This is a genomic window from Agrobacterium sp. RAC06 (assembly GCF_001713475.1).
Taxonomy (GTDB): domain Bacteria; phylum Pseudomonadota; class Alphaproteobacteria; order Rhizobiales; family Rhizobiaceae; genus Allorhizobium.
Map to the genome: position 1 here is coordinate 798,428 of NZ_CP016499.1, position 110,298 is coordinate 908,725.

The window sequence follows — 110,298 nt, forward strand, 5'->3', positions numbered from 1 at the left end:
AAACACCGAGCATGCGCGGCTCCGGCACCGTCACGTTGGCGACCTGGTTCAGCGGCACGCGCGAACCATAGGCTTCGACTACGACCGGATCCAGTACGTTGGCGGAGGCCCGGCCGGTGCGCAGCGATGCGATATCGTTCTTGAACGCGTTGATCGCGCCGTCCATGCGGCGCTTGATGTCGTTGAGATCAACCCCTGCGGTCATCATGGTTCTCCCATTGCTCTGTCAGTCGGCGGCATCAGATCGCCGCCATTCATGTGAAATCAGTTGTCGGTAACGATCGTCATACGGCCAGCGCCGGACAGAATTTCGCCGAAACCACCCTTCTCGTGGATCGAGAAGACGATGATCGGAATATGGTTTTCGCGTGCGAGTGCAACGGCGGCGACGTCCATGACGGCAAGGCCCTTCTGCAGGACTTCATCATGGGTCAGGCTGTCGAAGCGGGTTGCGGCGGGGTCCTTCTTAGGGTCGGCCGAGTAGATGCCGTCGACCTGGGTGCCCTTGAATATGGCCTGTGCGCCAATTTCGGCTGCACGCAGGGCAGCGGCAGAATCGGTGGTGAAGAACGGGTTGCCGGTACCACCGGCGAAGATCACCACCCTGCCCTGAGCCAGATGATGCAGAGCTGCGCGCTGCGAGAAGCTTTCGCAGATCTCGGGCATGGCGATGGCCGAGAGAACCACGGTGTCGATGTCGAGCTTGCGAAGCGACGTGGCAAGCGCCAGCGCGTTGATGACGGTCGCCAGCATGCCCATGTGGTCACCGGTCACGCGGTCGCCACCCTTGGAGGCCACGGCCACGCCACGGAAGATGTTGCCACCACCGACAACGACGCCGACTTCCACGCCCATGCGGCGGGCTTCGGCGATGTCTCCGGCGATCCGGTCGGCCACTGCCACATCGATCCCGAATCCCTGGCTACCCATGAGGGCTTCGCCCGAAGCCTTGAGGAGGACGCGCTTGAACAATGGCTTGGCTGACATGAATGCTCCCGAGATCAATTCTGTGCCGGATACACGAAGGGCACCGCGTTGTCACGCGATGCCCGATGTTTTCCCTCGAAGAAGGGTAACTGAAATCAGCCCTTGGCGACGGCAGCGACTTCAGCGGCGAAGTCGCTCTCTTCCTTCTCGATGCCTTCACCGAGGAGAAGGCGGGCCATGCCGGTCACTTCGATCGGGGCGCCAGCATCCTTCTCGGCAGCCTTGATCGCGTCGCCGACGGTCACCTCAGGATTGATGACGAAGGCCTGCGAGAGAAGGGCGACTTCCTCGAAGAACTTGCGCATGCGGCCTTCAACCATCTTTTCGATGATGGCGTCCGGCTTGCCCGAAGCGCGGGACTGCTCGATGAAGACGTTGCGCTCGCGTTCGGCAACAGCGGCGTCGACTTCTTCCGAACGGATAGCGAGCGGGTTGGTCGCAGCGATGTGCATGGCGACCTGGCGGCCGATGGCAGCAAGCACGTCCTTGTTGCCGGTCGACTTGAGCGCGACGAGAACGCCGAGCTTGCCGAGGCCTTCAGAGGCGGCATTGTGGATATAGGTCGCGACAACACCGTCTTCGACCGAGAGCTTGACGGCGCGGCGCAGCGTCATGTTCTCGCCAATATGGGCGATTGCGTCCTTGATGGTGTCGGTGACGGTCTTGCCGCTGGCCGGATAGGTGGCAGCGCCGATCGCCTCGACGGAACCGTCGGTGCCGATGGCAACCGAAGCCACACCGCGGACGAGGTCCTGGAAGGCGTCGTTGCGGGCAACGAAGTCGGTTTCGGAGTTGACTTCAACAACGACGGCCGAGGTACCGGCGCCGTTGATGCCGATCAGGCCTTCAGCAGCCGTGCGGCCCGACTTTTTGTCGGCCTTGGCGATACCCTTGGCGCGCAGCCAGTCGATGGCGGCTTCGATGTCACCGTTGTTTTCGGTCAGAGCCTTCTTGCAATCCATCATGCCTGCGCCGGACTTTTCGCGCAGTTCTTTTACCAGTGCTGCAGTGATTTCAGCCATTGTGTGCCTCTTGTCTGTTCAGGCGGACGATCCGTGGCTTTGGGCGAACGGAGGACCGCTATGTTGGGGACGAAATGTACCCGGATGTATGACAACGTGATGAAGCAGGTCACCACGGAAACAATCGGCCGTCTTCGACGCCCTCTCGCCTATGGCAAGCGGCATCCGGAAGAACGGAGGCCGCCCGCTGCTCGAAGAGCGCACAGGCGGCCATTCCCTTGACGGGAAAAGCGGCGGGAGCCCGCCGCTATACGCGATTATGCGTCGGCTTCGGTTTCGAGAGCCGGCTCGATCGGAGCTTCGGCAGAGGCGCCGATGTCACGACCGGAAGCGCCCTGCTGGCGAGCAATGCCGTCGATGGCAGCGCGCGAGATCAGTTCGCAGTAGAGAGCGATGGCGCGCGAAGCGTCGTCATTGCCCGGGATCGGATAGTCGATCAGGTCCGGATCGCAGTTCGAGTCGATGACAGCAACAACCGGGATGCCGAGGCGCTTGGCTTCGTCGATCGCGATCTTTTCCTTGTTGGTATCGATGATGAACATCAGGTCCGGGGTGCCGCCCATGTCGCGGATACCGCCGAGAGCCTTTTCAAGCTTCTCGCGTTCGCGCTCAAGGTTCAGGCGCTCCTTCTTGGAGTAGCCAGAGGCTTCCGAGGCCAGGATCTCGTCGAGCTTGCGCAGACGGGCGATCGAGTTCGAAATGGTCTTCCAGTTGGTCATCATGCCGCCGAGCCAGCGGGAGTTGACGTAGTACTGGGCCGAACGCTTGGCGGAATCAGCGATGATTTCCGAAGCCTGACGCTTGGTGCCGACAAACAGAACGCGGCCGCCACGAGCGACGGTGTCGGACACGACCTGAAGGGCGCGCGACAGCATCGGAACGGTCTGAGCCAGGTCGATGATGTGGATGTTGTTACGATCGCCGAAGATGTACGGCTTCATCTTCGGGTTCCAGCGGTGCGTCTGGTGACCGAAGTGAATGCCAGCTTCCAGAAGCTGACGCATGCTAAAATCAGGCAATGCCATGCCTTTTTCTCCTTTTCCGGTTGAACCCCCGTGAAGCAAACAGCAGACCTTTCGGCCTGCCACCGGGCGGAAGCGGCAGGATTTCTCCCTGTCGATCCCAAGCCTCACGTGTGGAATAAGGCCGGCCATACAGGGGCGCCGGTCAAAAATCAAGGGTAAAACAAGCGATTTCCAGGCGTGCAGGCAGCTTTACGGGCAACCAACGTCCGGCTTGCCGAGAACTTCGAGCTTGGTCAGCTTGCCGGCCAGAACGAAATCGCCGTAGTCCAGCGTCAGGTCGCGTGTGACGCCGTTATCATACAGCTTGAAAGACTGACTGTAGATCGGCTCCTGATCGCCCCTGGTCTTCTCATCGAAATAGGCGATCGACACGGGCCAGTAGTCCTGGGCGCCGAGCGACTCCAGGGCTTTGGCTTCCGGATCTGTGTCGCTCGACTTCGTCGGGCCACCGACGATGGTCGTGGTCAGGTAGGTCTGGTCGCCATCCTCGGAGCCGTCGAAGATCCGCGATTCGAAGACCTGTTCACCCTTTCGCGCCCGGGCGATCACTTCGAGCATGTGCTCGGCCGGAAACCGGCTATCGGCAAGCTCGAGCGCCCGCTTGTCGGGGCCGGTCAGCTCGATCTTGACCTTGCCGCCGGCTTCGGCCGCGGCGCCGCTGACATCCTTGTCGAGCTGATCGTCGGTGAAGGACTTGTTCTCAAAGCGAAATGTGCCAGCCGCGACATCTTCGAAGGTGGAAGAACGCTGGTCGGTGACACGCACGCCCTCACCGACGTCGATGCGGGTGACGAAACGGAACTGGGTGTTGAAGCCCTTGCAGGCCGAGCCGCTGAATTCATAGACCATGCGGCCGCGTACCGATTCGATACCGGAGCGGTCGGACGCTTCCTTCAGCCCGATCTCGTAGACGGCGCGATGCGGCACGAGGCCGACGGTCGCCGCGGATGCAACCTGCCCGGTCGCACCAAAGGCAGCCAGGGAAAGCGTCGCACGGACCGCCATTCGCAAAGGAAACATCGACACCCTCCTGTTGAACTCGTCGTCGATGTTATAAGAACACATCCGGCAAAAGCGAGACATGCTTTTCGTCACCGCAACTTTCTCAACTTTTATCAACAGACCGGGAATCGACCATGTCCGACACAATCGACGGCCGCCTTGCAGCGCTGGGCATCAGCCTGCCGGAAGCCGCAGCCCCCGCCGCCAATTACGTGCCCTATGTGATCAGCGGAAACCTGCTATTCCTCTCGGGACAGTTGCCGATTGAAGGCGGAAAAGTGGCGGTGATCGGTCTCGTCGGTGGCGATGTCGCGCTTGCCGAGGCCCAGAGAGCGGCCGAACTCTGCGCCATCAACATCCTTGCCCAGGCGAAAGCGGCGCTGTCCGGCGACCTTTCGCGGATCAACCGTGTCGTGAAGCTGAATGGTTTTGTTGCATCCGCTCCGGGCTTCATCGAGCAGCACCTTGTCATCAACGGCGCCTCGAACTTGATTGCAAACGTGCTGGGTGACGCCGGCAAACATGCACGCGCGGCCGTGGGCGTTGCGCAGCTGCCGCTGAATGCCGCCGTCGAAATCGACGCCATCCTGGAGATTGCCCTGTGAGCCATATCGACTGGATCAAGGACGTCCCCGTCGCCCATCGCGGCTATCACGACATGAACAGAGAGATCTGGGAAAACACACTATCGGCCTTCAGCCGGGCGATCGAGGCAGGCTTTGCCATCGAATGCGACATCCAGCTTTCGTCCGACAGCGTGCCGATGGTCTTCCACGACCACGATCTGCAGCGGCTCTGCAACATGAATGGTGAAGTGCGCGAGCGCACAGCCGGCGAATTGCGGATGCTGTCGATCGGCGGCACGGCAGACAAGATCCCGACGCTTCGCCAGATGCTCGATCTCGTGAAGGGCCGGGTGCCGCTGGTGATCGAACTCAAGGGCCTCGATGCCGAGCAGGATGACGGTTTCGTCGAGGCCGTGCTTGAGGTGCTCGAGGGTTACGAAGGCAAGGTCGCGCTGATGAGCTTCGACTATCACCTGCTGCGGGCATTGAAGGTCGCGGAATGCCCCTGGCCCATCGGCCTGACTGCGGAAGGCGTGAAGCCGGAAAACTTTGCGGCGCATCGCGAAGCCATGGATCTCGGGCTTGATTTCACGTCGTATTGCGTCGCCCATCTGCCGAATGATTTTGTCGCAGACCTGCGTGAAAAGGGCGCGCCCGTGATTACCTGGACAGTCAGGGATGAAATCATGCGGGCACAGACCTATAAATATGCAGACCAGATGACATTCGAAGGCTTCGACCCGCGCCAGTCGCCGGCGATCGCCTGACGGGAGATCCATGGCAGACGAGGTGACAATCCGTGTAGTGCGCTCCTTCAAGGAGATCGCTTCCGCCGAATGGGGAGAGCTCACTGGAGCGTCCCGCTCCGCCCCAGGCTACAACCCCTTCACCTCGTTTGCCTTTCTCTCGTCCGTCGAGGAGTCGGGTTCCGCAACCGCCGAGACAGGCTGGATGGGCCACCATCTGCTGCTTGAACAGGAAGGGCGCCTCATCGGCGCCATTCCCTGTTATCTGAAGAGCCACAGTCAGGGCGAATATGTCTTCGACCATGGCTGGGCGGATGCCTTCCACAGGGCCGGCGGACGCTACTATCCCAAGCTCCAGGCTTCCATCCCTTTCACTCCCGCCACCGGGCCCCGGCTGCTCGTCCGACAGGGCGAGGACGTATCTCGCGTCCAGGCGCTACTCGCCCAAGGACTGCAGCAGGTCGCCCGCGAACTCGGGACATCCTCGGCGCATGTGACGTTCCTGCCGCAAGGGGAGCTTACTGCCCTCACGGAAGCCGGCTTTCTGCAGCGTACGGACCAACAGTTCCATTTCATCAATCGCGGCTATGTCGATCACGAGGCATTTCTCGCCGAACTCTCCTCGTCGAAACGCAAGAACCTGCGCAAGGAAAGGCGCAGCGCGCTCGAGAACGGCATCAGCATCGACTGGCTGACGGGCAGCGATTTGACCGAGGAGATCTGGGACCAGTTCTTCCGCTTCTACATCGACACCGGTAGCCGCAAATGGGGCCGGCCTTACCTGACACGCCAGTTCTACTCGCTGGTCGGCGAGCGCATGCCGGACGACGTCCTGCTCGTGATGGCAAAACGTGACGGTCGCTATGTGGCCGGCGCCATCAACTTCATCGGTTCGGACGCACTTTATGGTCGCCACTGGGGCTGCGCCGAGGACCACCCCTTTCTGCATTTCGAAGTCTGCTACCATCAGGCAATCGACTTCGCGCTTCACAAGGGCCTTGCCCGTGTCGAAGCCGGCGCCCAGGGCGAACACAAGCTCGCGCGCGGCTATGAACCCGTCACCACACATTCCGCCCACTTCATTGCCCACCCCGGGCTGCGCCGGGCCGTCGCCGACTATCTCGAACACGAACGGCGCGAAGTGGCCCAGGTCGGGGAGTATCTCGGGGAACATACACCTTTCCGCAAGGGCGAGCGCCAACCGCGCGAGGGCGAGGAATTCGACGGTTGAGAGCCGCAAGCTCAGGCTTGAAGCACAGCGTTCCTTGCCGTTAAGTGGCCGCAGAAATCGAGGAGACCACCATGACCGCCTATGATCCCAACAACATCTTCGCCAAGATCCTGGCCGGCGACATTCCGTCGGTGAAACTCTACGAGGATGAAAACACACTGGCGTTCATGGATGTCATGCCGCAGGCGCCGGGGCACTTGCTCGTCATTCCCAAAAAGGGGTCGCGCAACCTGCTCGACGCAGACCCGGCAGTGCTGTCGGCGCTGATGCCTGTCGTGCAAAAGCTTGCCAACGCCGCGAAGGACGCCTTTGACGCCGACGGCGTCTATATCGCGCAGTTCAACGAACCGGCAGCCGGGCAGACCGTCTTCCACCTGCACTTCCACGTCATCCCGCGCCATGAGGGCGTGCCGCTCAAGCCGCATGCGGGCGGCATGGCCGATGTCGACGTGTTGAAAGCTCAGGCCGAGAAGATCAAGGCGGCGCTCTGAAGCGAGCGCCAGCCCGATATCGCCGCGCCATCAGCCAATGAAGCCGCCGATCACCAACACGGCGGCAACACCGACGAGCGAGAGCACCATCAACGGAAAGGAGCCTGTCGCGCTCCAGCCGCCACTGCGGGCCGCCGTCTTGCGCAGGTCATCAGGCAAGACCTTGAAACGGGGTGGGTCCCCGTGCTTCAGCTTTCGGAAGCGTACTACCTTTGACATTTCGCTATCCTCTGGTTGATCGGATACCCGATCTGGGAAGCGAAATGTGGTAATTCCAGCGATCACACGCGTCTGTGAACGGAGATGATGTCAGAGCCAGAGCAGGCCCGCACCCAGGATCGCCAGGGGAACCACAACACCGACGATGACGCGCTGGCCGGCCAGCAGGAAAGCAGCAAAGCCGATACCGGCCGCCGCGAGCCTCAGCCAGAGCGGAGAGCTCTCGAGTGTACCCGTCGGGAAGACGACGAGTTTTGCCGTCACCGCCATCACCAGCGCCGTCGCGACCGCCCTCACCCAGTTTAGTGCTTCGGATCCCTCCTGCAGCCGGTTTCCGGCCAGCACGCCGAGCCAGCGCCACATGTCCGTAGCAAGCCAACCGGCGACGATGATGACGATGTAGGGCCAATAGTCCTGCATCAAACCACCTCGTCTGCATGGGTGGTAGGATCGATGCCAGCGGCGGTCGCCTGCTTCTGCCCTGCCCGGATCACATAGCGGTCGAATAGGTAGGCCAGCGTGCCGCCGCCAAGGCCGGCAATCAGAATGTCGAAACCGGGCACGACCAGCGCCAGGAGCGGGCCTGAGACGGCGCCGACGACGAAGCCCACCTTGACGACGGACTGCCGGCCCGTCGCCCAGATGGAGGCGATGAAGTAAACCGGGGTGAGGAAGAACAGAAGACCGGCAATCACGGGCGGGAACTTCGCCACCAGCCCATAACAGACACCGACGAGGATGGTGTTGATCGTCACCAGCGTGATGCCGAAGCCGGCGAAATAGGCGACCCGCCCTTCCCTCGGCACATTCTTGAAGCTGCCCATCGCAAAGACCCAGGCGGTTATCGCGATGAAATGCGACAGGAACAGCAAAAGCCAGGTCGGCGTGCGTTCGGTGCGCATTTCCGGCACGAGCGAGGCGACCATGGGCATCATGCGGATGGAAGAGAGCGAGACGGCCAGGAAGATCGCCAGCAGATTGGCGCCGCTGGTCATCGTGCCGATCAGAATCATCTTGGCCGGCAGCGCCCACACCGCCGCTGTCATGAACATCGCTTCCGCGCGGCTGACACCCGATTCAAGTGCGAAGGCAGAAAAGCCGACGAAGGAAATCATCAGGATGATCGCAGGCAGGCTGTAGAGCCCGCGCATGCCGGTGAAAAACCACCGTGTTTGGGAAATATCGGAAGAGGCCGAAGACATCTGAAAATCCGGATCGGCAAAAAGAAAGTGCCGGGCGGAACGCCCGGCACGGGTCTCTCAAGCTTGGGGTGCTTACTTCTTCTTCGGCACCTTCGGCACGGCGGAGCGTTTCGGCTGCTTCGGTGCCTCATCGATGAGGGCGACATCCCCCTCATCGACAATCGCCGTGGCCTTTGCCGCCGGCTTGCGCTTCGCCTTGGCAGGCTTAGCCGATGCCACTTCGGCTTCCGGCTTCGGCTTGACGGCTGGCACCTCTGCAATCGACTCCAGATCGAGCACTTCCGCGCCGGTGTCGTCGGTCTTGGTCCCGACCTTGACGACGCCACCCTTCTTCAGCTTGCCGAAGAGGATCTCGTTGGCAAGCGGCTTCTTGATGTGCTCCTGGATCACGCGACCCAGCGGACGGGCACCCATCTTCTCGTCGTAACCGCTCTTCGCCAGCCAGGCGATCGCGGATTCGGACAGATCGAAGGTCACGTTGCGCTCGGACAGCTGGGCTTCCAGCTGCATGACGAACTTCTGCACCACCTGATGGATGACTTCCGTCGGCAGCGGTGCGAACGGGATCGTCGCATCGAGGCGGTTGCGGAATTCCGGCGTGAACAGGCGGTTGAGCGCCTCTTCGTCTTCGCCGGTGCGCTTGGACGAACCGAAGCCGATGGCCGACTTCGCCATTTCTGACGCGCCCGCATTGGTCGTCATGATCAGGATGACGTTGCGGAAGTCGATCTTCTTGCCGTTGTGATCGGTCAGCTGGCCATGGTCCATGACCTGCAGCAGGATGTTGTAGATATCCGGATGCGCCTTCTCGATTTCATCGAGCAGCACGACCGAATGCGGGTGCTGGTCGACGCCATCGGTCAGAAGACCGCCCTGGTCGAAGCCAACATAGCCGGGAGGCGCACCGAGCAGACGCGATACCGTGTGCCGCTCCATGTATTCCGACATGTCGAAACGCAGGAGCTCGACACCGAGCGACGACGCCAGCTGCTTGGCTACTTCCGTCTTGCCGACGCCCGTCGGACCGGAGAAGACATAAGAGCCGATCGGCTTGTTCGGTTCACGCAGGCCGGCACGGGCAAGCTTGATCGAGGTTGAGAGGGCTTCGATTGCCTTGTCCTGACCGTAGACGACGGAACGCAGTTCCTTTTCGAGATTGGCGAGCACCATCTCGTCGTCCTTCGACACCGTCTTCGGGGGAATGCGTGCCATCGTCGCGATGGTAGCCTCAATCTCCCTCTCGGTGATCAGCTTGCGGCGACGCGAGGCCGGCAGCAGCATCTGGGCCGCACCCGTCTCGTCGATCACGTCGATCGCCTTGTCCGGCAGCTTGCGGTCGGAGATGTAGCGGGCCGAAAGCTCGACAGCCGACTTGATCGCTTCGTTGGTGTAACGGAGCTTGTGGTAGTCCTCGAAATAGGGCTTCAGGCCCTTCATGATCTCGATCGCATCATCGATCGAAGGCTCGTTGACGTCGATCTTCTGGAAGCGGCGGACGAGCGCCCGGTCCTTTTCGAAGAACTGGCGATATTCCTTGTACGTGGTCGAACCGATGCAACGGATCGCACCTGAAGAGAGCGCCGGCTTCAAGAGGTTCGACGCATCCATGGCGCCGCCAGAGGTAGCGCCCGCGCCGATCACCGTATGGATCTCGTCGATGAACAGCACGGCACCCGGATAGTCCTCGAGCTCCTTGACCACCTGCTTCAGGCGCTCCTCGAAGTCACCGCGATAGCGGGTGCCGGCGAGCAGCGTGCCCATGTCGAGCGAGAAGATCGTTGCATCAGCAAGCGCTTCCGGCACCTTGCCTTCAACGATGCGCTTGGCGAGACCTTCGGCGATCGCGGTCTTGCCGACGCCGGGATCACCCACGTAAAGCGGGTTATTTTTGGAGCGACGGCACAGAACCTGGATGGTGCGGTTCACTTCGTCGTGGCGACCGATCAGGGGATCGATACGGCCAGTCTTGGCCTTCTCATTGAGATTGACGCAATAGGCCTTCAGAGCCTCCTGCTTGCCCTTGGCGGAGGCTTCATCCGGCTCACGGCCCTGCTTGGCCTCGGGCTCGCCTTCATCCGAGCCGCGCGGGCTGCGAACCTGCGACGCACCCGGACGCTTGCCGATGCCATGGGAGATGTAGTTGACCGCATCGTAGCGGGTCATTTCCTGTTCCTGCAGGAAGTAGGCGGCATTGCTCTCGCGCTCGGCGAAGATCGCAACGAGCACATTGGCGCCGGTCACTTCCTCGCGACCCGAGGACTGGACATGGATCACGGCCCGCTGGATGACGCGCTGGAAGCTCGAAGTCGGCTTCGAATCCTCGTCATAGCCGGTAATGAGATTGGCGAGATCGTTATCGACGAAATCGGCGACAGTCTTTCGCAAGGCATCGAGGTTGACGTTGCAGGCCCCCATGACGGCGGCGGCATCAGCGTCGTCGATCAGAGCGAGCAGCAGGTGCTCCAGCGTCGCATATTCGTGATGACGCTCGTTGGCGTAGGTCAGGGCCTGATGCAGCGCTTTTTCGAGGCTGGGTGAAAATGTTGGCACGTCTGATCCTCACTTCTTTTCCATGACGCATTGAAGCGGATGTTCATGTTGCCTGGCGAAATCCATCACCTGTGAGACTTTGGTTTCGGCGACTTCGTAGGTGAAGACACCACACTCCCCGACACCATGATTGTGGACGTGCAGCATGATGCGGGTGGCGGCTTCCCTGTCCTTCTGGAAAAAGCGCTCCAAGATGTGGATCACGAATTCCATCGGGGTGTAGTCGTCGTTCAGAAGCAGGACGCGATACAGGTTCGGCTTCTTCGTCTTCGGCTTGGTGCGGGTGATCACCGAGGTGCCGCGATTGGCATTGTCCCCGTCACCCTGGCTCTGCATGAAGACCGGCTTGGCAGTCATTTCAGTTCATTCTCCGTTGTCCGGCCGGTTTGCCGTTACACATCGGTGCGGACGAACACTCAGCACAGTAAGGTAGTTCATTATGCGGTGATTTTAAGCCCCCCAGGCTGCCATGACGACAATTTGTCACGAAGCCCGGAAATGCGAGGAAATGGAAGAATTAGGTTATACCAGCAGCCACAAATGACAAGACCGGCCGTGCGGGGCACGGCCGGTCTCGAATGTTACGCGCAAGCTTCGATCAGGCAGCAGAAGACATTGGCGCCATGGCCTTGCCGACAACACCCTCGTAGGGCTTGTAAGCGATCTTGGCGAGATCAGCATACATTTCGCCCATCTTGGTCGCTTCGGCAACGAAACTCTCATAGGAGGACTTCATGAAGGTCGTCTGGAGCTCGAAAGCAGCTTCAACGCTCTTCACCGATGTCAGGGCTTCCATGTAGGACGCCATGTCCTGGAACGACTTCTTGGAGTAGTCGGTCGCTTCTGTGGCGATCGCCTGAAAACCCTTGGTGACTTCCGAATAGTTCTTCATCATGGCTTCCATGGCTTCCTTGCCCTTCTTGCTGGCGTCATCGATATTGATCATGCGGACACTCCTCCTTGTTGGGCATATCAGATAGCGCGAAGATAGCAGTCGCACAAAAAGGGTCAAGTGAATTTGTGCGGCGCACAACAATCGTCAATTGTAAGCCGGATAAGGAAATGGGGCCGCACCAACAGGCGCAGCCCCATCTTCATGACACTTCTTTTGGCGCGCTAGCGCTCTTCAGCGCCTTGCAGAGATCCCTGCGATCAAAGGTCGACGTCGAGGATCGCCATCGAGAAATTGTAGGAGAGATCGCCGTCTTCGTCGTCCTTGAAGACAACGCCGAGGAACTCGTCACCGACATACACTTCAGCGGAATCGTCCTTGCGCGGACGGGCCTTCACACTCATCGTCGGGTTGAAGGTGCGCTTGAAATAGGCGTCGAGCTTCTTCAGTTCTTCGGGCTTCACACTGCGTCTCCGTGGACTGTTTCTGGGGTGCGCGCTTGTCGCACGGGCATTCCGGACCTGTAAAGACGCGAAGTGAAGTTTGCCCCAGGGAACCCGGGCAAACCTTGCCGTTCACGTTCTCGTGCTGTCAGTCGTCCGAAGCGATCATCTGGTCCATTGAGCGCGCCGGCTCGGCACAACCCGCCTCCCCGACCACGCGTGCGGGAACGCCGGCGACTGTTGTGCATTTCGGCACGGGCTTTAGAACGACAGAACCTGCAGCGATGCGCGAGCAGCTGCCCACTTCAATGTTGCCGAGGACCTTGGCACCTGCTCCGATCATCACGCCATCACCGATCTTCGGATGTCGATCTGCACCTTCCTTGCCGGTACCACCCAGGGTAACACCATGAAGAATGGAAACATTGTCTCCGATGCGTGCGGTTTCGCCAACGACGAGACCGGTGGCGTGATCGAGGAAGATGCCCTTGCCGATCCGTGCGGCCGGGTTGATGTCGGTCTGGAACATGTTGGACGAGCGGCTTTGCAGGTAAAGCGCAAAGTCCTTGCGACCATTGTTCCACAGCCAATGGGCCAGACGGTGGGTCTGGATCGCATGGAATCCCTTGAAATAGAGCACCGGCTCGAGGAACCTCGTGCAGGCCGGATCGCGGTCGTAGACGGCCTGGATGTCGACGCGGAGAATACCGGTCCATTCCGGCCAGTCGGCCATCATCGCTTCGAAAGCCTGACGCAACACGATCGCGGGCACGTCGGAGTGATCGAGCCGTTCGCAGATCCGGTAGATAACACAATCCTCTAGCGAGCGGTGGCTGAGGACCGTCGAGTGGAAGAAGGCCGCCAGCATAGGATCGCGATCGGCGGCCACGCGGGCTTCATGCCGCAGGCTATCCCAGATCGGATCCATGGACTTGACAGTCTCGGTCTTGAGGACGTCGTTGTGTGCGACCATTGCCGGTCTCCTCATTCGTCGTAGAGACGCCTTATATAGTCCAAGACCTGATGAACTCAAATGGGGGCCGCATGAAACAGTCGATCAGCTTCGCCAATGGCTTTATCAAAGCTTTCGTTGAAGCCGGAACGGGGCTGTTGATCCTCGACAATCCGCAACGCAAGAATGCCGTTACGGCGGCCATGTGGCGGGCGATCCCCGAGGCCATTCATTGGCTGCATGTCGAGGCGGAGGCACGCGTGATCGTGATTTCCGGGGCCGGCACCGCAGACTTCAGCGCCGGAGCAGACATTTCGGAATTTACCGAATTACGCAAGGATACTCAGACCGCACGCGTCTATGAGGCCTCGAACAGCCGCGCGTTTGCAGCCATCCGGGAAGCGCCGGTTCCGATGATCGCGGCGATCAGGGGCGTCTGCTATGGCGGCGGCTTCGGCCTCGCGGCGGCGACCGACTTGAGGATTGCGGCATCCGATGCGGTGTTTGCGGTGCCCGCCGCCAGACTCGGCCTTGCCTATCCGGCCGATGCCGTCCAGGATTTTGTCCGTGGCCTTGGAAGCCAGATGGCACGGCGCGCGCTTTACACCGGCGCCGCGATGAAGGCCTCAGACCTGTTCGGCTGCGGCTTTCTGTCTGAAATCACCGAGCCCGACGAACTGGAGCAGCGCGTAAAAATGCTGGCCGACACCATTGCCGCGAATGCCCCCTTGTCGCTGCGCGCGTCGAAACTGGCCCTGCGCGCCGTCGAACAGGCCGATGATGACCTGCTGCGCGAAGCCGAGATTATTGGTGCAACGACCTTCGAAAGCGCTGACTATCGCGAGGGCCGCTCAGCCTTCGCCGAACGCCGACGGCCTGTTTTCACCGGCCGCTGAGTTTCAGTTTCCGGCTAGTTCCGAATAGAAGTCGAGGGCCGCCTTCTTGAACACCCGGTCGCCAACCGCCAGCATATGGTCGCGATTGGGGATATCGAGCGCCACGGCTCGCGGCATCAGTTCGGCCAGCGCATGCGGCGATCCGGCAATGTCATCCTTGGTCCCCACGCCGATCAAGGTCGGGATCTCGACCCTGGCTATATCCTCCCGACGCACCAGGTCCCGGGAGGTGCGAATGCAGGCGGCAAGTGCCAGACGGTCTGACTTCGTCTGGTCCGCAAAGGCGCGGAACATGCGGCCACGCTCGTGGGTCACGTCTTCGAGCGAGGGCGCAAGCAGTGCGTCGGCGATCGGATCCCAGTCGCCCACACCGTCGCACATGCCGATACCGAGGCCGCCGAAGATCAGCGAGCGAACGCGGTCGGGATGTTCGATCGCCAGGAAAGCGGAAATCCGGGCGCCCATGGAATAGCCCATGACATGGGCATCGGCGATCCCGAGATGGGTGAGCAATGCTGCGGCATCAGCGGCCATCGCCGTCGGATGGTAAGCTTCCGGATCATGCGGCTTGGCGCTTGCGCCATGGCCGCGATTGTCGATGGCGATCACCCGGTAGCCGGCATCGCCCAACGTGCGCAACCAGCCGGGATAGACCCAGTTGACGCTTGCCGAGGAAGCAAAGCCGTGAATCAGCAGCACCGGATCGCCGGCCGGATCTCCATCATCAAAATAGGCGAGGTCTAGCCCATCGTTGCGGAAGCTGGAAAACGGCGGCGCGTCGAGATTCATCGATCAGTCCTTGTGAGCATGGGCCGGCAACCATAGCCATGGTTACGGTGACATCAATTGCCGCAGGCAGATTTTCTGTGACTTTTGCGTCCGCCCGGCTCTACACATTTGGCGATGACGGCGCTAATGTCCGCGCAAATTCGCACAGCATTCGGAGCAAGTCATGGCCGGCCACACCATTCCCCATTTCCAGAACGACGGCGGTCACCGAGTGATCGAAGTCGGCGTGAAAGAATTCATGTGCACCGGCGCCTCTGTGCCCTACGACCATCCGCATATCTTCATCGACATGGGACATGACAACGAAAAGGTCTGCTCCTACTGCTCGACGCTCTTCCGCTACAATCCGAGCCTGAAGGCCGAACAGACCAACCCGCCGGGCTGCGTCTTCCACATCAAGGCGGCGTGACCGCGGCGTCACGATCGGCATAGATTTCATGTCCATCAAGCACGCCGCCATCGTCGGAGCCGGGGTGGCGGGGCTGACTGCTGCCCTGTCGCTGGCCGCCAAGGGCATTTCGTCCGATATCATCGAGCAGGCACCGCAACTCGGAGAAGTCGGCGCCGGCCTCCAGCTATCGCCGAATGCGACCCGCGTCCTCGACGCGCTTGGCGTGCTCGGCGAACTCGAACGTCACTGGCTGGAGCCGACGGCGATCAGCCTGGTTTCAGGCAAGGACCTTCGCCCCCTTGCATCGGTACCCGCCGGTCAATTCGCGAGGAAGCGCTGGGGTCATCCTTACGGCGTTCTCCACCGCTCGACACTCCAGCAAGGGCTTCTGCGGGCCGTGCTCAATCAACCGCTGTGCCGCATGCATCTCGGCCATCGGGTGCAGGGCGTAGGCATTGACGCTCTCGCCGCAATCACTCAGCGCAAACCCGATCTGGTCATTGGCGCCGATGGCGCCTGGTCGGTCGCCCGCGATGCGATCACCGGTGCGCCGAGCGTCAGCTTTTCCGGCAACATCGCCTGGCGCTTCACCATCAGCCGGGCTGCGGCGCCCGCCTTCCTGTCGCGGACGGGTGTGACTGCCTATCTCGGCGCCAAGGCGCATCTCGTCAGCTATCCACTGAACGAGATCGAGGGCTTCAATTTGGTTGCCATTGCAGCCGGCACGAGGAGCGACGAAAGCTGGGCCATCGATGCGGATGCGGCGCGACGCGCGATGCTGCTCGAACAGTTTTCAGGCTGGCATCGCGACATCAGAACAATTCTGGCCGGCGCGGAGCGCCCCACTTTCTGGCCGCTCTATCAGGCTTCAGAGGGCAACTGGCACAATGGGCGCGATACGGTCCTGATCGGGGATGCGGCGCATGCGATGATGCCCTTTTCCGCGCAGGGTGCGGCCATGGCGATCGAGGATGCCTTTGCTCTGGCGGCCCATGTCGCTCGGGCACCCCTGCCCTCGGCCCTTGCCGCCTTTACGAGCGAACGCAAGGCGCGCGCTGCCCGGGTCAAGGCACGCGGCGATTTCAACCGCTTCGCCTACCATGCGCGCGGCCCATTCCGCCTCGGACGAGACATCGTTTTGTCGCTGCGTTCACCCGAGACGCTCGCCGCCGACCTGGACTGGCTCTACGGCCACCGCATCGACGGCTGAGCGATTTTGGCGTCAGACAGACGCTGCCGCTGCAAATCCACGCTCGAGATCAGCGCAGATGTCCTCGACATTCTCGAGGCCGATCTGGAGCCTGATCACGGCGCCGTCGGTGGGACCCTTGCGGATCTTGCGGTCTTCGAGATTGACGAGAACCGCGAGGCTCTCGTAACCGCCCCAGGACCAGCCCAAGCCAAAAAGCTGCAGGGCATCGAGGAAAGCGTGCGCCTTCGGCTTGATCTTGTCCTTGGAGGCTGCCGGAAGGACGAAGGAGAAGACGCCGCTCGCGCCCTTGAAGTCGCGCTTCCAGATGGCATGACCGGGAAAGCTTTCAAGCGCCGGATGCAGGACCTGCCCAACGTCGTCTCGGCCTTCCAGCCAGCGCGCGACCGAAAGAGCACTCTTGCAATGGTGCTCTAGACGCAGGCCCATCGTGCGCAGGCCCCGCAGGATCTGATAGCTGTCATCGGGAGCGCCGCAGATGCCGAGCGTGATGTTCGCTTCCTTCAGCACCGGCCAGTGCTTGGCATTGGCAGAAACGGTCCCCATCAGGATGTCGGAATGGCCCGACGGATATTTCGTGGCGGCGTGGATGGAGATGTCGGCGCCAAAATCCAGGGCGCGGAAATAGAGCGGCGTCGCCCAGGTGTTGTCGATCGTGACCACGCAACCATGCTTGTGCGCCGCGTCGGAGATCGCTCTGATATCCTGCATTTCCATGGTGTTGGAGCCCGGCGCTTCGGTATGCACCAGTCTGGTGTTCGGGCGGATCAGACGCTCGATGTCGGATCCGATCTCGGGATCGTAATACTCCACCTCGACCCCGAGGCGGGTCAGCATCGTGTCGCAGAAGTGGCGGCAGGGCGAATAGACGGAATCGACGATGAGCGCATGGTCACCGGCCGACAGAAAGGCGAGAAAGGGAACCGTGATCGCAGCCAGGCCCGACGGCACCAGGATCGTTCCGGCCGATCCCTCCAGTTCATCAATCGCACGGCACAGAGCATCCGTCGTCGGCGTTCCGCGCGTGCCATAGGTGTAGGGCTGCGTACGCGTTTCCATGGCCCGCGCATTGGGAAACAGGACTGTGGAGGCATGCACGACCGGTGGATTGACGAAGCCGTGGTAGTCGGCCGGATCATAGCCGATATGGCACAGTCTCGTGTCGGTGCCGGCAGACGCCAGCCAGTCTTTGGATTTGCTCATGGATTGACGATTCCTCAGGCTCGGATGTCTTGGTTTTCGCGCCTCATTGAAGAGCGGTCAAGTTGCACAATTCCGTGATCCGCGGCGCAAGTCTTGCAGTTCGAGCACATCAGAACAGTCAAAAAGGCGCGAATTTCATCACTTCAGGCTAAAAACCACACATTTTTGCCTATTTGGAGGGCGAATTTGGTAAATTCGCGCTTTTGTGGCCGTTCTACGGCATAAAGACTTGACCCTGCATGAATTTACGAATGGAATATGAATGCTCGCACCGGGAGGCTGCGAGCCGACGCGCACCGCTGAATTCGGCTGGTGGCCGTCGCTGGCATACAACAAGAGAAAAAAGGTTGGGAAAAATGAACAACAAGTTCCTGTCAGCTGCCATCGGCGCTGCGGTCCTGGGTTTTGGCGCGTCCGCAGCTTCCGCCGCGACGCTTGATGACGTGAAGGCCAAGGGTTTCGTCCAGTGCGGCGTGAACACGGGTCTCGCCGGCTTCGCTTCGCCGGATGCTGCCGGTAACTGGACCGGTTTCGACGTCGATTACTGCAAGGCCGTTGCTGCCGCCGTCTTTGGTGACGCCACCAAGGTCAAGTACACGCCGACCACCGCCCAGAGCCGCTTCACGGCGCTGCAGTCTGGCGAAGTCGACATGCTCGCACGCAACACCACCTGGACCATCAGCCGCGACACCGCGCTCGGCTTCAACTTCCGTACCGTCAACTACTATGACGGTCAGGGCTTCATGGTCACCAAGGGCCTGAACGTCAAATCCGCTCTCGAGCTCTCGGGCGCCGCCGTCTGCGTTCAGTCCGGCACCACGACCGAACTCAACCTCGCCGACTACTTCAAGGCCAACAACCTCGAGTACAAGCCGGTCGTTTTCGAAAAGCTGGAAGAAGTCAACGCTGCCTATCAGGCTGGCCGTTGCGACGTTTACACGACCGACCAGTCGGGCCTGTATTCGCTGCGTCTGACGCTGACCAACCCGGACGATCACATGATCCTGCCGGAAATCATCTCGAAGGAGCCGCTTGGTCCGGCCGTTCGTCAGGGTGACGACCAGTGGTTCGACATCGTTTCGTGGACCCACTACGCCCTGGTACAGGCCGAAGAATTCGGCATCACCCAGGCCAATGTCGACGAAATCAAGTCGTCTTCGACCAACCCGGACATCAAGCGCTTCCTCGGCGCCGAAGCCGACACCAAGATCGGTACCGACCTCGGCCTCACCAATGACTGGGCCTACAACATCATCAAGGGCGTCGGTAACTACGGCGAAGTCTTCGAGCGCAACATCGGCGCCAACACCCCGCTCAAGATCGAGCGCGGCGTGAACGCCCTGTGGACCAACGGTGGCCTGCAGTACGCACCGCCGGTCCGCTAAGATCAGGCTGGACTTTGCGAGGCGGCGAAAGCCGCCTCGCGCTTATCCAGACTACGTGTTCAGACCGGCACACGCGCTGCGGTCAGCGGCGATATCAGAGAATGCCGGCTGTCTCGAAAAACAATAACATTTAGGGCTCACAGAAGCCTCGGGGATTTGGCACAGCATGACAGATCACGCCACCAGTTTGCCCGCCGAAGGGCGGAGCCTTGGCTCGCTGATCTACGATCCGAAAGTAAGATCGATCTTCTTTCAGATCGCTACGATCGCCGTCATGACGTTTATCGTCTGGACCATTGCAAACAACACCATCGCAAACCTCGCCCGCAGCAACACCGCCACGGGCTATGACTTTCTGAACGGCCGTGCCGGTTTCGACATCGGGCAGAGCCTGATCGCCTACACGTCGGATTCGACCTATGGCAGGGCAATTCTCGTCGGCCTGCTGAATACGCTGCTGGTCGCCGCAACCGGTATCGTGACAGCGACCGTGATCGGCTTTCTCATCGGTATCGGTCGTCTGTCGCGGAACTGGCTGATCGCCAAGCTCTGCACTGTCTATGTGGAAGCCTTCCGCAACCTGCCGCCGCTGCTCGTCATCTTCTTCTGGTATTCGGGCGTGCTTTCGACCCTGCCGCAGCCGCGCGATTCGCTGGAACTGCCGTTCTCGACCTTCCTCAACAATCGTGGTCTCGCCTTCCCGAAGCCGATCTGGGGTGATGGCGCGGGCATGATCCCGATAGCGATCGTCGTCGGCATCATCGCGGCCATCGTCGTTTCTCGCTGGGCGAAGGCGCGGCAGATGCGCACCGGCCAGATCTTCCCGACCGGTTGGGTCAGCCTCGGCCTGATCATCGGCCTGCCCGTTCTCGCCTTCCTGGCGGCCGGCTCGCCATTGACGTTCGACTACCCGGTCGCAAGCCGTTTCAACATGTCCGGCGGCGCTGTCATCGCACCGGAGTTCGTTGCGCTTTATCTCGCGCTGTCCTTCTACACCGCTGCCTTCATCGCGGAAATCATCCGTGCCGGCATCAAGGGTGTCTCGAAGGGACAGACCGAGGCTGCGTCCGCGCTCGGCCTGCAGCCGTCGACCACGACGCGTCTTGTGATCGTGCCGCAGGCGATGCGCATCATCATTCCGCCGCTCACCAGCCAGTATCTGAACCTGACGAAAAACTCGTCTCTCGGTGTCGCCGTAGGCTTCCCCGAACTGGTCTCTACCGGCGGGACCACTCTCAACCAGACCGGCCAGGCGATCGAGATCGTATCGATCTGGCTGGTGGTCTATCTCTCCATCAGCATTGTGACCTCGCTCTTCATGAACTGGTTCAATGCAAGAATGGCCCTGGTGGAGCGTTGATCATGGCGTCTGAAGTCACTTATATCCGCCAGGAAATGCTGGCTCCGCTGCCCCCACCGACCTCGGAAGCGAGCGTCGTGGGCTGGGTTCGAAAGAATCTTCTGGCAACCCCGAAGGATGTCGTCCTGACCATCATCGGGCTTGCCGTGCTGGCTCTGATCCTGCCCGGGGCCATCAACTTCCTGTTCCTCGACGCTGCGTGGTTCGGTGCCGATCGCTCTGTCTGCGCAACGATCGCGCAGGGCGGCACTCAGCCTGACGGTTGGAAAGGCGCCTGCTGGGCCTTCGTCGAGAGCCGGTTCTCGCAGTTCATCTTCGGGCGCTACCCGCTCGAGGAACGCTGGCGCGTTATCCTCGTCGGCGTGATGTTCGTCGCACTCCTGGTGCCGATGCTGATCCCCAAGGCGCCGCGCAAGGGCCTCAACGCCCTTCTGCTGTTCATCGTCTTCCCGGTCGTCGCCTTCTTCCTGCTGCATGGCGGGTTCGGCCTCACGGAAGTCGAAACACCGCTCTGGGGCGGCCTGATGGTGACGCTGATCCTGTCCTTCGTGGGCATCGCCGTCTCGCTGCCGCTCGGCATCCTGCTGGCACTCGGCCGCCGTTCGGACATGCCTATCATCAAGATGATCTGTGTCGTCTTCATTGAAGTCGTTCGCGGCGTGCCGCTGATCACAGTGCTCTTCATGGCCAATGTGATGCTGCCGCTGTTCATGCCAACGGGCTGGACCATCGACAACTTCCTGCGCGCGCTGGTCGGCGTGTCGCTGTTTGCCTCTGCCTATATGGCGGAAGTCGTGCGCGGCGGCCTGCAGGCGATCCCGAAGGGACAGTATGAGGGCGCAGACTCGCTCGGCCTCTCCTATTGGCAGAAGACCCGCCTGATCATCCTGCCGCAGGCGATCAAGCTGGTCATCCCGGGCATCGTCAACACCTTCATCGGTCTGTTCAAGGATACCTCGCTCGTGTCGATCATCGGCATGTTCGACCTCCTGGGCATCGTCCGTCTCAACTTCACCGATGCCACCTGGGCCACTCCTGTGACGCCGCTCACGGGTCTGATCTTCGCTGGCTTCGTATTCTGGATCTTCTGCTTCGGCATGTCGCGCTACTCCGCCTTCATGGAGCGGCACCTCGACACCGGCCACAAGCGATAAGGACAAGGGGAAAAACAATGGCTGAAGCCAACTCCGCTAAAAAGACCGTGTCGGGCACCGATGTGGCGGTCGAGCTGATCAACATGAACAAGTGGTACGGTGATTTCCACGTGCTGCGAGACATCAACCTCAAGGTGATGAAGGGCGAACGCATTGTCGTGGCCGGACCGTCCGGATCCGGAAAATCGACGATGATCCGCTGCATCAATCGGCTTGAGGAACACCAAACGGGCAATATCCTGGTCGACAATATCGAGCTGACGAACGACCTGAAGAAGATCGACGAAGTTCGGCGTGAAGTCGGCATGGTGTTCCAGCACTTCAACCTGTTCCCGCATCTGACCATCCTGGAAAACTGCACGCTGGCACCGATTTGGGTGCGCAAGATGCCGAAGAAGGATGCTGAGGAAGTCGCGATGCACTTCCTGAAGCGCGTCAAGATCCCGGAACAGGCCAACAAGTATCCGGGCCAGCTCTCCGGTGGTCAGCAGCAGCGTGTGGCAATCGCTCGTGCGCTCTGCATGAAGCCGAAGATCATGCTGTTCGACGAGCCGACCTCGGCGCTCGACCCTGAGATGGTCAAGGAAGTGCTCGACACCATGGTCGGCCTTGCCGAAGAAGGCATGACGATGATCTGCGTCACCCATGAAATGGGCTTCGCCCGCCAGGTTGCCGACCGCGTGATCTTCATGGACCAGGGTCAGATCGTCGAGCAGAACTCGCCGGCCGAGTTCTTCGACAATCCGCAGCACGAGCGTACCAAGCTCTTCCTCAGCCAGATCCTGCACTGATCTGCCTGTCAGGCACAAAACAAGAGAGCCCGCCGCGACACTGCGGCGGGCTCTTCTGCATTGAGGGCAAGACTCAGCTGCCGTCAGGGGCACCAGTTCTGCTGACGCGCCATGCGCGGCTTGGCCAGACCTTCCGAGACGAGAATGGAGCCCAGCGAGCGACCGTCGCGGGTCGCCACGCGCAATACCCCGGCTGCGGCACCTGTGGCTTGCACCTTGAGCGTCTCGAGATCGAATCGGCCAGAACTCAAGAGATCCTTGAGCCGCACCTTGGCGGCGAAGCCCCGGTCGCGTTCCTGCTGGCAGGCGGCGCCATCGGTGCGCGGGGCGGCAATATCCGCCAGCACGATCTTCGTCTTGCGGTACCAGAAGGTGTCCCCGCTCATGACGCAATTGTCGAGGCCGGACGTGCCGCAGAAATAGAACTTTCCGGAGAAATTCTCACCCGTCAGAGCAGCCGTCTCGGTCGAAGCAATGGCAGGCCGTGACGCAGGCACCGCTGCCTTTGCCACACCGACTGAAGCTGGTGGTACGGGCCCCTTCGCGGCAGTCGATTGCGTCTTGGGCTGTGGCTGCTTTTCCCGGCTCGTATCCGGTTTCGGCGTCGGGCTCGCCGCGACGGATCGCTCCTTCGACAGCAAAGGTGACAGTTCCTTGAGGACGGTGGCCCTGTTGTCATAGAGCGCAATTCCACCGGCCACCACCGCCAGGATGACGAGCCAGGATGTCATGCCCTGACCTGCGGAAGAACGGCTCGACTTGCGGCGCTTTGCGGGCGCGCGGCGGGATGAAGCGGTGCGACTGGACATGGTTAACCTCTGGTGAGCGCATCATGACGCCCAAGAGTTTCCGAAAGGTTGGCATGGGTGAGAAAACGTTTCGCTGTTTCGATTCTGCACAGGTCTTTTGGACGCCGGAATAACGAAGCTCAGCGGCCCGGCTAGTCGTCATGCATTGTGGCAGAGGATGGCGATCCCTGCAGGGCTCGAACCTGCGACCTAGTGCTTAGAAGGCACTTGCTCTATCCAGCTGAGCTAAGGGACCGTCTGAGGACTGCAGAAAGCGGTTGAAGCCGGTTCAGTGCGTCCAGGGCTGCAGACGATTGTAGCGGAAGTTGTCGGTGTAGGACACGACCTGGCGCTTGGCTTCCTTCGGCAGGAGCACGCGATAGTCGATGCCTTCGCGCGTGGCATAGGCTTCGGCCTGCTCCAGCGTTTCGAAGGTCAGCTTGACCTGCTGGCGGGTGTCTCCGGAGGTCGTGTAACCCATCATCGGATCGATCTTGCGCGGCGCGGACTGGTCGAATTCCAGAACCCAGAGATGGGTCTTCGCCTTGCCAGACTGCATGGCGGTTTTCGCGGGGCGGTAGATCTTTGCAGACATGGGTCTCATCCATCTCCAAGACTTCAACGGCAAGGCAGCCTGCCGAACACTTCCCGACCGCCTTAGCCGGCGGTCTTTGATTGCTGGTCGGAGTGGAGAGATTCGAACTCCCGACCCTCTGGTCCCAAACCAGATGCGCTACCAGGCTGCGCTACACTCCGTTCCAGCAATGTTGCCGGAATACACGGTTCACCCTGCCCCCGCAACAGTAAAAAAGCGGTTTTACCGGCACTGATTTTTCAGGCGGCAGAGAGCGGAGACTTCGTCATTTCGGCAGATCGAGCGGCAAGACCAGGCGCGCGGATGTATCGAGCCCGAGTTCGGCCGCATGGCCGCCGCGAATCTCCAGGGCGTAGCGGACCGGCTCGCCTGAGGACACGATCGATTCGGACAGGGGCGTGGTGCGCTCTGCGATGCGAACGATGCGGCCGGTTTCGTCGATGAAGATCATGTCCAGCGAGGATGGCGTGCTGGCCATCCACATGGTGACCATGCGGGTATCACCGAAATCGAACAACATGCCGGTTCGATCGGGAAGCGGCGGCCGTTCCATCAGTCCCCTCGCCCGCTGTTCGGCCGTCAGGGCCCATTCGACGTCGATCGTGATGGTCTCGCCGGCACTTGTCTCGAAGCCAAGTTGACCGCGCTCGAATATCACCTCGCTCCAGGCAGAAGCAACAGGACCGAAAAACACGAAAAGCGCCGCAAGAGCGCTTCTCAGGAGAATTGACATGCCGGCCATAGGCTCAATGCGCCCGTGCTGCGGGGCCGGGATTGTCCGGATGGATTTCGGCGGCCATCAGCCCCTTGTCCCCCGGTCCGAAGCGCACGAGCACCGTCTGACCCGGACGAAGTTCCGTCAGACCGAACCGGCGCAGGGTTTCCATGTGGACGAAGATGTCTTCCGTGCCCTCGCCGCGCGTCAGGAACCCGAAACCCTTGGTGCGGTTGAACCACTTGACCAAAGCGCGCTCAAGCCCGCTGGTCGGCGTAACCTGGACATGGGTGCGGACCGGCGGCATCTGCGATGGATGGATCGCGGTCGACTGGTCCATCGACAGTATCCGGAAGGCCTGATAACCGCGGTCGCGCTTCTGGATGAGCGCCACGATGCGCGTGCCTTCCAGAATGGTCTGGTAGCCGTCGCGACGCAGGCAGGTCACGTGCAGCAGGACATCCTGCATGCCGTTGTCGGGAACGATAAAGCCGAACCCCTTGGCGACATCGAACCATTTGATGACGCCGGTGATCTCGATCAGGTCTACGGCCTCTCCGGACAGCTCTTCGAACTCGCCGAGCCCCTTCGATGATATCCTGTCCGCCATTTTCCCAAGCCCCTCGAAAACGCGTCACATTGCTCAGTTAACTGATTCTTGAGATTCAGATTAACATTTGGTCAACGGATCTGCGCAAGCCCTAGTTTTACATTTCACCAATTGCTTTTGCACCGCAGCCTTGCTCGAAGCTGACGGCTGTTCCATATCGTCCGGGTCAAAGGAGAACACCCATGCGCTACCTACACACCATGGTCCGAGTGAAGGATCTCGAGGCTTCCCTGCACTTTTATTGTGAGCTGTTCGGCCTCACTGAAATCCGCAGGTATGAAAACGAGAAGGGACGCTTCACGCTGGTCTTCCTGACCGCCGAGAAGGATCTCGAAAAGGCTAAGGCCGACATGTCGCCCTGCCTCGAGCTCACCTATAATTGGGATACCGAAGACTATACAGGCGGCCGCAATTTCGGCCACCTCGCCTACGAGGTCGACGATATCTATGCGATCTGCCAGAAGCTGATGGACAATGGCGTCACCATCAACCGTCCGCCCCGCGATGGCCACATGGCCTTTGTCCGCTCGCCGGATGGCATCTCGATCGAGATCCTGCAGAAGGGCGAAAACCTGGCGCCCGCCGAGCCCTGGGCATCGATGCCGAACACCGGCGCCTGGTAAGTCCACCGCTTCGCGCAAGTTTGCGCGCCTAGTCTCCGCATCAGACGAGGGCCGCCCCGGCGGCCCTCCCTGCTTCCCCGATGGGAGCGATGACGGAGACCTGCCATGACCAGCAATTCCCATACTCGCAGACCGACCCTCGGCATTCTTGCCGTCGCCAGCGGCCTGATGCTCGCCTCTTGCCAGACGAGCGCGGACGAAGTGCTCTCGCTCGGAGAAGCCTCGGCTGCGGAAGAGGCGTCCGGCAATTCCGGAGCCAAAAAGGCGTTTCGCGATCCCTATGTGAGTGCCGTTTCGGGACAGGTTGCCGACGCATCGGCCTCAATGCCGTCCCAGAACGAGACGGACCCTGCGCGCCTGAAGCGCAAGCCGGTGCCGATGGCCGCCGCCTATAGCGACATTGCCGAACCGCCGCCGGAAGTTCTCGCCCTGCAGCAACAGGCGACGCAAGGCGATTCTTCTCAGGCCGCCTCCCATGCCTCCGCCGATCTCGGCGACATCACCATGCAGCCGACCAATGCCTCGCCCAGGAGCAACAGCCTGTTCTCTGCCGGTCAGAGGCAGCAGGCGGCAGTCGTGCAGGCCATGGAGCCAGCTACCGCCCAGACTGCGCCCGGCGAACCTGTGCCGAGCGGCAGCCTCGTGCCGAACGAAATGCCGACGCTCGGTGTCAATGCTGTCAGCAAGAGCCTGTTCAGTCCGTCTGCCGAACAGCAGATGCTGATGCAACAGCGGGCACTGGAGGAACAGGCGCGCGCGGAAGCCGCAGTGCAGGCTCCGCTCGCCGAGCCTGCCGCAGTCGGCGGCGACGAACCGGTCCTGAAGAAACTCTCGGATCCCCGTCCGAAGCGAAAGATCCTTGCGCTGCGCGAGCCTGCCGGATCGGTGCCGGATCGGGTTCAGCTGACGCCGGACCAGTTGCAGGCCATGGGTGCAATCGAGGAAGCCGATCCGGCCGAGCCGCTCTCTGCCGAGGAACTGGTGGCGGATGCCGAGGCTGCAAAGAAGAAGAAGGGATGGTTGCCATCCTTTGCGGATCTCTTGAAAGGCGGCAAGAAATCACAACCGACGACCGCAGAGCCTTGATTCCTTCGGCAAGCGGCCTGGGCGCCAAGTCCTTCCAAAGACAGGGATTATCCGAGTTTTCAGGGGCCTGCGCGGCCCCTGTCATATTTTTTGCATGAAAGGCGAAAATGCCGCTTGCGGTCTTCAAACAGCCTGACTATAAGGGCGCCACGAAGCAGACGCGCCCTTCGTCTATCGGTTAGGACACCAGATTTTCATTCTGGGAAGAGGGGTTCGACTCCCCTAGGGCGTGCCACTTCGTTTCTCTTTTCCAGACATTATGAACTTCTTGATTGGTGTATCGCCGGACGCGGTTACGCCGTCATTCTGCGGGTTCACCCGCTCGGAATTTTTCCACTTCGGATCGTCAAATTTCCGCTTGCGGTCGTCAAGAGGCCTGACTATAAGGGCGCCACCGAAGCGCACGCGCCCTTCGTCTATCGGTTAGGACACCAGATTTTCATTCTGGGAAGAGGGGTTCGACTCCCCTAGGGCGTGCCACTTCGATACCCCCCTGCCATTGCAGAACCTGTGCACAAGCTAGGCTCAAGTGCTTGTTTGTCCTTACGTTACCGCCCCCCGCCAAGCCTGTGGATAAAATCGTCATACGGGCCGAAAGAGCACTTGCGCTCGCGGCCAGTTCCAGCCATAAGGGCGCCACCGAAGCGCACGCGCCCTTCGTCTATCGGTTAGGACACCAGATTTTCATTCTGGGAAGAGGGGTTCGACTCCCCTAGGGCGTGCCACTTCGATCTCTCCTACATGACGAGCCTATCATCCGTTCAGGGCGCCTTGGCGGCATCGATGACGCGGAACTGCACCCGCCTGTTGCCTTGCCAATGGTCAGCACTCAACGTGCCTGCGACATGCACCTGACTGCCACGGTTGTTCATCAGGAAATGGCCGAGATCGGTTTCGGCTGCGCGGAATGCGATTCCCTCCAATCGACTGCCGTCCATGCCTTCGAGCGTGATCTTGATATGGGTGGTGCCGACGGGACGGGCGTCCCTCAGGCGGTGCAACGGTACGGCAAAGATCGGCTGCGGATGACCGGAGCCATAAGGACCGGCGGCCTCCAGCTGGTCGACCAGTGCAAGTGTGGCACCGGAGGCGCCAATTGCGCCATCAATCTTCAGGGTCTGGTTTGCCGCGAGCGCCAGGACCTGCGAAGATGCCTGCTCCTCGAAGAAGCTGCGCAGCCGGCCGAGATTGGCACGATCGACCGTCAGGCCCGCCGCCATGGCATGACCACCGCCCTTGACCAGAAGCCCCTCGTCCACGGCTGCACGCACCATACGACCCATGTCGAAGCCATTGATGGAGCGTCCCGAGCCGGTGCCCTTGCCGAGCGGATCGAAGGCGATCGCAAAGGCGGGGCGTTTGAACTTCTCCTTCAGGCGGGCTGCCAGTAGCCCGACAATCCCCGGATGCCACTGCTCCTTGGCGGTCACGATGACCGAGGCTTTTTCACCGGTCCCATATTCGGCCATGGCTTCGGCTTCGGCCTCGGCGAGCATCACCGCTTCCATCGCCTGGCGCTCGCGATTCAGCTCGTCAAGCTTGGCTGCGATCTGGTCTGCTTCACTCGCATCGTCCAGCGTCAGCAGTCGGCTGCCCAAGGCCGCGTCGCCGATTCGGCCGCCGGCATTGATTCGGGGGCCGAGAAGAAATCCGAAATGATAGGGCGTCACAGGACCACCGATGCCCGCCACCCGCAGGAGGGCCGCGAGCCCGGCATTGTTCTGGTGGCGAGCCGCGATCAGCCCCTTCGTCACATAGGCGCGATTGAGGCCCTTGAGCGGCACAACATCGCAGACGGTCGCCAGCGCCACAAGGTCGAGCCATGCGAGCAGATCGAGCGAGCGCGCATGCGGATGGCCTGCCTCGCGCAGGACGCGGAGGGTCGCGACCAGCACCATAAAGACGACGCCGGCAGCACAGAGATGGCCCTGCCCTGAAAGGTCGTCCTCGCGATTCGGATTGACCAGGGCATGGCAGACCGGCATCTCGTTGCCCATCTGATGGTGGTCGATGACGACGACGTCGACGCCGCGCCGCTCGGCAGCCCCCAGGGCTTCGATGCTGGTCGAACCGCAGTCGACGGTAATCAGGAGATTGGCGCCGCGCTCGATCAGCTGGTCGATGGCGGCGGCATTGGGGCCATAGCCTTCAAAAATGCGGTCCGGGATGTAGATCTCGGCCTCGACACCGAAATGGTGCAGGAACCGCGCCATGAGGGCCGAAGAAGCAGCCCCGTCGACGTCATAGTCGCCGAAAATGGCGACGCGTTCCTTTCGGTCGATCGCGCCGAAGATGCGTGCAGCCGCCGCATCGCAATCGGTCAGCTTTGAGGGATCCGGCATCAGACTGCGGATGGTTGGGTCAAGGAATGCCGGCGCCTCGTCCACGCCCACACCGCGGCCTGCCAGAACGCGCGCGACGAGTTCGGGGATACCGTGGAGCTGGCTGATGGCCAGCGCCTTATTCTGTCCTGCCTGGTCCGTGCGCGACATCCAGCGCTGGCCACTTGCTGACTGTTCAACGCCGAGAAAGGCTCGGATGACGGGATCTACCGGTTCGGTCGACATTCTTGCTCTTTACGGGGCGCGGCCGAGGTGTGGCTGCGCGACAGGGCCTTAGGCGGCGGAACCGCCCCTCCCCGTTCTATACCGATCGCAAAAAATCACCAGAGGCAGGAGGCCGCATTCAATCCGGTCGCAGCCGCATCACGCCATCAGCCAGGCGACCAGCGCGAAGGGCACGGCCATGACTGCAGCAAAGGCCAAGAGCGGCCCCCAGCCGGACTTCGTCTGCGCGGCCCGCAAACCTTCGTGCTCAACCTGGCCCTGATATATGGCAGACTCATCGCTGCGGCTCGGCGGCGGCGGGGCAGTGCCCGCGTCGTCCCAAAGCGCACTCCCCTCGCCCAGTGCCATCGACGAACTCCTCCCCAAGATCCCGACAGTGGGCGCAGATTACGCCCGCATTAGACTTTTGGCGAGAGTGTAAGTTTTGGCAGGGCCGAAATCATCAGATTGATGGCGTTTCAGACTATGCCAAGCCGTTCGGAGGCGGACTAGCCCTCGAACGGCATCTCTTGAACTCAGGTCTTGGGGCGCTCGATGCGAATCACCTGTGGCTCGCCGATCAGGTAGCCCTCGCCCTTGATTGCCCCCACGGCCTTGCGGACGGCGCTTTCCATCGTCGCGTGAGTGACGAGGATGATCGTCTGGGGACGGTCCGGCGTTACCGGTTGCTTCGAATGCTGGACGATCGATTCAAGCGAAATGGCGTTCTCCGCCATCTTCGTTGCAATGCTGGCGAAGACGCCAGTGCGGTCCTGCACGGTCAGGCGGATGAAGTATCCGCCTTCGTGGCTCTGCATCTCGGCCTGGCGATAGGGTTCCAGCAGATGGGCCGGGCGACCGAGAACGGGCACTTCCTGCGCACCCGGACGGCTCTTGGCGATGTCGGTGATGTCGCCGAGCACGGCGGATGCTGTCGCATGGCCACCGGCTCCGGGGCCGACCATCAGCAATTCGCCGAGAATGTCGGATTCGAGCGCTACTGCATTGGTGACGCCGTCGACCTGAGCAATGACCGAATCGAGCGGCACCATCGTCGGGTGGACGCGCTGCTCGATGCCGCTTTCGGTCTTCTGGGCAACACCGAGAAGCTTGATGCGATAGCCGAGATCGGCCGCCGCGTGGATATCCTCGATCGAGATATTGGTGATGCCTTCGAGGTAGATCTGGTCGGCCGAGATCTCGCAGCCGAAGGCAAGCGTCGTCAGGATCGACAGCTTGTGGGCCGTGTCGTTGCCCTCGATATCGAAACTCGGATCGGCTTCGGCATAACCGAGGCGCTGGGCTTCCTTCAAGCAGTCGGCAAAGGACAGGCCCTCGCGTTCCATCCGGGTCAGGATGTAATTGCAGGTGCCGTTCATGATCCCGTAGATGCGGGAGAAATTGTTGCCGGTCAGCGATTCGCGCAGCGTCTTGATGACGGGAATGCCACCGGCGACGGCTGCCTCGTAGTTCAGAAGGCGACCCTTTTCCTCGGCGAGTTTGGCAAGCTCCACACCGTGACGCGAAAGAAGCGCCTTGTTGGCCGTCACGACATGCAGACCGCGTCCAAGCGCTGCACGGACCGAGTCTTCGGCTGCCCCTTCGGAGCCACCAACGAGCTCGACGAAGACCTCGATGTCGGCTTCCTTCGCCATCTCAACCGGATCGGCATACCAGGCAATGCCGTCCATCTGGATGCCGCGATCCTTCGACGCGTCACGGGCAGAGACGGCCGTCACGGCAATCGGGCGCCCGCAGGCAACGGCAAGCGCATCGGCGCGGGTCTGGAGGATACGGACAAGCGAGGCACCGACGGTGCCGAGACCCGCCACGCCGATTTTAAGGGCATTCGCCATGAGGCATTCCTGACGTCATCGAAAAGGAAGTGAGGCGGTCCTGACGGGACCGCCTTTGGATCAACGCGGGGCTCAACGGTGGGCGTTGAGCGAAATCACGTTGTGCATCGTCTCGTCGGCCGTCGACAGGAACTTCTTGATGTTGCGGGCGGCCTGACGGATGCGGTGCTCGTTCTCGACGAGGGCGAGACGGACATATTCGTCGCCCATTTCACCGAAGCCGATGCCCGGGGCAACGGCCACATCGGCCTTCTCCACCAGCAGCTTGGAGAACTCCAGCGAACCGAGATGACGGAATTTTTCCGGGATCTTCGCCCAGGCGAACATGGTGGCGGCAGGTGGCGGCACTTCAAAGCCGGCCTTGCCGAAGCTTTCGACCATCACGTCGCGGCGGCGATGGTAGACGCTGCGGACTTCCGCGATGTCGGAGCCGTCGCCATTCAGGGCGTGGGTCGCGGCGACCTGGATCGGCGTAAACGCGCCGTAGTCGAGATAGGACTTGACCCGCGTAAGCGCCGAGATCAGACGTTCGTTGCCGACGGCAAAGCCCATGCGCCAGCCGGGCATGGAGAAGGTCTTCGACATCGAGGTGAATTCGACGGTGCAGTCCATGGCGCCGGGCACTTCAAGCACTGATGGAGGCGGATTGCCGTCGAAGTAGATTTCCGAGTAGGCGAGGTCAGAGAGCACGATGATGTCGTGCTTCTTCGCGAATGCGATGACGTCCTTGTAGAAGTCGAGGCTCGCGACGCGGGCCGTCGGGTTGGACGGATAGTTGATGATCAGCGCCAGCGGCTTCGGGATCGAGTGCTTCACCGCGCGCTCGAGCGGCGGGAAGAAGGTCTCGTCCGGCTCGATCGAGATCGAACGGATGACGCCGCCGGTCATGAGGAAGCCGAAGGCATGGATCGGATAGGTCGGGTTGGGGCAGAGGATGACATCACCCGGCGCGGTGATCGCCTGCGCCATGTTGGCGAAGCCTTCCTTGGAACCCAGCGTCGCCACGACCTGCGTATCGGGATTGAGCTTCACATTGAAGCGACGGGCATAATAAGCGGCTTGCGCGCGGCGCAGGCCCGGGATGCCTTTGGACGAGGAGTAACGATGGGTGCGCGGGTCCTGGACCACTTCGCAAAGCTTGTCGACGATCGCCTGCGGGGTCGGAAGATCGGGATTGCCCATGCCGAGGTCGATGATGTCGGCGCCACCGGCTCGCGCGCTCGCCTTCAAACGGTTGACCTGTTCGAAAACATAGGGCGGCAGGCGCCGGACTTTGTGAAACTCTTCCATCTTCAACCCCTGAAACCGCGCGGATCATAACCGCGGCAGGCGCGCTCGTTTTCCCAGTGACCACGCGCTCCGCAACGAACCGCAGAACCGAATGCACGTGATGATATCCCAATCAGAGCGCTCGCAGGAAATTTTGTCGCAAATCCGGCGTGAAGCCTGAATCGCCGACGAAATTTTATGTCAAAAACGCTTCGGTTGCTTTGCGAAAAAAACGCCGCCAGCGCAAGCCTTAATTGGCGATCTGAGCCTGCGTTTCGGGCCCGTGCTGGGCTGCGAGATTGCGCAGTTCAGCCAGTCTTGCCTGGTATGCCGCTTCGGTGATCGTGCCGGCCTGGCGGGCAGCGCCTAGCGAGCTCAGCTGGGCCTGCAGCGCGGTCGCCTCTTCATTGCTCAACTGGACATTCGCGGCATTGAGCGAACCGGCAAAATTCGGATAGCCGTCGGCATAGGTCGGACGGGCTTGTGGCGCGTCCGGATTGTCCGGATCCTCGACATTGACTTCGAGCGCTGTCGGCACCGCCGCGACTTGCGTCGTCGCTGGCGCAGAAGACTGGCAGCCCGTGCCCGCCATGAGCGCGACGAAGGCCAGGACCAGCGCCTGCAGAGAATGACCCGAGAGACTGAACTTCTTGTGCACCATGGCCCCGACCGCCCGCATCTGCGCGGAAAACTGACATTCCTCAAGGGCGCAACCGTCGATCCTCATCGAAAGACTATGCGCCAACAGCTGGAACTTGTAGTCGTTTTCATGCAGGATAGGCAAACACAAAAGACACCAGAACAATCCTGGGGAGGATGGCATGGACAGGACGCGGGAAGAAGCCGAAGCAAGTGCCGCGTTCGATCCGAAGCTGATCGAGCCCTATATCATCAAGGATCCGCAGGCATTCGCCGTGAATGCCGCCAAGGCGCTTGAGAACCTTGGCAGAGCCGCATCCGTTTGGCTCAAACCCCGTGAAACTGGCGAAATCGTCGATCCCGTTTCCGAGCCGATGGCCGAGCTTGTGAAGATCATGGGCAAGGTGGCGGAATACTGGATGTCCGACCCGAAACGGACGCTCGAAGCGCAGACCCACCTGCTCAATGCGGTCTTCGTCGTCTGGAGCCGCTCGCTGGCGCGGTTCGCCACACCGGAGCAGCCGCTCGCCGATCCGCTGCCCAAGGACAAGCGCTTCTCCGACGAGGATTGGGAGCGCAATCCGTTCTTCGATTTCCTCCGCCAGACCTATGTCGTCTTGACCCAGTGGGCCGAAAAGATGGTCAATGACGCCGGCGGGCTCGACGAGCATACGCGGCACAAGGCCAATTTCTACATGCGGCAGATCACGGCCGCACTCTCTCCCGCCAATTTCGTCGCGACCAATCCGCAACTCTACAAGGAGACGGTGCAGAGCAGCGGCGCAAATCTCGTCAAGGGCATGCAGATGCTCGCCGAGGACATAGCGGCCGGGGGTGGAGATCTCAGGATCCGGCAGACAGACACGAGCAAGTTTGCCGTCGGCGAGAACATGGCGATCACGCCGGGAAAGGTGATCGCGCAGAGCGACGTCTGCGAGGTCATCCAATATGACGCGACCACCGAGACGGTGCTGAAGCGCCCTCTCCTCATCTGCCCACCCTGGATCAACAAGTTCTACATTCTCGATCTCAACCCGCAGAAAAGCTTCATCAAGTGGTGCGTCGACCAGGGCCATACGGTCTTCGTGATCTCCTGGGTCAATCCGGACGAGCGCCATGCGACCAAGGACTGGGAAGCCTATATCCGCGAGGGCGTCGATTTTGCGCTCGACACGGTGGAGAAGGCGACAGGAGAAAAAGAAGTCAACGCTATCGGCTACTGCGTCGGTGGCACGCTGCTTGCGGCGGCTCTGGCTCTTCACGCCCAGGAGAAGAACAAGCGGATCGCCAGTGCCACGCTGTTCACCACCCAGGTCGATTTCACCTATGCCGGTGACCTCAAGGTCTTCGTCGACGAGGAGCAGCTGTCGGGCCTCGAAGAGAAAATGAAGTCCACGGGCTATCTCGACGGTTCGAAAATGGCAGCGGCCTTCAACATGCTGCGCTCCTCCGAGCTGATCTGGCCCTATTTCGTCAATAACTACCTGAAGGGCCAGGATCCGATGCCCTTCGATCTTCTCTACTGGAACTCCGATTCGACCCGAATGGCAGCGGCAAACCACTCCTTCTATTTGCGCAATTGCTACCTCAACAACACGCTGAGCCAGGGCAAGATGCAGCTCGCCGGCAAGACGCTGTCGCTGAAGGACGTGAAGATCCCGATCTACAATCTGGCCACCAAGGAAGACCATATCGCGCCTGCCAAGTCAGTCTTCGTGGGAAGCAGCCTTTTCGGTGGGCCGGTCGATTTCGTCGTATCAGGCTCGGGCCATATCGCCGGTGTCGTCAATCCGCCGGACAAGCAGAAGTACCAGTACTGGACCAATGGCAAGGTTGTGGGAACCTACGAAGACTGGATGGCGAATGCCAAGGAGACATCCGGTTCCTGGTGGCCTCACTGGCAGATCTGGATCGAAAAGCTTGCCGACGAACGCGTTCCGGCCCGCAAGCCGGGTGGCGATGCCTTGAATGCGATTGCGGACGCGCCCGGACGTTATGTGCTTGCCCGCGTCTGAGTGCAGCGCCATCACAGGATGATCTTCTCCCCGCCCCTCATCCCTGCGCGGCTGGTGCGCCGCTACAAGCGTTTCCTGTTCGATGCCATCCTCGAAGACGGCAGCGCGGTCACCGGCTTTTGCCCAAACACCGGCTCGATGAGGGGTTTGACCGAACCGGGATCGCGGATCTGGCTTTCGCAGCACGCAGCCGCGACGCGCAAATATGCTCACGCCCTCGAACTTGTCGAGGCAGACGGGACTGTGGTCGGGGTCAACACCGCCATGCCGAACCGGCTCGCGGAGGAAGCGATCCTGGCCGGGCTTGTGCCGGAACTTTCAGGCTTTTCCTCCCTGAAGCGCGAACAGCGCTACGGCCGCAATTCGCGGATCGACATCCTGCTGGAGGACACGACCAAGGGCAGCGTGCATGTCGAGGTGAAGAACGTGCATTTCATCCGAGAGGCAGGGCTCGCGGAGTTTCCCGACAGCGTGACGACCCGTGGCGCCAAGCACCTCGACGAAATGCGCGACCTTGTTCAGACTGGCCGGCGTGCGGCCATGCTTTTCATCATCCAGCGCGCCGATTGCGACCGCTTGAGAATCTGCTCGGATCTCGACCCTGGTTATGGCCGCGCCTTCGCCCGTGCGATCGCTCGCGGTGTGGAGGCCTATGCCGTGCGCTGCCACCTCGAACCGGGCAAAATCGTGCCTGACAGCCTCATCCGGATAGACGAAGACGGGTTTGGTCGTTTATGAACGGCCAAAGCTCCTAGATTAGAACTTGCGAAAGCCACCCCATGGTCACCTATATCGACGCGGCGACGGCACCGCTCAAGAACACCGGCGCGATCCGCCTCTACGGCGCAGACGACTTCGAAGGCATGCGCCGCGCCTGCCAGTTGACTGCACGCTGCCTCGACGCGCTCGTGCCGATGGTCAAGCCTGGCGTGACGACAGCCGCCATCGACAAGTTCGTCTTCGAGTTCGGCGCCGACCACGGCGCCCTGCCCGCGACGCTGAACTATCGTGGTTACAAGTATTCGGTCTGCACCTCGATCAACCACGTCGTCTGTCACGGCATGCCGGACGACAAGCCGCTGCGTGACGGCGATATCGTCAATATCGACGTGACTTACCTGCTCGATGGCTGGCACGGCGATTCGAGCCGCATGTATCCGGTCGGGCAGGTCAAGCGTGCCGCCGAGCGGTTGATGGAGGTCACCTATGAATGCCTGATGCGCGGCATCGCCGCCGTGCGCCCCGGTGCCCGTACCGGTGCCATCGGCGAGGCGATCCAGACTTATGCCGAGGCAGAACGCTGCTCGGTGGTGCGCGATTTCTGCGGCCATGGGGTCGGGCGTCTCTTCCACGACAGCCCGAACATCTTGCATTACGGCAAGGCGAACGAGGGCCCGGAACTGCGCGAGGGTATGATCTTCACCATCGAGCCGATGATCAATCTCGGCAAGCCGCATGTGAAGGTACTCTCGGACGGCTGGACCGCCGTCACCCGCGACCGGTCGCTGACGGCGCAATACGAGCATACGGTCGGCGTGACCGCCAATGGCTGCGAGATCTTCACCCTCTCGCCTGCCGGTCTCGACCGTCCGGGCCTCGGCTGACAGACGCGCGTCAATACGACCTGCCGCAACTTGAACTTGCGCACGGCGGCAGTCGTGTCACTATATCCTTGCGGCGGATCAGCCGCTCGACCATGAGGGTCAGGATTGGGTGGCATGACGAGCAAGTTTCCGTTCTCAGGTGAATCCCTGCGCCATGAAAGCGCAGCCGCACAACAGGTCAGCGACCTCTTCGGCTCCGGTCGACAGCTGCCCCATGATGAAGCCGACGAGCGCAGCTTCTTCGCAGAGCAGCCAGCAAGAGAAAACACCATTGCCAAGGCCGCATCGACACGCGCCGCAATGCCGCCAGAGGCCCATTATCTGGGGCACAGGGAAAGATTGCGCAGCCGCTTTCGCGAGGGAGGCGAGACGGCACTAGCAGATTACGAGATCCTCGAACTGCTGCTTTTCCGGCTGATCCCGCGCCGCGACACCAAGCCGATCGCGAAAGCACTGCTTGCCCGTTTCCAGACACTCGCCGGCGTGCTCGGTGCGCCTCCCGCGCTGCTGCAGGAGGTGAAGGGGGTTGGCGAGACAGTGGCGCTCGATCTGAAGCTGATCGCCAATGTTGCCCAGCGCATGCTGAAGAGCGAGCTTCGCGAAAAGCAGGTTCTGTCTTCCTGGTCGTCAGTCATCGACTATTGCCATGCCGCCATGGCCTATGAGACCACAGAGCAGTTCCGCATCCTTTTCCTCGACAAGCGCAACGTGTTGATTGCTGACGAGATCCAGGGCCGCGGAACGGTCGATCACACGCCGGTCTATCCGCGCGAGGTGGTCAAACGGGCGCTCGAACTGTCCGCGACTGCCATCATCCTGGTCCACAACCATCCGAGTGGCGACCCGACACCCTCGCGGGCGGATATCGACATGACCCGGACCATTGTCGAGACTGCCAAGCCATTGGGTATCACCGTGCATGACCACATCATCGTCGGCAAGGATGGCCATGCCAGCCTGAAGGGCCTGCGGCTGATCTGAACATGACGGTTCCCCACATCTTGGGTGACCGAAAGCCTCATCTGTGGGTCGGCGATAACGAAACGGTGACGTTGCCCTGTCATACTGCTTCTTGATAATGTGCACTGCAGCATGGCGGCAGGCGAATCAGAGGCATCTCATGAACCAGTATGACTTCGTCGTGATTGGCAGCGGACCAGCCGGACGCAGAGCGGCGATCCAGGCGGCCAAGCTGGAAAAGAAAGTTCTCGTCATCGAGAAGGGCACGCGCGTTGGTGGCGTGTCGGTCCATACCGGAACCATTCCCTCGAAGACACTGCGCGAAACTGCTCTCAACCTCACAGGCTGGCGCGAACGAGGCTTCTACGGCCGCAGCTACCGTGTGAAGCAGGAGATCAACGCCGACGACCTGCGTCGCCGTCTGCTCATCACGCTCGACCACGAGGTCGAGGTGCTCGAACACCAGTTTTCGCGTAACCGCGTGCAGCAGATGCGCGGCACGGCGCGATTCATCGACGCACATACGATCGAGGTGACCAAGGAAGATGGCGAAGTGCTGCAGGTGCAGGCCGCCTCGGTCCTGCTCGCCGTCGGCACGCGCCCCTTCAAGCCCTCGCATATCCCCTTCGACGGTGTCAGCATTATCGACAGCGACGAGATCCTCGAGATCAAGGAACTGCCACGCTCGATGATCGTCATCGGCGCAGGTGTCATCGGCATCGAATACGCGACGATCTTCTCGGCGCTCGATACGGTCGTGACCGTCGTCGAACCGCGCGACACCATGCTCGATTTCATCGACAAGGAGATCGTCGAGGACTTCACCTACCAACTGCGCGACCGGAACATGAAGCTGATCTTCGGCCAGACGGTCGAGGGTGTAGAGAAGGTCGACGGCAAGTGCCGCGTGACGCTGAAGAACGGGCGTGTTCTGACCGCCGAAATGGTCCTTTTCGCTGCCGGTCGCGTCGGCGCAGTCGATTCGCTGAACCTGGAAGCCGCAGGGCTGGAAGCCGACAATCGCGGTCGGCTAAAGGTCAACCCCGAGACATTCCAGACCGCCGTCCCCACTATCTATGCGGCCGGTGACGTGGTCGGCTTCCCGTCGCTCGCCTCGACATCGATGGAGCAGGGCCGGATCGCGGCTCGCCATGCCGTCGGCGCGCCGTCTCATGAACCGCCACAGTTCTTCCCCTATGGCATCTATGCCGTGCCTGAGATCTCGACCTGCGGTCTGACGGAGGAAGAGGTCATTCAGCGCAGCATTCCCTATGAAACCGGGATCGCGCATTTCCGCGAGACGTCGCGCGGCCATATCATGGGTCTCGACAGCGGCATGCTGAAGATGATCTTCTCGCTGAAGACCCGTCGTCTTCTCGGCGTGCACATTGTCGGCGAAGGAGCCACCGAACTTGTGCATATCGGCCAGGCGGTGCTCAATCTCAAAGGTACCGTCGAATATTTCGTCGAGAACACCTTCAACTATCCGACGCTGGCCGAAGCCTACAAGATCGCCGGCCTCGATGCCTGGAACCGGATGGGCGAGTTGAAGGTGGAGAAAATCGAACGACGCGCGGCGGAATGACTGCCGGACGGGGCAACGGGTCAGATCTGGCACGAGACGTAGCGCTGATCGGCTGCTAAGCAGGCGACCTCCTCATAGTTGCCCCCGAGTCGGCCATGTCCTCCTCCCTTCGCCAGATTGCTGACCGTCCGCAACTGGTCATTCTGTCCATCATGATCTTCGTGCAGGGCTGCGCTTATGGCTCGACCCTGCCCTATCTGGGTGTGACCGCCATCGGTGCGCTCGGCATGAGCGATCAGGCCTATTCCGCGCTGACGGTCGTCGCCTCGATCATGACCGTTGCGATCAGCGTTTCGCTCGGCATCCTTTCCGACGGCATGGGCGACAAGCGGAAAATGATCGCTCTTCTCGCGTTTGCGGGCACGATCGGCTACGGCGCCATCTTCCTGTTCCCGTCAGTTACCGTCTTCGTCGTTGCCACCGCGCTCGTCATTCCCTTTGCCCAGGCTGTGCACTCGTTGCTCTTCGCCTCGGCACGGATCGAGACCTCCGCGCTGTCTCAGCGTGATGCAGCCGCGGTCAACACGGTGGTGCGCTCCTTCATGTCTATGTCCTGGGTGGTGATGCCTGCAGTGCTTGGCCTGGCCTTGTCGCGATCGACCAACATGATCGGCGCCTGGGGTGCTGCCGCCGCCTGCACGCTTTTGATTGTGTTGGCATCACTTCTCGTTCTTTCGCCTCCGAAGGCCGCAACATCAGCCACCGGCACCAGCGGTGCCCAATTCTTCGAAGCCTTGCGCGAACTCGTGCGAGCCGAGATGCTGATCCGCATGATCGCAATGGCCGCAGTCACCGGAATCACGCGACTGGCGATGATGATCTGGCCCCTGATTCTCACGCTTGAACTCGGCGGCTCCACACGGGATGTCGGCTTTATCGCCGCCCTCGTCGCATTCATCGAGATCCCGTTCATGCTGGTCGCGGCCATGCTTCTCAAGCGCGTCAGCCTGCTCATGCTGATCATCGTGTCGGCGCTGCTCTACGGCTTGCATATGGTCGGTTTCGCCTTTGCGACGGCGCCCTGGCATTTCTATGCCCTCGCCGTGCCGGGCGCGGCTGCGGCTGCCGGGCTCCTCTCCCTGCCGATCACCTATTTCCAGGAGCTCTTTCCGACTCGCCCGGGTCTCGGTACCGCCTTCATGCCGATCAACTCCTTCCTCGGAAACGCGGTCGCCGCCAGCACCTTCGCGATCGGCGCACACTTCTTCGGCTACTCCGGAACCGCCTTGCTCGGGCTCGGGCTCGCCGTTGCCGGCGTCGCGGGGCTTCTTGCCATCGATAAGGATCGCATCAGGCTCACCTGAGGGTCCTGTCAAAGGTTCAGCGTTTCTCCGTCCTCGAGGATCCGGAGCCGTTCTGCGCCTTGTGTCTGACGATCCCTCATGGAACGGATATCGGCGCGCGAGACCGTCGCATGATCAACGGCGTACAGGTGGGTTACGAGGACGATTGCAGCACCGGCGAGACGCAGCGTCTCCCGCACCATGGCCGCGTCCATCACTATGGGCCCTTTGCCATGCCAGAGCGCTCCACAACCATGCACCACGACGACATCAGGCTTTTCATCGGCCAGTACGGCCGCCACCTCAGGGCACAGGATCGTGTCACCCGCCCAGTAGAGGATCGGCTCACCTCGCGCCTCGATCAGAAAACCCGAGACCTCCCCCATGTCGTTAAGAACCTCCGGCGGGCCGTGTTGGCCATCCGTCGTGCGGATCTGGACCGAACCAAGCGCGAGCTCCTGCCCGATCGAACGGACGTCCTTGAAACCCATCGCCATGATCGCCGCCTGATCGCGACTATGGCAGAGGATCGGCATCGACTTCGGCAGCGCCCGTTGTGCCGCTTCGTCAAAATGGTCGGAATGGAGATGCGAAATCAGGACCGCATCGATGTCATCCAGCAGTTCTTCGACCGCCAGAGGCAGGTCTACGAGCGGTGATGTGGCGCGGCCGGAATAGCTGCGCCCTTCGCCCCTGGCCGCAAGCCAGGGATCGATGAGCAGCCGGCTGCCAGCCACATCGACAGTGAGCGTCGCACTGCGGATTAGCCTGATCTGCATGCCCCGTCTCCATCGCTTAAAGACGAAAAAGCCGCCCAAAAGGACGGCTTTCTCTCAAGTTCAATAAGGCACGAAGATTACTCGGCGTCGCCTTCGGCGGCCTTCTTCTTCGGGGCTGCCTTCTTCTTCGGGGCAGCGTCGTCGCCTTCAGCAGCGTCTTCAGCCTTGGCAGCAGCCTTCTTCTTCGGAGCAGCCTTCTTGGCCGGCTTGTCGCCTTCTTCAGCGTCGTCAGCGAGGAGCTCGTCCTTGCTCACGGTCTTGTCGGCGACGGAGACTTCAGCCAGCAGCTTGTCGATGACCTTCTCTTCGAAGATCGGTGCGCGCAGGGAAGCGGCAGCACCCGGCGTGTTGCGGAAGAAGTCGAGGATCTGCTTTTCCTGGCCCGGGAACTGCTGCAGCTGAGCGAAGAGCGACCGCTGCATTTCTTCTTCGGTCACTTCGATGCCGGCCTTTTCGCCGATTTCGGAGAGAACGAGGCCGAGGCGAACGCGGCGCTCGGCAAGCGCGCGGTATTCTTCGCGGGCAGCTTCTTCCGTCGTGTCTTCATCAGCGAAGGTCTTGCCGGACTGGGCGAGATCGGTGTTGATCTGGCGCCAGATGTTCTCGAACTCGGCATCGACGAGCTTCGAGGGCGACTCGAACTTGTAGAGCTCGTCCAGCTGGTCGAGGATCTGACGCTTGACCTTCTGGCGGGTGACGTTGCCGTACTGGCTTTCGATCTGGCCGCGGACGATTTCCTTCAGCTTCTCGACCGATTCGACGCCGAGCTTGGTGGCCAGTTCGTCATTGATTTCGGTCTTGGCCGGGCTTGCGACTTCCTTGACGGTGATGTCGAAGGTAGCTTCCTTGCCAGCGAGGTTGGCTGCCGGGTATTCGGCCGGGAAGGTTACGGTGATGACCTTTTCGTCACCAGCCTTCAGGCCAACCAGCTGCTCTTCGAAGCCCGGGATGAAGCGGTTCGAGCCGATGACCAGCTCTGCGTCTTCGTCCTTGCCGCCGTCGAAGGCTTCGCCATCGACCTTGCCGAGGTAATCCATGGTGACGCGGTCGCCATCAGCGGCCTTGCCCTTCTTCGCTTCGAAGGTGCGGGCGCTCTCGGCGATCTTTTCGATCTGCTCGTTGATCTCGTCTTCAGAGACTTCAACGACTTCGCGGGTCACCTTGATGCCATCGACCGACTTCAGTTCGATCGCCGGGATGATTTCGTAAGACAGCGTGAACTCCAGGTCAGCCTGGGCCGACAGGATCTTTTCCGCTTCCTTCTCGTCCTCGGTCATGACGATTTCCGGCTGGGTCGCCGACTTTTCGCCGCGCTCCGACAGGATCGCCGACGGCTTGTCACGGATGATCTCGTTGACGAGCTCGGCCATGATCGACTTGCCGTACATCTTCTTGACATGGGAGGTCGGCACCTTGCCCGGACGGAAGCCGTTGATGCGGACCTTGTCCTTCACATCGGCCAGGCGCTCATTCATGCGCTGTTCCATGTCCTTGGCCGGAATGATGACCTTGATTTCGCGCTTCAGCCCTTCAGCGAGCGTTTCGATAACCTGCATGTTCTTACCTTCATGTCGTGGCGGCCGTGCTCGGACAGCCGGTGTTTTCCCTGAGCACGACGCCGGAATTGATTTTCCCGGACGTGGCTGCGTCGCAATTCGTCAACAATCTGCCAAGCAAAACGGCGCCGGACTGACAGGAGCCACACCTCGGTGTTCTCTCGTCGATCCCGCGCGGCTTAGCTGGTGCGGGTAGAGAGACTTGAACTCCCACGCCTTGCGGCACCAGAACCTAAATCTGGCGTGTCTACCAATTTCACCATACCCGCGTCCAAAAGCGCATGTCGCATTCGCGCATGGCCCCTCCGGAGCGCGCGTCTCTATAACACCCGTTTTCCCGCACGCAAAGGAAAAATGACAGGATTGCTGGGCGCTCGCGACCCGCTTCACAGGCATTGCAGCAGGCGAGTGGTCCCGTTCAGTAAAGCGGCTCTTCGTAGAGCGGTTCGCCATCGAGCATCAGAGCGCGAATCTGTGCCTGCCCCGTCTCCGAGATACGAACCGCGACCGAAACCCGGCCCTGGTTCCGACCATCTTCGATCGGCTTGCCCTCGCCTTCCGGCACGTAGTAGCGCTCGATCCCGTAGGAGACCGTCAGGTTGCCCGCGTTCTGCCACTCCCAGTCGTAGATCGTGACAGGCATCGAAAGCAGGATCACGCTGCCCTCTTCAGCCTGAAGCGGATCGAAGGATGCCTCCGAGACAATCCAGTATCCGTCCGTGCCCGGCTTCAGGCGGACATGCAACCGCTCAGCGTCGCCAGTTTCGGGTTTCTGACCCGTGACCGAGGTCGTTGAGATGGTCGAGATGTCATAGGTGAGGATGACATAGTCGCCGCGCAGCAGATCACGCGGGTCGACAGGCGCCGTCTTCAACAGCACTTCTGTTCCCGATCTCAGGATGCCCGCGCGTCCCTCTATCATATAGCCGAGGATCGCCGTCTGCAGGAGTGCGACGACGAGTGCAGCGGCCGCAAAGGGTTTGGCAGCGATCATGACTTCACCTCTGCGGCAGGACGGGAGAAGCGCTTCTCGAGGCGGATGACCACGAAGGCAAGTACCGCAACCACGAGACCGGAGAGGAGGAAGAAGGCGGACGTGCCGAGAATGCTGTCGATCGTCTCGTAGGAGAGGTAGAGAATTTCCGCTGCGAACGCCCCGTAGGCAAGCAAACGCACCGCGCCATTGTCACGACCATCCAGGGCGATGGCGGCAATCGAGAGCGCCAAAATGATGATGCCGAGCACGGCGATAGACACCGCATCCACGGCACTTCCCTGCGCATAGGCGAAGCCGCTCATCGCTATGATCAGGGTATAGAAGCTCGCAGACGCGCCGAGCCTGCGATGCAGGTCCACCAGAGGCGAACGCGGCAGCGTCAGTGACAGGAAGAGAAGCGTCGCGACGACGGCCACGACGAGGGCGTAGAGCTCGCCCCGCTCCAGTATGACCATCCACCAGATCCAGGCGAGGAGAAGCATGTAGCCGAAATGCTTGGCTCGGTTCGCGGCCGTCCAGCGCGACAGGCCAAAGATCAAGGCCGCCCCGAATGGCGGCCACCAGGCCCAAAGGCCATGGCTACCGACATCCCAACCGAAACTGTCGAAACCGCCGCCGAAAGTGACGAGTGCGAGCACACCGGTCACCACGGTCAGCGCGCCCGACCGGAAAAGGGCCGCCGAAACGGCGGTCACCGAAAACCACAGGAACATGGCTGAAAAGGTATCTCCCGAGAGGTGATACAGCTGGCCGATCAGCGCGATCGCCCCACCGAAGGCAGCAGACCCCAGAACAAGGGAGGCCGCCGCAATGCGGTCGGCGCCGCGGCTCCTGGCAAGCAGTGCCGCCAGATGAAAGATCCAGATCAGACCGATGATGCCGGCGACCTTGATCAGTCGGGGAATCAGTTCCCAGTTGGCCGCGATCAGCATCAACAGAGAGGCCGCGATCAGGACAGCTGCGAACATCGACAGGATCGACCCGATGCTGAAGCCCGAGCCGCGGCGATCCACGTCATCGAGCAGCCTTGCGGCCGTGCCGGCGTCGATAAGCCCCCGCTTGACCCAGTCGTCGAGGTCGCGTTTCAACCTGCCTCTGTACATCTGCCTGCCCCCTTGAATTCGAAGGCAATCTGAAACGCCACAGGCAGAAAAACAAGCCGCAAGACACAGGGAGCAACGAGGCCAGTCGCCCATGCAATAACCGCATGCCTTCCATGTTCTTTTTGCACTGCACAAAGCCGTACGTGTCGCCTATATTCATTCTCAACAGAGCGACGGAACTTCTGGCGCTTCTTCTTCGACCCGCTCACTCCTCCTCCCAGAGCGGGATCGATTGGCCAACGACACTCCTCCTCCCAGTCGTTGGTCTGCAAAAATGACGCTCACCGGACCTCCTCCCCCGGTGAGCGTTATTTTTTTGTCTTCTCCCCCCACTTTTGACTGCATTGCGTTGCGGGCTGCCGCGTGACCTGCACGAATGCAATGCACGATGGGATCTGAGGCAAACGCACAAAAAATCACCAGTTAACAATGGGTTAAATCGATCGATATGCACAGAACGCATGGGTGCTCTGCCGCATTATGTCTTCAATGATTTCGCATTGCAGCATATATTCAGATCAACAAATTCGAAGGGGCCCACAGACGGGTCCAAACCACCAAAGAGGTAGACCCCATGAACATCGCTCGCTCGCTCAACAACTGGCGCAAGTATCGTCAGACCATCACCGAACTCGGCCGCATGTCGGACCGCGAACTGCGTGACCTCGGCATCGGCCGCGAAGACATCCGTCGCGTTGCCCGTCACGCCGTCAACGGCTGATTGGTCCCGGCTTCGGTCGGATCCCAAATAGAAAAACCCCGGATCTCCTCCCAGATCCGGGGTTTTTCTTTGTCTGCTCGGCGCTGCTGCTCAGTCTTCGCGGACGGCCACGATCACATCGTGGATCAGCTTCAATACAGCCGGCGCATCGATCTCGGTGCAGATCTTCTGGCTCGGCAGGTCACCATCCCAGTCGGAGGGACCGAATCCGCGACCATCCGGCTTCTGGATCGTCTGGCCATCGGCAATGCCGCCGCAGACCACACGGATGACGCCGCTGCGGGTCTTGAAGAGTTCCGGTGCGACGACATAGACGCAGGCGCAGCTGTCATGCACGACCATGCCGTCATCGACCAGGCCCTCGTAGAAATCGATGTAGAACTGCGAGAGATCAAACAGCAGGCGCGCGCGGCTGGTGCCGGCGGCGTCCCTGATGTCGGCGAGCTGCGAACGCGTCATCACCGTCTGCATGGTGACATCCAGGCCGACGACCACCACAGGCCACCTTGCGGTCATCACCACGTCTGCCGCTTCCGGGTCACCGTGGATGTTGGCTTCGGCCGCCGGCGTCACGTTGCCGTTGACGTCGAAGGCGCCGCCCATGATGACGATCTCCTTCACCAGATTGACGATCTCGGGGTCTTCTTTCAGCGCATTGGCGAGATTGGTCATGCGGCCAACGGCAACGATCGTCACCTCGCCCGGATTGGCACGGACCGTTTCGACGATGAAGCGGTGGGCTGGACGCGGATCGGGATGGACGTCCGTCACCTCGGGCACGCCGATGTTGCCGAGCCCGTCATCGCCATGGATGAATTTCGGCGGCTCGTGGCTGACGCGATGCGGAATGAAGGTTTCGCCGGCGCCGCGTGAAACGGGGGCATCGATCTTCCATTCACGCTTCAGGTACAGCGCGTTGCGGGTCGTGATGTCGATCTCGGCATTTCCGAACACGGTGGTGATACCGAGGAGGTCGATCTCCGGATGATGGTGCAGGAAGAGGAGCGCCATGGCGTCGTCGACGCCGGGATCCGTATCGAAGATGACCTTGTGCATGGAAGAAATCCTTTTTTTGTTGTTGTTGTTCGGCGTCCGCCGAGCGCGTCGGACGATAGACCTGAAGCGTGACGGCGGGAAGACCGGGTATCAGCCGGCTGCCTTCTTCTTTTTGCCGACGTTTCTCAAGACATGGCTGAAATCCGAATTGTAGAGATCGCTGTCGCGGAATTCGACATGACCGAAGACCTTGCCGACCAGCACCAGTGCGGTCCGCGTGATCTTCGCCTTGCGTACCTCTTCCGCCATGTCCTTCAGGGTCGTGCGGATGAAGAGTTCGTCTGGCCAGGTGGAGCGATAGGCGATCACCACGGGGCAATCCTCGCCGTAATAGGGGGTCAGTGTGTCCCGGATATGCGCGAGATTGCGGATCGAAAGGTGGATCGCAAGCGTAGCCCGGGATTTGCCGAGGATCTCCAGCGTTTCGAATTCCGGCATGGACGATGCCTTCATCTCGGTGCGGGTGACGATGACCGTCTGGGCGATCTCCGGCAGGGTCAATTCGGTCTTCAACCGCGCTGCCGTCGCAGCAAAGGCCGGCACGCCGGGGACGACGTCATAGGGAATACCCAGCGCATCAAGACGGCGCATCTGTTCGGCGATCGCGCCATAGATCGAGGGATCGCCGGAATGCACACGGGCGACATCCTCGCCGCGCGCATGGGCGGACACCATATCCGCGACGATCTCGTCGAGATGCATGGGCGCCGTATCCTTGACGATCGCATCCTCGGGTGCCGCCGCGACGATCTCCTCCGGCACCAGCGAGCCGGCATAGAGGCAGACCGGGCAGCGCTCGATGAGCCGCAGGCCGCGCACAGTGATCAGATCGGGGGCTCCGGGGCCGGCGCCGATGAAATAGACGGTCATGCTTCAATTCCCTTCATGCCACTGTCTGCCTTGCCCGAATAACCACGCGGCGTGTAGACCCAGGTCTTGCCGTCGCCGGTCGTCACAGTCCGGCTCTCGGACGAGCCGACCACCACGACGGTCAGCATGTCGACATCGTCGACGTTCAATTCGCCAAGCGGCACGGTGCGCACGTTTTCGCCCTCACGGCCGAGATTGGTGGCGAGGATTACGGGGGTCGTGGCCGGGCGATATTTCAACAACTCGTCGCGGGCATAAGCGAGCTGCGTGCGGCGTTTCATCGATACGGGATTGTAGAAGGCGATGACGAAATCGCCCTCGCCCGCCGCCTTCACCCGGCGCTGGATATGTTCCCAGGGGGTCAGAAGGTCGGACAGCGAGATGGTGCAGAAGTCGTGGCCGAGCGGCGCGCCGATCCGGGCAGCAGCGGCCTGCAGCGCGGAAATACCGGGCGAGACCTGCACTTCGATGCGGCTCGCGCCATCGGTGATGCCGCCCTTGTCGAAGAGTTCGAAGACCAGCGTCGCCATGGCATAGATGCCCGCATCGCCGGAGCAGACCAGGGCCACCGTCTTTCCCTCACCGGCCAGCTCCATGGCATGCACGACGCGGGCTTCTTCCTTGCCGAGATCGAAATCGTGGCGGGTCTTGCCATCGGCGAGCGGACCGAGCAGGTCGAGATAGAGCGAATACCCTATGAGATCGGTGGAGGCCGCAACCATGCGCGACACCTCGGGCGACCGCCAGCCTTCCGAGCCCGGGCCGATACCGACGACGAAGAGCGTGCCGCGAGCACGGCCTGTTGTCTTCGGGTCAATGATATCAGCAGCCCTCGCAATCGCGGCTGTGGCCCCCTTGGATTTGATCTTCTCGACAACGAGTTCGCCAGACGCGCCGACGGCCGCAAGCGCTGCCCCTTCGGCCACACCGTGGCAGCCGACTTCGGCAAAGACGACCTCAGACGGGTTCTTCAGACGCGGTGCCTCGGCTTCGAGCGCGGCTGCGCTGAAGAAGCGGGCCGGCACGCCGAAATGGGCGGCCACCGCATGGATCGCCGTCTCATCCGCCTTCAGGTCGATCGAGCAGACGGCCGCCAGGCTTTCCCGCGCGAAACCACCCTTTGCGAGCGCTTCCTCGGCAAGCGCGATGGCCTCTTCCGGCTTTGCATGCCGCTCGCAGCCCATGCCGAGCACCAGCGTCTTGGGGTGATAGACGAGTTCGAGCTCGCCTGCGGTCTTCTGTTGGTCGGTCACGGAGAGCGTCACACGGGCCTCTTGCTGAAATGGAAGTCTTGATTGAGTGAGCCAGGCGGCGGTTTCACCCTCGAGCCGGGCGCTAGCGCCGGCCACGAGCTCGGCCATCACCAGCTTGGCGCTCTCGGGATTGACCAGCACATAACCTTCCGGTGGCTGGTCAAGCGCTAACCCGAACTTGAGATCGCCGGCTGTCGTGATGGCGGCATGGGCACCGATGGCGGTCGCAATCTGTCGAGCGAGGTCATTGGCGCCATGGTGGCCGCCGAGCAGCGGCACAACGGAGGAACCATCCTCGGCGACAACAATTACCGGAGGCTCCGCATGTTTGTCGGACAGGAGCGGCGCGAGGAGCCGGATCAGCGCGCCAGCGGCCATTACGGCAATAATCGGTCGACCGGCGGCAAACAGCGTCTGGACGTGATCTTTGGCAGATGCAAAGCGCAGATCTGCCTCCTCGACCCGGGCGGCAGCACCATGCAGTTCACCGCCGATGTCCGCTGCAATGCGGCGACCCAGCGAAGCGGCTGATGCACTTAGGATGACGACCACGGGCTTGGCCGGGGATGCGAGGACAGGCGTCATGCGGCTCCGCTTCCAAGCTTTTTAGCAAGTGCCGGATGCCAGCGCTCGTCACCCTTGTAGATCAGGATCATCGAGAAATAGGGGGCGGTGTCCTCTGCCACGTCGGCCAGAGGCGTGAGCTTCTGTTCGGCAAGGCTGACCCGCTCCGCATAGCCGGCCTGCGCCGTCAGTCCGAGGCTTTCGATCAGCGCACGGATACGGGCGAAATGCCGGCCGAGCTTGATGATCGCGACGGCGCCGGAGGTCTCGATGCGAGCTGCCAACTCTTGATCCGAGAGAGGTCCTGGCAGCACGGTGAGCACGTCGTTGCGGGCAGCAAGCGGCCGTCCGAGACCAGCGGCAGCCGCCATCATCGAGGAAACGCCCGGCACGACCTCTGTCGGATATCGATCGGCGAGCCGCTCGAATAGATACATGAAGGAGCCATAGAAAAAGGGATCGCCCTCGCAGAGGACTGCGACATCCGATCCGGCATCGAGATGATGCGACAGCGTCTCGGCAGCCTTCGTGTAGATGTCCTGGGCCGGAAAGCGTTCGACCCGCATCGGCACGATGATCGGTACTTCCAGCTGAGCGGCGGTCAGATACGGAACCGCGATCTGGCGGGCAAAGCTCGGGCCGGTATCGGGCGCGGGATAGGCGACGACAGGGCAGCTCGTCAGGATACGATGGGCCTTCAGCGTCAGCAGTTCCGGATCGCCGGGGCCGAGGCCGAGGCCATAGAGTTTACCGGTCATATAGCTGCTCCTGAATGCCTACGTGTTCCTCATCCCCCTGCCGGGACCTTCTCCCCGTCAACGGGGAGCAGGCGGCACGACGTCGGCCACGATGGCCTTCTCCCCGCCTGCGGGGAGAAGGTGCCCGAAGGGTGGATGAGGGGCCAAGGTTCAAACTCATGCGCCCTCTCCCTTCACGACCGTCCACATCGTCACCGGCATCAGCGACTTCCAGCCACAATAGCGACCAACCGGGGCCGCCCGCGCCACCTGAATCCGTGAGAGATCACCGCCATGGCGGCTGCGCAGATCTACGAGTTTAGCCTCGCCTTCGATCGTAACAGCATTGGCGACCAGCCGTCCGCCGGGAGGAAGCGCTGCCCAGCAGGCCTCGAAGAGCCCCTCGCCGCTGATGCCGCCGCCGATGAAGATCACGTCAGGTGTTTTCAGGCCCGACAGCACCGCCGGCGCGTCGCCTTCGACGATTTCGAGGTCGGGCACGCCGAGAATTTCGGCATTCTCGCGGATCATCGCCAGTCTCTCGGGTTTCGCCTCGATCGCGATTGCTCTGGCGCCCATGCCAGCACGCATCCATTCAATCGCAATCGAACCACAGCCGGCACCGACATCCCAGAGACGGGCATTCGGAAAAGGCGCAAGCTGGGCCAGTGTTGCCGCGCGGATCTCGCGTTTGGTGAGCTGCCCGTCGTGACGGAAGGCCTCGTCCGGCAGGCCGGGCACCGGTGCCAGCAGCGGTCCGTCCCAGGCGCAGTCGATGGCCAACGTGTTGAAATCCGAGATCACAGGGCATGTCTCGGCCATTTCCAGCGCCGTCATGCGCAGGATACGCTCTTGCGTGCCGCCCATATGTTCGAGCACCTGCAGCACGGAGGCCCCAAAGCCGCGTTCGGACAGTAGGACGGCGGCGGCCTGGACGGTCGAGGCGTCCGAGGTCAGCGCCAGGATGCGGGCGCGCGGCATGACATGCCGGTTGAGGAAAGCGAGCGGGCGGCCATGCAGCGAGATCTGCGTCACCGATTGCAGCGGCCAGCCAAGCCGGGCAGCGGCGAGCGAAAAGGCGGAGGGGCTCGGCAGCACGAACATTTCGTCGGCCGCCACATAGCGCCGAAGCGTCGCGCCGATGCCGAAATGCATGGGGTCGCCGGTGGCCAGTATCGTTACGGGCGTGCCACGCAGTTTCAGGATTTCGGTCAGCGTCTCGCGAAAACCGGCGCCCCAGGTGAGGATACGCTTCAGATCGGGCAGGTTCGATCCATCGATGACGGCATCCAGCCGCTCACCGATAACAAGCGTTTCCGCCTGCCAGACGACCGCCTGCGCCTCGGGGGTGAGGCTTTCCAGCCCGTTGTCGCCGATGCCGATGATGGTGAGCCAGGGGCCTTGCACGCGATCAGACATTGGTGCCGAGCCCTCCCGCCAATGCATTGATTGCAGCCGATGCCATGGCCGAGCCGCCCCGACGACCGCGCACGGCGATATAGGGAATGCCTCTGGAATGGGCGATCAGTTCGTCCTTGCTTTCAGCAGCCCCCACGAAGCCGACGGGAAAACCGAGGATGATGGCCGGCTTGGGCGCGCCGGCATCGATGCGTTCCAGCAGGCGGAAGAGCGCCGTCGGCGCATTGCCGATCGTGACCACTGCGCCGGCAAGATGTTCATCCCAGAGGTCGACCTGTGCGGCCGAGCGGGTATTGCCGATTTCCTCTGCCTTCGGGCGCACGCGCTCGTCGTTCAGAAGGCAGAGGATCTGGTTCTCGGCCGGCAGCAGGCGGCGGATCACGCCGTGGCGGACCATCTCCACATCGACAAGAACCGGGGCACCCTTTTCAAGCGCTGCAGCACCGGCCTCGAAAGCGCCTTCGGACCACCTGACATCATCGGCGAGATCGACCATGCCGCAGGCATGGATGAGGCGGATGACCAGCGGCTGCAGAACGGTCGGGAAGCGGTCGAGTGCTGCCTCCTCGCGGATGGTGGCGAAGGACTGGCGGTATATTTCATCGGGGTTGCGGATGTAGTCCAGAGAACCGGTCATGCGGCCAGCTCCGTCGCAAGTTCCCGATGCCCGATGCCGAGCACCCAGCCCTCCTCGGCGATCGATGTCGCGACCTCCTCGTCCGCTAGCATCGGCGGTCGACCCAGTAGGGTCGCAAGTCGGCCATCCGCATCGAACCGGGCGAAAGCCTCGGCGACGGTACGAACCTGCGCCTGGTCCTTCACCTCGTCCCGAGAGGCCAACGTGAAGAGCGAGGGATAGATCTCCGCGAAGACGACGGACTTTTTGAAAGCCGTGGCAAAACCGGTCTCGAAAGGCCAGACGGCGATGTGTTCACCGTAGCCGCTTTCGTCGAGGAAGCGCGACAGTCGGGCGATCCCGAGCAATGTCTGGCTACCGACGGAACCGTTGTAGCTCAGTTGCCAGACGGATTTTGCCCCCTTGGCAAACTGCTCCGATCGCCGGAAGACAAGCGGGGCCGCCAGTGGCGCGGGCGGCTTCTTGTCGGAGAGATCGGCATAGGCATGCTGATGCGGCCGCCCCCAGAAGCGTGGTTCGCCGGCAAAATGGGTCGCGTTCCAGCGCGAGGCGAGATCGAAGCGATTGTTTCGGTTATCAGGCGCGTCCTCGATTTCGTCAGCAATCTTGCGCCAGAGGGCCCGCCAGTTGGGCTCTCCCGTCAGCCGCTCGGCGGTGCCAGCAGGATAGCCGAAGGCGAAGTCGAAGCCGCAAAGCAGGCGTTTGCCCTCGGAGACCGCTGCGCCGACCACCGCGTCGAGGCGCTGCATGAAAGCATGACGGGTCGAGAAATTCTCGTTCCACTCGATCACATGACCATCGCCCTCGCGCCGGGCTAGGCACGCCCAGAGCGAGTTCTTGCCCGTGACCGGTTGCCCGGCACCGGACCAGTCGACGATCAGGATGCGATCGAAGAGCGGCATCACTTTTTCTTCTGCATCGACTTCGGCCCCAGCGGATGGTCGGCATGGGGATAAGGCGCATGGTGGTGATCGTGACCATGCGAATGGCCATGCTCATGCTCATGTGCATGCTCATGGCCATGAGCATGATTGTGATGGCCGTGATCATGGCCATCATGGTGATGGTCGTGCCCATGGTCATGGCTGTGATCGTGCCCATGATCATGCTCGTGGTGACCGCAGCCACAATTCGGTCCGTGCTCGTGATGCGCCGCCTTGCCCGAGGAAGGCGCGTCCATCACGGCCTGCAGTTCGGCATCCGGCGTCTTGTCTTTGAGGACTGCATATTTGCCGCCCAAAGTGAAGGACGGCGCGTAGTCGAAGGCCGGCTCCACGGCAACGGGCTTCAAAGGTGCCGGTTGCGCATGGCTGTGCACCGGCGTCCAGGGCAGACCATGCTCGCGACAGAAATCGGGATCGCGGCAGGAGGCATCGCAATCGCCCTTGCAGGGACAGTTTTCCAGGCCACCGCCGATACCCTCCACATGGTGGTGGTGGCTCTCCTGCGGCTGGCCGACATCGGCTTCGAATCCGAGTACCTGTTCGCGATACTTGCACATCTGGCAGTTCATCACAGCGGCACCCTCGAGGATCTCCCTGACGCGATCCTGGAAGGCATCGAGCACCAGCGGGTGGTCGTTCAGGTAGCTCGCCTTGACGAACTGGATCTCCGGATAGCGCGCTGCCACCTCGTCGGTATAGCTGTAGATGCGCTTCACCAGGACGCCGGTGAAGAGGAAATAGGGGAAGACGACGATGCGCTTGTAGCCCAGCTTTGCAGCATGGGTCAGACCCGGCTCGACCAGCGGGAAGGTCACGCCCGAATAGCAGGTCTCGCCCCAACCGAACCCCATGCCTTCCCAGAGCATGCGCATGACCTTGGTGGCGTTGGAGTTGGCGTCCGGATCGGACGAGCCGCGACCGACCACCATCAGCAGCGTCTCGTGTTTGTCGACGAAACCAAGGGTATCGTTCGCCTCGTCGACAGCCGTCTGGATGCGGTCACCGGCGGCGCGGATCATCTTCAGGTCGATGCCGAGCTCACGGCCGTAATTGATGACGAAATCCTTGTGCTGCGCCTGGTAGGTGTTGAGCACCGAAGGGATGTCGTTCTTGGCGTGGCCTGCGGCAAACAGCATGCCGGGGACCGCAAGCACGCGGGTCACGCCCTGTTCGCGCAGGCTGTCGAGACCGGCTGAAATCACCGGATTGCAGAATTCGAGATAGCCATATTCGACCGGCATGTGCGGATTGCGGGCGCGCAGCGCCTCTGCAATCACGGCGAATTCCTTCGCAGCGTTCTGATTGCGGCTGCCGTGGCCGCAGACCATGATTCCGAGTTTTTCCGCCATGATGATACAAGGCCTCCCTGCTTCGTTCTTTCTGCCTGTACGAAGCGCCGGACTTATCGCGCCTTTCGGCACGGTCCATGGCCTTTGGGACAGCTCCGGAATTGGCCCCCTGATTGGGTCAGCCGCACCGGACTATTTCCAGCCTGTCGAACAGGCGCCGTCGCACATTACCACGAGCTTTATCGAAGCCTTACCAAACGGTCAAACCGGATTGCGGCGCTTTATGTGACGGAAGCGGCAGTTCACAGAATGTCCCTTGTGCGACCTGCACGACACGCTCTCGCAAGGTTGCGCAGCCAAGGCGTTTGGTCCACAAGAGCGCCACCTTCCCTCACCCTTCACGAGTCTCCCCGTGGCCGATCTCGCTTTCCAAGCTTTGCTGCTGCTGTTCATTGCCGCCTTCATCGCCGGCTTCATCGATTCGATTGCGGGTGGCGGCGGGCTGATTACCATTCCCGCGATGCTGATTGCCGGCATTCCGCCGCTGGAAACGCTGGGCACCAACAAGCTGCAGTCGATGTTCGGCGCAGGGTCGGCAACGCTCGCCTATGCGCGCAAAGGTCACGTGGATCTGAGGAAGCAGCTGCCGATGGCTGTCATGGCGGTGATCGGTGGTGCCATCGGTGCCCTGATCGCAACTGTGGTGCCAGGCGACGTGCTGCGGGTGCTCATGCCCTTCCTGCTGGTCGCCATCGCGCTCTATTTTGCGCTGAAGCCGAACATTTCCGACGAAGACCGCCATCAGCGCATGACGCCCTTCGTCTTCGGCGTGACGCTTGTGCCGCTGATCGGCCTCTATGACGGCGTCTTCGGCCCCGGCACCGGCTCCTTCTTCATGCTCGCCTTCGTCTCGCTTGCCGGCTTCGGCATGCTCAAGGCGACGGCACATACGAAGCTTCTGAACCTCGGCTCGAATCTCGGCGCCTTCCTGATCTTCGTCGCCAGCGGCGTCGTGCTCTGGAAAGTCGGCCTCCTGATGGGCGTCGGCCAGTTCCTCGGCGCCCAGACCGGTTCGCGTTTCGCCATGAGCAAGGGGGCCAAGATCATCAAGCCGCTGCTGGTCGTCACCTGCGTGGCACTTGCCATCCGCCTGTTGGCGGACCCGACCAACCCGATCCGGGTTTGGATCGGGGTGTGAGGTTCAGTACTCCACTCCGATCTGAGCCTTGATGCCCGAGCGGAAGGGATGCTTCACCAGTTCCATCTCCGTCACGAGATCGGCAAGTTCAATCAGTTCGTCCTTGGCGTTGCGACCGGTCAAGACGACATGGGTCATCGGTGGTTTTTCGGTTGCCAGGAATTCCAGCACCTCCGCCAGATCGATGTAGTCGTAGCGGATGGCGATGTTCACCTCATCGAGCAGCACCATGGAATTGGCGGGATCGCGGATCAATTCCTTGGCCTTCTCCCAGGCGGCCTGCGCCATCGCAATGTCGCGCGCCTTGTCCTGGGTTTCCCAGGTGAAGCCTTCACCCATGGTGTGGAAGTCGCACAGCTCCGAGAAATGCTTGAGGATCATGTCCCGTTCGCCTGTTGACATGGCGCCCTTGATGAACTGGACCACGGCGCATTTCTTGCCGTGTGCGATGTGCCGGAAAATCATGCCGAAGGCAGCAGAGGACTTGCCCTTGCCCTTGCCGGTATGAACGATGATCAGGCCTTTTTCGCCCGTCTTGGTCGCCATGATCTTGTCGCGGGCAGCCTTCTTCTTGGCCATCTTTTCCGCATGGCGGGCGAGATCGGTCTCGCCAGTGGCAATCGTTTCCTCAGTCATGTCGTACTCCCGGAACTATTGAATTCTTTTGCGAACCAGATGGCTTGCGGTTTACTACAACGGTGACCGCGCCCCGTCTTCAAGAGACGCCACCTTGCCCCTTTGGCAAGTCGTCCACTATGTTGAGCCAGTCGACGCGCTCGTCCCAGTGCCAGTGCTCGCGGATCGCTACGGAAAGCCCATCATCAAGGCTCGCGACATAGAAATCGATATCATCAGGCCGTCGCTCAGTCTCGAACGACATGGGCGACCCGCAATTGCTGCAGAAGCCGCGCCGCACACCCGGGGATGAGGCGTAAAAGTGCAGACTGTCTCCTTCGAGGCGCGCGCTGTCGCGCGGAACGGTGAAGAAGGTCGTTACAGGCGAAGAGGCAACCCTGCGGCAGCTCTCGCAATGGCAATGACCAGAGCTGCGGACGGGCCCAGAGGTACGGAAGCGCACACCTCCACAAAGGCAATGCCCCCGCAAGGCCATCGGGTCACTCTGTTGAACGTCAGACATGCAACTCTCCCTCGGCAAGTTCGCTCAAGGTGAATTTGGCTGAGTTGCTCTTCGGCGTCCACAAGCCGCGCTCGATTGCCTCGATCAGGCGATCCGCCAGCTCTCTTTGTGCCGGAGCATTCTTGTCGGCCATGAAATCGCGCACCCGCTCATCGAGGATGAACGCTTGGTAGACGGCCTCGAAATGGTGGTCACGGACGGCGCCCGTCGTGGCCGCAAAGGCGAACATATAGTCGACGGTCGCGGTCATCTCGAAGGCGCCCTTGTAGCCGTGGCGCATGACGCCCTCGATCCATTTCGGGTTGACGACACGGGCACGCACGACACGGCCGATCTCTTCCTCGAGGCTGCGGATGACAGGCTTTTCCGGCCGCGAATGGTCATTGTGATAGACCTTGGGCCTCACACCCGCGACATGCTCGATCGCTGCCGTCATGCCGCCCTCGAACTGGTAGTAGTCGTCGCTATCGAGCAGGTCGTGCTCGCGGTTGTCCTGGTTCTGTACCACGGCCTGGACCGAGCGCAGGCGTTCCTCGAACAGACCGCGTTCCGCCTTGCCCTCCTCGCCCGCGCCATAGGCATAACCGCCCCAGACGAGATAACTCTCGGCGAGGTCGGCACGGTCATTCCAGCCCTTCTCGTCCATCAATGCCTGCAGGCCAGCCCCATAGGCGCCCGGTTTGGAACCGAAGACCCGATAGCCGGCACGGCGGGCGGCCTGCTTTTCGTCCAGCCCTTCGGCGATCAGTACCTCAGTTTCGGCCCTGACCCGTGCTGCAATCGGGTTGTCACCCTCGTCCTCGTCGAGGCTGGCCACCGCACGCACCGCCTTGTCGAAAAGCGCGATCTGCTCGGGGAAGGCATCGCGGAAGAAACCGGAGATGCGGAGCGTCACATCGACTCGCGGCCGTCCCAGCATCGCGATCGGGATCACCTCGAAGCCGGTAACGCGCCGCGAGGCCATGTCCCAGAGCGGCTTGACACCGATGAGCGCCAGGGCCTGCGCGATGTCATCGCCGCCGGTGCGCATGTTAGACGTGCCCCAGGCGGTTATGCCGAAGGAAACAGGCCATTCGCCGTGATCCTGCACGTAACGCTGGATCAGGAGCTCGGCGGATTTCTTGCCAAGTTCATAGGCCGCCGGCGTCGGCACGGCGCGGCTGTCGACAGAGTAGAAGTTGCGGCCCGTCGGCAGCACGTCCGGTCGACCGCGCGTTGGCGCGCCTGAGGGGCCAGGGGAAACGAATTGGCCGGCGAGGCCCTTGAGCAGGCCATTGATCTCGGCGGGGCCGGAGGAGACGACGGCGGGTTTCAGGCGGGTCTCGATCTCGGCGAGGACGGCGCGGGTGCACGGCCAGTCATCTGGGCAGGCGATCTCTCCGGCGACCAACTGCGCAGCTAGCAACTCGATCCGTTCCACGGTGTCGCCGTGGGTACGCCAGGGGGCTTCGGTGAGATCGGCGAGGATCGCGGGCGTGGGGCCTGCCCAAGGGGCGGACATGACGCAGTCGAGGGGATCGAAGCCTTCGGTCTTCAGCAGATCCCCTGCGATCGCCCGCTGCAGGCTGGCATCGCCGCCATTACCCTGCCCACGCGGCACCCGGGCCAGCGCGACGACAAGATCGGTCAACAGCCGCCCTTCGGGTGCGAGCCCGAAGATGTGCAGCCCGTCACGGATCTGCATTTCCTTGAGGTCACATAGATACGCGTCGAGCTTTTCCAGTGCCGTCTCGTCTGCCTCGCCCTTGGCGATGCCGGCGTCCTGGTCGAGGCCGATATCGGCGATCAACTCCAGGATCTGCTTCTTCAGCAGCACCAGACGGCGTGGATCGCCGCCCGAGGCTTCGTAGTATTCGTCGACCAGCGCCTCAAGATCCTTCAGCGGCCCATAACTCTCGGCACGCGTCAGCGGTGGCGTCAGGTGGTCGATAATGACGGCGGAGCTGCGGCGCTTGGCCTGCGTGCCCTCGCCGGGATCGTTGACGATGAAGGGATAGAGATGCGGCAATGGGCCGAAGACGGCTTCGGGGAAACAGGTTTCCGACAGCGCCAGGGCCTTGCCCGGCAGCCATTCGAGATTGCCGTGTTTTCCCATGTGGATGAGCGCCTGAGCGCCGAATTCCCGTCTCAGGAAGGCGTAGAAGGCGAGATAGCCATGCGGCGGCACGAGGTCGGGGGAATGGTAGGTTTCCTTGGGATCGATGTTGTAGCCACGCGCCGGCTGGATGCCGATCATGAGCTTGCCGAAGCGCATCAGCGGCAGCGCAAAGGCACCTTCCAGGTGAAAGGGATCGGCTTCCGGGGCACCCCAGCGCGCGGTTACGCGCTCCTGAACTTCTTTGGGAAGATCATCGAAGAACTTTATGTAATCGCTGATGGAAAGACGTTCGCGAATGACCCGTCCGTCGTTCGCAGCGTTCGTCGGGCCTGCCATCAGCGCCTGCATCAGCGCATCACCATCGGCGGGTAGATCGGCAATGTCATAACCCGCGTCGCGCATGGCGCGCATGACCTCGATCGTGCCGGCTGGCGTATCCAGTCCGACGCCATTGCCGAGACGTCCGTCGCGGTTCGGGTAATTGGCCATAACAAGCGCCACGTGGCGGTCGGCGGGATCAGTTGCCCGGAGCTTCGCCCAGTTCGCCGCCAGTTCGGCAACGAAACGCATGCGGCCGGCATCCGGCTCGTGGCTGACCAGATTTGCCTCGACCCGCTCGTCAAAGCGCGCCTTGGACTTGAAGGAGACGGCGCGGGTCAGCACCCGGCCATCGACTTCCGGCAAAGCGACGCTCATCGCCAGATCGCGGGCGCTCAAGCCCTGGCTCGAACTCTCCCAGGTGGCGCGCAGCGAGGACGAGAAAATCGCCTGCAGGACGACAGCATCGGTCTCGTCGAGCACCGTCGACGGCTTTTCCGCGCCAGGCGTCGAGACGGCGAAACCGGTGGTGTTGATGACAACAGATGGCGGGAATCGGTTGAAGATGGCGCGGAGCGTATCGACCGAGACCTGATCCTTGAGGCTCGAGACGAAGACCGGTAGCGGTATCAGTCCCTCAGCCTTCAAGGCTTCGACCATGGCTTCGACGGGTGCCGTTTCGCCGCTCTGTACGAGGGCGCGATAGAAGCAGAGGGGGGCGATATTCCCTCTCCCCGCAGCCAAGGAGAGGGTCAGGGTGAGGGGCTGATCGTGCTCGGCGGTCTGCCCCTCATCCCCGGCGCAACTTGTTGCGCCTGACCTCCGGGCACCTTCTCCCCGTGAACGGGGAGAAGGAGGCACGCCGCCAGCCACGAAGCCGCTCTCCCCCCTTGTGGGGGAGATGGCCGGCAGGCCAGAGGGGGGTGCCGCAAACGCCAGCCTCTCCCACTCCTCGACCCCGATCACACCCCTTCCCGGCCACCAGATGCCGGCCTTCAGCAGCGGGCGCGCCGGTTCCGGACGTTCGTCCCCACCCAGCATAGCCTCGGCATAGGAGACGAAGGCCGAGGCATTGCCCGCCCCGCCTTCGGTGAGATAGGTCCAGAGCGCTTGCCGGTCGTCATCAACGCAAGCCTGGAACGGTGCTAGCCCCTCGTCCGGCTTGTCATCGCCAGGCAACACAACGATTGCCGTACCGCTGCGGCGGGCTGAGGCATGTAGCGCTTCCAGCGCATAGTGGAAGTAGCTAGCCCCACCCAGAGCCCGCACCACGATCAGCCGCGCATGCCGCGCCGTGCGCTCGATATAGGTATCGACCGACATCGGATGCTTCAGCGTCATCAGGCTGGCAAGCCGCCAGCGAACCACCTGTTCGCCCCTCGCCTCGACAGCTGCGGCTATTGCCGCAAGCTCCGTGTCCGCCGCAGAGAGAAACAACACGTCCCCCGGCGTCTGGCCGAGATCGATCGCCTCGTCGCCGTCGCTGATCGATCCCTTCTGGGCAAGCAGGAGATGCATGGATCAGCCGGCCGCCGCCTGAACGTCCTCGACGACGGCGCCGAAATCCCATTCATGCAGGCCGATGACGACGATGCGCGTCTCGCGCTTTTCGGCGCTTGTCCAGGGACGGTCGAAATAAGTTTCGATGCGTGTGCCGACGGCCTGGATGACAAGGCGCATCGGCTTGCCGGGCACGTCGATGAAGCCCTTCAGGCGCAGGATGTCGTGCTTCTCGATAACCGGCTTCAGGCGGTCGATGAAATCGGAAGCGTCGTTGATGGCGCCGAGCTTCAGGACGAAGCTTTCGAACTCGTCATGGTCATGATGATGGTCGTGATCTTCGCCCGAGGCATGCAGCGCCTCGTGCTCCATCTCGTGATGCGACTTGCGGTTTTCGATGTCGTCTTCGGTGCTGGCGCCGATGCCGAGCAGGACCAGCGAGGGCACTTCGCCGTTCTTCGCCTCGATTATCGAGGGCTTGCGGCTGGTGCGGCCGGTCACCTCGGCGCGCACGGCGGCAATGCCGGCAGCGTCGAGCAGATCGGTCTTGTTGAGGACGATGAGATCGGCGCAGGTCAGCTGGTCCTCGAAGAGTTCCTCGATCGGGCTTTCGTGGTCGAGATTGTCGTCCTCGGCGCGCTGGGCGGCGACGGCGTCGTGGTCGTCGGCAAAACGACCGGCGGCGACGGCAGCGCTGTCGACGACGGTCACGACACCATCGACGGTGACGCGGGTGCGGATATCGGGCCAGTTGAATGCGGCGACCAGCGGCTGCGGCAGTGCGAGGCCAGAGGTTTCGATGACGATATGGTCGGGCTTCACGTCACGTTCGAGCAGCTTCAGCATGGTCGGAACGAAGTCGTCGGCGACCGTGCAGCAGATGCAGCCATTGGTGAGTTCAATGATGTCATCTTCGGTGCAGTTGTCGGCGCCGCAGCCCTTCAGCACGTCGCCATCGACGCCGAGATCGCCGAATTCATTGATGATCAGCGCGATCTTCTTGCCGCCAGCATTCATCAGCATGTTACGGATGATGGTGGTCTTGCCGGCCCCCAGAAAGCCGGTGATGACGGTGGCGGGGATCTTTTGCTGCAACATGGTTCAACCCTTCATTTTCAACGGCAAACCTGCCGCGATAAAATAGACTTCAGCCGCCTCGGCGGCGATGGCTTGGTGAAGACGGCCGGCATGGTCGCGGAAGGCGCGAGCCATTTTGTTTTCGGGCACGATGCCGAGGCCGACTTCATTGGAGACAAATATGACGGTGGCCTTGAGTTCCCCAAGACTTGCGGCGAGTGCCGCGCCGTCTGCGTCGACGTCACGGCCTTCTTCCATCATCAGATTGGTGACCCAGAGGGTCAGGCAGTCGACGAGGATCACCCGCCCAGGCTTGTCCAGCGCCTTCAGTGCCCCGACGAGATCGACGGGCTCCTCATGCGTCGTCCAACCGTCATTGGCTCGGTCGGCCTTGTGGCTCTCGATGCGGGTACGCATCTCGTCGTCCCAGGCGCGTCCCGTGGCTAGGTAGATCTTCTCAAGCGCCGAATTGCGCGCCAAACCCTCGGCAAAGCGCGACTTGCCCGAGCGGGCGCCACCGAGAACCAGGATGGATCGGGAATCGGATGGGGTCATGGTGCGCCATGACCTTCGACCGCGCGCAGACGGCCAGCGGTGCATGCCTTCAGCATGCACAAGAAAACGATCGATGCCAGGCCCGCAAATACGGACCGGCACCGGCGGGGCGCAAAGGACCCGCGGATGCAGAACGTCGCCACGACAACCTCCGTGCTGGCAACGGGGAGACCTCCCCAGTGTGGGCACCATGCCCGTGGATGGCAGGTCTCCTGGCTCGCAGGTCGTGATCCTCGAAAGGACCGTCGGGTTCTCCTCGCCTTCCCAGGGTTTGCGGCAACACGAAAGAGCGGACGATTCGTAGAAAAAGAGGCGTCCTGCCCCGGCTGATCGCGTTGCCACCCCAGTGGCTTTTCCGTCCTGCCGTTCTGGCGAGCCGGTCGCACCCTGCGACCCGTCACTCGTTCAACGACAAGGCGGATGGAGAACCCTCGCTGCAATACAGTCGCGGGGTCGGCTGCGTTCGGCGTGCCCGGTTGGGGTCCACGCCTTCGCATTCCCTTTTGCTCTCCGGACAACATCTCTGCCGTTCGGAAACCATCCATGACGAGAATTAGGCCGAGGTCGAAGCCGAGTCAATCACAGCTGCGGCGCAGAGCTGCGTCATTGCGCCCGCGTAACGCTCAAGGTCTCGTGGAGCAGTCCGGCGTGACGGCGGGGTCGCAATCCGGCCGCAGGCGAATGGCACCCACGGCTCCCTGTTCGACCGGCGTGCCCTGGCCGATGTCGGCAGCGCGACGCGCAGGCTGGGCCGGGGCTGCGGGCCGAGGTGTCTGCACGTCGGCGACCGGCGGCGCGGCCATTTCGCGCGGTGGCGGAGGAACAGCCGTCTCCGGCACCGCCATAACGGACGAGTTTTGCGGCGGCGCCTGCCGCACCACCGGGGCGGCGCGTGGCGATTCCGCCCGGGCATTCGGCACGATCACCGGCGGTGGCTCCGAAGCGAGCCGCGTTGATATGGTTCGCGGCTGCTGGGCCTTGCGGACACGCGGCGTGGTCAACGAGAAGGCAAAGCGGATACGGGCCGCGACCTCTTCGGCAAGCGCCTGACGTGCCCAGCGCGGGTCGTCCGTAGGGCTGTTCACCCTGAAGCTTCCCTTGGCTACCGGCTCGCCGGTTTCGACCGAAACAGCAGTCACGGTAAAGTCAGCCTGAGCGAGGCGGCGACGGGCACCTTCGCCGAAACCGAGGCGATCGATTTTGACCAGAAGCACGATACGCTCGGCACCCGCGGGCGGGCGCGTCGCCGCAATCGCGGCCGAGACGCGGCGATCGACGCTTTCAATGAGGTCGAGCGGGATGCGTGCATCGGCCATGACCGTCACGTTGCGGACGTAGTAAACCAACGGACGGTCAATGCTGCGCCCGAAAAAGACGGAGCAGGAAGCGAGCAGCAGGGCGAAGCCCATGGCGACGGCGATGCGAAGGCTGCGAGCGAACATAAGGACCCCGGACAGGTGATTCTGAACCTGCCCGAGAATTCGCCATTTATGGTTAGTGTAGAGTTAACTTGCTGCCTGAAGGACCGCGAAGAGTGACGCTGCCGATGCGAACTCGCCGTAACGGGCCTCACGACGCGCTTCGGCCTCAGCATCGGAACCCCAATGCTCGATCGTCCAGTCCTCGTCGAGATGGGCAAGCGACCAGATGTCATCCAGATCAAAGGCGCCCTCGGCAAATGCAAGGGTCAGCACAGCAGAACCCGTCAGCGTCGTCACCACGTTGAGGCAGGAGATCTGGAAGGGATCGCGGTAGCGCTCCAGCGCCCGAGCGTAGGCGCCGATTGCCTCCTGCGGCTGTTCCTGATGCATCACGCCTTCGACAAGGATGAAGCGGGCGCCGTGCGCAGTCGATACCCAGGCAAGCAAAGGGTCCCAGCGGGCCGACTGACGGTCGATCAGCTCCTTCGGGCCGTCCGCGCGGTAGCAGAGCAGATCGGTGCCCGCGAAACGGACGATCTCGTGGAACACGTCGTCCAGGCTGTTCGAAACGGCATCGATGGCGGTATTCGCGAGTTTGGTGATCGGCATGGTCGCCGGGTCGATGAATTCGCCCTGGCCGGCCCATTCGGCGACCACGAGTTCCGCAGCCTCACGATTCGGCAGCGTCAGCAGGTTCTTCGCTGGCGTCTTGACCGGCTTGCCGTCGAGTGTGATCGAGTAGCCATCATCGCGTGCCTCGGTGCCGACGGCCTCGTAGAAGCGCTTCGGCAGCGGCCGCTTCATCTGGATCTGCGCCCGGCGCACCGGATCCTCATGGCTCGGCTCCGGAATGAAGGTCCCGAAAATGTCCTGGCTGAGTTCGTCGCGCATCAAGAGCTCCTAGTGGATATAGGCCAGAAGGTCGACCGGACGCTCGACCACGGCATCGGCACCAGCCTTCCAGAGATCGTCGGCCTTGGCATAACCCCAGGCGACACCGATCGCGGTTGCCCCAGCGGCCTTCGCCATCTGCATGTCGTAGATCGCATCGCCAATGACGATGGTCTCGCGCGGCGCAATGCCCGCCTCGTCACAGCATTCGGTCACCATGGCCGGATGCGGCTTTGACGGGCAGTCGTCGGCTGTCCGGCAGAAGAGGAAATGGGGCTTCAGCCCATGACCTTCAAGAATGGTTTCCAGCCCGCGCCGCGACTTGCCGGTGACGGCGCCGAGCCAGACGTCCTCGCGGGCGATGAGCGCATCCAGGACTTCGCGGATGCCGTCGAACATGGTCTCGCCAAAACCAGAGTCTCGGCGGACATCAGCGAAAATCGCCTTGTAATGGGCAGCCATGGCGACCGCTTCGTCATCAGCATGCGGCTTGCCGTCCATACGGGCGATCGCGATGTCGAGCGTCAACCCGATGATCGACTTGGTCGTCTCGACGGCTGGCTCCGGCTTGCCGAAGGCGATGAAGGTGTGGCGCATGACTTCATGGATCAGGCCGGCGCTGTCGACCAGCGTGCCGTCGCAATCGAACAGAACAAGCTTCATTCGCCGTCCCTGTCACCGTCGCGCTGATCGAGGCCAAGCAGGTTCCAGGTCTGGACCATGTGCGGCGGCAGCGGCGCCGTCACCTTCAGGCGGCCACCGTTCGGGTGCGGCAGATCGATGAAGCGTGCATGCAGGTGCAACCGCTTCTGAACGCCGCCCGGGAAATCCCAGTTGTGATCCTCGTCGAAGTATTTCGGGTCACCAATGATCGGGTGGCCGATATGCAATGCGTGGACGCGCAATTGGTGGGTACGGCCGGTGTAGGGTTCCATCTCCAGCCAGGCGAGGTTCTGCGCTGCGGTGTCGATCACACGGTAATAGGTGATGGCGTGGTCTGCGCCGTCCTCGCCGTGCCTGCAGACCCGCATACGGTCACCTTCGTCGGTCTGGTCCTTGGTAAGCCAGGTCGAGATCTTGTCCTCGTGCTTGCGCGGGACGCCCTTCACCAGCGACCAGTAGATCTTTTTGGTGTCGCGCTCGCGAAACGCGGCCGTCAGCTTCTGGGCAGCGCCGCGGGTACGCGCCACGACAAGCACGCCGGAGGTGTCGCGATCGAGGCGGTGGACGAGGCGCGGCTTTTCGCCCTTCCGGCTCGTCCAGGCTTCAAGCATCTTGTCGATATGGCGATTGAGACCCGAGCCGCCCTGCACGGCAAGGCCGGCGGGCTTGTTGAGCACGAAGACCTTCTCGTCTTCATGTAGCAGCATGCGCGACAGGAGCTCGTGGTCATCACCATGCTTCAGGTCATGACTTGCGATCGGACCGGTCTTCTTGGCGTCGACATCCATCGGCGGCACACGGACCACCTGACCGGGCTGAACGCGTGCATCGGTCTTGACGCGACCGCCGTCGACACGGACCTGGCCGGAGCGCAGAAGCTTCTGCAGCGCGCCGAAGCCTAGACCCGGATAATGGATCTTGAACCAGCGGTCGAGCCGCATGCCAGCCTCGTCGGCTTCCACGGTGATATGTTCGATGCCTGCCATCAGGATACTTTCTCGCTCGGGTTCTCCACCCACTTATCCCGTGCCTTTAGTAGATTTCGGGCGGAAAGGGAAAGCGGAAATGCAGGCTCGGGCGTCAGAACAGACTGCGGCCGAGGGCGAGACCACCGAAAGCGGCCGAGAGGGACAGGACAAGGCTCGCTCCGACATAGGCCAGGGCCAGGTGACTTTCGCCACGTTCGAAGAGCGCTATCGTGTCGAGCGAAAAGGAGGAGAATGTGGTGAACCCTCCAAGGAAGCCGACCACGAGCAGCAGCTGCATTTCCATCGATGCGGAGAACTTCCGCGCCAGCAGTTCGGTCAACAGACCTATAATGAACGAGCCGACGATGTTGACGGTGATCGTGCCCCAGGGGAAGCCCATCCCCAGCCAGCGGGTCATGGCAATCCCGGCGAGATAGCGGGCTACCGATCCGGTCGCACCGCCGATCGCGACGAGCAGGATATTGAACATGGATGACTCCGGCTTGAACGGCTGTTGCGCGAGCCGTTCAAGCCGGTTCGGGCCGCCGCGTCAAGCCTTGGCCGATGCCAGAAATCCCGCCACGAACGCCGACAGCGCCTTCCAGTCGGTGAATTCGTGGTCCCGGCTCACATCCGTTGGAGCATTCTCGTGCTCTGCCATGCGCCGGATGATCCAGCGCTTGAAGAAGTCATATTCGGTATATCTGAGCGCGCCAGCCGCGTGATGGATCATGCCGGGCTTCCATCCGCTCTCCTCGAACAGGTGGTCGGGGAAATGCGTCGCTTCTTCCCGCTCCTCCTCGAATTCGGAACGGATCAGCAGGGATACGGACACGAAAGCCGAGGGCACAGCATTCAGCCAAGCGGCTTCCTGCCGAACGAACCGGGCGAAGGCAGCCGGATAGCGGGCCGCGTGAACCGGCGCACAAAGGATGGCTGCCTCGGGATGGGCAACCGCATATTCGCCACCCGAGGATATGTCGAACAGAAGTGCCCGGTCGCCGGCGGCCTCGACCGCCGACGCGACCGCTTCCGCGATCTTGCGTGTCTGCCCCTCAACCGTCGCGTAGCCGACAAGAATAATCATGGCTCTGGTCCTCTGCTGATGACGCACTCAGTGTGCGGCAAGGACATGGATGGCGCTTTGATCTGGCGCAAAGCGGCACATCCGAGGACGCCAACGCAACCAATACATTTTTATTCAAAACCGCTCATTCGACTTAAAGATGCATAGATAACCGTAGTTTATGCTAATGTCGTTATGTATTATCTGGGAAACGCCCATGACACAGGTTGTCACAGTCTCTGCGCATACCGCGGCCTACGCGATGGAACCGGTGAAGCCGCCACAACGCGTCTCCCGTGCGTCCTACGTGGAAGAGCATACGCGTGTGCTGGCACAGCAGGCAGCACAGAGCGAGGACCTGCGGCTCAGGGCGCTCGTCAACGTCGTGCAGCCTCCGGCGCTCGCCCTCTACTTCCTCACCTCTTCGCAGCAACAATTCGAGCAGGCGACGCTGAAAGAAACGATCGAGGCCTACAAGAGCTCGGTCGCCTGATCTCCCAAGACCCCATCCGGGCAAAGAAAAACCGCGACCGGTGACGGTCGCGGTTTCTTATTTCAGGGCATAGCGATCAGGGTCATTTGCCCCGGGCCGGACCGACCGGAAGCGCCACATCCACAGCACCGGCCTTCTCGAAGGTCAGCGTGACGTTGACGGTCGCGCCTTCCTGGAAGGGCTCTGTCACCTTGAAGAACATCAGGTGCAGGCCGCCAGGCTTCAGCTCAACCGTCTCACCGGCCGGGATGGCGATGCCGTCCGTCAGCTGACGCATCTTCATCACCTCGCCTTCCATCGCCATCTCGTGCAGCTGGACCTCGCCCGCCTGGGCTGAGGTTGCGGAAACGAGCTTGTCTTCTTCACCGCCATTGTTGACGATGGTGATGAAACCGCCGCCGACCGGCTGGCCTGGCAGCATCGCCCTGGTGAAACCGGCGGTCAGTTCGAGGTCACCGGCAGTCACGGCCTGAAAACCACCGGGATCGGTTGCCGCCATGTGATCGCCGTGACCGGAATGGTCACCATGGGCGCCATGGCCATCCGCTGCAGCCTGCTCGGCGGGAGCACCGTGACCGGCATGCGCGCCGTGTGCACCGTGTGCGCCATGACCATGTGCGTCGCCTTCAGCGGCCGCGAGCTTGAGAACTGGCGCCGGACCGTCGAGGTCGTGCGGATCCTGGCCGGGGGCCGCGATCTGATCCCAGGCGACCTTGGCGTCAGCGCCGCAAAGCTGAACCGTCGGGAAGGCAAGTCCCGTCGCCGGATCGCCGGCAGCGACCTTACCGTAGACGACAAAAGTGTCGTAGAAATTGTCCGGCAGGTCACCGTTCTTGAAGCGGATTTCGACCGGGCCTGATGTCACTGCCTTGCCGTGGTTGTCGTAGCTGTTCTGGTAGTCGCCGGTGATGACCTCAACGTCCCAGCCGGCCTTCGGCATCGGCTTGGCGGAGATAAAGCCTTCCGGCAGCTTGATCTGGACTTCGTTGGTCGCCTTGCCGTCGCAACCATGCGGCACCTGCAGCGCGGCGGCGACATAGGAGCCGACCTTGGCGGGCTGGTTGGCAAAGGTCGCATGGGCGAACACAGCCGTGGTCGATGCGAGTGTGGCAATCGCGGTTGCGAGAATGAGATTGGTCTTCATGGGTGTCTCTCCTTGCCGCGGTCCTTCTTGGCCGTCGGCAGTCGTCAGTCTTCGTCGATTGAGTGAGGGCGATCAGACGAAGAGCGGCGGCCCACGGAGGCGCGGACGATGGAGGAGATGGCTGGAGCGGACAGTTGTTTCAACAGGTGCAATCTGACCCAGACTTGTGAACCGGCTGAGCAGCCAGGATTGGTCCGAAGGCTCCGGCAGTAGAATCGCGCCAGCGAGACGGCAGGCCTCGCAATCCGCAGAAGGTCGCGCATGCTTCTGGCCACTATCGGCGATGCAGAGATCGGCAAACGAGCCGTCGGGAAGCATATAGGCGACCGACTGAACTTCGCTGGCAAGAGCGGCGGGTGCCCGGTGGCCAAAACCGACAGACAGGAAGACCATCGCGCAGAAGATGCGCAATAGGATCGTCGCTGACCTGACATTCGGTTTCATCGTTGCCCTCGTTTCGCCGAATCCTTTATCGCGATGCCGGGGACAAGCCAAGTGGCGAGATGCCGCGCCTGCGGAGCAAACGCCAAGGTGTCTGCGCGCGCGCCAATCACGAGGCCTCAGCGACAATTATTTGTTCGGGAGCGACGCAGCCTCTTGCCAAGCCGCCACACTGCCAGATAATGCCTTGAAGACCTTGTTGGGAGATACCGGTTTGATCCGGAGCCGAAGGAGCAACCGCCCCGGAAACTCTCAGGCAAAAGGACCACAAGGCGTCGACTGCACTCTGGAGAGAGGCCCGTTTCCAAAGCGGGCCGCGCCGAAGGGATAACAATCTCAGGCACAAGGACAGAGGGGGCTCATGAACCGGCACAACCGTGCCCTGATGTGAGCAAGCGCGCGAGCGCGAACCCCGGAGGCGACGTCTTGGACGATCAGACCCAACTGAAACGCACCCCCCTTTATGATTTCCATGTGTCGCTTGGCGCCAAGATGGTGCCCTTCGCCGGTTACGAAATGCCGGTGCAGTATCCGGCCGGCGTGCTGAAGGAACACCTGCATACGCGCGCTGCCGCTGGCCTCTTCGACGTTTCCCACATGGGCCAGGTCGAACTGGTTGCGGCCTCTGGCTCTTATGAGGACGCTGCCAAGGCGCTCGAAACCCTCGTTCCCGTCGACATCCTCGGATTGAAGGACGGGCGCCAGCGTTACGGCTTCTTCACGGACGAGAATGGCGGCATCCTCGATGACCTGATGATCAGCCGCCTCGGCCAGCGACTGCTGGTCGTGGTCAATGCCGGCTGCAAGGATGCCGACATCGCCCATCTCAGGGCGAAGCTGCCTGATGGCGTCGAAGTTCTCGTGCATGACGACCGGGCGCTTCTCGCCCTGCAGGGGCCGAAGGCGGAAGCAGTGCTCGCGGCGCTCAATTCCGATGTCGCAGCCATGAAGTTCATGGATGTGCGTGAACTGTCTCTGGGCGACATCCCTGCTCTCGTCTCTCGCACAGGCTATTCGGGCGAAGACGGCTTCGAGATCTCTGTGCCGGCTGATCGCGCCACCGATCTCGCCAAGGCTTTGCTCGACCAGCCGGACTGTCAGCCAATTGGCCTCGGCGCACGTGATTCCCTGCGCCTCGAAGCCGGCCTCTGCCTCTACGGCAACGACATCGACACGACGACGTCGCCTGTCGAAGCCTCGATCGAATGGGGCATCCAGAAGGTCCGCCGCTTGGGCGGCGCCCGCGAAGGCGGCTTTCCGGGTACTCATCGCATCCTTGGCGAACTGGAGAATGGCGTCTCTCGCCGCCGCGTCGGATTGAAGCCCGAGGGCAAGGCGCCGGTGCGTCAGCCGGCAAAGCTCTTTGCCGACGCCGAGGGCAAAACCGAGATCGGCCACGTTTCCTCCGGTGGATTCGGCCCGAGCGCCGAAGGCCCGATCGCCATGGGTTACGTACCGACCGAGATCGCAGTGCCCGGCACCCAGGTTTTCGCGGAGGTCCGTGGCAAGCTGTTGCCCCTTACCGTCACCGCTCTTCCTTTCGTCACACCCACCTACAAACGCTAAAAAAATCTCCGGAGAGAACCATGTTGAAATTCACCGCTGAACACGAATGGCTGAAGATCGAAGACGGTATTGCCACCGTCGGCATCACCACGCACGCCGCCGGCCAGCTCGGCGATCTCGTCTTCGTCGAACTGCCGGACGAAGGCTCGAGCTTCAAGAAAGACGGGACCGCCGCGACCGTCGAGAGCGTCAAGGCGGCGTCCGACGTCTACTGCCCGCTCGATGGCGAAGTGGTCGAAATCAACCAGGCGATCGTCGACGATCCGTCGCTGGTGAACTCCGATCCGGAAGGTGCCGCCTGGTTCTTCAAGCTGAAGCTCGCCAACCTATCTGACGCCGACGCCCTGCTCGACGAGGCTGCCTACAAGGAGTTGATCGCCTGATGACGACAGAATTCCAGTTCACGGATTACGATCCGTACGACTTCGCCAATCGGCGCCATATCGGCCCCTCGCCCTCCGAGATGACCGAGATGCTGAAGGTGATCGGCTATCACTCGCTCGACGAGATGATCGACGCGACCGTCCCCGGCTCGATCCGCCAGAAGGTGCCGCTCACCTGGGGTGCGGCGATGACCGAGCGCGAAGCGCTCGACAAGCTTCGCGAGACGGCGAACAAGAACAAGGTCCTGACCTCGCTTCTCGGCCAGGGCTATTATGGCACGATCACGCCGCCGGTCATCCAGCGCAACATTCTGGAAAACCCGGCCTGGTACACGGCCTATACGCCCTACCAGCCGGAAATCAGCCAGGGTCGCCTTGAGGCGCTCCTCAACTACCAGACCATGGTGACGGATCTCACCGGTCTCGACGTCGCCAATGCGTCGCTGCTGGACGAGGCCACCGCTGCCGCCGAAGCAATGGCGCTCTGCCAGCGCAGCGCCAAGACCAAGGCGACCGGCTTCTTCGTCGACAAGGACTGCCACCCGCAGACGATCGCCGTCATACAGACCCGCGCCGAGCCACTGGGCTGGACGGTCACTGTCGGCGATCCCTTCACCGATCTCGATCCAACGGAAGTCTTCGGCGCGATCTTCCAGTATCCCGGCACACATGGCGACGTGCGCGATTTCTCCGGCCTGATCGCCCGTCTGCACCAGACCGGCGCTCTGGCTGCCGTCGCGGCCGACATCCTCGCACTGCTTCTGTTGAAGTCTCCGGGCGAAATGGGGGCTGATATCGCCATCGGTTCGACCCAGCGCTTCGGCGTTCCCATGGGTTACGGCGGTCCGCATGCGGCCTATATGGCAGTGAAGGATGCGATCAAGCGCTCGATGCCTGGTCGTCTTGTCGGCGTTTCCGTCGATGCCCGCGGCAACCGCGCCTATCGCTTGTCGCTGCAGACCCGCGAACAGCATATCCGCCGCGAAAAGGCCACGTCGAACATCTGCACCGCGCAGGTCCTGCTCGCCGTCATGGCGTCGATGTATGCGGTCTTCCATGGTCCCCAAGGATTGAAGGCGATTGCCCAGCAGGTGCACCAGAAGACGGTCATCCTCGCCAAGGGTCTGGAAAAGCTCGGCTACACGATCGAGCCGGAGGCCTTCTTCGACACGATCACTGTCGAGGTTGGCCACATGCAGGGCCTCGTCATGCGGGCAGCCGTTGCCGAAGGTGTGAACCTGCGCAAGGTCGGTGAGACCAAGGTCGGCATCGCGCTCGACGAGCGCACGCGCCCAGCCGTGCTCGAAGCCGTCTGGCGCGCCTTTGGCGGCAATTTCAAGGTCGAGGATTTCTCGGCCGACTACCGTCTGCCGACGGATCTGCTGCGCACCAGCGAGTATCTGACGCATCCGATCTTCCACATGAACCGTGCGGAAAGCGAGATGACCCGCTACATCCGCAGGCTCTCAGACCGCGACCTCGCACTCGATCGCGCCATGATCCCGCTCGGCTCCTGCACGATGAAGCTGAATGCAACGGCGGAAATGCTGCCGATCACCTGGCCGGAATTCTCCGACATCCATCCCTTTGTGCCTGAGGATCAGGCGCTGGGTTACAAGGAGATGATCGACGATCTCTCGGAAAAGCTCTGCGCGGTCACCGGTTATGACGCGATCTCGATGCAGCCGAATTCGGGTGCTCAAGGGGAATATGCGGGTCTCTTGACGATCCGCGCCTATCACCTGTCGCGGGGCGATACGCATCGCACGGTTTGCCTCATCCCGACCTCGGCCCATGGCACCAACCCGGCTTCCGCCCAGATGGTCGGTATGACGGTCGTGCCGGTCAGGTCGAAGGAAAACGGCGACGTCGATCTCGATGACTTCCGCGCCAAGGCGGAACAGCATGCAGACAATCTCTCCTGCTGCATGATCACCTATCCTTCCACGCATGGCGTGTTCGAGGAGACGGTGCGCGAGATCTGCGAGGTTACCCATCAGTTCGGGGGGCAGGTCTACCTCGACGGGGCCAACATGAATGCCATGGTCGGCGTATCCCGTCCCGGCGACATCGGTTCTGACGTGTCCCACCTCAACCTGCACAAGACCTTCTGCATTCCGCATGGCGGCGGTGGTCCGGGCATGGGTCCGATCGGGGTCAAGGCGCATCTTGCGCCCTTCCTGCCCGGCCATGTCGTGACCGACGGTCGTCCGGGCGCGGTCTCGGCCGGTCCCTACGGTTCGCCGTCGATCCTGCCGATCAGCTGGTCCTACTGCCTGATGATGGGTGGCGAAGGTCTGACCCAGGCGACCAAGGTGGCGATCCTCAACGCCAACTACATCGCGGCAAGGCTCAAAGGTGCCTATGACGTGCTCTACACGTCCGCTTCGGGTCGCGTGGCGCATGAATGCATCATCGACACCCGTCCGCTGCAGGCGTCCGCCGGCGTCACCGTCGACGACGTCGCCAAGCGCCTGATCGACTGCGGCTTCCACGCGCCGACCATGAGCTGGCCGGTTGCGGGAACGCTGATGATCGAGCCGACTGAATCGGAGACCAAGGCCGAGATCGACCGTTTCTGCGAAGCCATGCTGGCAATCCGCGAGGAAGCCCGCGACATCGAGGAAGGCCGGATGGACAAGGCCAACAATCCGCTGAAGAACGCACCGCATACGGTGGAAGACCTCGTCGGCCAGTGGGATCGTCCCTATAGCCGCGAACAGGCCTGCTATCCGCCGGGTGCCTTCCGGGTGGACAAGTACTGGTCCTCGGTCAACCGCGTCGACAATGTCTATGGGGACCGTAACCTGGTGTGCACCTGCCCGCCGATGGAAGCCTACGCGGAAGCGGCAGAGTAACAGCCTGAAATTCGCCATGAGAACGCCGCCCTTGAGGCGGCGTTCTTCATTTGTGGTGACATGCCGAAACGCCCTGTGATGGAACGGATCTGGCCACTATCCGTTTCCCCCGCTATCCAACACAGGAGAACAGACATGCGCAACACTCCCATCCTCGCTGGTGCAGCGGCATTCATGCCGCTCTCGGCGTCGGCCCATGCGCAGGACACTGTCATCATCCAGCAGGCCCCGCCGGTCACCTCGCAGTCGACCATCATCGTGCCGGCTCCGGTCGAAACTTATGTCTTGCAGCGCGAAGTGCGCTCGGTGCCTTATGAAGGCGACGTCCTGATCGGTCGCGTGATCGAGGATCCGGTCGAGCTCTATCCCGTTGATGGCTATGAGGATTATTCCTATACGATCGTTAACGAGCGACGCGTGATCGTCGATCCCGAAACCCGTCAGATTATCCAGATCATCGAGTGACCCGATCGCTGGTCAAACCACCGGAACCTGGCTCAGGCCGGGTTCTTTTTGTGCAAGACGCTAATCAACTGTCCCTGTCCCGTTTTCACACAACTCTTCCCGGCGCAGTCATAAGCCGGAAACCCTGCCCGTTCGGAAAGTTCTAACACCTGCCGCTTATCCTGCGCTGAAGACCATCGAGACGGTTGGAAAGACGATGAGCATATCAGCGATCATGGGCATCTCGCTTTCGGGCATGCAGGCGCAGCAAACGCGCCTTGCTGCGACCGCCAACAACGTCGCGAATGCCATGACACCTGGTTACGATCGTCTCGAAACCAGCTTTACCAGTCGCGCCCAGGGCGGCGTGTCCGCCACGGTTGCCCCGTCCGATGGACCGGTCGCCGATGACACGTCCAATGTCGACCTTGCGTCGGAAATGCTCTCGCTCGTCGAAACCGAGATCGGCTTCAAGGCGAATGCCGCGGCCTGGGAGACGGGTGCTGACATCTGGGACGTCCTGCTCAGCATCAAGCGCGACTGATTCCCTGACATGTATGGCACGCGTTTCCACCGTCAAAAGACGGTGACGCGAACGCGCGTTCCGTCATACCCTGTCTCCGCAAAGCTCGGATAGCACTGACTTTTTTAGGCCAATGGCTGCTCCGCCAGGCAAAAGCAGCCGAGGGAGCGAATTCTCCGATTGCAAAGATCCGGACATCCAGACACAGTCGGGAGTTGCATAAGGTTGCATCGAGGATGGCATGTATAACGACTCACTCAACTACCTGAAGACACAGATCCTTTCCGCACAGGTCGGGGACGCCGCCGGCATCCGCGGCCTGATCAAACAGCGTCTCGACCAAGCGCTCACATCCGTCCATACGAATGATTATGTCGAGGACTGTCTGTTTCAAATCACCGAGGCGCTCGAACAGCTCGACACCGGGTCAACGGACCCGGCGAAGCTTCGCGACTACTTATTGGGCGCGATCGAGGCGTTGCGAGACGAACTCCATCTTTGCGACATCGAGCCGGATGTCCGCCAGTCCGCTGTCGGTTTCTGAGGCACTGCGCTTGCGGCCTCCACCGGCGCGGCGGCGATCGAGACCGTCGGCAGCAGCAAGCGACACCATCTCCAGAAGATGATCGAGGAAGAGCGCGTCATCGCTGAGCGGGGCTTTCTGCGAAACACCCTTGATGATCTCCCGAAGACTACGAACCTGCTCTTCCACGATCGAGCGAACGTAGATTTCAGAGGATGGAAGTTGGCCATCCGGCATGTCATTCTCCTGCAATTCTTGCATATTCTATATGTCCGTGAAGTTCTTCGGCGAAGGCCAGACGTTGAAGGGCCGCCGCGGCGAAGGGATTTCCCGGTGCGCGCTCGAGATCGAGGACGCTGCCGGTAATCCCGTAGAGTTCGTGATGCCGCAGCAGCCCTGCCATGGAGGGTTTGGCCGTGATCGGAACGATCAGCGATCCGTCGAGCATGCTTGGAGCCGCCAGCGGCATCACATCCCAACCGGTCGTCAGAAGCAGGTTGACGAGCTTGGGATGTGTCTCGACAACCAGCGTGCCGATGCCCGCAACGAGGCAATACTCCATGACCCCGGTCATCAGGATGTTGGAAATCGGGACGCCGGCGATCGACCTGTCGGACACTTCGGCAATGCACCGGGTCCATTCATAGACACGCGGCCCACGCGGCCAGTCGGCACCGTCCATCAGATGCGGATAGACATCCGACAGAAGATGCGGCTTCAGTGTCGGCAGGAGGCGGCTATATCCCACCACATTACCGCCGACGATGAGCGGCAGATGGATGGCCTCGTCACCGTCGAACTGGTCGATCTCCCGTTCGTCGCCACGACGGCAGGCTTCCCATCCCAATCGGTCTACGAACTGGCGATGGCGAAACGCCCAGACCTGCTCCATGACGTCGGCATGGTCACGCGTGTTCCTGCCCAGAATTGTCGCAAGCATGTAGATCCCCAGAAAATCCAGGGGCCAGATTGCGATAAGCGGACCGAATTCAATATAGGCCGTTCTGCCTATTTATCGGATTATTCCAAGCCGAATCGATTCGGCAATCAGTTGCGCACGGTTCACGGAATTCAACTTACGGCACGCCGCCGCGATTTCGTGCTGAACTGTTTTCTCCGATATTCCAAGAATTTGGCCAATCTCCCAATTGGTCTTGCCGGCCGAGCACCAGAGAATAACCTCGCGTTCGCGCGGCGTGACCTTGGCCGCAACTGCCGCGCTGCGCTCGCTGCTGTCGACGAGGAAGGCACGCAACCGGTTGTGCGCGTAGATTGAAACGATGTGCAGCGCACCGCGCTGCTCGCTGGACAGCTCGACCTTGCGCGCACCGAAGGTGACGATCGCCTGAAAGCCGCCGACAGAATGGAGCGGCACACTGTAACCATCCAGCATTCCGAACTCGGTGGCCTCGTTCATGACGCGCTTGGCGGAGCGACTGAGCGGCTTGTCGGCCAGCGCTTCCGACCAGACGAATGCCTCGTTCGACATCTTCGTCCGGTAGATCACCGGATCGACATGCACATAGTTTTCCTGGACATAGCGCTCGAACCAGCCCTCCGGCCAGGCATTCAGCATGAAATAGGGATCGATCCGCTCGCCGGGGAGCGGGATGCCGGACACCGCATAGCAGTCCATGCCGAAGGCACCCGCCACCTTGCCAAGGCAGGCTAGGACTTCCTCATTGTCGCGGGCTCGCGACGATTCGGTGATAAAATCGAACATCGCATTGGCTGTCGCCTGCCTGTCTGACATCCGCACCCTCAAGATAGCCAGTCATCACATTTGTGACTTCTAGCACAGCCGGCGACCAGTCGATCCGATAAACATTGGATTTCCAAGAGAATCGATGGAGCATCCCACAGTGCTCACCTGCAGGGTGACGGCATGTGCCGACACGCGTTGAAGGGGTTCAGATGGCGTTCAATGCGGCATGCAGCAGCGCGATGATACCGAAGGCGATCAGAATGAACGCAGAGACCCGGCTGACCAGGGTTGCAAATCCCTCGGGGAGCCGCGTGCGCACCACGGTCACGGCACCGCTCAGGAAGAACCACCAGGCAAGCGAGCCGAAGAAGACACCTGCCACCAGTAGCACGCCTTCCCAACCGCCCTCGCCCGCCGCGAGCCCCAGTCCGGCAAAAATCGCTGCGAAGGTAAGGATCGTCGCGGGATTGGCGATGGTGAGCAGGAAGGTCGCGGCAATTGTCGACAGCAGGCTGTGGGCCTGGACAGAAGCTGCGGAGACCTCTGGGCGCGGCTTGAGCGCCGCCACGCCAAGATAGAGCAGGAACAAGCCGCCTGCGACCTGCAAGGGAAACACGATCCAGTCGAGATAGGATCCGAGCGCGTTAAAGCCGGCTGCAGCCATGGCGGCATAGACGCCATCGGCAATCGCGGTGCCCAGCCCTCCGGCAACGCCGGCCCAGAAGCCACGCTCCAGCGTACGATTGATGCAGAGCGCCCCTATCGGTCCGAGTGGTGCCGCGATCGCGACGCCCAGCACGAGCCCTTTCCCGAAAAGGAGCGCGTCCATGTCACTCCGTGCCGATCACATAGCTGCGTTCACTCGCCGTCGACAGCGCGATCATCGTCTCGCTGCGCGCAATCAGGCGCTCGCCCTTCAAGTCGGCGAGGAATGTCTCGATGCCCGTGAGGTCGGCCGTCCGGATCTTCAGCATATAGGACCAGCTACCGGTCACATGATGACATTCGAGCACGGCCGGGTGGGATTCTGCATAATCGCGAAAGGCAGCCTGTTCGGTGTCCTGCGGCAGGGTCACCAGCATGAAGGCGGTGATCGGCAGGCCCAGCGCCGCAGGATCCACCTCCAGGGTGAAGCGTCTGATGGCTCCCGACGCGACCAAGCGACGGATGCGTTCATTGACGGCGGAGGGCGAAAGCCCTACCACATCCCCGATGCTGGCGAGCGAACGGCGGGCATCCTCGGCCAAGAGATCGATAATTTTACGGTCACTGATATCCATAACCGCAGTTTATTTGCCTACATCGATATATCGCAAGATATTTTTTCGAATCTTGGCGAAAAAGAGTATTTTTACCGAATGAGAGCCGCCGAACTCTCCCGATCGGCGCATCGCCGTTCAAATCAGGCAGGAGCTGCCTGTCGCTGTTTCGCGAGTTCCGATAGATCGGCAGCCTTCAACTCCACGGACTCGCCGCAACCACAGGCAGATGTCTGATTCGGGTTGTGGAAGGTGAAACCGGACCGCAGCGTTGTGGTCTCGAAGCCCATTTCCGTACCGAGCAGATAGAGAACTGCGGCCGGATCGATCCAGACCGACGCGCCATCTTTCTCGATGCGGTCATCCCTCGGATTTGGTTCAGTCACCATATCGATGGTGTATTCCATCCCGGCGCAGCCACCCTTCTTGATGCCCACGCGGATGCCCTTGGCATCGGGACCGGAATTCTCGACGATCGCCCTGACGCGTGCGGCAGCCGCATCGCTCATGGTCATTACCTGAAAGCCCATCGGCACAGTCTCCATCAACAACCGGGTTCAAGGTCCGGCGTTTCTTCTGGCAATGTAAGGGAGGCGCCTCGTCGGTTCAATAGCTTAGGCTGCCAAGTGTGCCGCAGGCAGCGCATTGCGAACATGCCCGTCGCCTGATGATGATCAATCCTTGAGCACGACTGGATCACCCGAAAAACTTGATCTTTATCAGAAGCTTGAAACGCGCTCTTGCATGACGCTCCCCTCGTCCGCGATCAAAAATATTGCAGTGCACAGCGGGAACGGATGCAAACTCGGGCAAAAGCTCCCGAAATCGATGGAAATTTTGACCATCCGGTAAAATATTTCTCCAGTCAGCACCTAAGAAACTGTTCTTATTGTTTTTTTCGGACTGGCATAGCGATTGCTTCGTTCTCTGCGAAACAAAAAAGGCGCCCGGCGCGCCTCCAGAAGCGGAGAACAGATATGGAAATCGGCGTCTTTATCCCGATCGGCAACAATGGCTGGCTATTGTCGGAGAATGCCCCCCAATACAAGCCAAGCTTCGAACTCAACAAGGCGATCACGCTCAAGGCCGAATCTTACGGCTTCGACTTTGCGCTTTCGATGATCAAGCTGCGTGGTTTCGGCGGCAAGACAGAATTCTGGGACTATAACCTGGAAAGCTTCACGCTGATGGCAGGCCTCGCCGCCGTCACCTCGAAGATCAAGCTTTTCGGGACGGCCGCGACCCTGATCATGCCGCCGGCGATCGTCGCACGCATGGCCACCACGATCGATTCGATTTCCAATGGCCGCTTCGGCGTCAACCTGGTCACCGGCTGGCAGCGTCCGGAATACAGCCAGATGGGATTGTGGCCAGGCGACGACTACTTCTCCGACCGCTACGAATATCTGACCGAATACACGACCGTGCTGAAAGACCTTCTGACCACCGGTCAGTCTGACCTCAAGGGCAAACACTTCCAGATGGATGATTGCCGCATGAAGCCGATTCCCGAAGGCGATGTGAAGCTGATCTGCGCCGGATCCTCCAACTCTGGCATGGCCTTCTCGGCTCAGTTCGCGGACTATTCGTTCTGCTTCGGCGTCGGCGTCAACACGCCCAAGGCTTTCGCGCCGACCAACGAACGGCTGCTGGCCGCCACCGAAAAGACCGGCCGTGACGTACGCTCCTTCGTGCTGACCATGGTTCTGGCCGAGGAAACCACCGAGGAAGCCTTTGCCAAGTGGGAACACTACAAGGCAGGCGCCGACGAGGAAGCGATCAAGTGGCTTGGCCTGCAAAGTGCCGTCGACACGAAATCCGGTTCCGACACCAATGTCCGCCACATGGCGAACCCGGTGTCTGCTGTTAACATCAACATGGGCACGCTGATCGGCTCCTATGCCGAAGTCGCCGCCATGCTCGACGAGATGAGCGAAGTGCCGGGCACCGGTGGCGTGATGTTGACCTTCGACGACTTCCTCGAAGGCATCGAAAAGTTTGGCAAGTTCGTCCAGCCGCTGATGAAGAGCCGCGCGCATGTCAACCAGATGTTGGAGGCCGCCGAATGAGCGAGGCCGTTGTTGCAGGCTATCAGCCACGCCCGGAACTGACCAAAAGCGTCACGCTTCCGGCCCGCCCCGAACCGATCACGCTGAAGCCGTCGGAAACGGCAGTCGTCGTGGTCGACATGCAGAATGCCTATTCGACCGAAGGCGGCTATGTCGATCTCGCCGGCTTCGACATTTCCGGCGCCAAGGGCACGATCTCCAACATCAAGAAAACGCTTGATGCAGCCCGCGAAGCCGGTGTGCTGGTCGTCTATTTCCAGAACGGCTGGGATCCTGATTATGTCGAGGCTGGCGGCCCCGGATCGCCCAACTGGCACAAGTCGAATGCGCTGAAAACCATGCGCAAGCGGCCCGAACTGCAGGGGCAACTGCTTGCCAAGGGCACCTGGGATTATGCGATCGTCGACGAATTGCAGCCTAAGCCGGGCGACATTCTGGTGCCGAAGAGCCGCTATTCCGGCTTCTTCAACACCAACATGGACTCGGTTCTGCGGGCCCGCGGTATCCGCAACCTGGTCTTTGTGGGCATTGCCACCAATGTCTGCGTCGAAAGCTCGCTTCGCGATGCCTTCCACCTCGAATATTTCGGCGTGATGCTCGAGGACGCGACCCATCACCTCGGCCCCGACTTCATCCAGCAGGCGACCGTCTACAATGTCGAAAAGTTCTTCGGCTGGGTCGCGACCGTCAACGACTTCTGCGGTGCGATCGGACAGGCAGCGCCTGCCGATGCAGCCGAGTGATCATCCCCATACGAACCAGGCCCCATCAAACCAGGAGAATGTGAGAATGCCCAAGACCATCGTCGTCCCGGAAGGCACCCAGAAGCCGATCGCCCCCTATTCGCCCGGCGCCCTTGCCGATGGCGTGCTCTATGTCTCGGGGACCCTTCCCTTCGACAAAAACAACGACGTCGTGCATGTCGGCGACGCGGCCGCCCAGACACGCCATGTGCTGGAAACCATCAAGTCCGTCATCGAGACCGCCGGCGGCACGATGGACGACGTGACCATGAACCACATCTTCGTCACCGACTGGGCCAACTACCAGGCCGTCAACAAGGTCTATGCCGAATATTTCCCGGGCGACAAGCCGGCGCGCTACTGCGTGCAATGCGGCCTGGTGAAACCCGACGCTCTGGTCGAAATCGCGACCGTCGCACACATCGGGAAGAAGTGAGGGGAAGCACAGCCCCTCATCCCCTGCCGGGACTTTCTCCCCGCAAGAGGGGAGAAGAGACCTTTACGCAATCGCCTGCACCTGGGCTTCCCCTGCACAAAGGGCGGCCATCCCCTCTCCCCGCCTGCGGGGAGAGGGTCAGAGTGAAGGGCTAAGCCAGAGCAAAGACGTATGCATTACAACATCCACGGCCTTACCTCCCCCGATGCGCCGACCATCCTGCTCTCGTCAGGCCTCGGCGGCTCGGGCGGCTACTGGGTACCGCAGATCCCTGTCCTGGCCGAGCGGTTCCGCGTCATCACCTATGACCATCGCGGCTGCGGCAAGACGGGTGGCTCAGTGCCCGAGGTTGGCGGCATCACGGCCATGGCCGACGACGTGCTCGAAATCGTCGATACGCTCAAGCTCGAAAAATTCCATTTCATGGGTCATGCGCTGGGTGGCCTGATCGGGCTGGATCTGGCACTGCGCAGGCCCGAGCTCATCGAGAGCCTGATTCTCATCAATGCCTGGAGCAAGGCCGATCCACATTCCGGGCGCTGCTTCGACGTACGCATCGCACTCTTGGAAAACGCCGGCGTGGAGGCCTTCGTCAAGGCGCAGCCGCTGTTTCTTTATCCGGCGATCTACATGGCCGAGAACCCCGAGAAGATGGCGGCTGAAGAGGCCCATGCGCTCGCCCATTTCCAGGGACACGACAACATTCTGCGCCGGATTGCAGCACTGCGCGCCTTTGATGTCGACGACCGCCTCGGCGAGATCCAGACGCCGACGCTTGTCGTTGCCACTCGGGACGACCTGCTCGTTCCCTATTCGCGGTCGCTGCGCCTCTCAGACGGCTTGGCGAACGCAAATCTCGTGCTCACCGTCGCCGGTGGACACGCCGTCAACGTCACCTATCCGCAAACATTCAACAGCGCGGTGATCGACTTCCTGTCGACCCTCGAACACGCTTGAAGGAACCATCCATGCTGGCCACCAAGACCATCGCCCCTGTCGCAGCCGAAGGCAGCTCGCCGGAAGTGAGTGCGGCCTATCGCAACGGCATGGCCCGCCTTGCCGCAGCCGTGACCATCGTCACCACCGATGGCCCTGCCGGACGCGCCGGCTTTGCGGCAACCGCCGTCACCAGCGTTTCGGACAATCCGCCGACGCTGCTCGTCTGCCTCAACAAGGGCAGTTCAGCCTATCCGGCCGTTACCGCCAACGGCCTCGTATCAGTCAACGTGCTCGCCGCCGAGCATGAACCCGTCAGCCGGCTCTTTGGCGGCAAGACGCCCGTCGATGAGCGCTTCGCCGCCGCCACCTGGGATACGACGGCATCAGGCACGCCGCGCCTCGCAGACGCCCTCGTCTCGTTCGAGTGCCGGATCTCCGAAGTGCATGACGGAAAGACCCATGACGTTCTGTTCTGCGAAGTCCTCGATGTCACCACCCGCGAGGAGGGCCAGGCGCTCGTCTATTTCGACCGCGCCTATCGTACTGTTTGAGTACCAATCGGCTGAATGCAAAACGGCCCGCGCGAGGCGGGCCGTTTCGACGATTGCCTAATTCTCTCAGTACCAGCCGACGGCGACCTGCGCCTCTTCGGACATGCGGTCCGGCGTCCACGGCGGATCGAAGCTCATTTCCACTTCGACACCCGACACGCCTTCGACCGAACCTACGGCATTTTCGACCCAGCCCGGCATTTCGCCGGCGACCGGGCAACCGGGGGCCGTCAGCGTCATGACGATCTTGACCGTGCGATCGTCTTCGATATCGATCTTGTAGATTAGGCCGAGTTCGAAGATGTCGGAGGGAATTTCCGGATCATAGACTGTCTTCAGCGCGGCGATGATATCGTCCGACAGGCGGGCAACTTCATCCGACGGGATCGCGGTGTGGATGATGCCGTCACGGACATCGGGCTTGGTTTCGGTATCACTCATGGTGTTCATTCCTCAGGCGAAGAAGCTGCGGGCGTAATCCAGCGCGTCCGCCAGCGCATCGACTTCTTCCCTTGTGTTATAGAGACCGAAGGACGCCCGGCAAGTGGAAGTCACGCCGAAACGGGCGAGCAGCGGCTGGGCGCAATGGGTTCCGGCGCGAACGGCAACGCCGCGACGGTCGATCATGGTGGAGACATCATGGGCATGAATGCCGGCGAGTTCAAAGGAGAAGATCGCCCCCTTGCCCGGTGCATTGCCGATGATCCTGAGCGAATTGATCGCCGAGAGACGCTCATGCGCATAGGCGCGCAAGCTTTCCTCATGGGCGGCAATTGCCGGACGCCCCAAGCTTTCCATATAGTCGAGCGCATAACCTAGGCCGATCGCCTGGACGATCGGCGGCGTGCCGGCCTCGAAACGATGCGGCGGCTCGTTATAGGTGACGCGGTCTTCCGCGACTTCGATGATCATCTCACCGCCGCCCATGAAGGGGTCCATGTCGCGCAGGCGATCCATCTTGCCCCAGAGCACGCCGATGCCTGAGGGGCCGTAGAGCTTGTGGCCGGTGACGGCATACCAGTCGCAGCCGAGATCCTGAACATCGACGGGCATGTGGACAGCCCCTTGAGAGCCATCGACCATGACGGCTATTCCGCGCTCATGGGCGATCCGGCAGACTTCCTTGATCGGCACGACCGTGCCAAGCGCGTTCGACATATGGGTTATGGCGATCAGCTTTGTGCGCTCGGTCAGGCAAGCCACGAATGCTTCCATGTCGAAGGCGCCGTCATCGGTAACAGGCGCCCAGACGAGCTTGGCACCCTTGCGCTCGCGCAGGAAATGCCAGGGCACAATGTTGGAGTGATGCTCCATGATCGAGAGCACGATCTCGTCGCCCTCGCCGATATGCTTCATGCCCCAGCCATAGGCGACCGTGTTGATCGCTTCGGTCGACGACTTGGTGAAGATCACCTCGTCAATCGAGGGGGCATTCAGAAAACGGCGCACCTTTTCGCGCGCCGCTTCATAGGCGTCCGTCGCGGCATTGGACAGGAAATGAAGGCCACGATGCACATTGGCATATTCGTTCGAATAGGCGTAGCTGATCGCGTCAATCACCTGGCGCGGCTTCTGGGAAGAAGCTGCATTGTCAAGATAAACCAGCTTCTTGCCATAGACCTCGCGCGACAGGATCGGGAAATCCCGCCTGACGGCTTCGACGTCATATCCTGTCTTTACCGCGATCGTGTCAGCCATGATGCTCCAGCCAGTCGGTGATGATCTCTTCCAGGGCCTCGACGAGCGGCTCGTTTTCGAGCTCCTCGACGATTTCGGCGACGAAGCCGTTGATCAGCAGCGCGCGCGCCTTCTTTTCCGGAATGCCACGCGACATCAGGTAGTAGAGATGGCTCTTGTGAATGTCGGCAACCGTTGCGCCATGGGCGCACTGCACGTCGTCGGCAAAGATTTCGAGCTCGGGCTTGACCGAGAATTCGCAATCGTCGGACATCAGCAGCGTGTTGCAAGCCATGCGGGCATCGGTCTTCTGGGCGTCCGGGGCGACCCGGATCATGCCCTGGAAGACACCCTTGGCGCGATCGAAGACGACGTTGCGGATCACTTCCGTCGAGGTGGTGTTCGGCACGTCGTGGCCGAGCGTCATGGTGACGTCGGTATGGGTGTCACCGCCAAGCAGGTTGACGGCGCGCAGCGTGAAGTCGGAGCCTTCGCCAGCCGTCTTCACATGAATTTCCTGGCGCACCAGCTTGCCGCCAGCGTTGACGATGAAGAGGCGGAACTTGGCATCGGTGCCGAGCTCTGCACGGATCTGGCCGAGATGGGTATCGGCATCGCCTTCACCCTGGAGGATGATCCAGGTGATCTCGGCACCCTCGCCGAGCTTCAGGTCAGCCACAACAGAGGCGAGTGCGGCGGAACCGCTCTGGCCGACATGGCGCTCGATGACGGTGGCCTTGGAACCCTTGCCGAAGGTGGCCGGGAACCGCAGATGAAGTTGGCCTGCAGCATGCACAGACTGCAGTTCGATCGGTGCTTCGATTTCGGCGTCCTCGGCCACGTCGAGCGTGAAGCCGTCCCGCACGAAGGCGCCGTTCAGGCGGCCGATCGTGTCGTCGGCGCTGAAGGCGTTCAGGCCTTCGGCTGCGTCACCGTTCGTCAGCGCATCGCGATAGAGCGACACAGCAAGGCCTTCCGGCAGCGAAGCCGGCACCTCAGACACGCCCTGGAGGACGTTGAGCACGGTTGCGCCCGAAACCAGCGAACTGATCGCCTTGGCCACCGCCTGCGGCTCTTCGGCCGGAAGCGCGCGCAGCAGCGCCTTGAGGTCCGTGTAGTGGAAGGTCTCGACGCGGCGCGTCGGCAGACCCTGGCGCTTCAGGGCGTCGAACAGGCCGTCGCGCTTCAGAAGCACGGCGCCATCGCCCGGAAGGCTGCCGATCTGGTTGGTATAGGCGTCGATGATCTGGGTCTCGGCTACGGTGAGCCGGTTCGCCGCTTGCAATGTCATCGTTGCAACTCCTTTAAACTTGAGAGCCCTTAGGCAGCCTGACCGGTGATGTCGGCATAGCCGTTGGCTTCGAGTTCCAGCGCCAGGCTCTTGTCACCCGACTTGATGATCTGGCCCTTGTAGAGGACGTGCACGCTATCCGGCACGATGTAGTCGAGCAGGCGCTGGTAGTGGGTGATCACGACGGTTGCGCGGTCCGGACGCTTCAGCGCGTTCACACCATCAGCGACGATCTTCAGCGCATCGATGTCGAGGCCGGAATCGGTTTCGTCGAGGATGCAGAGCTTCGGCTCGAGCAGCGCCATCTGCAGGATTTCGGCGCGCTTCTTCTCACCGCCGGAGAACCCGACATTGAGAGGACGCTTCAGCATGTCGGGGTTGATCTTCAATTCGCCGGCGGCTTCCTTCACGCGGCGGATGAATTCCGGCGTCGTCAGCTCGTCTTCGCCACGCGCCTTGCGCTGCGAATTCATCGCGACCTTGAGAAACTGCATGGTGGCAACACCCGGGATTTCGACCGGATACTGGAAGGCGAGGAAAATACCCTTGGCAGCGCGCTCGGCCGGGTCGAGTTCCAGAATGCTCTCGCCGTTATAGAGGATGTCGCCTTCGGTGACTTCATAGTCTTCGCGGCCTGACAGGATGTAGGACAGCGTCGACTTGCCGGAGCCGTTCGGGCCCATGATGGCAGCGACTTCGCCGGCCTTCACGGTCAGGTTCAGGCCCTTGATGATTTCGGTGCCGTCTTCGGCGATGCGGGCATGGAGATTGCGGATTTCAAGCATGTCTGTGTTCCTGTTTCAGGCAGCCGGATCACTTCGACCGCGTGTAAGAATGATGAGCAGCCCCCGCCAGATCATTTCCAACCAGTTGTTGGAATACAAGGCGACGAAGAGAACTAGGAAGACCCAAGAAATCAGGAAAACCTGCGAGGATCGCCTGCCAATGGCCTGCATCCTTTTCTTGAGATACTTATGCTCCTGCTTCTTCGTCTCGGGCGGCTCCGTTTCCATCAATGGCGTTTCAAGCTGACATCAGCCGACCGAACCCTCCAGCGAGATGTTGATCAGCTTCTGCGCTTCAACCGCAAATTCCATCGGCAGCTGCTGGATGACGTCGCGGACGAAGCCGTTGACGATCAAAGCGATTGCCTCTTCTTCCGGGATGCCGCGCTGCATGGCGTAGAACTTCTGGTCCTCGGAGATCTTCGAGGTGGTCGCCTCGTGTTCGACCTTCGCCGTCGAGTTCTTCACCTCGATGTAAGGCACGGTATGCGCGCCGCAGGTGTCGCCAATCAGCAACGAATCGCAATTGGTGAAGTTGCGGGCGTTTTCCGCCTTGCGATGCATCGAGACCTGGCCACGATAGGTGTTCTGCGACACGCCGGCGGAGATGCCCTTGGAGATGATCCGGCTCTTGGTGTTCTTGCCGAGATGGATCATCTTCGTGCCGCTGTCGACCTGCTGGTGACCGTTGGAAACGGCGATCGAGTAGAACTCGCCCTGGCTGTCGTCGCCGCGCAGAATGCAGGACGGGTATTTCCAGGTGATCGCCGAACCGGTTTCGACCTGGGTCCAGGAGATCTTCGAACGGTCGCCACGGCAATCGCCACGCTTGGTGACGAAGTTGTAGATGCCGCCCTTGCCGTCCTTGTCACCGGGATACCAGTTCTGGACGGTCGAATACTTGATCTCGGCATCATCCATGGCAACGAGTTCGACCACGGCTGCGTGCAGCTGGTTTTCGTCGCGCTGGGGTGCCGTGCAGCCTTCGAGATAGGAGACATAGGAGCCTTCCTCGGCGATGATCAGCGTGCGCTCGAACTGGCCGGTGTTCTTCTCGTTGATACGGAAGTATGTCGACAATTCCATCGGGCAGCGAACGCCCTTCGGAATGTAGACGAAGGAGCCGTCGGTGAAGACGGCGCAGTTCAGCGTCGCATAATAGTTGTCCGTGACCGGAACGACCGAGCCGAGATATTTCTTCACCAGATCCGGATATTCGCGGATGGCTTCCGAGATCGACATGAAGATCACGCCGGCCTTCATCAATTCGGCCTTGAAGGTCGTGACGACCGAGACCGAATCGAAAACGGCATCGACGGCGATCTTCGAGGTCTGGACGCCTGCCAGCATTTCCTGCTCGCGCAGGGGAATCCCGAGCTTCTCATAGACCTTCAGAAGCTCCGGATCGACGTCGTCGATCGTGGTCGGGCCGGCTGTGCTCTTCGGCGCGGCGTAGTAATAGATGTCGTTGAAGTCGATCTTCGGATAATCGACGCGGGCCCAGGTGGGCTCGACCATCGTCAGCCAGCGCCTGTAGGCGTCGAGGCGCCATTCAAGCATCCATTCCGGCTCGTTCTTCTTTGCCGAAATGAAGCGGACGATGTCTTCCGACAGGCCCTTCGGGGCCTTGTCGACTTCGATGGTGGTTTCAAAACCATACTTGTACTGATCCACATCGATCTGGCGGACCTGATCGATCGTTTCCTGCACAGCAGCCATGGTCGTTCTCCAATCTTGCCGGGCCAAATTCCGGCAGCTTGTTAACGTTGGGCGGTGACCCGCCATACTTAAGGTTCCCGAGCCACCATTTCACCCCTCTTGGCAAGGGAAAAACGACGTTTGGCCCGGTTTTTCGCCGCCTTAGGCGGCCTGCCCCGCCGGTTTGCGGCGGGCAGCAATCTTCACAAAGGCGCCCAGAAAGCGATCGATGTCGCTTTCCGTCGTATCAGCGCCGATCGACAGGCGCAGCGCCCCGGTCGAGGCATCCTTACCCATGGCGGTCAGCACATGGCTCGCGCCGACCTTGCCCGACGAGCAGGCGGCACCGGCCGATAGCGCAATACCTTCGAGATCGAAAGCGATCTGACCGGTTTCTGCCTTCAGCCCCGGCAGATGGAAGAAACTCGTATTGCCGACCCGCGCCTCGCCTCTCCCGTAGATGACCGTATCCGGTGCAGCAGCAAGCATACCGGCTTCGGCCTTGTCTCGCAGCGCTGCTATCGCGGCATTTCGCTCGACCAGATCCTTCGTCATCACGGAGGCCGACGCACCAAAGCCGGTCACAGCTGCCAGGTTCTCCGTGCCGGCGCGGTGGCCCTTTTCCTGGCCACCGCCGCGCACCAGAGGTTCCGGCATCAGCGTTTCGCCGCGCGACACAAGCGCGCCAACACCCTTCGGGCCGCCCAGCTTGTGGGCCGACAGGATCAGGAAGTCGGCGCCGAGATCTGCGATCGACAGCGGAATGCGGCCTGCCGCCTGCACGGCATCAACCACCAGCAATCCGCCAAACTTCTTTACGGTGGCGGAGATCTCCCGGATTGGCTGGATGATCCCGGTTTCGTTGTTTACGAGCATGACGGCGACCAATGGCAGACCGTCTGCCGGATCATGCGACGCGAGCTGAGCGGCCAGCGCATCGACATCCAGTATGCCCGAACGGGTCACCGGAACTTCCGTCACCTGATCTGCGGAAAACCGGCCGCCGGCCCTCACTGCCGGGTGCTCAATGGCGGAAACATAAAGACGCCCGAGCGCCACACTGGACTTACCCATGCGATAGATGGGCGACAACACCTGATTGGCGGCTTCGGTCGCACTCGCGGTGAAGGTCACATGCGCCGGCTCGGCACCGACGAGGTGCGCCACCTCGCGGCGTGCCTTCTCGATGACGGCCCGGGCTGCGCGCCCCTCGGCATGAACGGAAGACGGATTGCCGGGCATTGAAAGCGCATCGAGCATGGCCTCGCGCGCCGCGCCCATCAGGGGTGCGGTGGCGTTCCAGTCGAGATAGATGCGCGCAGCGGCCATCCTTGCTTCAGACTCCCATACTCATGTCGGCGCATTTTCCTTGAAATATCCGCCGGGCTTGCCTTATGACACCTTCACCCCGGATGCGACGCCATCCAGTTTCGAACGGTTCTAAACTTCGTTCTAGAAAAGCTGACTGACGCCGTCAAGTCAGCTTTCTAATTTGGTGTTGACGAACCGCAAAAATGTCAGGGACCGGAACCTAATGCCCGAAGTGATTTTCAACGGCCCCGCGGGTCGTCTCGAAGGCCGTTATCAACCCTCCAAGGAAAAGAGCGCACCGATCGCGATCATCCTTCATCCGCATCCGCAATTCGGCGGGACGATGAACAACCAGATCGTCTACCAGCTGTTCTACATGTTCCAGAAGCGCGGTTTCACCACGCTCCGCTTCAACTTCCGCGGCATCGGCCGCAGCCAGGGCGAGTTCGACCATGGTGCGGGCGAGCTTTCGGATGCCGCATCGGCCCTCGACTGGGTTCAGAGCCTGCATCCGGATTCGAAGAGCTGCTGGGTTGCCGGTTATTCCTTCGGGTCATGGATCGGCATGCAGCTCCTGATGCGTCGTCCCGAGATCGAAGGCTTCATGTCGATCGCGCCGCAGCCGAACATCTACGACTTCTCGTTCCTCGCCCCCTGCCCGTCATCAGGCCTGATCATCAACGGCGACAGCGACAAGGTGGCCCCTGAAAAGGATGTGCTTGGCCTCGTCGACAAGCTGAAGACCCAGAAGGGTATCCTGATCACCCACAAGACGGTGCCGGGCGCCAACCACTTCTTCAACGGCCAGGTGGAAACGCTGATGGGCGAATGCGAAGACTATCTCGACCGTCGCCTCGATGGCGAACTGGTCCCCGAACCGGCCGCCAAGCGGATCCGGTAAGATGATCCGGATCGTGGCCGATACAAACGTTCTCGTCAGCGCTTGTATCGGCCGCGGCCCAGCCTCGAAAGTGATCGAGGCGTGCCTGGACGGGCGTCTCGTCCCTTTTCTGTCCGGTCCACTTCTGCTCGAATACCGCGACGTACTCTCCAGAACAGAGCCTTTTGCGAACGGACGAATGTCCGCCAACGAACGGCTAGCGCTGATGGATATCTTTGTTTCTCGCTGCCAATGGCGGACCGCGCATTTCAAGTGGCGGCCCAATCTCGTCGATGAAGCCGACAATCACCTGCTCGAATTGGCAATCTCGGCCAACGCGCATATACTCGTGACGTCGAACGTCCGAGATTTTGAAAAGGCGGAACTCAGGTTCCCGCACATCAAGATCGAGACACCAGCGGCTACTGTCCGGAGGCTTGAAGATGAACGCTTTAACCGTTGAGCTGAGTTCAGAGGTTCACGAAAAGGTGGATCTGATTGCAGCTGAGAAGGGTGTCTCTCCTGAACGCCTGGTGTCAGAGATGGCCGCGGAAATGGTCAAGCAACATGAAGCCTACCGGCTGTTCGAGGAAATGGCGGCGCGCGGCAAGGGAAGAGAAGCGGAAGCTCTCGAACTTCTTCGGCGTGATTAAACACTCTTTCGATTTCAGACTGTGATTTTGAATGACCTCACCCCTCACCTTTGACGCCGTCGGCCTCGCAGGCGGCGGTAACCGCTGCTACTGGCAGAGCGGCTTCCTCAAGGCCTATAGCGAACATCATCCGCTCAAGCCGCGCTTCTATGTCGCCGTTTCGGCCAGCGCCTATCACGGCGCGATGCACCTTGCCGGCGTCGGCGACCGTGTCAGGGCTTCCGCCTTCGCCTTTGCCGAAAAGGGCCATCGCGGTGTTGACTGGCGGGCGCTCCGGCGGCGGGAATCGCCGCTCGTGGTCGGCGCGCTGTTCCGGCAACTGCTCGCAGACGCGTTTGGCGAACAAGAACTCGCCGCGCTAAAGGCGGCGCCGCCGATGCTGATCCAGCTCTCCGGCCTGCCGGACTGGATGCCCGGTGCGTTCGGTGCACTGGGCTCGATCGGCGCCTACCAGATCGAGAAGCTTCTGACCGACGGCACCCATTCCAAGGCTGGTCTGCGGATGAGATTGCGCCCCACCTGGATCTCGACGCACAATTGCGACTATCCCGGCGAACTGGTCGATGCGCTGATGGCAACCTCGTCCGTGCCGCCCTTCATGCCGGTCGGGCGCGTCAGGGGTCGCGCCTATCTCGACGGCGGCCTCGTCGACAATCCACCGCTGATGAAACTGAGCGAGGTCGAGACCAAGGGCTGGAAGACACTGCTTCTGACCACCCGATTTGGCCGACAGCCGCCTTCCGCCCCCAATCGCGTGGTGGTCGGCCCGAGCGAGGACATCCCGGTCAGCAAGTTCTCTGTCGGCGACGCGGCCGGGATCCGGCACGCCTATGAAGTGGGTTTGCGGGACGGGCTGGCGTTTGCGAGATCCGCATAAACGGCTCGGGTCATTTCAAAGAAGCGGCAGGGTTCCCCTCGCACGGTGCGCATGTCGATGTCCCGGAAGCCTGTCTTTTTGAGGATGTGTAAGGAGGCCGCGTTGTCGACATGCGCCATGGCCTCCAGCCGCTCCCCAACCTCAGCCTCGAAGAACCACCCAACCAGAGCGCTAGCGATCTCACTCGCGTAACCCCTACCCCATTCGGACTGGGCGATCGAATAGGCAAGTTGATGGACTTGGGCGTCTTCGTACCAGCTGATGCCGGCGCGCCCGACGAATTGCGAACCACTGGCCGTCATCAGCTTCAAGGTGGAGAAGCCATGGCGGTGAAAGCCTGTCCGCCACCCCGCCAGTCGCTCTCGTGCGTAGTCCCGATCCCAGGGCTTGCCGTTCCCGACATAGGCGCTGGTCTCCGGCGTGCCGTGCAATTCGACAAGACGCTCTTCGTCACCATCCAACCACCGTGTCAGGACAAGACGCGGCGTCCGCAGGATCACGGATGGCGCCAGCACACCACCAATGACCGGCGCTTTCACGCCGGTCGTTCCCGGAAAGGTCAGCGGCAGCCCCCGCGCCGAGCGCACCGCAAGATAGGCCCAGGCCTCCGCCTCCATGGCATCACCATCAAAGTCCGCCTCCTCGGCGGTTACCACCCTTGCTCCCTTTTCGCCGGCAAGTCGCACCAGATCCGCCATGATCGTTTGGTTCAGGCGTCCACCGCCGCAGATGACATAGGTCTTCGTCGGGGTTGGCAGATGGCCTGCCGATTTGAGGATCGCGGCTGCCGAGACGAAGGCAAGCGTACGGGCGCCGTCCGACAGTTCGGCCTCGTGGCCTTCAGGCGGACGAAAATCGTTGCGGTCCAGCGAGCGGCGCGTGCTTGCGGTGAAGAAGGAATTGTCCAGATAGCGCTCGGCGAGCGGCATGATGACCGAACCTTCAGAGGCGATGCGACCGCCGTCGTCGTAAGGTATGCCCGCATGGGCCTCGACCCATTGATCGATCAGCGTGTTGCCCGGTCCGCTGTCGAAGCCGATGATCGTGCCGTCGCGGTCGAGGAAGGTCAGGTTCGAGATGCCGCCGATATTGACGAAGCAGACCGGCCATTGATCCACCGGGATTTGATGCGCCAATGCCTGGTGATAGACCGGGACCAGCGGGGCGCCCTGCCCGCCATGGACCATGTCGTTGGCGCGCATGTCATAGACGACGTCGATGCCGGTTTCACCCGCCAGCAGCGGCCCGTCGCCGAGCTGTACGGTCAAGGCGTCATCCGGCCTGTGCAACACCGTCTGGCCGTGGAAGCCGATGAGGTCGATGTCCTCACGCTTGAGCTTCTCTTGCTGCAGGAAAAGCGCCACGGCCTGTGCATGACGTAGAGTCAGGTCCCTCTCCATACGGGAGAGTTCTCCCGGCCGTTCGTCGCGTTGCTTGATGGCTTTCGCGTCTTCCAATGCCTGCTTCAACCGGTCGCGGAAGGCGGGCTCGTAGGGCACGGAGAGGAAACCGCCGCGCTCGACGACCGCCTCGCCATCGGTACGGACCAGCGCCACATCGATGCCATCCATCGAGGTGCCGCTCATCAACCCGATTGCCGTCCTGATTTCCGCCATTTCACACCCGATTCGGTCCGTCAACTCGCCGGACATTCATGACCGAGACGGGTGCACAATTCAAAAAACAATGCTAAAGCCCGCGCGGATTTCCAAGATTGCCACCGAAAGACCAGAGAAACCGAAAGCAACAGCGTCATGACGAAGTTCAAGTCCGATTTCCTCCGCATCCTCTCCGAGCGCGGCTTCATTCATCAGATGTCCGATGAAACGGGGCTTGACGACCTGCTCGCCAAGGAGAGCGTGACGGCCTATATCGGCTATGACCCGACGGCATCCAGCTTGCATGTCGGCCACCTGATGCAGATCATGATGCTGCGCTGGTTCCAGCAGACCGGCCACCAGCCGATCTCGCTGATGGGCGGCGGTACCGGCATGGTCGGCGACCCCTCCTTCAAGGAGGAGGCGCGCAAGCTGATGACGATCGAGACGATTGAAGAAAATATCGCCTCGATCAAACGCTGCTTCTCGCATTACCTCGACTACAACCAGGGGCCGAAGGGCGGCGCCCTGATGATTAACAATGCCGAATGGCTGCGTCCGCTCAACTATCTCGAATTCCTGCGCGATGTCGGCCGGCATTTCTCGGTCAACCGCATGCTCTCCTTCGACAGCGTCAAGACGCGGCTTGACCGCGAGCAGTCGCTGTCCTTCCTGGAATTCAACTACATGATCCTCCAGGCTTACGACTTCGTCGAGCTGAACCAGCGCTACGGCTGCAGGCTGCAGATGGGCGGTTCCGACCAGTGGGGCAACATCATCAACGGCATCGACCTCGGCCACCGCATGGGCACGCCGCAGCTCTATGCGCTGACCGCACCGCTGCTCACCACCTCCTCCGGCGCCAAGATGGGCAAGTCGGCCTCGGGCGCTGTATGGCTCAATGCCGACCTCTTGCCGGTCTATGACTTCTGGCAGTACTGGCGCAACACCGAGGATGCCGACGTCGTGCGCTTCCTCAAGCTCTTCACCATCCTGCCGATGGACGAGATCGCACGTCTGGCAGCGCTTGGTGGCTCGGAGATCAACGAAGCCAAGAAGATCCTCGCCACGGAAGTGACGACGCTGCTGCATGGTCGCGACGCCGCTGAACAGGCTGCCGAAACGGCCCGCAAGACCTTCGAGGAAGGGGCGCTTGCCGACACGCTGCCGACCGTCGAAGTCGCGGCCAGCGAGCTGGAAGCGGGCATCGGCTTGCTCGGACTGATCGTCAAGGCGGGCCTTGCCGCCTCGAACGGCGAAGCCCGCCGTCACGTGCAGGGCGGTGCGGTCAAGATCAACGATGCAGGCGTCTCCGACGAGCGCATGTCTGTGGGCACTGCAGAGGTCACGGCGGATGGCGTCATCAAGCTTTCGCTCGGAAAGAAGAAGCACATTCTGATCAAGCCGGTCTGATCAACGACCAAGCCCCGGAACGCCTTTGAAAAGCCCGAAATCGCGGGCTTTTCTGCATCGGTAAACGGGCGTTAACGCATGGCGCATTTTTCGCCAGCCAACCCGGCCTGCCACATATCACGGCAACCTCATGCACAAATGCATAGCAGTCGCACATTATTTGCACTGCACAATCTTGTTTTACAGGCGTATAAGAAGGTCAATCGCCGATGCGGGAAAGACCGCAGGATCAGCGAACATTCGACGAGGAAACGACCATGAACCCGATCCGCATTGCAAAGAACTGGATCAGCTACCGCCGCACGATGAACGAACTGGGCAACCTGTCTTCGCAGACCCTGAACGACATCGGCATCACCCGCTACGAAATCCGCAACATCGCTTCGCGCTCCTTCCGTTAATCGGACCTGCGAGAAGCAGCCTGTCAAACGGCACCGCATGGTGCCGTTTTTGATTCCTGCGTCGCGAATGTGAACGCTCGGCGAGCTGCATGGCTTCAGACATGATGGACCTCGCGCCGCGAGCCGTGATATGGAGCCGCCCATGACAAACAGCTCCTTCTCCCCCATTCACATCATCGGCGGCGGTCTTGCAGGCTCGGAGGCCGCCTGGCAGGTGGCCCAGGCCGGCGTCCCGGTCATCCTGCACGAAATGCGCGGCGTGCGCGGCACCGATGCACACAAGACCGACGGCTTGGCCGAGCTGGTCTGCTCCAACTCCTTTCGCTCTGACGATGCGACATCGAATGCCGTCGGCGTCATCCATGCCGAGATGCGGCTCGCGGGCTCGTTGATCATGGCCTGCGCCGACAAACACCAGGTTCCGGCCGGTGGCGCGCTCGCGGTTGACCGCGACGGCTTCTCCGAGGCCGTCACGGCCGAGATCCAACGGCATCCGCTGATCGCAGTCGTACGTGAGGAAGTGACGGGCCTGCCGCCGGAGGACTGGGATCTCGCCATCATTGCGACAGGCCCCCTCACCTCGCCGGCGCTCGCCGAAGCCATCCGCGAGCGGACCGGCAAGGATGCGCTTGCCTTCTTCGATGCGATTGCACCGATCGTGCATACCGACAGCATCGACATGGACACCTGCTGGTTCCAGTCGCGCTACGACAAGGTAGGCCCCGGCGGCACGGGCAAGGATTATATCAACTGCCCCCTCGACGAGACACAGTACAATGCCTTCATCGACGCACTGATTGCCGGTGACGCCGTCGGCTTCAAGGAATGGGAAGGCACGCCCTATTTCGATGGCTGCCTGCCGATCGAAGTCATGGCGGAACGCGGCCGCGAAACGCTGCGCCACGGGCCGATGAAGCCGATGGGCCTCACCAATGCCCACAACCCGACAGTCAAGCCCTATGCCGTCGTGCAGCTGCGCCAGGATAATGCGCTGGGCACGCTCTACAACATGGTCGGTTTCCAGACGAAGCTGCGCTACGGCGCCCAGGCCGAGATCTTTCGGATGATCCCGGGCCTGGAAAATGCGGAATTTGCCCGGCTCGGCGGGTTACACCGCAATACCTATATCCACTCACCGACGCTTCTCGACCAGAGCCTGCAGCTGAAGGCCCGTCCGGGCCTGCGCTTCGCCGGCCAGATCACCGGTTGCGAAGGCTATGTAGAGAGCGCCTCGATCGGCCTGCTGGCCGGGCGCTTTGCAGCGGCCCAGCGCAAGGGCGAGACGATCAGCGTGCCACCGGCGACGACCGCGCTTGGCTCGCTGCTCAACCACATCACGGGCGGCCATATCGTTTCCGACGAGGAGCCTGGCAAGCGCTCGTTCCAGCCGATGAACATCAATTTCGGATTGTTCCCCGAGCTTGAGCCCGGATCGATCGTCAAGCCAGAGGGCGTCAAGCGCTTCCGCGGCAAGGACAAGACGATAATGAAGCGTCAACTGATCGCCGCGCGCGCCCTCGAACACTGCAAGACCTGGCTCGGCGCTGCCTGACGGCGGCGTCAGCCGGTCGTGCCTGAGGCGGGGTCCGGTTCTCGGTCGGCATGGCCGAGGTAGTTTCCGAGCAGCCAGAGGGAAACCTCTGCCGCGATTGCCGGGTTGGCAAAGGTGAACTCGCCGTTGTGGGAGGGGGCGTCGAGAAACTCGACGGCGATCCCCTTGCCGTTCGGCAAGGCGCGGACGCGTACAGTGCCGGGCTCGATCAGATGGCAGGCGAAATGGTTGCGCATGCTGCGCATGAAACCTGCCTTATTGTCATGCAGACGGACGAAGACGGCCTTGCCGTCGACTGTGGCGTGCAGGCTGCGGATTGCCTCCTGCGGAAAGGCACGGCCGAATTCGAGGATAGCGAGGCCAGCGTCCTGAAATCCCTCATCCTCCTGGCGCATACTACGCGTAGAGAAATAGGCCAGCCCCATGACGAGCGCAAAGACGATACCCCAGGTCACCATGATTTGATCTCGCCTCCTTCCGCGCACACACACTATCGCAATGGCTGCTAACAGGCGAGCCTTGCGTGAACGTGGTGTATCCGGGACGTGACCGCTGCGTCAGACCCGCCCCGTCAGCAGCAGACGCATCATCGCCATCTGCCGTCGCCATTGCGGCGGGCGAATATCGGTCGAGAGAGTAGCATGGCCGATCTTCATCGCTCGCTTGAGCACCGGTTCTGCCAGCGTCGCCGGCAGGAAGGCGGCAAGCAGGCTCTTCGGTATTGCCCCGGCCGCACGCGCCTTGCGCAGGTGATCGAGACCGAAACCGGCAAAGGCCTGGATGGCGGCAGTCACCCGCTCGTCGTTGCCCCCGGCCAGAAATGCGTCCCGGTCCAGTCCGACGGAGGCAAGGATCTGTGTCGGCAGGTAAACCTGCCCTCGGGCCCGATGGATCGGCATCAGCAGGATCGCGCCGGCAACGGCAAGCGCCACACCCGCATGCCCTGCGATCTCGGATACAGCTTCGGCAGCCTCTACATCAAGGACCAGAGATGAAAGCTGGATGAGCGCCGCTGCCGTCTCGCCGGCATAGCCTTCGAACATCGCGGTCGTTTCCATCGGATCGTCGTAAAGGTCGAAGATGCGCGCGTCGGCCATGGCGACGAGTGGCGCCACAGGCAGCCGCCAGGTCTGTACGGCGCGAAGAAGCTCGGCTGCAACGGGGTTTGCAGCGGTCTCGCCATGCGCCGAGCCCTCGTGCAGGTCGCGCCAGTATTGCAGTCGCACCTCGCCCGGCAAGGGTTCACGCACGACGTCACGCACGCGGGCAAGCTCGGCGTTGTAGGCATAGAGCGCGACGATGGCGTCACGCCGATCGGCCGGCGTCAGAAGGCTCGCGAGATAGCGGTCGCGATCCGACTCTTGCAAGGCCCGCAGGCAAAGAGCCTCATTGGCCGACGGGGTCTCGCTCACAATGCACCTTTCGAGGGACGGGTTCAGACTGCGATCAACGCGGCCGCGACCGGACGCTGCTCGGCCAGCATGATGTTATACGTGCGGATTGCAGCACCGGTTCCCATGGGATCGGTCGCAATGCCCCTCGCCTTCAATGCGACCCGCAAATCGGGGTCGACAAGGCGCAACTGCCGACCGGTGCCCAAGAGCAGGAATTCGATGCCGGTTTCGGCAAATACGCGCGCGAGTGAGGCTTGCGTGATCGGCTCCTCTTCGGTCTGCTCCCAGCCATAGACACCGGAGGGAAGCAGGAGAAGCGATCCACGATGCGACATGTCGGCAAAGCGGAAGCCACCATTGCCGTAACTGTCGATACCGGGCCGCCCGGGGAAATGGGCGTCACGGATGGTGACGCCCTTGTCTCCGAAGCCAAAAACCATCGGATCAGGCCCCGGCCTTGGCCGGAACCTGCTCGCCCTCGGTCTCGTCCCGCTGGAAGTTTTCCGGACGCAGCTTGAAGGCGATCAGAACCGGGCCAGCGATGTAGATCGACGAGAAGGTTCCGATCAGAACGCCTGCCAGCATGGCGAAGGTGAAGGAGGCAATGACTTCCCCGCCGAACAGATAGAGCGCCCCAAGAGCGAGGACCGTACTGCCGGCGGTCAGAACCGTACGCGAGAGCGTCTGGTTGATCGATTCGTCGATCAACACCTCAAGCGGCATCTTCTTGTATCGCCTGAGGTTTTCTCGCATGCGGTCATAAACGACGACCGTATCGTTCAGCGAGTAGCCGATGATCGTCAGGATCGCCGCGATACTCGTCAGGTTGAATTCAATGCCAGTCAGGACGAACAGGCCGAGCGTGAAGACAACGTCGTGCAGGGTGGCGATGATTGCGCCTAGCGCGAACTGCCACTCGAAACGGAACCAGATGTAGATCAGGATGCCGAAGAGAGCTGCCGCAACGCCGATCGTCGCCGAATAGGTCAGGTCGCTCGAGACCGATGGTCCGACCACCTCGACACGGCGAAAGTCGTATTCGGCCTCCAGTTCACCACGAACCTTGCTGAGAGCCGACTGTTCGGCGTTCTCGCCGCCATCCTGCGCCTGGAGACGGATAAGCGCGCTGGCATCGTCGCCGAAGCCCTGCGCCTGCACCTCGCCGAGGTTCAGCTGGCTCAGACGGTCGCGGATATCGGAGAGATCGGCGGTTCCGTCACGTGCCTGCACCTCGATGATGGAGCCACCCTTGAAGTCGATCCCGAGGTTCATGCCAACGGTCGCAAACCCGACCAGGGAGGCAACCGAGATGAGCATGGCCAGTCCGAAATTGAACTTGCGGGCCGCCATGAAGCGAATGTTGCGGTTGTCGAAGAAACCAGTGCGTACGCTTTTCGGAATGTGCTTCGGGCGCTTCCAGCGGTACCAGAAGGCCATCAACCAGAAGGTCAGGGTGAAGGCAGTAAAGACGGTCGTCACGATACCGATCGACAGGGTGACGGCGAAGCCACGCACTGGGCCGGACCCGAGGAAGAAGAGAACGACGGCCGCGATCAACGTCGTGAGGTTCGCGTCGATGATGGTCGCAAAGGCCTTCTTGAAACCGACCTCGATCGCCTGCACCAAGGGTCGGCCATTGCGGGCCTCCTCGCGAATGCGCTCATAGATCAGGACGTTCGAGTCGACGGCCATACCCATTGTCAGAACGATACCGGCGATACCCGGCAAGGTCAGCGTCGACCCGATCATCGACAGGGCCGCGAGGATCAGGGCAATATTGGCCGCGAGCGCGATGTTCGCCATCACGCCGAAGGTGCCATAGAAGGCGAGCATGAAGAGAACGACCGCGATGCCGCCAATGATGCTGGCGGTCACGCCGGCATTGATCGAATCCTGGCCGAGGCCGGGGCCTACGGTGCGTTCCTCGACGACCGTCAGCGTCGCCGGCAGAGCACCGGCACGCAGCAGAACCGCAAGATCGTTTGCGCCTTCGACCGAGAAATTGCCGGAGATCTGTCCGGAACCGCCGAGGATCGGCTCGCGGATGACGGGCGCGGAAATGACCTGCTGGTCGAGGACGATGGCGAAGGGATTGCCGACGTTTTCCTGCGTTGCCTGGGCAAAACGCTGGGCACCGCGGCTGTCGAAGCGGAAGCTGACGACCGGCTCATTGGTGCGCTGGTCAAAGGCTGCCTGGGCATCAACGAGGTTTTCACCCGAGATCAGCGCACGACGCTCGATGAGATAGGGAACGGCCGGGTCATCGGCCGAATAAAGGATCTCCGACTGTGCAGGCGGACGCGTGTTCATCGCTTCTGTGACCGGCATCGTCGTGTCGACCATGTGGAAGGACAGTTTGGCCGTCTGGTTCAGAAGCGCTTTCAGGCGCTGCGGATCAGTCAGGCCCGGGACCTGGACGATGATGCGGTCATCCCCCTGGCGCTGGATGAGCGGTTCGGTCGTCCCCAATTCGTCGACACGGCGGCGAACGACTTCCATCGACTGCGTCAGGGCAGAGGATACGCGGTAGTCGATGCCCGCGTCGGTCAGCGTCAGGCGCAGCACGCCGCCCTCGGCCTGCTCGAGAGCAACCTCCGTCACAGAACCGCCGGTCAGACCGCCGATGCTGACGGGATCGGTCAGCGAGCGCAGCGCTTCGATTGCTTCCGGCACCTTGTCCGCATCGGTAATGCGAACCTGGATCTGCTGGCCGACGCCGGAAAGGCCCGTATAGCGGATGCCGGCTTCGCGAAGCTGGGTCCGGACGTCGCCGACGATCGTCTCAAGGCGTTCCTTGACGATATCCTCGCGCTCGAGCCTCAGCATGATGTGCGAGCCGCCCTGCAGGTCGAGGCCGAGCGTCACCTTGCTCGTGGGGAACCAGGAGGGGAATGCTTCCAGTTCCTCGTCCGTGAAGGCATTGGGCAGGGCGACAAGGACGCCGAGCGCAACGGTCAACCAGATGAACAATGTCTTCCAGCGGGAAATGTAAAGCATGGAACTCTCGAATCAGGGCATCGGAAAATGGCAAAGGCCGGCGCAAGGCCGGCCCAGCGGGATCAGGCGGCGGTTTCGGTCTTGACCGGTTCGCCCTTGACGCGGACTTCCGCCACATACTGGCGCATTGCACGAACCTTCACGCCGTCGGCGATTTCGAGTTCGAGTTCCTTGTCGTCGATCACCTTGGTGACCTTGGCGACGATGCCGCCACCCATGATGACCTGATCGCCACGACGGATGGCAGACAGCGTCTCTTCACGCTTCTTCATCTGCTGGCGCTGCGGACGGATCAGGAAGAAATACCAGACCACCATCAGCGGTGCGAAGAGCAGCAGCATTTCCAGTCCGGATCCCATCGCGCTCGGGGCAGCAACTGCGTCCTGGGCAAAGGCCTCGGTGATAAACATGAAAGACTCCCTATTGAAGCGTATTGGGGAGCCGCCCGGCCCCCTCGTCAGGTCGCCGGAATATAGTGAGAGAGCCCATGAATGCAACAGAAACAGCGCCGGGGCGTACCATTTTCAGGCCCCTTACCCTTTATGCCCGCAATTCTGCGTGATACCGCCCAAGCTCAGGCTTGCACAGCCGGACCGGACGACGAGGAGCAGGACGATGGATGATCAGACCGTGAGCGCACTTTTGGCGGAAGTGAAGCGTCTCACCGAGGCCGTGGAACGGCTGGCAGGGCCGGCACCCGCCTTCAACGACTGGGAGGCCGCAGACTGTTTCGTCTGGTCTCCGGCACGGCTTCACCTGCAACCCGTCAAGCGACCGAACCGGGTGGAACTGGGCCTGATCCGCGGTGTCGACCATGTGCGCGACATCCTGCACGAAAATACATTGCGCTTCGCCGAAGGTTATCCTGCGAACAACGTGCTGCTCTGGGGTGCGCGCGGCATGGGCAAGTCGGCACTGGTCAAGGCCGTCCATGCCGACATCATCAAGACCAACGGCATCGCGCTGAAGCTCGTCGAAGTGCATCGGGAGGATATCTCGACGCTGCCGGGGCTGCTCGAGATTATCAAGGATGCGCCGCACCGGATCGTCGTCTTCTGCGACGACCTCTCCTTCGACCATGACGACACCGCCTACAAATCTCTGAAGGCAGCGCTGGACGGCGGCGTCGAGGGCCGGCCGGACAATGTGCTTTTCTACGCCACCTCTAACCGGCGCCATCTTTTGCCGCGCCACATGATGGAAAACGAGCAGTCGACGGCGATCAACCCGTCAGAAGCCGTAGAGGAGAAGGTCTCGCTCTCGGACCGGTTCGGCCTCTGGCTCGGCTTCCACAAATGCAGCCAGGACGACTATCTGACGATGATCGACGGCTATGCAGCGCATTTCGCGCTGCCGCTGCCCCGCGAGCAGTTGCATCATGAAGCGCTGGAATGGGCAACCACGCGCGGCGGCCGCTCAGGGCGCGTTGCCTGGCAATACATTCAGGATCTCGCCGGACGCCTCCGGATCTCCACCGAACGCCGCTGAATCTCTCCACCCGCAGAATCAGAAAGGCCCGGAGCGCGAGCTCCGGGCCTTTTCACTGACCTGTACGCAATACACTATTCCAGGTAAGTGATCGGGTTGACCGGTGCTGCATCCTTGCGGACTTCGAAGTGCAGCATCGGACGCTTGACGTTGCCGGTCATGCCGGATGTAGCGATGGTCTGGCCGCGCTGGACCTTCTGGCCACGCTGAACCGACAGGCTGTCGGCATGGCCGTAGACGGTGACCTTGCCATCGTCGTGACGGACGAGAACCGTGTTGCCGAGTTCCTTGAGGCCGTTGCCGGCATAGATGACCACGCCGTTCTCGGCGGCCTTGATCGGCGTGCCCTGCGGCACGGAGATCGCGATACCGTCGCTGCGCTTGCCATCGATATTGGCGCCAAAATTGGCGATCACGGCACCGCGGGCCGGCCAGCGATACTTGCCGATGCCGGTCAATTCGGGTGCGGCCGTTTCCGGCTTGGCAGCGGCGACTTCCGTCACCGACTTGTTAGCGGCCGGGGCTTGGTATTGAGCGGGCTGACCGGCAGCCGGCACGGAGGCCGTCTTGACCGGATCGGCGGCCGCTGCAGCCGGAGCCTGGGCAACTGCGGGTGCCACGGCCCTCTTTGCCGGGACGACGAGCGGCTGTCCGATGCGGATGTTCCCGGTCGTCAGACCGTTGGCGCTCTTAAGATCATCGACCGAAACGCCGTTGGCCTTGGCGATGCGCGCCAGGGAATCGCCAGGCTTCACGATGTAGGAGCCGGCACCAGCACCGGCGCCCGCATCCGACTTGCCGGTGGCGGCTGATGCCGAAACCTGCTGCTTTTCGCGGGAATTCGGGGCATTCGGCAGGACGGCCACGTTCTGCTGCTGGTCGCCCGGCAGCACAGGCTTGCGGCCATCGGTCGGCAGGCCGGACGCATCGGCCGCAGCGCGGGCCGCATTGGGACCGCCGAAGGTCGGGATGATCACGAGTTGGCCGGGGGCCGCATCGCTGAGATGGGTCAGACCATTGGCCTTGAGGAGTTCCTTCTGCGGAACGCCATAGCGATCAGCGAGCGTCGCGATGGTCTCGCCGGGCCGCAAGGTCACGCGGGCAGCACCGGCCGTCGACCAACCGCCCTGACGGGGCGTCGAACCGGTCGATGTCGGCTCGGCCAGAACCTGGCCTGGGTTGACCGCAGCCACCTGACCGGCTTGCGGCTGAGGTGCAGACGGGAAGGGCTGCGCAAGCGCTGCAGCACGCTCGGAATTGTTGCCAGATGCAGATGGCGCGGCGAGTTCGGCGCGCTGCACGGAGGCCGGCGTGCTTGCCGCCCGGGCAGATGCCGGCGCCTCGTAAGCCGGGCTTGCCGGCATCGGCTGCGCCATGGCCTGAGACTGACCGTACATGCCGCCGCCACCGATATTCTCGGCAGGGACCGGCGGCTGATTGCGCTGCTGACGAGGAATGGACGCCGTGGTCAGACTGTCGGTGGAGAAGACCGAGCTGAAGCGCGAGGCGTCTGAACTACACCCGGCTGCCGTACCGGCCAGGAGGAGCGCGCCGCACAAACGAGCGACAGACAATCCAGCTTTCGGCGATACACTTTTACGCATGACTCGACCCACATATGACACAACTTGATGTGGGTTCATTAAAGCGCGTTAGTATTACCGGGCAGTTAACCCCGTGGATTCGTTATGAACGAATTCGGCGAAGCGCATATAAATTATGCAGAGACGGGCGCTCTTGCGCCTGCGCTCAATGGGATCTGCAAAGTTCGAAAAATCTGAATTCAGAGGTGCTGGGCAATCTTCGGCTGCAGGGGCAGGAAGGGTACCTCGAACAGATCCTCCCGTTCGAAGCGGCTCCCGGTCTTGGTCAGACGGACCATGACGCAGCGCTCCTCGTCCAGCATGATCGGCGCAAGCAGCATGCCGCCGGACACGAGTTGTTCGGCAAAGAAACGGGGCATGACGGGATAGGCCGCCGTGGACACGATTCGGTCGAAGGTCCCCTCGCCCGGCAGCCCGTTCGAACCGTCGACCTGGCGCAGGATAACGTTACGAAGCGCAAGCCGCTCCAATCGACCCTGGGCGCTCGCAATCAGTGTCTTGTATCGTTCGATCGAGATCACCCGCTCGGCGAGCCGCCCGAGAACGGCGGTCGCAAAGCCACTGCCGGTGCCGATCTCAAGCACGCGATGTCCTGGCTTCACCTGCAGCATGGAAAGCAGTCGAACGGCGAGATCCGCGCCTTCCATGAACTGCCCGCATTCGATCGGGATGGAGCGGCTGGAATAGGCGCTCTGGGCATATTCGGGCGGAACGAAGCTCGAGCGATGCGTCTGCTCGACGGCCGTCAGCAGGTCGAGATCGGTGATGCCTTCAGCCCTGAGCCGCAGGACCAGAGCCGCAAAGCCCTCGCGCTCGACCAGGGCAGACCTCACACTGCATCCCCATTGGCGAGTGCTGCCGCAACCATGTCCTGCACTGCATAGTCGGTCATGTCGAGCTTCAGCGGCGTCACGGAAATCTTCTTCTCACGCAGCGCATGAATGTCGGTTCCGGCGCGGAAGTTGCCCTTGCGGTCGCCGAATCGCAGCCAGAAATAGGGAAGGCCGCGACCATCCTGACGCTCTTCCACCGAGAGGCCGAAGTCCAGCTTCCCCTGCGAGGTTACATCGATGCCCTGCACCTCTTCCGGTTCACAATTCGGGAAGTTGAGATTGAGAAATGTGCCGGGCGGCAAATCGATCGTCGAGAGCTTCTTCAGAAGGTCGGGCGCCAGCGCCTCAGCAACATGCCACGGGATCGGCGCACCCGCCTCGTAGCTATAGGCCTGACTCAGCGCAAAGGACCTGACACCGTGCACCGTCCCTTCGATCGCACCGGCAACCGTGCCCGAATAGGTGACGTCGTCGGCCATGTTGGCGCCGGCATTGACGCCGGACAGGACGAGATCAGGCTTGCGATCGAGTACCTTGCGGATCGCCATGATGACGCAATCGGTCGGCGTGCCACGCAGGGCAAACTTCTGATCTCCGAGCTCTCGCAGACGCAAGGGTTCGGACAGCGTCAGCGAATGGGCAAGCCCGCTCTGGTCGGTCTCTGGCGCGACGATCCAGACATCGTCGGACAGGCTGCGGGCGATGCGCTCCAAGGAGGCAAGGCCCGGAGCGTGGATACCGTCGTCATTCGTCAGCAGGATGCGCATGGCCACTCCGGTTGCGGCGTGATCAGGCCGCCTTCTCGATTTTCTTGATGCCGCCCATATAGGGCAGCAGAACGTCAGGCACGGTGATCGAACCGTCCTCGTTCAGGTAGTTTTCCATCACCGCGATGAGGCAGCGGCCGACAGCCGTGCCCGAACCGTTCAGCGTGTGCACGAAGGTCGTGCCCTTGCCGTCCTTGTTGCGGTAACGCGCATTCATGCGTCGCCCCTGGAAATCGCCACAGACAGAGCAGGAGGAGATTTCGCGATAGGTGTTCTGGCCCGGCAACCAGACCTCGAGGTCATAGGTCTTGCGGGCGCCGAAGCCCATGTCGCCAGTGCAGAGCGTCATGGTGCGGAAATGCAGACCGAGACGCTTCAGGACTTCTTCGGCGCAGGCCGTCATGCGCTCATGTTCGGCCATCGAGCTTTCGGCGTCGGTGATCGAAACGAGTTCGCATTTCCAGAACTGGTGCTGGCGCAGCATGCCGCGGGTGTCGCGACCGGCAGAGCCGGCTTCCGAGCGGAAGGACGGTGTAAGGGCCGTAAAGCGCAGCGGCAGCTTTTCCTGGTCGAGGATTTCGCCGGCAACGAGATTGGTCAGCGTCACCTCCGCCGTCGGGATCAGCCAGCGACCATCGGTCGTCTTGAACAGGTCTTCGGCGAACTTCGGCAGCTGGCCCGTTCCATACATGGCGTCGTCGCGCACCATCAGCGGCGACGAGACTTCGGTATAGCCGTGTTCGCTCGTGTGCAGATCGAGCATGAACTGGCCAAGGGCTCGCTCAAGCCTCGCGAGCTGACTCGTCAGGACCGTGAAGCGCGAGCCGGAGAGCTTGGCCGCGCGCTCGAAATCCATGTAGCCGAGGCTTTCACCGATTTCGAAGTGCTCGAAGGGCTTGTGATTCCAAGTCGGCTTTTCACCGACAACGCGGGCGACGACGTTGTCGTGCTCGTCCTTGCCGACGGGCACGTCATCATGGGGAATGTTCGGGATGCGCGACAGGGCGTCGTTGAGCTCAGCGGTAAGCTGGCGCTCTTCCTCCTCGGCTGCCGGCAGCGTGTCCTTGAGCGAAGCGACTTCCGCCTTCAGCTTCTCCGCGAGCTCCATGTCTTTCTGCGCCATGGCGGCGCCGATTTCCTTTGAGGCCGAGTTGCGGCGAGACTGCATGTCCTGCATCGCCTGGGCGACAGACCGGCGCTTCTGGTCGAGCGCGATCAGCGAGGCAGACAGAGGCTCGGCACCGCGCTTGGCGAGTGCGGCATCGAAGGCCTCGGGGTTTTCACGGATCCACTTGATATCGAGCATCGTCGTTCCAGGTCTTGGTTTTCGACCGGGATCGGAGCTGGCCGGCGGCCACGTCCGGCCCCATGTCGGCATGGGTTAAATGCGGCGGGACCGCCCGGTCTGCCTCAGGCCTGCTCTTTAGCGCCGGCCTCGGCGAGTTCCGTGGCAGCGCGCTTCTTTTCGATGAGTCGCGCCGCATAGATCGCAACCTCGTAGAGAAGGATCGTCGGCAGTGCAAGACCGATCTGGGACAGCGGATCCGGCGGCGTCACGATGGCTGCGATGACGAAGGCGACGACGATGAAATACTTGCGCTTGTCGGCCAGCCACTGGCTCTCGAGGATGCCGACCCGCACCAGAAGACTGGTCACGACCGGCAGCTGGAAGACGAGGCCGAAGGAGAAGATCAGGGTCATAATCAGACCCAGATATTCCGAGACGCGCGGCAACAGCGAGATCGCAACGCCGCCCTCTTCAGGCGCCTGCTGCATGGCAAGGAAGAACCACATGACCATAGGCGTAAAGACGAAATAGACGAGCGAGGCGCCGAGCAGGAAGAGGATCGGAGACGCCACCAGGAACGGCAGGAAGGCAGCGCGCTCGTTCTTGTAGAGGCCCGGTGCCACGAACTTGTAGACCTGCGAGGCGATGACCGGAAAGGCGATGACCATGGCGCAGAAGGCGGCAACCTTCACCTGGGTGAAGAAGAATTCCTGCGGCGCCGTATAGATGAGTTCGGTCTTCGTTACGTCGAGCCCGGCCCAGTCCACTGCCCATTTATAGGGGACGACCAGCAGGTTGAAGAGCTGCTTGGCGAAGTAGAAGCAGACGAGGAAAGCGACGAAGAAGGCGCCGAGCGCCCACATCAGGCGCGAACGCAATTCGATCAGATGCTCAATCAACGGCTGGGGCTTGTCGTCCATATCGCCGCTCATGCGCGGTCCTCACTCTTGCTCTTGCGTGCCTTGGGCGCCGGCTTGGCAGCAGGTTCGGAGCCTGCCGCAGCCTTTGCCTTGGCAGAAGCAGTCCCAACGGTCGCCGGCTTCGGCTTGGGCTTCGCGGATTTGGTGGCCGGCTGCGCTTCGACAGCGACCGGCACAGTCTTGGTCGACTTGGCAGGCGCTTTTACAGCGGCTGGCGCCTTGGCGGCCGGTTTGCGGGCTGCCGTCTTCTTTGCAATCACGGGCGTAGCTGCCGGTGCGGAGGTCGCCGGAGCCGTGGCAGCAACAACGGGCGCCGCTGCGGCTGCGGCCGGCGCAGGTGCTGCTGTTGCGGCGGGTGCTGGCGACGCGGGCTGGGCGACTGCCGCCGGCGTAACAGGCTGCTGGACCACGGGCTTCAGCTCCTCGGGCGGTTCGCCAAGGCCGAGCGGCACATCGGGCAGGATCGAGTTGTCCTCGTAACCGTCGTCCAAAGGCGCGGGTTTTGGATCAAGACGCGTGGAGCGCTCCAGGTCGGACTTGATCTCCTGCCCCATCTGGCGCAGCGGATTGAGCGTCTCGCGGATCGTGTTTGCCGGATTGAGCGAGCGGATGTCGTTGACCGAATTCTTCAGGTCATCGAGCTCCGCCTCGCGCAGGGCCTCGTCGAACTGTGCACGGAATTCGCCTGCAGTCTGACGCAGGCGCTTGGTCATCTTGCCAAAGGCCCGGATCATCGGCGGAAGGTCCTTCGGACCCACCACGACGATCAGGATGACCGCAATCACCAAAAGCTCGGTCCAGCCTATATCCAGCATGCAAACGGGCTCCTGATGCCACGCCATGGCGCCTCAAGACGGGCGCCGGTCTTCCAAGATTTCAACGAAGAACGGGCAGCTCAAGGAGCCGCCCGTCCGATCGGCTGAAGCCGATCACTTTACCTCGTCGGCCTTGTGGTCGACCGTCTTCGTCACGGTGGGCTGTGCGTTGGAGGCGGTCTGCTTCTCGCTCTCGTCCTCTTCGCTGATGCCCTTCTTGAAGCTCTTGATGCCCTTGGCAACGTCACCCATCAGTTCCGGGATCTTGCCGCGACCGAAGAGAAGCAGGACGATCGCCAGAACGATGATCCAGTGCCAAATGCTAAACGAACCCATGCCTGCCACTCCTTAGATTTTCGTTTCCCCGATGTAGGGGCTTTGCGGTGTCTTTTCAAACACCAAAATGTCCTTGGGCTCAACCGCAATCGTCACGTCGCGCACACCCGCTGACAACATGTCGGCCCGAATCCGCGCTCGAAC

114 protein-coding genes, 6 tRNA genes, 2 pseudogenes and 2 riboswitches (2 of these 124 only partly in view) are annotated in these 110,298 nt (G+C 61.6%); of the genes and pseudogenes, 43 read left to right on the forward strand and 79 right to left on the reverse strand.

All coding sequences use genetic code 11. The features are described 5' to 3' along the window. From frr to BSY240_RS03715, 5 genes are all read right to left on the reverse strand, one after another. Window positions 1-205: the beginning of a ribosome recycling factor gene (gene frr, locus BSY240_RS03695; protein ID WP_069043818.1), read on the reverse strand. 356 nt of this gene lie to the left of the window's left edge; only the first 205 of its 561 coding nucleotides appear in the window; the start codon lies at window positions 203-205; its stop codon lies off the left edge, out of view. A 59-nt stretch (window positions 206-264) separates the two neighbouring features. Further along, window positions 265-987 (reverse strand): UMP kinase, encoded by a 723-nt coding sequence (gene pyrH / locus BSY240_RS03700; protein WP_054148019.1) that lies wholly within the window; start codon window positions 985-987, stop codon window positions 265-267. Between the two features lie 95 nt (window positions 988-1,082). Further along, window positions 1,083-2,009, reverse strand: a complete 927-nt coding sequence (gene tsf, locus BSY240_RS03705; RefSeq protein WP_069041450.1) for a translation elongation factor Ts — start codon at window positions 2,007-2,009, stop codon at window positions 1,083-1,085. A 257-nt stretch (window positions 2,010-2,266) separates the two neighbouring features. Further along, window positions 2,267-3,034, reverse strand: coding sequence for a 30S ribosomal protein S2 (rpsB, locus tag BSY240_RS03710; protein ID WP_054151307.1), 768 nt, complete (start codon window positions 3,032-3,034; stop codon window positions 2,267-2,269). 189 nt (window positions 3,035-3,223) lie between these two features. Further along, complete coding sequence (locus tag BSY240_RS03715) at window positions 3,224-4,054, reverse strand: cell envelope integrity EipB family protein (protein WP_054151306.1); 831 nt, start codon at window positions 4,052-4,054, stop codon at window positions 3,224-3,226. A gap of 116 nt (window positions 4,055-4,170) precedes the next feature. On the opposite strand from BSY240_RS03715, the gene BSY240_RS03720 reads away from it, so the two are divergent. From BSY240_RS03720 to BSY240_RS03735, 4 genes are all read left to right on the forward strand, one after another. Next, entirely contained in the window at window positions 4,171-4,641 is a 471-nt protein-coding gene (locus tag BSY240_RS03720; protein WP_054151305.1) for a RidA family protein, read from the forward strand. Next, window positions 4,638-5,369, forward strand: a complete 732-nt coding sequence (locus BSY240_RS03725; RefSeq protein WP_069041451.1) for a glycerophosphodiester phosphodiesterase — start codon at window positions 4,638-4,640, stop codon at window positions 5,367-5,369. The genes BSY240_RS03720 and BSY240_RS03725 overlap by 4 nt, the downstream gene beginning before the upstream one ends. 10 nt (window positions 5,370-5,379) lie before the next feature. Next, complete coding sequence (locus tag BSY240_RS03730; RefSeq protein ID WP_069041452.1) at window positions 5,380-6,579, forward strand: GNAT family N-acetyltransferase; 1,200 nt, start codon at window positions 5,380-5,382, stop codon at window positions 6,577-6,579. 71 nt (window positions 6,580-6,650) lie between these two features. Then, the gene (locus BSY240_RS03735; RefSeq protein ID WP_069041453.1) at window positions 6,651-7,070 is read left to right on the forward strand and encodes an HIT family protein; all 420 of its coding nucleotides are present in this window, start codon (window positions 6,651-6,653) and stop codon (window positions 7,068-7,070) included. A gap of 30 nt (window positions 7,071-7,100) precedes the next feature. On the opposite strand, the gene BSY240_RS03740 is transcribed toward BSY240_RS03735, so the two are convergent. The 8 genes from BSY240_RS03740 to cysE all read right to left on the reverse strand — a co-directional run bounded on the left by BSY240_RS03740 (window position 7,101) and on the right by cysE (window position 13,349). Beyond that, window positions 7,101-7,289: a hypothetical protein gene (locus BSY240_RS03740; protein WP_069041454.1), complete on the reverse strand. Its 189-nt coding sequence runs from the start codon at window positions 7,287-7,289 to the stop codon at window positions 7,101-7,103. A 90-nt stretch (window positions 7,290-7,379) separates the two neighbouring features. Next, on the reverse strand, window positions 7,380-7,709 hold the full coding sequence (locus tag BSY240_RS03745; protein ID WP_150127395.1) for an AzlD domain-containing protein: 330 nt from the start codon (window positions 7,707-7,709) through the stop codon (window positions 7,380-7,382). After that, entirely contained in the window at window positions 7,709-8,491 is a 783-nt protein-coding gene (locus BSY240_RS03750) for an AzlC family ABC transporter permease (RefSeq protein ID WP_069041456.1), read from the reverse strand. Before BSY240_RS03750 ends, BSY240_RS03745 begins: the two co-directional genes overlap by 1 nt. A gap of 72 nt (window positions 8,492-8,563) precedes the next feature. After that, the gene (gene clpA / locus BSY240_RS03755; RefSeq protein WP_069041457.1) at window positions 8,564-11,041 is read right to left on the reverse strand and encodes an ATP-dependent Clp protease ATP-binding subunit ClpA; all 2,478 of its coding nucleotides are present in this window, start codon (window positions 11,039-11,041) and stop codon (window positions 8,564-8,566) included. Window positions 11,042-11,050: 9 nt separating this feature from the next. After that, a complete protein-coding gene (gene clpS, locus BSY240_RS03760; RefSeq protein ID WP_054151297.1) occupies window positions 11,051-11,398 on the reverse strand; it encodes an ATP-dependent Clp protease adapter ClpS in 348 nt (115 codons plus the stop codon). Between the two features lie 241 nt (window positions 11,399-11,639). Next, window positions 11,640-11,987 carry a phasin family protein gene (locus tag BSY240_RS03765; protein ID WP_069041458.1) on the reverse strand — a complete coding sequence of 116 codons (348 nt, stop codon included), beginning with the start codon at window positions 11,985-11,987 and terminating at the stop codon, window positions 11,640-11,642. A gap of 206 nt (window positions 11,988-12,193) precedes the next feature. Then, window positions 12,194-12,397: a DUF3126 family protein gene (locus BSY240_RS03770; protein ID WP_006728476.1), complete on the reverse strand. Its 204-nt coding sequence runs from the start codon at window positions 12,395-12,397 to the stop codon at window positions 12,194-12,196. 127 nt (window positions 12,398-12,524) lie between these two features. Then, the gene (gene cysE / locus BSY240_RS03775) at window positions 12,525-13,349 is read right to left on the reverse strand and encodes a serine O-acetyltransferase (protein ID WP_069041459.1); all 825 of its coding nucleotides are present in this window, start codon (window positions 13,347-13,349) and stop codon (window positions 12,525-12,527) included. 71 nt (window positions 13,350-13,420) lie between these two features. Between cysE and BSY240_RS03780 the strand changes: the two genes are divergently transcribed. Then, window positions 13,421-14,224: an enoyl-CoA hydratase-related protein gene (locus BSY240_RS03780; protein ID WP_069041460.1), complete on the forward strand. Its 804-nt coding sequence runs from the start codon at window positions 13,421-13,423 to the stop codon at window positions 14,222-14,224. A gap of 3 nt (window positions 14,225-14,227) precedes the next feature. Here the strand turns inward: BSY240_RS03780 and BSY240_RS03785 are convergent, their stop codons facing one another. Then, window positions 14,228-15,013 carry an alpha/beta fold hydrolase gene (locus BSY240_RS03785; protein WP_069041461.1) on the reverse strand — a complete coding sequence of 262 codons (786 nt, stop codon included), beginning with the start codon at window positions 15,011-15,013 and terminating at the stop codon, window positions 14,228-14,230. 163 nt (window positions 15,014-15,176) lie between these two features. Here BSY240_RS03785 and BSY240_RS03790 point away from each other — a divergent pair, with 163 nt between their 5' ends. Both BSY240_RS03790 and BSY240_RS03795 read left to right on the forward strand, forming a co-directional pair. Further along, window positions 15,177-15,422 carry a zinc-finger domain-containing protein gene (locus BSY240_RS03790; protein WP_054151292.1) on the forward strand — a complete coding sequence of 82 codons (246 nt, stop codon included), beginning with the start codon at window positions 15,177-15,179 and terminating at the stop codon, window positions 15,420-15,422. A gap of 28 nt (window positions 15,423-15,450) precedes the next feature. Beyond that, window positions 15,451-16,614 carry an FAD-dependent monooxygenase gene (locus tag BSY240_RS03795; RefSeq protein WP_069041462.1) on the forward strand — a complete coding sequence of 388 codons (1,164 nt, stop codon included), beginning with the start codon at window positions 15,451-15,453 and terminating at the stop codon, window positions 16,612-16,614. Between the two features lie 12 nt (window positions 16,615-16,626). Here the strand turns inward: BSY240_RS03795 and BSY240_RS03800 are convergent, their stop codons facing one another. Then, the gene (locus BSY240_RS03800; RefSeq protein ID WP_069041463.1) at window positions 16,627-17,817 is read right to left on the reverse strand and encodes a cystathionine beta-lyase; all 1,191 of its coding nucleotides are present in this window, start codon (window positions 17,815-17,817) and stop codon (window positions 16,627-16,629) included. A gap of 356 nt (window positions 17,818-18,173) precedes the next feature. Here BSY240_RS03800 and BSY240_RS03805 point away from each other — a divergent pair, with 356 nt between their 5' ends. The 4 genes from BSY240_RS03805 (at window position 18,174) to BSY240_RS03820 (ending at window position 22,507) form a co-directional block, all read left to right on the forward strand. Further along, on the forward strand, window positions 18,174-19,202 hold the full coding sequence (locus tag BSY240_RS03805) for an amino acid ABC transporter substrate-binding protein (RefSeq protein ID WP_054151289.1): 1,029 nt from the start codon (window positions 18,174-18,176) through the stop codon (window positions 19,200-19,202). A gap of 166 nt (window positions 19,203-19,368) precedes the next feature. After that, complete coding sequence (locus BSY240_RS03810; protein WP_054151288.1) at window positions 19,369-20,562, forward strand: amino acid ABC transporter permease; 1,194 nt, start codon at window positions 19,369-19,371, stop codon at window positions 20,560-20,562. Window positions 20,563-20,564: 2 nt separating this feature from the next. Beyond that, on the forward strand, window positions 20,565-21,716 hold the full coding sequence (locus BSY240_RS03815) for an amino acid ABC transporter permease (RefSeq protein ID WP_054151287.1): 1,152 nt from the start codon (window positions 20,565-20,567) through the stop codon (window positions 21,714-21,716). Between the two features lie 17 nt (window positions 21,717-21,733). Then, entirely contained in the window at window positions 21,734-22,507 is a 774-nt protein-coding gene (locus BSY240_RS03820) for an amino acid ABC transporter ATP-binding protein (RefSeq protein ID WP_054151286.1), read from the forward strand. Window positions 22,508-22,590: 83 nt separating this feature from the next. Here BSY240_RS03820 and BSY240_RS03825 read toward each other — a convergent pair whose 3' ends face one another. From BSY240_RS03825 to BSY240_RS03850, 6 genes are all read right to left on the reverse strand, one after another. Beyond that, entirely contained in the window at window positions 22,591-23,316 is a 726-nt protein-coding gene (locus BSY240_RS03825) for a nuclease (protein ID WP_069041464.1), read from the reverse strand. A gap of 158 nt (window positions 23,317-23,474) precedes the next feature. Continuing rightward, window positions 23,475-23,551 (reverse strand) — tRNA-Arg (locus BSY240_RS03830). Between the two features lie 33 nt (window positions 23,552-23,584). Continuing rightward, on the reverse strand, window positions 23,585-23,890 hold the full coding sequence (locus BSY240_RS03835; RefSeq protein ID WP_069041465.1) for an ETC complex I subunit: 306 nt from the start codon (window positions 23,888-23,890) through the stop codon (window positions 23,585-23,587). 84 nt (window positions 23,891-23,974) lie between these two features. Continuing rightward, window positions 23,975-24,051, reverse strand: a tRNA-Pro gene (locus tag BSY240_RS03840). Between the two features lie 104 nt (window positions 24,052-24,155). Next, window positions 24,156-24,632 carry a DUF192 domain-containing protein gene (locus BSY240_RS03845; protein WP_054151283.1) on the reverse strand — a complete coding sequence of 159 codons (477 nt, stop codon included), beginning with the start codon at window positions 24,630-24,632 and terminating at the stop codon, window positions 24,156-24,158. A gap of 4 nt (window positions 24,633-24,636) precedes the next feature. Further along, entirely contained in the window at window positions 24,637-25,215 is a 579-nt protein-coding gene (locus BSY240_RS03850; protein WP_054151282.1) for a cold-shock protein, read from the reverse strand. A 182-nt stretch (window positions 25,216-25,397) separates the two neighbouring features. Between BSY240_RS03850 and gloA the strand changes: the two genes are divergently transcribed. From gloA to BSY240_RS03880, 5 genes are all read left to right on the forward strand, one after another. Then, window positions 25,398-25,838 (forward strand): lactoylglutathione lyase, encoded by a 441-nt coding sequence (gene gloA / locus BSY240_RS03855; protein ID WP_069041466.1) that lies wholly within the window; start codon window positions 25,398-25,400, stop codon window positions 25,836-25,838. A 105-nt stretch (window positions 25,839-25,943) separates the two neighbouring features. After that, window positions 25,944-26,924, forward strand: coding sequence for a hypothetical protein (locus BSY240_RS03860; protein ID WP_069041467.1), 981 nt, complete (start codon window positions 25,944-25,946; stop codon window positions 26,922-26,924). Between the two features lie 160 nt (window positions 26,925-27,084). After that, window positions 27,085-27,159 (forward strand) — tRNA-Glu (locus BSY240_RS03865). A 170-nt stretch (window positions 27,160-27,329) separates the two neighbouring features. Beyond that, window positions 27,330-27,404: transfer RNA gene (locus tag BSY240_RS03875), tRNA-Glu, on the forward strand. 170 nt (window positions 27,405-27,574) lie between these two features. Next, window positions 27,575-27,649, forward strand: a tRNA-Glu gene (locus BSY240_RS03880). 36 nt (window positions 27,650-27,685) lie between these two features. Here BSY240_RS03880 and recJ read toward each other — a convergent pair. The 5 genes from recJ to BSY240_RS03905 all read right to left on the reverse strand — a co-directional run bounded on the left by recJ (window position 27,686) and on the right by BSY240_RS03905 (window position 33,256). After that, window positions 27,686-29,491, reverse strand: coding sequence for a single-stranded-DNA-specific exonuclease RecJ (recJ, locus tag BSY240_RS03885; protein WP_069041469.1), 1,806 nt, complete (start codon window positions 29,489-29,491; stop codon window positions 27,686-27,688). A 138-nt stretch (window positions 29,492-29,629) separates the two neighbouring features. Continuing rightward, window positions 29,630-29,839 carry a hypothetical protein gene (locus BSY240_RS03890; RefSeq protein WP_069041470.1) on the reverse strand — a complete coding sequence of 70 codons (210 nt, stop codon included), beginning with the start codon at window positions 29,837-29,839 and terminating at the stop codon, window positions 29,630-29,632. 167 nt (window positions 29,840-30,006) lie between these two features. Beyond that, window positions 30,007-31,326, reverse strand: coding sequence for a homoserine dehydrogenase (locus tag BSY240_RS03895; RefSeq protein WP_069041471.1), 1,320 nt, complete (start codon window positions 31,324-31,326; stop codon window positions 30,007-30,009). A 72-nt stretch (window positions 31,327-31,398) separates the two neighbouring features. Further along, window positions 31,399-32,616 (reverse strand): LL-diaminopimelate aminotransferase, encoded by a 1,218-nt coding sequence (locus tag BSY240_RS03900; protein WP_054150219.1) that lies wholly within the window; start codon window positions 32,614-32,616, stop codon window positions 31,399-31,401. A 229-nt stretch (window positions 32,617-32,845) separates the two neighbouring features. Beyond that, window positions 32,846-33,256 (reverse strand): SHOCT domain-containing protein, encoded by a 411-nt coding sequence (locus BSY240_RS03905; protein ID WP_236759309.1) that lies wholly within the window; start codon window positions 33,254-33,256, stop codon window positions 32,846-32,848. Window positions 33,257-33,416: 160 nt separating this feature from the next. On the opposite strand from BSY240_RS03905, the gene BSY240_RS03910 reads away from it, so the two are divergent. The 6 genes from BSY240_RS03910 (at window position 33,417) to BSY240_RS03935 (ending at window position 40,702) form a co-directional block, all read left to right on the forward strand. Further along, window positions 33,417-35,249, forward strand: coding sequence for a PHA/PHB synthase family protein (locus BSY240_RS03910; protein WP_069041472.1), 1,833 nt, complete (start codon window positions 33,417-33,419; stop codon window positions 35,247-35,249). Window positions 35,250-35,267: 18 nt separating this feature from the next. Beyond that, window positions 35,268-35,987, forward strand: coding sequence for a DNA/RNA nuclease SfsA (sfsA, locus tag BSY240_RS03915; RefSeq protein WP_054150217.1), 720 nt, complete (start codon window positions 35,268-35,270; stop codon window positions 35,985-35,987). 41 nt (window positions 35,988-36,028) lie between these two features. Further along, the gene (gene map, locus BSY240_RS03920) at window positions 36,029-36,853 is read left to right on the forward strand and encodes a type I methionyl aminopeptidase (RefSeq protein ID WP_054150216.1); all 825 of its coding nucleotides are present in this window, start codon (window positions 36,029-36,031) and stop codon (window positions 36,851-36,853) included. Between the two features lie 114 nt (window positions 36,854-36,967). Beyond that, window positions 36,968-37,834, forward strand: a complete 867-nt coding sequence (gene radC / locus BSY240_RS03925) for a RadC family protein (protein ID WP_082347694.1) — start codon at window positions 36,968-36,970, stop codon at window positions 37,832-37,834. 139 nt (window positions 37,835-37,973) lie between these two features. Then, window positions 37,974-39,398 carry a Si-specific NAD(P)(+) transhydrogenase gene (gene sthA / locus BSY240_RS03930; protein WP_054150215.1) on the forward strand — a complete coding sequence of 475 codons (1,425 nt, stop codon included), beginning with the start codon at window positions 37,974-37,976 and terminating at the stop codon, window positions 39,396-39,398. Window positions 39,399-39,493: 95 nt separating this feature from the next. Beyond that, the gene (locus BSY240_RS03935; RefSeq protein WP_069041473.1) at window positions 39,494-40,702 is read left to right on the forward strand and encodes an MFS transporter; all 1,209 of its coding nucleotides are present in this window, start codon (window positions 39,494-39,496) and stop codon (window positions 40,700-40,702) included. Between the two features lie 8 nt (window positions 40,703-40,710). Here the strand turns inward: BSY240_RS03935 and BSY240_RS03940 are convergent, their stop codons facing one another. From BSY240_RS03940 to BSY240_RS03960, 5 genes are all read right to left on the reverse strand, one after another. Beyond that, window positions 40,711-41,460, reverse strand: coding sequence for an MBL fold metallo-hydrolase (locus BSY240_RS03940; protein ID WP_069041474.1), 750 nt, complete (start codon window positions 41,458-41,460; stop codon window positions 40,711-40,713). 77 nt (window positions 41,461-41,537) lie between these two features. Further along, window positions 41,538-43,016, reverse strand: coding sequence for a trigger factor (gene tig / locus BSY240_RS03945; RefSeq protein ID WP_069041475.1), 1,479 nt, complete (start codon window positions 43,014-43,016; stop codon window positions 41,538-41,540). 184 nt (window positions 43,017-43,200) lie between these two features. Beyond that, window positions 43,201-43,285: transfer RNA gene (locus BSY240_RS03950), tRNA-Leu, on the reverse strand. Window positions 43,286-43,434: 149 nt separating this feature from the next. Further along, window positions 43,435-44,010, reverse strand: coding sequence for a GDYXXLXY domain-containing protein (locus BSY240_RS03955; RefSeq protein ID WP_069041476.1), 576 nt, complete (start codon window positions 44,008-44,010; stop codon window positions 43,435-43,437). After that, window positions 44,007-45,116: a DUF2157 domain-containing protein gene (locus BSY240_RS03960; RefSeq protein WP_069041477.1), complete on the reverse strand. Its 1,110-nt coding sequence runs from the start codon at window positions 45,114-45,116 to the stop codon at window positions 44,007-44,009. The genes BSY240_RS03955 and BSY240_RS03960 overlap by 4 nt, the downstream gene beginning before the upstream one ends. A 574-nt stretch (window positions 45,117-45,690) precedes the next feature. Between BSY240_RS03960 and BSY240_RS03965 the strand changes: the two genes are divergently transcribed. Beyond that, window positions 45,691-45,837 (forward strand): DUF1127 domain-containing protein, encoded by a 147-nt coding sequence (locus tag BSY240_RS03965; protein WP_006728511.1) that lies wholly within the window; start codon window positions 45,691-45,693, stop codon window positions 45,835-45,837. 90 nt (window positions 45,838-45,927) lie between these two features. Here BSY240_RS03965 and BSY240_RS03970 read toward each other — a convergent pair whose 3' ends face one another. From BSY240_RS03970 to BSY240_RS04005, 8 genes are all read right to left on the reverse strand, one after another. Further along, a complete protein-coding gene (locus tag BSY240_RS03970) occupies window positions 45,928-46,893 on the reverse strand; it encodes a nucleoside hydrolase (RefSeq protein ID WP_069041478.1) in 966 nt (321 codons plus the stop codon). Between the two features lie 90 nt (window positions 46,894-46,983). Next, window positions 46,984-47,763 (reverse strand): precorrin-4 C(11)-methyltransferase, encoded by a 780-nt coding sequence (gene cobM / locus BSY240_RS03975; RefSeq protein ID WP_069041479.1) that lies wholly within the window; start codon window positions 47,761-47,763, stop codon window positions 46,984-46,986. Next, window positions 47,760-49,601 carry a precorrin-3B C(17)-methyltransferase gene (gene cobJ / locus BSY240_RS03980; RefSeq protein WP_069041480.1) on the reverse strand — a complete coding sequence of 614 codons (1,842 nt, stop codon included), beginning with the start codon at window positions 49,599-49,601 and terminating at the stop codon, window positions 47,760-47,762. Before cobJ ends, cobM begins: the two co-directional genes overlap by 4 nt. Further along, entirely contained in the window at window positions 49,598-50,338 is a 741-nt protein-coding gene (cobI, locus tag BSY240_RS03985; protein WP_069041481.1) for a precorrin-2 C(20)-methyltransferase, read from the reverse strand. Before cobI ends, cobJ begins: the two co-directional genes overlap by 4 nt. A gap of 156 nt (window positions 50,339-50,494) precedes the next feature. Further along, window positions 50,495-51,736, reverse strand: coding sequence for a bifunctional cobalt-precorrin-7 (C(5))-methyltransferase/cobalt-precorrin-6B (C(15))-methyltransferase (locus BSY240_RS03990; RefSeq protein WP_069041482.1), 1,242 nt, complete (start codon window positions 51,734-51,736; stop codon window positions 50,495-50,497). Beyond that, window positions 51,729-52,373 carry a precorrin-8X methylmutase gene (locus BSY240_RS03995; protein WP_069041483.1) on the reverse strand — a complete coding sequence of 215 codons (645 nt, stop codon included), beginning with the start codon at window positions 52,371-52,373 and terminating at the stop codon, window positions 51,729-51,731. Before BSY240_RS03995 ends, BSY240_RS03990 begins: the two co-directional genes overlap by 8 nt. Beyond that, the gene (locus BSY240_RS04000; protein ID WP_069041484.1) at window positions 52,370-53,275 is read right to left on the reverse strand and encodes a hypothetical protein; all 906 of its coding nucleotides are present in this window, start codon (window positions 53,273-53,275) and stop codon (window positions 52,370-52,372) included. Before BSY240_RS04000 ends, BSY240_RS03995 begins: the two co-directional genes overlap by 4 nt. Next, on the reverse strand, window positions 53,275-54,666 hold the full coding sequence (locus BSY240_RS04005) for a sirohydrochlorin chelatase (protein WP_069041485.1): 1,392 nt from the start codon (window positions 54,664-54,666) through the stop codon (window positions 53,275-53,277). Before BSY240_RS04005 ends, BSY240_RS04000 begins: the two co-directional genes overlap by 1 nt. A 352-nt stretch (window positions 54,667-55,018) precedes the next feature. Here BSY240_RS04005 and BSY240_RS04010 point away from each other — a divergent pair, with 352 nt between their 5' ends. Next, entirely contained in the window at window positions 55,019-55,804 is a 786-nt protein-coding gene (locus tag BSY240_RS04010; protein WP_069041486.1) for a TSUP family transporter, read from the forward strand. Between the two features lie 3 nt (window positions 55,805-55,807). Here the strand turns inward: BSY240_RS04010 and cobO are convergent, their stop codons facing one another. The 11 genes from cobO to BSY240_RS04060 all read right to left on the reverse strand — a co-directional run bounded on the left by cobO (window position 55,808) and on the right by BSY240_RS04060 (window position 67,520). After that, window positions 55,808-56,440 (reverse strand): cob(I)yrinic acid a,c-diamide adenosyltransferase, encoded by a 633-nt coding sequence (gene cobO / locus BSY240_RS04015; protein WP_069041487.1) that lies wholly within the window; start codon window positions 56,438-56,440, stop codon window positions 55,808-55,810. Window positions 56,441-56,519: 79 nt separating this feature from the next. Further along, complete coding sequence (locus BSY240_RS23605; protein ID WP_083229550.1) at window positions 56,520-56,942, reverse strand: GFA family protein; 423 nt, start codon at window positions 56,940-56,942, stop codon at window positions 56,520-56,522. Beyond that, entirely contained in the window at window positions 56,935-60,876 is a 3,942-nt protein-coding gene (gene cobN, locus BSY240_RS04020; protein ID WP_069041488.1) for a cobaltochelatase subunit CobN, read from the reverse strand. The genes BSY240_RS23605 and cobN overlap by 8 nt, the downstream gene beginning before the upstream one ends. A 3-nt stretch (window positions 60,877-60,879) precedes the next feature. Then, the gene (gene cobW / locus BSY240_RS04025) at window positions 60,880-61,956 is read right to left on the reverse strand and encodes a cobalamin biosynthesis protein CobW (protein ID WP_069041489.1); all 1,077 of its coding nucleotides are present in this window, start codon (window positions 61,954-61,956) and stop codon (window positions 60,880-60,882) included. 3 nt (window positions 61,957-61,959) lie between these two features. Beyond that, on the reverse strand, window positions 61,960-62,490 hold the full coding sequence (cobU, locus tag BSY240_RS04030; protein ID WP_069041490.1) for a bifunctional adenosylcobinamide kinase/adenosylcobinamide-phosphate guanylyltransferase: 531 nt from the start codon (window positions 62,488-62,490) through the stop codon (window positions 61,960-61,962). Between the two features lie 185 nt (window positions 62,491-62,675). Continuing rightward, window positions 62,676-63,047: riboswitch (cobalamin riboswitch) on the reverse strand. Window positions 63,048-63,113: 66 nt separating this feature from the next. Then, complete coding sequence (locus BSY240_RS04035) at window positions 63,114-63,932, reverse strand: hypothetical protein (RefSeq protein ID WP_069041491.1); 819 nt, start codon at window positions 63,930-63,932, stop codon at window positions 63,114-63,116. Between the two features lie 63 nt (window positions 63,933-63,995). After that, the gene (locus tag BSY240_RS04040; protein ID WP_069041492.1) at window positions 63,996-64,802 is read right to left on the reverse strand and encodes an ATP12 family chaperone protein; all 807 of its coding nucleotides are present in this window, start codon (window positions 64,800-64,802) and stop codon (window positions 63,996-63,998) included. 9 nt (window positions 64,803-64,811) lie between these two features. Further along, complete coding sequence (locus BSY240_RS04045; protein WP_069041493.1) at window positions 64,812-65,465, reverse strand: HAD-IA family hydrolase; 654 nt, start codon at window positions 65,463-65,465, stop codon at window positions 64,812-64,814. Continuing rightward, the gene (locus BSY240_RS04050; RefSeq protein WP_054150192.1) at window positions 65,462-66,451 is read right to left on the reverse strand and encodes an RluA family pseudouridine synthase; all 990 of its coding nucleotides are present in this window, start codon (window positions 66,449-66,451) and stop codon (window positions 65,462-65,464) included. The genes BSY240_RS04045 and BSY240_RS04050 overlap by 4 nt, the downstream gene beginning before the upstream one ends. Before the next feature lie 94 nt (window positions 66,452-66,545). Next, window positions 66,546-66,923, reverse strand: coding sequence for a fluoride efflux transporter CrcB (gene crcB / locus BSY240_RS04055; protein ID WP_069041494.1), 378 nt, complete (start codon window positions 66,921-66,923; stop codon window positions 66,546-66,548). A gap of 60 nt (window positions 66,924-66,983) precedes the next feature. Then, window positions 66,984-67,520 carry a flavodoxin domain-containing protein gene (locus tag BSY240_RS04060; RefSeq protein WP_069041495.1) on the reverse strand — a complete coding sequence of 179 codons (537 nt, stop codon included), beginning with the start codon at window positions 67,518-67,520 and terminating at the stop codon, window positions 66,984-66,986. Window positions 67,521-67,716: 196 nt separating this feature from the next. Between BSY240_RS04060 and BSY240_RS04065 the strand changes: the two genes are divergently transcribed. Beyond that, window positions 67,717-67,992 carry a hypothetical protein gene (locus BSY240_RS04065; RefSeq protein ID WP_054150189.1) on the forward strand — a complete coding sequence of 92 codons (276 nt, stop codon included), beginning with the start codon at window positions 67,717-67,719 and terminating at the stop codon, window positions 67,990-67,992. A gap of 82 nt (window positions 67,993-68,074) precedes the next feature. Here the strand turns inward: BSY240_RS04065 and BSY240_RS04070 are convergent, their stop codons facing one another. After that, a complete protein-coding gene (locus BSY240_RS04070) occupies window positions 68,075-69,136 on the reverse strand; it encodes a DUF1775 domain-containing protein (protein WP_069041496.1) in 1,062 nt (353 codons plus the stop codon). Window positions 69,137-69,208: 72 nt separating this feature from the next. Continuing rightward, a complete protein-coding gene (locus BSY240_RS04075) occupies window positions 69,209-69,580 on the reverse strand; it encodes a DUF2946 family protein (protein WP_069041497.1) in 372 nt (123 codons plus the stop codon). A gap of 186 nt (window positions 69,581-69,766) precedes the next feature. Beyond that, window positions 69,767-69,855, forward strand: a riboswitch (glycine riboswitch). Between the two features lie 148 nt (window positions 69,856-70,003). Here BSY240_RS04075 and gcvT point away from each other — a divergent pair. The 5 genes from gcvT (at window position 70,004) to BSY240_RS04100 (ending at window position 75,372) form a co-directional block, all read left to right on the forward strand. Beyond that, entirely contained in the window at window positions 70,004-71,143 is a 1,140-nt protein-coding gene (gene gcvT, locus BSY240_RS04080) for a glycine cleavage system aminomethyltransferase GcvT (protein ID WP_069041498.1), read from the forward strand. 20 nt (window positions 71,144-71,163) lie between these two features. Continuing rightward, window positions 71,164-71,526 (forward strand): glycine cleavage system protein GcvH, encoded by a 363-nt coding sequence (gene gcvH / locus BSY240_RS04085; protein ID WP_069041499.1) that lies wholly within the window; start codon window positions 71,164-71,166, stop codon window positions 71,524-71,526. After that, on the forward strand, window positions 71,526-74,384 hold the full coding sequence (gene gcvP / locus BSY240_RS04090) for an aminomethyl-transferring glycine dehydrogenase (protein ID WP_069041500.1): 2,859 nt from the start codon (window positions 71,526-71,528) through the stop codon (window positions 74,382-74,384). Before gcvH ends, gcvP begins: the two co-directional genes overlap by 1 nt. 135 nt (window positions 74,385-74,519) lie before the next feature. Next, complete coding sequence (locus BSY240_RS04095; RefSeq protein WP_069041501.1) at window positions 74,520-74,849, forward strand: DUF1236 domain-containing protein; 330 nt, start codon at window positions 74,520-74,522, stop codon at window positions 74,847-74,849. 196 nt (window positions 74,850-75,045) lie between these two features. Continuing rightward, window positions 75,046-75,372: a flagellar basal body protein gene (locus BSY240_RS04100; protein ID WP_069041502.1), complete on the forward strand. Its 327-nt coding sequence runs from the start codon at window positions 75,046-75,048 to the stop codon at window positions 75,370-75,372. A 436-nt stretch (window positions 75,373-75,808) separates the two neighbouring features. On the opposite strand, the gene BSY240_RS04105 is transcribed toward BSY240_RS04100, so the two are convergent. From BSY240_RS04105 to sufA, 6 genes are all read right to left on the reverse strand, one after another. Further along, window positions 75,809-76,111: a hypothetical protein gene (locus BSY240_RS04105; RefSeq protein ID WP_054150181.1), complete on the reverse strand. Its 303-nt coding sequence runs from the start codon at window positions 76,109-76,111 to the stop codon at window positions 75,809-75,811. 1 nt (window position 76,112) lies between these two features. Further along, entirely contained in the window at window positions 76,113-76,814 is a 702-nt protein-coding gene (locus BSY240_RS04110) for an acyl-homoserine-lactone synthase (protein ID WP_069041503.1), read from the reverse strand. Between the two features lie 72 nt (window positions 76,815-76,886). Further along, entirely contained in the window at window positions 76,887-77,627 is a 741-nt protein-coding gene (locus tag BSY240_RS04115) for a helix-turn-helix transcriptional regulator (RefSeq protein WP_054150179.1), read from the reverse strand. A 157-nt stretch (window positions 77,628-77,784) separates the two neighbouring features. Further along, window positions 77,785-78,408, reverse strand: coding sequence for a LysE family translocator (locus tag BSY240_RS04120; protein WP_054150178.1), 624 nt, complete (start codon window positions 78,406-78,408; stop codon window positions 77,785-77,787). Between the two features lies 1 nt (window position 78,409). Continuing rightward, on the reverse strand, window positions 78,410-78,859 hold the full coding sequence (locus tag BSY240_RS04125) for an Lrp/AsnC family transcriptional regulator (protein WP_054150177.1): 450 nt from the start codon (window positions 78,857-78,859) through the stop codon (window positions 78,410-78,412). A gap of 122 nt (window positions 78,860-78,981) precedes the next feature. Next, entirely contained in the window at window positions 78,982-79,368 is a 387-nt protein-coding gene (gene sufA / locus BSY240_RS04130) for a Fe-S cluster assembly scaffold SufA (protein ID WP_069041504.1), read from the reverse strand. A 447-nt stretch (window positions 79,369-79,815) separates the two neighbouring features. Here sufA and rutA point away from each other — a divergent pair, with 447 nt between their 5' ends. From rutA to BSY240_RS04155, 5 genes are all read left to right on the forward strand, one after another. Next, a complete protein-coding gene (gene rutA / locus BSY240_RS04135; RefSeq protein ID WP_054150175.1) occupies window positions 79,816-80,907 on the forward strand; it encodes a pyrimidine utilization protein A in 1,092 nt (363 codons plus the stop codon). After that, window positions 80,904-81,650: a pyrimidine utilization protein B gene (gene rutB, locus BSY240_RS04140; protein WP_054150174.1), complete on the forward strand. Its 747-nt coding sequence runs from the start codon at window positions 80,904-80,906 to the stop codon at window positions 81,648-81,650. The genes rutA and rutB overlap by 4 nt, the downstream gene beginning before the upstream one ends. Before the next feature lie 46 nt (window positions 81,651-81,696). After that, a complete protein-coding gene (gene rutC, locus BSY240_RS04145; RefSeq protein ID WP_054150173.1) occupies window positions 81,697-82,086 on the forward strand; it encodes a pyrimidine utilization protein C in 390 nt (129 codons plus the stop codon). A 171-nt stretch (window positions 82,087-82,257) separates the two neighbouring features. Further along, entirely contained in the window at window positions 82,258-83,043 is a 786-nt protein-coding gene (gene rutD, locus BSY240_RS04150) for a pyrimidine utilization protein D (RefSeq protein WP_069041505.1), read from the forward strand. Between the two features lie 11 nt (window positions 83,044-83,054). Further along, a complete protein-coding gene (locus tag BSY240_RS04155) occupies window positions 83,055-83,576 on the forward strand; it encodes a flavin reductase (RefSeq protein WP_069041506.1) in 522 nt (173 codons plus the stop codon). A gap of 66 nt (window positions 83,577-83,642) precedes the next feature. Here BSY240_RS04155 and BSY240_RS04160 read toward each other — a convergent pair whose 3' ends face one another. The 6 genes from BSY240_RS04160 to BSY240_RS04190 form a co-directional block, all read right to left on the reverse strand. Then, window positions 83,643-84,017, reverse strand: a complete 375-nt coding sequence (locus BSY240_RS04160) for an SUF system Fe-S cluster assembly protein (RefSeq protein WP_082347690.1) — start codon at window positions 84,015-84,017, stop codon at window positions 83,643-83,645. A gap of 12 nt (window positions 84,018-84,029) precedes the next feature. Next, on the reverse strand, window positions 84,030-85,274 hold the full coding sequence (locus BSY240_RS04165) for a cysteine desulfurase (RefSeq protein WP_054150169.1): 1,245 nt from the start codon (window positions 85,272-85,274) through the stop codon (window positions 84,030-84,032). Next, entirely contained in the window at window positions 85,267-86,544 is a 1,278-nt protein-coding gene (sufD, locus tag BSY240_RS04170; RefSeq protein ID WP_069041507.1) for a Fe-S cluster assembly protein SufD, read from the reverse strand. The genes BSY240_RS04165 and sufD overlap by 8 nt, the downstream gene beginning before the upstream one ends. A 29-nt stretch (window positions 86,545-86,573) precedes the next feature. Further along, window positions 86,574-87,329, reverse strand: coding sequence for a Fe-S cluster assembly ATPase SufC (gene sufC / locus BSY240_RS04175; protein ID WP_054150226.1), 756 nt, complete (start codon window positions 87,327-87,329; stop codon window positions 86,574-86,576). A gap of 249 nt (window positions 87,330-87,578) precedes the next feature. Next, entirely contained in the window at window positions 87,579-89,048 is a 1,470-nt protein-coding gene (gene sufB / locus BSY240_RS04185) for a Fe-S cluster assembly protein SufB (protein WP_069041509.1), read from the reverse strand. Window positions 89,049-89,189: 141 nt separating this feature from the next. Then, complete coding sequence (locus BSY240_RS04190) at window positions 89,190-90,356, reverse strand: cysteine desulfurase family protein (protein ID WP_069041510.1); 1,167 nt, start codon at window positions 90,354-90,356, stop codon at window positions 89,190-89,192. A gap of 205 nt (window positions 90,357-90,561) precedes the next feature. On the opposite strand from BSY240_RS04190, the gene BSY240_RS04195 reads away from it, so the two are divergent. The 4 genes from BSY240_RS04195 to BSY240_RS04210 are packed head-to-tail and all read left to right on the forward strand — an operon-like array spanning window position 90,562 to window position 92,748. Next, complete coding sequence (locus BSY240_RS04195; protein ID WP_054150164.1) at window positions 90,562-91,239, forward strand: alpha/beta hydrolase; 678 nt, start codon at window positions 90,562-90,564, stop codon at window positions 91,237-91,239. Window position 91,240: 1 nt separating this feature from the next. Then, window positions 91,241-91,681 carry a putative toxin-antitoxin system toxin component, PIN family gene (locus BSY240_RS04200; protein ID WP_069041511.1) on the forward strand — a complete coding sequence of 147 codons (441 nt, stop codon included), beginning with the start codon at window positions 91,241-91,243 and terminating at the stop codon, window positions 91,679-91,681. Further along, window positions 91,662-91,871, forward strand: coding sequence for a hypothetical protein (locus BSY240_RS04205; RefSeq protein WP_054150162.1), 210 nt, complete (start codon window positions 91,662-91,664; stop codon window positions 91,869-91,871). Before BSY240_RS04200 ends, BSY240_RS04205 begins: the two co-directional genes overlap by 20 nt. Before the next feature lie 31 nt (window positions 91,872-91,902). Then, entirely contained in the window at window positions 91,903-92,748 is an 846-nt protein-coding gene (locus BSY240_RS04210) for a patatin-like phospholipase family protein (RefSeq protein ID WP_069041512.1), read from the forward strand. Here BSY240_RS04210 and BSY240_RS24305 read toward each other — a convergent pair. After that, complete coding sequence (locus BSY240_RS24305; RefSeq protein ID WP_236759353.1) at window positions 92,700-93,263, reverse strand: GNAT family N-acetyltransferase; 564 nt, start codon at window positions 93,261-93,263, stop codon at window positions 92,700-92,702. The two genes, BSY240_RS04210 and BSY240_RS24305, sit on opposite strands and share 49 nt — an antisense overlap. Then, a pseudogene (locus BSY240_RS04215) lies at window positions 93,255-94,364 on the reverse strand (anhydro-N-acetylmuramic acid kinase); the annotation flags it as partial. The gene BSY240_RS24305 and the pseudogene BSY240_RS04215, both read right to left, overlap by 9 nt. A 138-nt stretch (window positions 94,365-94,502) precedes the next feature. On the opposite strand from BSY240_RS04215, the gene tyrS reads away from it, so the two are divergent. The 3 genes from tyrS to trmFO all read left to right on the forward strand — a co-directional run bounded on the left by tyrS (window position 94,503) and on the right by trmFO (window position 97,712). After that, window positions 94,503-95,759 carry a tyrosine--tRNA ligase gene (gene tyrS / locus BSY240_RS04220; protein WP_069041513.1) on the forward strand — a complete coding sequence of 419 codons (1,257 nt, stop codon included), beginning with the start codon at window positions 94,503-94,505 and terminating at the stop codon, window positions 95,757-95,759. A gap of 257 nt (window positions 95,760-96,016) precedes the next feature. After that, on the forward strand, window positions 96,017-96,160 hold the full coding sequence (locus tag BSY240_RS04225; protein WP_006728564.1) for a DUF1127 domain-containing protein: 144 nt from the start codon (window positions 96,017-96,019) through the stop codon (window positions 96,158-96,160). Between the two features lie 142 nt (window positions 96,161-96,302). Beyond that, window positions 96,303-97,712: a methylenetetrahydrofolate--tRNA-(uracil(54)-C(5))-methyltransferase (FADH(2)-oxidizing) TrmFO gene (gene trmFO, locus BSY240_RS04230; protein ID WP_069041514.1), complete on the forward strand. Its 1,410-nt coding sequence runs from the start codon at window positions 96,303-96,305 to the stop codon at window positions 97,710-97,712. A gap of 8 nt (window positions 97,713-97,720) precedes the next feature. Here trmFO and BSY240_RS04235 read toward each other — a convergent pair whose 3' ends face one another. From BSY240_RS04235 to yajC, 5 genes are all read right to left on the reverse strand, one after another. Then, entirely contained in the window at window positions 97,721-98,170 is a 450-nt protein-coding gene (locus tag BSY240_RS04235; protein ID WP_069041515.1) for a hypothetical protein, read from the reverse strand. 99 nt (window positions 98,171-98,269) lie between these two features. Next, complete coding sequence (locus BSY240_RS04240; protein WP_171901546.1) at window positions 98,270-99,124, reverse strand: phytoene/squalene synthase family protein; 855 nt, start codon at window positions 99,122-99,124, stop codon at window positions 98,270-98,272. Between the two features lie 23 nt (window positions 99,125-99,147). After that, on the reverse strand, window positions 99,148-99,546 hold the full coding sequence (locus BSY240_RS04245) for an Mth938-like domain-containing protein (protein ID WP_054150156.1): 399 nt from the start codon (window positions 99,544-99,546) through the stop codon (window positions 99,148-99,150). A gap of 4 nt (window positions 99,547-99,550) precedes the next feature. Continuing rightward, on the reverse strand, window positions 99,551-102,103 hold the full coding sequence (secDF, locus tag BSY240_RS04250; protein WP_069041517.1) for a protein translocase subunit SecDF: 2,553 nt from the start codon (window positions 102,101-102,103) through the stop codon (window positions 99,551-99,553). A gap of 62 nt (window positions 102,104-102,165) precedes the next feature. Further along, complete coding sequence (gene yajC / locus BSY240_RS04255; protein ID WP_054150154.1) at window positions 102,166-102,513, reverse strand: preprotein translocase subunit YajC; 348 nt, start codon at window positions 102,511-102,513, stop codon at window positions 102,166-102,168. Window positions 102,514-102,718: 205 nt separating this feature from the next. On the opposite strand from yajC, the gene BSY240_RS04260 reads away from it, so the two are divergent. After that, on the forward strand, window positions 102,719-103,591 hold the full coding sequence (locus tag BSY240_RS04260) for an ATP-binding protein (protein ID WP_069041518.1): 873 nt from the start codon (window positions 102,719-102,721) through the stop codon (window positions 103,589-103,591). A 74-nt stretch (window positions 103,592-103,665) separates the two neighbouring features. Here BSY240_RS04260 and BSY240_RS04265 read toward each other — a convergent pair whose 3' ends face one another. From BSY240_RS04265 to BSY240_RS04300, 8 genes and pseudogenes are all read right to left on the reverse strand, one after another. Then, the gene (locus tag BSY240_RS04265) at window positions 103,666-105,195 is read right to left on the reverse strand and encodes a peptidoglycan DD-metalloendopeptidase family protein (RefSeq protein ID WP_069041519.1); all 1,530 of its coding nucleotides are present in this window, start codon (window positions 105,193-105,195) and stop codon (window positions 103,666-103,668) included. 179 nt (window positions 105,196-105,374) lie between these two features. After that, entirely contained in the window at window positions 105,375-106,028 is a 654-nt protein-coding gene (locus BSY240_RS04270; RefSeq protein ID WP_054150151.1) for a protein-L-isoaspartate(D-aspartate) O-methyltransferase, read from the reverse strand. Then, entirely contained in the window at window positions 106,025-106,795 is a 771-nt protein-coding gene (gene surE, locus BSY240_RS04275) for a 5'/3'-nucleotidase SurE (RefSeq protein ID WP_069041520.1), read from the reverse strand. The genes BSY240_RS04270 and surE overlap by 4 nt, the downstream gene beginning before the upstream one ends. 22 nt (window positions 106,796-106,817) lie before the next feature. Next, window positions 106,818-108,101 (reverse strand): serine--tRNA ligase, encoded by a 1,284-nt coding sequence (gene serS, locus BSY240_RS04280; protein WP_069041521.1) that lies wholly within the window; start codon window positions 108,099-108,101, stop codon window positions 106,818-106,820. 104 nt (window positions 108,102-108,205) lie between these two features. Further along, window positions 108,206-109,015, reverse strand: a complete 810-nt coding sequence (gene tatC / locus BSY240_RS04285; RefSeq protein ID WP_069041522.1) for a twin-arginine translocase subunit TatC — start codon at window positions 109,013-109,015, stop codon at window positions 108,206-108,208. A gap of 188 nt (window positions 109,016-109,203) precedes the next feature. Further along, a pseudogene (gene tatB, locus BSY240_RS04290) lies at window positions 109,204-109,818 on the reverse strand (Sec-independent protein translocase protein TatB); the annotation flags it as partial. Between the two features lie 114 nt (window positions 109,819-109,932). Continuing rightward, on the reverse strand, window positions 109,933-110,154 hold the full coding sequence (locus BSY240_RS04295) for a twin-arginine translocase TatA/TatE family subunit (RefSeq protein WP_054150147.1): 222 nt from the start codon (window positions 110,152-110,154) through the stop codon (window positions 109,933-109,935). 12 nt (window positions 110,155-110,166) lie between these two features. Then, window positions 110,167-110,298, reverse strand: the end of a protein-coding gene (locus BSY240_RS04300; RefSeq protein WP_069043820.1) for an ABC transporter ATP-binding protein. The gene runs 996 nt beyond the window's last position; 132 of the gene's 1,128 nt are visible here — the last part of the coding sequence; its start codon lies beyond the right edge, outside the window; its stop codon occupies window positions 110,167-110,169.

Excerpts from the sequence above, each read along its gene's own strand:
- pyrH (WP_054148019.1), bottom strand. The coding sequence starts at position 987 with ATGTCAGCCAAGCCATTGTTCAAGCGCGTCCTCCTCAAGGCTTCGGGC.
- tsf (WP_069041450.1), bottom strand. The coding sequence starts at position 2,009 with ATGGCTGAAATCACTGCAGCACTGGTAAAAGAACTGCGCGAAAAGTCC.
- rpsB (WP_054151307.1), bottom strand. The coding sequence starts at position 3,034 with ATGGCATTGCCTGATTTTAGCATGCGTCAGCTTCTGGAAGCTGGCATT.
- BSY240_RS03715 (WP_054151306.1), bottom strand. The coding sequence starts at position 4,054 with ATGTTTCCTTTGCGAATGGCGGTCCGTGCGACGCTTTCCCTGGCTGCC.
- BSY240_RS03720 (WP_054151305.1), top strand. The coding sequence starts at position 4,171 with ATGTCCGACACAATCGACGGCCGCCTTGCAGCGCTGGGCATCAGCCTG.
- BSY240_RS03730 (WP_069041452.1), top strand. The coding sequence starts at position 5,380 with ATGGCAGACGAGGTGACAATCCGTGTAGTGCGCTCCTTCAAGGAGATC.
- BSY240_RS03735 (WP_069041453.1), top strand. The coding sequence starts at position 6,651 with ATGACCGCCTATGATCCCAACAACATCTTCGCCAAGATCCTGGCCGGC.
- BSY240_RS03740 (WP_069041454.1), bottom strand. The coding sequence starts at position 7,289 with ATGTCAAAGGTAGTACGCTTCCGAAAGCTGAAGCACGGGGACCCACCC.
- BSY240_RS03745 (WP_150127395.1), bottom strand. The coding sequence starts at position 7,709 with ATGCAGGACTATTGGCCCTACATCGTCATCATCGTCGCCGGTTGGCTT.
- BSY240_RS03750 (WP_069041456.1), bottom strand. The coding sequence starts at position 8,491 with ATGTCTTCGGCCTCTTCCGATATTTCCCAAACACGGTGGTTTTTCACC.
- clpS (WP_054151297.1), bottom strand. The coding sequence starts at position 11,398 with ATGACTGCCAAGCCGGTCTTCATGCAGAGCCAGGGTGACGGGGACAAT.
- BSY240_RS03765 (WP_069041458.1), bottom strand. The coding sequence starts at position 11,987 with ATGATCAATATCGATGACGCCAGCAAGAAGGGCAAGGAAGCCATGGAA.
- cysE (WP_069041459.1), bottom strand. The coding sequence starts at position 13,349 with ATGGTCGCACACAACGACGTCCTCAAGACCGAGACTGTCAAGTCCATG.
- BSY240_RS03780 (WP_069041460.1), top strand. The coding sequence starts at position 13,421 with ATGAAACAGTCGATCAGCTTCGCCAATGGCTTTATCAAAGCTTTCGTT.
- BSY240_RS03785 (WP_069041461.1), bottom strand. The coding sequence starts at position 15,013 with ATGAATCTCGACGCGCCGCCGTTTTCCAGCTTCCGCAACGATGGGCTA.
- BSY240_RS03790 (WP_054151292.1), top strand. The coding sequence starts at position 15,177 with ATGGCCGGCCACACCATTCCCCATTTCCAGAACGACGGCGGTCACCGA.
- BSY240_RS03795 (WP_069041462.1), top strand. The coding sequence starts at position 15,451 with ATGTCCATCAAGCACGCCGCCATCGTCGGAGCCGGGGTGGCGGGGCTG.
- BSY240_RS03800 (WP_069041463.1), bottom strand. The coding sequence starts at position 17,817 with ATGAGCAAATCCAAAGACTGGCTGGCGTCTGCCGGCACCGACACGAGA.
- BSY240_RS03805 (WP_054151289.1), top strand. The coding sequence starts at position 18,174 with ATGAACAACAAGTTCCTGTCAGCTGCCATCGGCGCTGCGGTCCTGGGT.
- BSY240_RS03810 (WP_054151288.1), top strand. The coding sequence starts at position 19,369 with ATGACAGATCACGCCACCAGTTTGCCCGCCGAAGGGCGGAGCCTTGGC.
- BSY240_RS03815 (WP_054151287.1), top strand. The coding sequence starts at position 20,565 with ATGGCGTCTGAAGTCACTTATATCCGCCAGGAAATGCTGGCTCCGCTG.
- BSY240_RS03820 (WP_054151286.1), top strand. The coding sequence starts at position 21,734 with ATGGCTGAAGCCAACTCCGCTAAAAAGACCGTGTCGGGCACCGATGTG.
- BSY240_RS03825 (WP_069041464.1), bottom strand. The coding sequence starts at position 23,316 with ATGTCCAGTCGCACCGCTTCATCCCGCCGCGCGCCCGCAAAGCGCCGC.
- BSY240_RS03835 (WP_069041465.1), bottom strand. The coding sequence starts at position 23,890 with ATGTCTGCAAAGATCTACCGCCCCGCGAAAACCGCCATGCAGTCTGGC.
- BSY240_RS03845 (WP_054151283.1), bottom strand. The coding sequence starts at position 24,632 with ATGGCCGGCATGTCAATTCTCCTGAGAAGCGCTCTTGCGGCGCTTTTC.
- BSY240_RS03850 (WP_054151282.1), bottom strand. The coding sequence starts at position 25,215 with ATGGCGGACAGGATATCATCGAAGGGGCTCGGCGAGTTCGAAGAGCTG.
- gloA (WP_069041466.1), top strand. The coding sequence starts at position 25,398 with ATGCGCTACCTACACACCATGGTCCGAGTGAAGGATCTCGAGGCTTCC.
- BSY240_RS03860 (WP_069041467.1), top strand. The coding sequence starts at position 25,944 with ATGACCAGCAATTCCCATACTCGCAGACCGACCCTCGGCATTCTTGCC.
- recJ (WP_069041469.1), bottom strand. The coding sequence starts at position 29,491 with ATGTCGACCGAACCGGTAGATCCCGTCATCCGAGCCTTTCTCGGCGTT.
- BSY240_RS03890 (WP_069041470.1), bottom strand. The coding sequence starts at position 29,839 with ATGGCACTGGGCGAGGGGAGTGCGCTTTGGGACGACGCGGGCACTGCC.
- BSY240_RS03895 (WP_069041471.1), bottom strand. The coding sequence starts at position 31,326 with ATGGCGAATGCCCTTAAAATCGGCGTGGCGGGTCTCGGCACCGTCGGT.
- BSY240_RS03900 (WP_054150219.1), bottom strand. The coding sequence starts at position 32,616 with ATGGAAGAGTTTCACAAAGTCCGGCGCCTGCCGCCCTATGTTTTCGAA.
- BSY240_RS03905 (WP_236759309.1), bottom strand. The coding sequence starts at position 33,256 with ATGGTGCACAAGAAGTTCAGTCTCTCGGGTCATTCTCTGCAGGCGCTG.
- BSY240_RS03910 (WP_069041472.1), top strand. The coding sequence starts at position 33,417 with ATGGACAGGACGCGGGAAGAAGCCGAAGCAAGTGCCGCGTTCGATCCG.
- sfsA (WP_054150217.1), top strand. The coding sequence starts at position 35,268 with ATGATCTTCTCCCCGCCCCTCATCCCTGCGCGGCTGGTGCGCCGCTAC.
- map (WP_054150216.1), top strand. The coding sequence starts at position 36,029 with ATGGTCACCTATATCGACGCGGCGACGGCACCGCTCAAGAACACCGGC.
- radC (WP_082347694.1), top strand. The coding sequence starts at position 36,968 with ATGACGAGCAAGTTTCCGTTCTCAGGTGAATCCCTGCGCCATGAAAGC.
- sthA (WP_054150215.1), top strand. The coding sequence starts at position 37,974 with ATGAACCAGTATGACTTCGTCGTGATTGGCAGCGGACCAGCCGGACGC.
- BSY240_RS03935 (WP_069041473.1), top strand. The coding sequence starts at position 39,494 with ATGTCCTCCTCCCTTCGCCAGATTGCTGACCGTCCGCAACTGGTCATT.
- BSY240_RS03940 (WP_069041474.1), bottom strand. The coding sequence starts at position 41,460 with ATGCAGATCAGGCTAATCCGCAGTGCGACGCTCACTGTCGATGTGGCT.
- tig (WP_069041475.1), bottom strand. The coding sequence starts at position 43,016 with ATGCAGGTTATCGAAACGCTCGCTGAAGGGCTGAAGCGCGAAATCAAG.
- BSY240_RS03955 (WP_069041476.1), bottom strand. The coding sequence starts at position 44,010 with ATGATCGCTGCCAAACCCTTTGCGGCCGCTGCACTCGTCGTCGCACTC.
- BSY240_RS03960 (WP_069041477.1), bottom strand. The coding sequence starts at position 45,116 with ATGTACAGAGGCAGGTTGAAACGCGACCTCGACGACTGGGTCAAGCGG.
- BSY240_RS03965 (WP_006728511.1), top strand. The coding sequence starts at position 45,691 with ATGAACATCGCTCGCTCGCTCAACAACTGGCGCAAGTATCGTCAGACC.
- BSY240_RS03970 (WP_069041478.1), bottom strand. The coding sequence starts at position 46,893 with ATGCACAAGGTCATCTTCGATACGGATCCCGGCGTCGACGACGCCATG.
- cobM (WP_069041479.1), bottom strand. The coding sequence starts at position 47,763 with ATGACCGTCTATTTCATCGGCGCCGGCCCCGGAGCCCCCGATCTGATC.
- cobJ (WP_069041480.1), bottom strand. The coding sequence starts at position 49,601 with ATGACGCCTGTCCTCGCATCCCCGGCCAAGCCCGTGGTCGTCATCCTA.
- cobI (WP_069041481.1), bottom strand. The coding sequence starts at position 50,338 with ATGACCGGTAAACTCTATGGCCTCGGCCTCGGCCCCGGCGATCCGGAA.
- BSY240_RS03990 (WP_069041482.1), bottom strand. The coding sequence starts at position 51,736 with ATGTCTGATCGCGTGCAAGGCCCCTGGCTCACCATCATCGGCATCGGC.
- BSY240_RS03995 (WP_069041483.1), bottom strand. The coding sequence starts at position 52,373 with ATGACCGGTTCTCTGGACTACATCCGCAACCCCGATGAAATATACCGC.
- BSY240_RS04000 (WP_069041484.1), bottom strand. The coding sequence starts at position 53,275 with ATGCCGCTCTTCGATCGCATCCTGATCGTCGACTGGTCCGGTGCCGGG.
- BSY240_RS04005 (WP_069041485.1), bottom strand. The coding sequence starts at position 54,666 with ATGGCGGAAAAACTCGGAATCATGGTCTGCGGCCACGGCAGCCGCAAT.
- cobO (WP_069041487.1), bottom strand. The coding sequence starts at position 56,440 with ATGACTGAGGAAACGATTGCCACTGGCGAGACCGATCTCGCCCGCCAT.
- BSY240_RS23605 (WP_083229550.1), bottom strand. The coding sequence starts at position 56,942 with ATGTCTGACGTTCAACAGAGTGACCCGATGGCCTTGCGGGGGCATTGC.
- cobN (WP_069041488.1), bottom strand. The coding sequence starts at position 60,876 with ATGCATCTCCTGCTTGCCCAGAAGGGATCGATCAGCGACGGCGACGAG.
- cobW (WP_069041489.1), bottom strand. The coding sequence starts at position 61,956 with ATGTTGCAGCAAAAGATCCCCGCCACCGTCATCACCGGCTTTCTGGGG.
- cobU (WP_069041490.1), bottom strand. The coding sequence starts at position 62,490 with ATGACCCCATCCGATTCCCGATCCATCCTGGTTCTCGGTGGCGCCCGC.
- BSY240_RS04035 (WP_069041491.1), bottom strand. The coding sequence starts at position 63,932 with ATGTTCGCTCGCAGCCTTCGCATCGCCGTCGCCATGGGCTTCGCCCTG.
- BSY240_RS04040 (WP_069041492.1), bottom strand. The coding sequence starts at position 64,802 with ATGCGCGACGAACTCAGCCAGGACATTTTCGGGACCTTCATTCCGGAG.
- BSY240_RS04045 (WP_069041493.1), bottom strand. The coding sequence starts at position 65,465 with ATGAAGCTTGTTCTGTTCGATTGCGACGGCACGCTGGTCGACAGCGCC.
- BSY240_RS04050 (WP_054150192.1), bottom strand. The coding sequence starts at position 66,451 with ATGGCAGGCATCGAACATATCACCGTGGAAGCCGACGAGGCTGGCATG.
- crcB (WP_069041494.1), bottom strand. The coding sequence starts at position 66,923 with ATGTTCAATATCCTGCTCGTCGCGATCGGCGGTGCGACCGGATCGGTA.
- BSY240_RS04060 (WP_069041495.1), bottom strand. The coding sequence starts at position 67,520 with ATGATTATTCTTGTCGGCTACGCGACGGTTGAGGGGCAGACACGCAAG.
- BSY240_RS04065 (WP_054150189.1), top strand. The coding sequence starts at position 67,717 with ATGACACAGGTTGTCACAGTCTCTGCGCATACCGCGGCCTACGCGATG.
- BSY240_RS04070 (WP_069041496.1), bottom strand. The coding sequence starts at position 69,136 with ATGAAGACCAATCTCATTCTCGCAACCGCGATTGCCACACTCGCATCG.
- BSY240_RS04075 (WP_069041497.1), bottom strand. The coding sequence starts at position 69,580 with ATGAAACCGAATGTCAGGTCAGCGACGATCCTATTGCGCATCTTCTGC.
- gcvH (WP_069041499.1), top strand. The coding sequence starts at position 71,164 with ATGTTGAAATTCACCGCTGAACACGAATGGCTGAAGATCGAAGACGGT.
- gcvP (WP_069041500.1), top strand. The coding sequence starts at position 71,526 with ATGACGACAGAATTCCAGTTCACGGATTACGATCCGTACGACTTCGCC.
- BSY240_RS04095 (WP_069041501.1), top strand. The coding sequence starts at position 74,520 with ATGCGCAACACTCCCATCCTCGCTGGTGCAGCGGCATTCATGCCGCTC.
- BSY240_RS04100 (WP_069041502.1), top strand. The coding sequence starts at position 75,046 with ATGAGCATATCAGCGATCATGGGCATCTCGCTTTCGGGCATGCAGGCG.
- BSY240_RS04105 (WP_054150181.1), bottom strand. The coding sequence starts at position 76,111 with ATGCCGGATGGCCAACTTCCATCCTCTGAAATCTACGTTCGCTCGATC.
- BSY240_RS04110 (WP_069041503.1), bottom strand. The coding sequence starts at position 76,814 with ATGCTTGCGACAATTCTGGGCAGGAACACGCGTGACCATGCCGACGTC.
- BSY240_RS04115 (WP_054150179.1), bottom strand. The coding sequence starts at position 77,627 with ATGTCAGACAGGCAGGCGACAGCCAATGCGATGTTCGATTTTATCACC.
- BSY240_RS04120 (WP_054150178.1), bottom strand. The coding sequence starts at position 78,408 with ATGGACGCGCTCCTTTTCGGGAAAGGGCTCGTGCTGGGCGTCGCGATC.
- BSY240_RS04125 (WP_054150177.1), bottom strand. The coding sequence starts at position 78,859 with ATGGATATCAGTGACCGTAAAATTATCGATCTCTTGGCCGAGGATGCC.
- sufA (WP_069041504.1), bottom strand. The coding sequence starts at position 79,368 with ATGGGCTTTCAGGTAATGACCATGAGCGATGCGGCTGCCGCACGCGTC.
- rutA (WP_054150175.1), top strand. The coding sequence starts at position 79,816 with ATGGAAATCGGCGTCTTTATCCCGATCGGCAACAATGGCTGGCTATTG.
- rutB (WP_054150174.1), top strand. The coding sequence starts at position 80,904 with ATGAGCGAGGCCGTTGTTGCAGGCTATCAGCCACGCCCGGAACTGACC.
- rutC (WP_054150173.1), top strand. The coding sequence starts at position 81,697 with ATGCCCAAGACCATCGTCGTCCCGGAAGGCACCCAGAAGCCGATCGCC.
- rutD (WP_069041505.1), top strand. The coding sequence starts at position 82,258 with ATGCATTACAACATCCACGGCCTTACCTCCCCCGATGCGCCGACCATC.
- BSY240_RS04155 (WP_069041506.1), top strand. The coding sequence starts at position 83,055 with ATGCTGGCCACCAAGACCATCGCCCCTGTCGCAGCCGAAGGCAGCTCG.
- BSY240_RS04160 (WP_082347690.1), bottom strand. The coding sequence starts at position 84,017 with ATGAGTGATACCGAAACCAAGCCCGATGTCCGTGACGGCATCATCCAC.
- BSY240_RS04165 (WP_054150169.1), bottom strand. The coding sequence starts at position 85,274 with ATGGCTGACACGATCGCGGTAAAGACAGGATATGACGTCGAAGCCGTC.
- sufD (WP_069041507.1), bottom strand. The coding sequence starts at position 86,544 with ATGACATTGCAAGCGGCGAACCGGCTCACCGTAGCCGAGACCCAGATC.
- sufC (WP_054150226.1), bottom strand. The coding sequence starts at position 87,329 with ATGCTTGAAATCCGCAATCTCCATGCCCGCATCGCCGAAGACGGCACC.
- sufB (WP_069041509.1), bottom strand. The coding sequence starts at position 89,048 with ATGGCTGCTGTGCAGGAAACGATCGATCAGGTCCGCCAGATCGATGTG.
- BSY240_RS04190 (WP_069041510.1), bottom strand. The coding sequence starts at position 90,356 with ATGGCCGCTGCGCGCATCTATCTCGACTGGAACGCCACCGCACCCCTG.
- BSY240_RS04195 (WP_054150164.1), top strand. The coding sequence starts at position 90,562 with ATGCCCGAAGTGATTTTCAACGGCCCCGCGGGTCGTCTCGAAGGCCGT.
- BSY240_RS04200 (WP_069041511.1), top strand. The coding sequence starts at position 91,241 with ATGATCCGGATCGTGGCCGATACAAACGTTCTCGTCAGCGCTTGTATC.
- BSY240_RS04205 (WP_054150162.1), top strand. The coding sequence starts at position 91,662 with ATGAACGCTTTAACCGTTGAGCTGAGTTCAGAGGTTCACGAAAAGGTG.
- BSY240_RS04210 (WP_069041512.1), top strand. The coding sequence starts at position 91,903 with ATGACCTCACCCCTCACCTTTGACGCCGTCGGCCTCGCAGGCGGCGGT.
- tyrS (WP_069041513.1), top strand. The coding sequence starts at position 94,503 with ATGACGAAGTTCAAGTCCGATTTCCTCCGCATCCTCTCCGAGCGCGGC.
- BSY240_RS04225 (WP_006728564.1), top strand. The coding sequence starts at position 96,017 with ATGAACCCGATCCGCATTGCAAAGAACTGGATCAGCTACCGCCGCACG.
- trmFO (WP_069041514.1), top strand. The coding sequence starts at position 96,303 with ATGACAAACAGCTCCTTCTCCCCCATTCACATCATCGGCGGCGGTCTT.
- BSY240_RS04235 (WP_069041515.1), bottom strand. The coding sequence starts at position 98,170 with ATGGTGACCTGGGGTATCGTCTTTGCGCTCGTCATGGGGCTGGCCTAT.
- BSY240_RS04245 (WP_054150156.1), bottom strand. The coding sequence starts at position 99,546 with ATGGTTTTTGGCTTCGGAGACAAGGGCGTCACCATCCGTGACGCCCAT.
- secDF (WP_069041517.1), bottom strand. The coding sequence starts at position 102,103 with ATGCTTTACATTTCCCGCTGGAAGACATTGTTCATCTGGTTGACCGTT.
- yajC (WP_054150154.1), bottom strand. The coding sequence starts at position 102,513 with ATGTTTATCACCGAGGCCTTTGCCCAGGACGCAGTTGCTGCCCCGAGC.
- BSY240_RS04260 (WP_069041518.1), top strand. The coding sequence starts at position 102,719 with ATGGATGATCAGACCGTGAGCGCACTTTTGGCGGAAGTGAAGCGTCTC.
- BSY240_RS04265 (WP_069041519.1), bottom strand. The coding sequence starts at position 105,195 with ATGCGTAAAAGTGTATCGCCGAAAGCTGGATTGTCTGTCGCTCGTTTG.
- surE (WP_069041520.1), bottom strand. The coding sequence starts at position 106,795 with ATGCGCATCCTGCTGACGAATGACGACGGTATCCACGCTCCGGGCCTT.
- serS (WP_069041521.1), bottom strand. The coding sequence starts at position 108,101 with ATGCTCGATATCAAGTGGATCCGTGAAAACCCCGAGGCCTTCGATGCC.
- tatC (WP_069041522.1), bottom strand. The coding sequence starts at position 109,015 with ATGAGCGGCGATATGGACGACAAGCCCCAGCCGTTGATTGAGCATCTG.
- BSY240_RS04295 (WP_054150147.1), bottom strand. The coding sequence starts at position 110,154 with ATGGGTTCGTTTAGCATTTGGCACTGGATCATCGTTCTGGCGATCGTC.